The 115,343-nt window shown below is 45.8% G+C and carries 94 protein-coding genes, 1 tRNA gene and 2 pseudogenes (1 of these 97 running past the window's edge); 54 read left to right on the top strand and 43 right to left on the bottom strand.

Going from position 1 to position 115,343, the window contains the following annotated elements; all coding sequences use genetic code 11:
- Positions 1-1,691: the final stretch of a translocation/assembly module TamB domain-containing protein gene (locus tag T496_RS13480; protein WP_052342078.1), read on the top strand. 2,611 nt of this gene lie to the left of the window's left edge; only the last 1,691 of its 4,302 coding nucleotides appear in the window; its start codon lies beyond the left edge, outside the window; it ends in the stop codon at positions 1,689-1,691.
- Between the two features lie 558 nt (positions 1,692-2,249).
- Positions 2,250-2,852 carry a helix-turn-helix transcriptional regulator gene (locus T496_RS0104640; RefSeq protein WP_027449709.1) on the top strand — a complete coding sequence of 201 codons (603 nt, stop codon included), beginning with the start codon at positions 2,250-2,252 and terminating at the stop codon, positions 2,850-2,852.
- Here the strand turns inward: T496_RS0104640 and T496_RS13475 are convergent.
- A complete protein-coding gene (locus tag T496_RS13475) occupies positions 2,849-4,195 on the bottom strand; it encodes a right-handed parallel beta-helix repeat-containing protein (protein WP_052342077.1) in 1,347 nt (448 codons plus the stop codon). The two genes, T496_RS0104640 and T496_RS13475, sit on opposite strands and share 4 nt — an antisense overlap.
- A 37-nt stretch (positions 4,196-4,232) precedes the next feature.
- Positions 4,233-4,793: an NADH peroxidase gene (locus T496_RS0104630; RefSeq protein WP_027449708.1), complete on the bottom strand. Its 561-nt coding sequence runs from the start codon at positions 4,791-4,793 to the stop codon at positions 4,233-4,235.
- Between the two features lie 171 nt (positions 4,794-4,964).
- On the opposite strand from T496_RS0104630, the gene htpG reads away from it, so the two are divergent.
- The 5 genes from htpG (at position 4,965) to T496_RS0104605 (ending at position 14,547) form a co-directional block, all read left to right on the top strand.
- Positions 4,965-7,019, top strand: coding sequence for a molecular chaperone HtpG (htpG, locus tag T496_RS0104625; protein ID WP_027449707.1), 2,055 nt, complete (start codon positions 4,965-4,967; stop codon positions 7,017-7,019).
- 259 nt (positions 7,020-7,278) lie between these two features.
- Positions 7,279-9,150 (top strand): membrane protein insertase YidC, encoded by a 1,872-nt coding sequence (yidC, locus tag T496_RS0104620; protein ID WP_027449706.1) that lies wholly within the window; start codon positions 7,279-7,281, stop codon positions 9,148-9,150.
- Between the two features lie 23 nt (positions 9,151-9,173).
- On the top strand, positions 9,174-10,637 hold the full coding sequence (locus T496_RS0104615; protein WP_027449705.1) for a DUF1846 domain-containing protein: 1,464 nt from the start codon (positions 9,174-9,176) through the stop codon (positions 10,635-10,637).
- 38 nt (positions 10,638-10,675) lie between these two features.
- On the top strand, positions 10,676-12,913 hold the full coding sequence (locus T496_RS0104610) for a S9 family peptidase (RefSeq protein ID WP_027449704.1): 2,238 nt from the start codon (positions 10,676-10,678) through the stop codon (positions 12,911-12,913).
- 11 nt (positions 12,914-12,924) lie between these two features.
- Positions 12,925-14,547, top strand: coding sequence for an MFS transporter (locus T496_RS0104605; RefSeq protein ID WP_027449703.1), 1,623 nt, complete (start codon positions 12,925-12,927; stop codon positions 14,545-14,547).
- Between the two features lie 79 nt (positions 14,548-14,626).
- Here T496_RS0104605 and scpA read toward each other — a convergent pair whose 3' ends face one another.
- The 3 genes from scpA to T496_RS0104590 form a co-directional block, all read right to left on the bottom strand.
- A complete protein-coding gene (scpA, locus tag T496_RS0104600; protein ID WP_027449702.1) occupies positions 14,627-16,792 on the bottom strand; it encodes a methylmalonyl-CoA mutase in 2,166 nt (721 codons plus the stop codon).
- A gap of 132 nt (positions 16,793-16,924) precedes the next feature.
- Positions 16,925-18,790: a methylmalonyl-CoA mutase small subunit gene (gene mutA, locus T496_RS0104595; protein ID WP_027449701.1), complete on the bottom strand. Its 1,866-nt coding sequence runs from the start codon at positions 18,788-18,790 to the stop codon at positions 16,925-16,927.
- A gap of 92 nt (positions 18,791-18,882) precedes the next feature.
- A complete protein-coding gene (locus tag T496_RS0104590; protein ID WP_027449700.1) occupies positions 18,883-19,965 on the bottom strand; it encodes a hypothetical protein in 1,083 nt (360 codons plus the stop codon).
- Between the two features lie 122 nt (positions 19,966-20,087).
- Between T496_RS0104590 and T496_RS0104585 the strand changes: the two genes are divergently transcribed.
- The 4 genes from T496_RS0104585 to nifJ all read left to right on the top strand — a co-directional run bounded on the left by T496_RS0104585 (position 20,088) and on the right by nifJ (position 27,771).
- Positions 20,088-22,271, top strand: a complete 2,184-nt coding sequence (locus T496_RS0104585; protein WP_027449699.1) for a sodium-translocating pyrophosphatase — start codon at positions 20,088-20,090, stop codon at positions 22,269-22,271.
- Between the two features lie 34 nt (positions 22,272-22,305).
- The gene (locus tag T496_RS0104580) at positions 22,306-22,722 is read left to right on the top strand and encodes a hypothetical protein (RefSeq protein ID WP_027449698.1); all 417 of its coding nucleotides are present in this window, start codon (positions 22,306-22,308) and stop codon (positions 22,720-22,722) included.
- A 240-nt stretch (positions 22,723-22,962) separates the two neighbouring features.
- On the top strand, positions 22,963-24,150 hold the full coding sequence (locus T496_RS0104575) for an ATP-binding protein (RefSeq protein WP_027449697.1): 1,188 nt from the start codon (positions 22,963-22,965) through the stop codon (positions 24,148-24,150).
- Between the two features lie 42 nt (positions 24,151-24,192).
- Positions 24,193-27,771 carry a pyruvate:ferredoxin (flavodoxin) oxidoreductase gene (gene nifJ, locus T496_RS0104570; protein WP_027449696.1) on the top strand — a complete coding sequence of 1,193 codons (3,579 nt, stop codon included), beginning with the start codon at positions 24,193-24,195 and terminating at the stop codon, positions 27,769-27,771.
- A 105-nt stretch (positions 27,772-27,876) separates the two neighbouring features.
- Here the strand turns inward: nifJ and T496_RS0104565 are convergent, their stop codons facing one another.
- Genes T496_RS0104565 through T496_RS0104555 form a run of 3 tightly spaced genes read right to left on the bottom strand, consistent with a single transcriptional unit; the run spans position 27,877 to position 28,866 of the window.
- Entirely contained in the window at positions 27,877-28,113 is a 237-nt protein-coding gene (locus tag T496_RS0104565; protein WP_027449695.1) for a hypothetical protein, read from the bottom strand.
- Positions 28,114-28,142: 29 nt separating this feature from the next.
- Positions 28,143-28,556: a putative toxin-antitoxin system toxin component, PIN family gene (locus T496_RS0104560; protein ID WP_027449694.1), complete on the bottom strand. Its 414-nt coding sequence runs from the start codon at positions 28,554-28,556 to the stop codon at positions 28,143-28,145.
- On the bottom strand, positions 28,549-28,866 hold the full coding sequence (locus tag T496_RS0104555) for a type II toxin-antitoxin system RelB/DinJ family antitoxin (protein WP_027449693.1): 318 nt from the start codon (positions 28,864-28,866) through the stop codon (positions 28,549-28,551). Before T496_RS0104555 ends, T496_RS0104560 begins: the two co-directional genes overlap by 8 nt.
- A gap of 627 nt (positions 28,867-29,493) precedes the next feature.
- Between T496_RS0104555 and T496_RS0104550 the strand changes: the two genes are divergently transcribed.
- From T496_RS0104550 to T496_RS0104505, 11 genes are all read left to right on the top strand, one after another.
- On the top strand, positions 29,494-29,883 hold the full coding sequence (locus T496_RS0104550; RefSeq protein WP_155808657.1) for a hypothetical protein: 390 nt from the start codon (positions 29,494-29,496) through the stop codon (positions 29,881-29,883).
- The gene (locus tag T496_RS0104545; RefSeq protein ID WP_027449691.1) at positions 29,880-31,154 is read left to right on the top strand and encodes an agmatine deiminase family protein; all 1,275 of its coding nucleotides are present in this window, start codon (positions 29,880-29,882) and stop codon (positions 31,152-31,154) included. The genes T496_RS0104550 and T496_RS0104545 overlap by 4 nt, the downstream gene beginning before the upstream one ends.
- A 284-nt stretch (positions 31,155-31,438) precedes the next feature.
- Positions 31,439-32,464: a hypothetical protein gene (locus T496_RS0104540; RefSeq protein ID WP_155808654.1), complete on the top strand. Its 1,026-nt coding sequence runs from the start codon at positions 31,439-31,441 to the stop codon at positions 32,462-32,464.
- Entirely contained in the window at positions 32,461-33,120 is a 660-nt protein-coding gene (locus T496_RS0104535; protein WP_027449689.1) for a hypothetical protein, read from the top strand. Before T496_RS0104540 ends, T496_RS0104535 begins: the two co-directional genes overlap by 4 nt.
- Positions 33,121-33,369: 249 nt before the next feature.
- Positions 33,370-33,753, top strand: coding sequence for a hypothetical protein (locus T496_RS0104530; RefSeq protein WP_027449688.1), 384 nt, complete (start codon positions 33,370-33,372; stop codon positions 33,751-33,753).
- Between the two features lie 211 nt (positions 33,754-33,964).
- Entirely contained in the window at positions 33,965-35,287 is a 1,323-nt protein-coding gene (locus tag T496_RS0104525; RefSeq protein WP_231478003.1) for a hypothetical protein, read from the top strand.
- A gap of 15 nt (positions 35,288-35,302) precedes the next feature.
- Entirely contained in the window at positions 35,303-36,223 is a 921-nt protein-coding gene (locus tag T496_RS0104520; RefSeq protein ID WP_081783548.1) for a CHC2 zinc finger domain-containing protein, read from the top strand.
- A 201-nt stretch (positions 36,224-36,424) separates the two neighbouring features.
- Positions 36,425-36,523, top strand: a complete 99-nt coding sequence (locus tag T496_RS14860; RefSeq protein WP_155808313.1) for a smalltalk protein — start codon at positions 36,425-36,427, stop codon at positions 36,521-36,523.
- Positions 36,524-36,858: 335 nt separating this feature from the next.
- Entirely contained in the window at positions 36,859-37,470 is a 612-nt protein-coding gene (locus T496_RS13470) for a DUF4468 domain-containing protein (protein ID WP_052342076.1), read from the top strand.
- A gap of 38 nt (positions 37,471-37,508) precedes the next feature.
- Positions 37,509-37,733, top strand: a complete 225-nt coding sequence (locus T496_RS0104510) for a hypothetical protein (RefSeq protein ID WP_027449685.1) — start codon at positions 37,509-37,511, stop codon at positions 37,731-37,733.
- 61 nt (positions 37,734-37,794) lie between these two features.
- A complete protein-coding gene (locus T496_RS0104505) occupies positions 37,795-40,110 on the top strand; it encodes a putative porin (RefSeq protein WP_044110648.1) in 2,316 nt (771 codons plus the stop codon).
- Between the two features lie 34 nt (positions 40,111-40,144).
- Here T496_RS0104505 and T496_RS0104500 read toward each other — a convergent pair whose 3' ends face one another.
- On the bottom strand, positions 40,145-40,765 hold the full coding sequence (locus tag T496_RS0104500; RefSeq protein ID WP_027449683.1) for a TetR/AcrR family transcriptional regulator: 621 nt from the start codon (positions 40,763-40,765) through the stop codon (positions 40,145-40,147).
- Positions 40,766-40,900: 135 nt separating this feature from the next.
- Between T496_RS0104500 and T496_RS0104495 the strand changes: the two genes are divergently transcribed.
- Together T496_RS0104495 and T496_RS0104490 are read left to right on the top strand one after the other, a co-directional pair.
- Positions 40,901-43,213, top strand: coding sequence for an NADP-dependent malic enzyme (locus T496_RS0104495; protein ID WP_027449682.1), 2,313 nt, complete (start codon positions 40,901-40,903; stop codon positions 43,211-43,213).
- A gap of 9 nt (positions 43,214-43,222) precedes the next feature.
- Positions 43,223-43,591, top strand: coding sequence for a 2-amino-4-hydroxy-6-hydroxymethyldihydropteridine diphosphokinase (locus tag T496_RS0104490; protein WP_027449681.1), 369 nt, complete (start codon positions 43,223-43,225; stop codon positions 43,589-43,591).
- 85 nt (positions 43,592-43,676) lie between these two features.
- Here the strand turns inward: T496_RS0104490 and T496_RS0104485 are convergent, their stop codons facing one another.
- The gene (locus T496_RS0104485) at positions 43,677-44,594 is read right to left on the bottom strand and encodes a glucosaminidase domain-containing protein (protein WP_197018934.1); all 918 of its coding nucleotides are present in this window, start codon (positions 44,592-44,594) and stop codon (positions 43,677-43,679) included.
- 128 nt (positions 44,595-44,722) lie between these two features.
- Between T496_RS0104485 and T496_RS0104480 the strand changes: the two genes are divergently transcribed.
- Positions 44,723-45,979 carry a rhamnogalacturonan acetylesterase gene (locus T496_RS0104480; RefSeq protein WP_027449679.1) on the top strand — a complete coding sequence of 419 codons (1,257 nt, stop codon included), beginning with the start codon at positions 44,723-44,725 and terminating at the stop codon, positions 45,977-45,979.
- Complete coding sequence (locus T496_RS0104475; RefSeq protein WP_027449678.1) at positions 45,979-48,543, top strand: glycosyl hydrolase; 2,565 nt, start codon at positions 45,979-45,981, stop codon at positions 48,541-48,543. Before T496_RS0104480 ends, T496_RS0104475 begins: the two co-directional genes overlap by 1 nt.
- On the opposite strand, the gene T496_RS0104470 is transcribed toward T496_RS0104475, so the two are convergent.
- Both T496_RS0104470 and T496_RS0104465 read right to left on the bottom strand, forming a co-directional pair.
- Entirely contained in the window at positions 48,529-49,290 is a 762-nt protein-coding gene (locus T496_RS0104470) for a nitrilase-related carbon-nitrogen hydrolase (protein ID WP_027449677.1), read from the bottom strand. The genes T496_RS0104475 and T496_RS0104470 overlap by 15 nt on opposite strands.
- On the bottom strand, positions 49,287-49,985 hold the full coding sequence (locus tag T496_RS0104465) for a tRNA1(Val) (adenine(37)-N6)-methyltransferase (RefSeq protein ID WP_231478002.1): 699 nt from the start codon (positions 49,983-49,985) through the stop codon (positions 49,287-49,289). Before T496_RS0104465 ends, T496_RS0104470 begins: the two co-directional genes overlap by 4 nt.
- An 86-nt stretch (positions 49,986-50,071) precedes the next feature.
- Between T496_RS0104465 and lon the strand changes: the two genes are divergently transcribed.
- The 9 genes from lon (at position 50,072) to T496_RS13455 (ending at position 59,416) form a co-directional block, all read left to right on the top strand.
- On the top strand, positions 50,072-52,528 hold the full coding sequence (gene lon / locus T496_RS0104460; protein ID WP_027449675.1) for an endopeptidase La: 2,457 nt from the start codon (positions 50,072-50,074) through the stop codon (positions 52,526-52,528).
- Positions 52,525-53,652, top strand: a complete 1,128-nt coding sequence (gene tgt / locus T496_RS0104455) for a tRNA guanosine(34) transglycosylase Tgt (protein WP_027449674.1) — start codon at positions 52,525-52,527, stop codon at positions 53,650-53,652. Before lon ends, tgt begins: the two co-directional genes overlap by 4 nt.
- 2 nt (positions 53,653-53,654) lie before the next feature.
- Positions 53,655-54,779 carry an LptF/LptG family permease gene (locus tag T496_RS0104450; RefSeq protein ID WP_394331338.1) on the top strand — a complete coding sequence of 375 codons (1,125 nt, stop codon included), beginning with the start codon at positions 53,655-53,657 and terminating at the stop codon, positions 54,777-54,779.
- A 2-nt stretch (positions 54,780-54,781) separates the two neighbouring features.
- Positions 54,782-56,080 (top strand): DEAD/DEAH box helicase, encoded by a 1,299-nt coding sequence (locus T496_RS13465; RefSeq protein WP_044110647.1) that lies wholly within the window; start codon positions 54,782-54,784, stop codon positions 56,078-56,080.
- A 136-nt stretch (positions 56,081-56,216) separates the two neighbouring features.
- Positions 56,217-56,468, top strand: a complete 252-nt coding sequence (locus T496_RS0104440; RefSeq protein WP_162164199.1) for a T9SS type A sorting domain-containing protein — start codon at positions 56,217-56,219, stop codon at positions 56,466-56,468.
- Positions 56,417-57,985, top strand: coding sequence for a L,D-transpeptidase family protein (locus tag T496_RS0104435; protein ID WP_197018928.1), 1,569 nt, complete (start codon positions 56,417-56,419; stop codon positions 57,983-57,985). The genes T496_RS0104440 and T496_RS0104435 overlap by 52 nt, the downstream gene beginning before the upstream one ends.
- A 15-nt stretch (positions 57,986-58,000) precedes the next feature.
- A complete protein-coding gene (locus tag T496_RS0104430) occupies positions 58,001-58,552 on the top strand; it encodes an RNA polymerase sigma factor (protein WP_027449670.1) in 552 nt (183 codons plus the stop codon).
- A gap of 46 nt (positions 58,553-58,598) precedes the next feature.
- Positions 58,599-58,952, top strand: a complete 354-nt coding sequence (locus tag T496_RS14380; protein ID WP_052342073.1) for a hypothetical protein — start codon at positions 58,599-58,601, stop codon at positions 58,950-58,952.
- A gap of 20 nt (positions 58,953-58,972) precedes the next feature.
- Positions 58,973-59,416: a hypothetical protein gene (locus tag T496_RS13455; protein ID WP_044110645.1), complete on the top strand. Its 444-nt coding sequence runs from the start codon at positions 58,973-58,975 to the stop codon at positions 59,414-59,416.
- A 2-nt stretch (positions 59,417-59,418) separates the two neighbouring features.
- Here T496_RS13455 and T496_RS14375 read toward each other — a convergent pair whose 3' ends face one another.
- The 8 genes from T496_RS14375 to ileS form a co-directional block, all read right to left on the bottom strand.
- Entirely contained in the window at positions 59,419-59,856 is a 438-nt protein-coding gene (locus T496_RS14375) for a DUF3256 family protein (protein WP_081783547.1), read from the bottom strand.
- A gap of 3 nt (positions 59,857-59,859) precedes the next feature.
- The gene (locus tag T496_RS0104410; protein ID WP_027449669.1) at positions 59,860-60,579 is read right to left on the bottom strand and encodes a 16S rRNA (uracil(1498)-N(3))-methyltransferase; all 720 of its coding nucleotides are present in this window, start codon (positions 60,577-60,579) and stop codon (positions 59,860-59,862) included.
- Positions 60,579-61,109, bottom strand: a complete 531-nt coding sequence (locus T496_RS0104405; protein WP_027449668.1) for a UvrB/UvrC motif-containing protein — start codon at positions 61,107-61,109, stop codon at positions 60,579-60,581. The genes T496_RS0104410 and T496_RS0104405 overlap by 1 nt, the downstream gene beginning before the upstream one ends.
- A gap of 2 nt (positions 61,110-61,111) precedes the next feature.
- Positions 61,112-62,422, bottom strand: coding sequence for an MFS transporter (locus T496_RS0104400; protein WP_027449667.1), 1,311 nt, complete (start codon positions 62,420-62,422; stop codon positions 61,112-61,114).
- A gap of 197 nt (positions 62,423-62,619) precedes the next feature.
- Positions 62,620-63,444: a DUF4296 domain-containing protein gene (locus T496_RS0104390; RefSeq protein WP_027449665.1), complete on the bottom strand. Its 825-nt coding sequence runs from the start codon at positions 63,442-63,444 to the stop codon at positions 62,620-62,622.
- Positions 63,434-64,066, bottom strand: coding sequence for a lipoprotein signal peptidase (locus T496_RS0104385; RefSeq protein WP_027449664.1), 633 nt, complete (start codon positions 64,064-64,066; stop codon positions 63,434-63,436). The genes T496_RS0104390 and T496_RS0104385 overlap by 11 nt, the downstream gene beginning before the upstream one ends.
- A complete protein-coding gene (locus tag T496_RS0104380) occupies positions 64,063-64,449 on the bottom strand; it encodes a TraR/DksA family transcriptional regulator (protein ID WP_027449663.1) in 387 nt (128 codons plus the stop codon). Before T496_RS0104380 ends, T496_RS0104385 begins: the two co-directional genes overlap by 4 nt.
- A 6-nt stretch (positions 64,450-64,455) precedes the next feature.
- On the bottom strand, positions 64,456-67,881 hold the full coding sequence (gene ileS / locus T496_RS0104375) for an isoleucine--tRNA ligase (RefSeq protein WP_027449662.1): 3,426 nt from the start codon (positions 67,879-67,881) through the stop codon (positions 64,456-64,458).
- A 179-nt stretch (positions 67,882-68,060) separates the two neighbouring features.
- Between ileS and uxuA the strand changes: the two genes are divergently transcribed.
- From uxuA to T496_RS0104340, 6 genes are all read left to right on the top strand, one after another.
- The gene (uxuA, locus tag T496_RS0104365; RefSeq protein ID WP_027449661.1) at positions 68,061-69,314 is read left to right on the top strand and encodes a mannonate dehydratase; all 1,254 of its coding nucleotides are present in this window, start codon (positions 68,061-68,063) and stop codon (positions 69,312-69,314) included.
- A gap of 31 nt (positions 69,315-69,345) precedes the next feature.
- Entirely contained in the window at positions 69,346-70,158 is an 813-nt protein-coding gene (locus tag T496_RS0104360) for an SDR family oxidoreductase (RefSeq protein ID WP_027449660.1), read from the top strand.
- Positions 70,159-70,356: 198 nt separating this feature from the next.
- Positions 70,357-71,229, top strand: coding sequence for a sigma-70 family RNA polymerase sigma factor (locus tag T496_RS0104355; protein WP_027449659.1), 873 nt, complete (start codon positions 70,357-70,359; stop codon positions 71,227-71,229).
- A gap of 456 nt (positions 71,230-71,685) precedes the next feature.
- Positions 71,686-73,713, top strand: a complete 2,028-nt coding sequence (locus T496_RS0104350; RefSeq protein ID WP_027449658.1) for a DUF5686 family protein — start codon at positions 71,686-71,688, stop codon at positions 73,711-73,713.
- Positions 73,714-73,715: 2 nt separating this feature from the next.
- Positions 73,716-76,856: a UvrD-helicase domain-containing protein gene (locus T496_RS0104345; RefSeq protein ID WP_044110641.1), complete on the top strand. Its 3,141-nt coding sequence runs from the start codon at positions 73,716-73,718 to the stop codon at positions 76,854-76,856.
- Complete coding sequence (locus T496_RS0104340; RefSeq protein WP_027449656.1) at positions 76,853-79,597, top strand: PD-(D/E)XK nuclease family protein; 2,745 nt, start codon at positions 76,853-76,855, stop codon at positions 79,595-79,597. Before T496_RS0104345 ends, T496_RS0104340 begins: the two co-directional genes overlap by 4 nt.
- Here the strand turns inward: T496_RS0104340 and T496_RS0104335 are convergent.
- Both T496_RS0104335 and mtaB read right to left on the bottom strand, forming a co-directional pair.
- Positions 79,573-80,604, bottom strand: a complete 1,032-nt coding sequence (locus T496_RS0104335) for a glycosyltransferase family 2 protein (protein ID WP_027449655.1) — start codon at positions 80,602-80,604, stop codon at positions 79,573-79,575. The two genes, T496_RS0104340 and T496_RS0104335, sit on opposite strands and share 25 nt — an antisense overlap.
- A 7-nt stretch (positions 80,605-80,611) precedes the next feature.
- Positions 80,612-81,961: a tRNA (N(6)-L-threonylcarbamoyladenosine(37)-C(2))-methylthiotransferase MtaB gene (gene mtaB / locus T496_RS0104330; protein WP_027449654.1), complete on the bottom strand. Its 1,350-nt coding sequence runs from the start codon at positions 81,959-81,961 to the stop codon at positions 80,612-80,614.
- Between the two features lie 277 nt (positions 81,962-82,238).
- Between mtaB and T496_RS0104325 the strand changes: the two genes are divergently transcribed.
- On the top strand, positions 82,239-82,505 hold the full coding sequence (locus T496_RS0104325) for a hypothetical protein (RefSeq protein ID WP_027449653.1): 267 nt from the start codon (positions 82,239-82,241) through the stop codon (positions 82,503-82,505).
- Positions 82,506-82,640: 135 nt separating this feature from the next.
- On the opposite strand, the gene T496_RS0104320 is transcribed toward T496_RS0104325, so the two are convergent.
- The 9 genes and pseudogenes from T496_RS0104320 to T496_RS0104285 form a co-directional block, all read right to left on the bottom strand.
- Positions 82,641-84,035: an RICIN domain-containing protein gene (locus T496_RS0104320; protein ID WP_262499092.1), complete on the bottom strand. Its 1,395-nt coding sequence runs from the start codon at positions 84,033-84,035 to the stop codon at positions 82,641-82,643.
- A 99-nt stretch (positions 84,036-84,134) separates the two neighbouring features.
- Positions 84,135-84,257, bottom strand: a pseudogene (locus tag T496_RS15300) (C10 family peptidase); the annotation flags it as partial.
- A gap of 11 nt (positions 84,258-84,268) precedes the next feature.
- Positions 84,269-84,547, bottom strand: coding sequence for a C10 family peptidase (locus tag T496_RS0104315; RefSeq protein WP_262499091.1), 279 nt, complete (start codon positions 84,545-84,547; stop codon positions 84,269-84,271).
- A pseudogene (locus tag T496_RS15295) lies at positions 84,542-84,694 on the bottom strand (Spi family protease inhibitor); the annotation flags it as partial. The gene T496_RS0104315 and the pseudogene T496_RS15295, both read right to left, overlap by 6 nt.
- 310 nt (positions 84,695-85,004) lie before the next feature.
- The gene (gene rplI, locus T496_RS0104310; RefSeq protein WP_027449650.1) at positions 85,005-85,568 is read right to left on the bottom strand and encodes a 50S ribosomal protein L9; all 564 of its coding nucleotides are present in this window, start codon (positions 85,566-85,568) and stop codon (positions 85,005-85,007) included.
- An 18-nt stretch (positions 85,569-85,586) separates the two neighbouring features.
- The gene (gene rpsR, locus T496_RS0104305; RefSeq protein ID WP_013064765.1) at positions 85,587-85,853 is read right to left on the bottom strand and encodes a 30S ribosomal protein S18; all 267 of its coding nucleotides are present in this window, start codon (positions 85,851-85,853) and stop codon (positions 85,587-85,589) included.
- 3 nt (positions 85,854-85,856) lie between these two features.
- The gene (rpsF, locus tag T496_RS0104300; RefSeq protein ID WP_027449649.1) at positions 85,857-86,204 is read right to left on the bottom strand and encodes a 30S ribosomal protein S6; all 348 of its coding nucleotides are present in this window, start codon (positions 86,202-86,204) and stop codon (positions 85,857-85,859) included.
- Between the two features lie 358 nt (positions 86,205-86,562).
- On the bottom strand, positions 86,563-89,139 hold the full coding sequence (glgP, locus tag T496_RS0104290; RefSeq protein WP_027449648.1) for an alpha-glucan family phosphorylase: 2,577 nt from the start codon (positions 89,137-89,139) through the stop codon (positions 86,563-86,565).
- Positions 89,140-89,164: 25 nt separating this feature from the next.
- Positions 89,165-90,862 (bottom strand): glycosyltransferase, encoded by a 1,698-nt coding sequence (locus tag T496_RS0104285; protein ID WP_027449647.1) that lies wholly within the window; start codon positions 90,860-90,862, stop codon positions 89,165-89,167.
- A gap of 136 nt (positions 90,863-90,998) precedes the next feature.
- Here T496_RS0104285 and T496_RS0104280 point away from each other — a divergent pair, with 136 nt between their 5' ends.
- On the top strand, positions 90,999-91,427 hold the full coding sequence (locus T496_RS0104280; protein WP_027449646.1) for a hypothetical protein: 429 nt from the start codon (positions 90,999-91,001) through the stop codon (positions 91,425-91,427).
- 5 nt (positions 91,428-91,432) lie between these two features.
- Entirely contained in the window at positions 91,433-92,236 is an 804-nt protein-coding gene (locus T496_RS0104275; RefSeq protein WP_027449645.1) for an EFR1 family ferrodoxin, read from the top strand.
- Here the strand turns inward: T496_RS0104275 and T496_RS0104270 are convergent.
- Genes T496_RS0104270 through T496_RS0104260 form a run of 3 tightly spaced genes read right to left on the bottom strand, consistent with a single transcriptional unit; the run spans position 92,220 to position 95,209 of the window.
- On the bottom strand, positions 92,220-93,050 hold the full coding sequence (locus tag T496_RS0104270) for an N-acetylmuramoyl-L-alanine amidase-like domain-containing protein (RefSeq protein WP_052342071.1): 831 nt from the start codon (positions 93,048-93,050) through the stop codon (positions 92,220-92,222). The two genes, T496_RS0104275 and T496_RS0104270, sit on opposite strands and share 17 nt — an antisense overlap.
- Positions 93,050-94,219, bottom strand: a complete 1,170-nt coding sequence (locus tag T496_RS0104265) for a DUF4421 domain-containing protein (protein WP_081783544.1) — start codon at positions 94,217-94,219, stop codon at positions 93,050-93,052. The genes T496_RS0104270 and T496_RS0104265 overlap by 1 nt, the downstream gene beginning before the upstream one ends.
- 6 nt (positions 94,220-94,225) lie before the next feature.
- The gene (locus T496_RS0104260) at positions 94,226-95,209 is read right to left on the bottom strand and encodes a Gfo/Idh/MocA family protein (protein ID WP_027449642.1); all 984 of its coding nucleotides are present in this window, start codon (positions 95,207-95,209) and stop codon (positions 94,226-94,228) included.
- An 88-nt stretch (positions 95,210-95,297) separates the two neighbouring features.
- Here T496_RS0104260 and T496_RS0104255 point away from each other — a divergent pair, with 88 nt between their 5' ends.
- From T496_RS0104255 to T496_RS0104215, 9 genes are all read left to right on the top strand, one after another.
- Positions 95,298-96,140 (top strand): hypothetical protein, encoded by an 843-nt coding sequence (locus T496_RS0104255; protein WP_027449641.1) that lies wholly within the window; start codon positions 95,298-95,300, stop codon positions 96,138-96,140.
- 11 nt (positions 96,141-96,151) lie between these two features.
- Positions 96,152-97,219 (top strand): bifunctional histidinol-phosphatase/imidazoleglycerol-phosphate dehydratase HisB, encoded by a 1,068-nt coding sequence (hisB, locus tag T496_RS0104250; RefSeq protein WP_027449640.1) that lies wholly within the window; start codon positions 96,152-96,154, stop codon positions 97,217-97,219.
- Between the two features lie 86 nt (positions 97,220-97,305).
- Positions 97,306-97,575 carry a hypothetical protein gene (locus T496_RS0104245; protein WP_027449639.1) on the top strand — a complete coding sequence of 90 codons (270 nt, stop codon included), beginning with the start codon at positions 97,306-97,308 and terminating at the stop codon, positions 97,573-97,575.
- Positions 97,576-97,599: 24 nt separating this feature from the next.
- On the top strand, positions 97,600-98,154 hold the full coding sequence (locus T496_RS0104240; protein WP_027449638.1) for a 1-acyl-sn-glycerol-3-phosphate acyltransferase: 555 nt from the start codon (positions 97,600-97,602) through the stop codon (positions 98,152-98,154).
- The gene (locus tag T496_RS0104235; protein WP_027449637.1) at positions 98,147-100,723 is read left to right on the top strand and encodes a golvesin C-terminal-like domain-containing protein; all 2,577 of its coding nucleotides are present in this window, start codon (positions 98,147-98,149) and stop codon (positions 100,721-100,723) included. Before T496_RS0104240 ends, T496_RS0104235 begins: the two co-directional genes overlap by 8 nt.
- Positions 100,724-100,733: 10 nt before the next feature.
- Entirely contained in the window at positions 100,734-101,054 is a 321-nt protein-coding gene (locus tag T496_RS0104230; RefSeq protein WP_027449636.1) for a hypothetical protein, read from the top strand.
- On the top strand, positions 101,035-102,990 hold the full coding sequence (locus tag T496_RS13445; protein ID WP_044109781.1) for a YgiQ family radical SAM protein: 1,956 nt from the start codon (positions 101,035-101,037) through the stop codon (positions 102,988-102,990). Before T496_RS0104230 ends, T496_RS13445 begins: the two co-directional genes overlap by 20 nt.
- Positions 102,914-103,711, top strand: coding sequence for a hypothetical protein (locus T496_RS0104220; RefSeq protein WP_027449635.1), 798 nt, complete (start codon positions 102,914-102,916; stop codon positions 103,709-103,711). The genes T496_RS13445 and T496_RS0104220 overlap by 77 nt, the downstream gene beginning before the upstream one ends.
- A gap of 74 nt (positions 103,712-103,785) precedes the next feature.
- Positions 103,786-103,859: transfer RNA gene (locus T496_RS0104215), tRNA-Arg, on the top strand.
- Between the two features lie 115 nt (positions 103,860-103,974).
- Here T496_RS0104215 and T496_RS0104210 read toward each other — a convergent pair.
- From T496_RS0104210 to T496_RS0104175, 7 genes are all read right to left on the bottom strand, one after another.
- A complete protein-coding gene (locus T496_RS0104210) occupies positions 103,975-104,397 on the bottom strand; it encodes a hypothetical protein (protein ID WP_027449634.1) in 423 nt (140 codons plus the stop codon).
- An 806-nt stretch (positions 104,398-105,203) separates the two neighbouring features.
- The gene (locus T496_RS0104205; RefSeq protein WP_081783543.1) at positions 105,204-107,732 is read right to left on the bottom strand and encodes a BT4734/BF3469 family protein; all 2,529 of its coding nucleotides are present in this window, start codon (positions 107,730-107,732) and stop codon (positions 105,204-105,206) included.
- Between the two features lie 17 nt (positions 107,733-107,749).
- Positions 107,750-108,085, bottom strand: coding sequence for a hypothetical protein (locus tag T496_RS0104200; RefSeq protein ID WP_027449632.1), 336 nt, complete (start codon positions 108,083-108,085; stop codon positions 107,750-107,752).
- A gap of 588 nt (positions 108,086-108,673) precedes the next feature.
- Positions 108,674-108,961 carry a hypothetical protein gene (locus tag T496_RS0104190; protein WP_027449630.1) on the bottom strand — a complete coding sequence of 96 codons (288 nt, stop codon included), beginning with the start codon at positions 108,959-108,961 and terminating at the stop codon, positions 108,674-108,676.
- A gap of 12 nt (positions 108,962-108,973) precedes the next feature.
- Positions 108,974-109,348: a phage antirepressor KilAC domain-containing protein gene (locus tag T496_RS0104185; protein WP_027449629.1), complete on the bottom strand. Its 375-nt coding sequence runs from the start codon at positions 109,346-109,348 to the stop codon at positions 108,974-108,976.
- A 265-nt stretch (positions 109,349-109,613) separates the two neighbouring features.
- The gene (locus T496_RS0104180; RefSeq protein WP_155808651.1) at positions 109,614-110,099 is read right to left on the bottom strand and encodes a hypothetical protein; all 486 of its coding nucleotides are present in this window, start codon (positions 110,097-110,099) and stop codon (positions 109,614-109,616) included.
- 9 nt (positions 110,100-110,108) lie between these two features.
- A complete protein-coding gene (locus tag T496_RS0104175) occupies positions 110,109-111,119 on the bottom strand; it encodes a hypothetical protein (RefSeq protein WP_155808649.1) in 1,011 nt (336 codons plus the stop codon).
- Between the two features lie 315 nt (positions 111,120-111,434).
- Between T496_RS0104175 and T496_RS0104165 the strand changes: the two genes are divergently transcribed.
- A complete protein-coding gene (locus T496_RS0104165; RefSeq protein ID WP_155808647.1) occupies positions 111,435-113,591 on the top strand; it encodes a M13-type metalloendopeptidase in 2,157 nt (718 codons plus the stop codon).
- A 484-nt stretch (positions 113,592-114,075) separates the two neighbouring features.
- Here the strand turns inward: T496_RS0104165 and T496_RS0104155 are convergent, their stop codons facing one another.
- Together T496_RS0104155 and T496_RS0104150 are read right to left on the bottom strand one after the other, a co-directional pair.
- On the bottom strand, positions 114,076-114,387 hold the full coding sequence (locus tag T496_RS0104155) for a helix-turn-helix domain-containing protein (protein WP_027449625.1): 312 nt from the start codon (positions 114,385-114,387) through the stop codon (positions 114,076-114,078).
- Positions 114,374-114,745, bottom strand: a complete 372-nt coding sequence (locus T496_RS0104150) for a type II toxin-antitoxin system RelE/ParE family toxin (RefSeq protein ID WP_027449624.1) — start codon at positions 114,743-114,745, stop codon at positions 114,374-114,376. Before T496_RS0104150 ends, T496_RS0104155 begins: the two co-directional genes overlap by 14 nt.
- Between the last annotated feature and the right edge of the window lie 598 nt (positions 114,746-115,343).

Genomic DNA, 115,343 nt, shown 5'->3' with positions numbered 1-115,343 from the left:
AAATCAAAGGCTACGTATCACCTGTCCACAGCAATATCGACCTCAAGATAAACGCCGAAGGCACCAGTCTTGAATTCTGTAAGTCGTTCACCTCCAGTTTTCTGAAAGACATCTCTGGACGAGGTCATGGCTTTGTAGAAGTAGTGGGATCGTTTGGCGAAATGAACCTACTGGGTGATGTTGCCGTAGATGGTAAAGTCTCTGTAACAGCCTTAGGCACTACCTATACCATCGAGGGCGACACCGTTCATCTGGTAGAAAACGATATTCAGTTTAAGGACTTTAAAATCTTCGACACCAATCATCACGTAGGAAGACTGACTGGCGGTGTTCATCACGACCACATCTCAAACTTCACATTCGATTTTGACATTGAGGCAGACAACTTGCTGGCATACGATTTCCCGACTTATGAGGACGGAAGCACCATCTGCGGTACAGTTTATGCGAATGGAAAAGTTGACCTGCACGGACACAATGATGAAATCGTTATCAATTGCAACGTGACCCCCACTCGCGGTTCTACTTTCAGCTATAACGCTGCAAACCCCGATGCTATCAATCAGCAGAACTTCATCACTTGGTCTTCGAGAAACAAAGACCTGACAGACGACTTTGTAGAGATTCAACAGGGCTCGACAAACCAGAACAACCAATCGAACCTTTATATCAACTTTCTGATCAACGCCACACCTGATGCCACACTGAAGCTTCTAATGGACCAGAATACCGGTGACAACATCTCACTTAGGGGCAATGGCATACTGAGAGCACAGTTCTATAACAAAGGCGCATTCACCATGTTTGGAACCTATGGTGTTGAGGAAGGTACCTATGGTATAACCATACAAAACATCATCAAGAAAACATTCAACTTCCAGCCCAACGGAACTATTAGTTTCAGAGGAGATCCTTTCGAAGCCAACCTGAACCTCCAGGCACTATACACCGTGAATGGCGTTTCACTTTCCGATTTGAACATCGGTAACTCCTTCTCTAATACCGTAAGGGTCAACTGTCTGATGAACATCACCGGAACAGCCGGTTCTCCGCGCATTGACTTCGACTTAGACATACCTAATGTCAATAGCGAGGAAAAGCAGATGATTCGTTCGGTGATTACCAGCGAACAAGAAATGAATCAGCAAGTACTTTATCTATTAGGTATAGGCCGTTTCTATACGCAAGGAGCTAATAATGCAGAACAACAGCAGTATGGACAAACTCAGCTTGCGATGCAGAGTTTCTTGTCTGGTACGGTATCTACACAGATTAACCAACTCTTGTCTCAGGTTGTCAACTCCAACGACTGGAACTTTGGTGCTAACATCTCAACAGGCAACGAAGGTTGGAACAACGCCGAGTACGAAGGTCTGGTTAGCGGTAAGATGCTCAACAACCGCTTACTCGTGAATGGTCAGTTTGGCTACCGCGACAATGCCAAGCAAGCAACGCCCTCATTCATTGGCGACTTCAGCCTGCGCTACCTGCTGTACCCTAATGGTAACTTAGCTCTCAAGGTGTATAATCAAACAAACGATAGATATTTCACACGTTCTTCACTTAACACCCAGGGCATAGGTCTCATCATGAAAAAGGACTTTAATGGCATTCGCGATCTGTTCCGCATCAGTAAGCCCAGAAAACGAGACGAACAGAAAGCTAAAGAGACTAAAGAAACAAAAGAATAGTTTAGCCTTTGCTCCTATCCTATACTTTAGAACGCGTGATTCTAGACTCTAGAATAGCCAGTTCCAGACTTTAGAATAATCAGATCTAGACTCTAGAATCACGCGTTCTAGAGTCTAGATTCGACACAAAACTTATCGAATAACATCGCAATAGCGCCACTTTTACCTCATTAAACAATGAGTATTGAACATTGACCATGCCGCTTTTGTCATGCGAAACCAATGCTTCTGCCCCGATTTCAAAGTTGATAAAAAGAAATAAGAGGAAACCTTCACAGGTTTCCTCTTTTGTTACCTTTGCATTCAAAGAATCGATGCAAATGGTTTCGAAAGAAGATTGTCTGTCTCACGACTCACAATCTTCAAAATTAACCTTAATAATCTAATACCATGAAAAACACGGTGCAAATATATACATTTTTATTATAGCCTCCAACATTTTTGCACTCCACCAATATGATATTTAATATAATTTAATGATTAGGCTACTTTTTTATATTTTTTCAAAACAACATTCTTGGTACAAATTGAAAAAAGTAGTACCTTTGCAAACTGATTATGAATTCATACAAGGAACGTCCACATATTGCAATCGTTGATTCGAACACATTAGCTGTTTTAGGACTGAAACAGTTGCTGCAGAATGTATTGCCAATTTTAAAGATTGACACATACAATTCTTTGGCAGAACTGGCAGCCAATCACCACGAAAAATATGCGCACTTTTTTGTATCTATGAATTTAGTCCTTGAGCATATTGAATTTTTCCGAGAATACAGGAAAAAGACGATTGTTCTTACGATGTCACGAGAAGACAGCAGCCAGCTCAAGGAATTCCACTCGATGTGTATCAACGTGCCAGAACACGAATTGGTAAGATCTCTACTCATGCTCGAGCAGCATGGTCATAGTCACGGGAAAAATCTGCCAGAGATGCCTGAGGCACTTAGAAAGAACATCCTTTCCACCCGAGAAATCGAAGTTATTTCCTTGATTGTGCAAGGTTATATCAACAAGGAAATAGCAGAGAAGCTACACATTGGGTTAGCCACTGTTGTTACACACAGAAAAAACATCATGGACAAGCTAGGCTTTAAGAGTGTTTCGGCTCTTACGATCTATGCCGTGATGCATGGATATGTAGATATCAACAAGATTTAATAGCAGCCCATTCCTTTTGCCGTCGAGAGAGAATCAAGATGGAAATCGTACTTTAGATTATCTTCATCAATCAGCACAAAGTGTTGTTTTCCCTGAATAGAATCTTTAGGACTCTCCCATTTTACGTTGACAAAAGTCTGAAATACAGAGTCTTTGATCTCTGGCGTACGAAGAAGTGTATTCTCGAAGTAATAACTATATGCCACAGTAGTATCTTTCGACTCGCCCATCACCACATCCTCATCATAGCCCGTGACAATAGAATTTTTCATTTGCAGACCTACAAGCGGATAATTATAGTCTTTATAATAATTGGAGAAGCGAAGAGCGGCGCCTCTACCGCCAGCAAATGGATAGAATTGTCCAAAAGTACATGAGTTTATCAAAGCCAATCCACCATGAACAGAGAAGCAATCTCCCTGAGCATTGGTAAACTGACAATTCAAAAACTCTGCATAAGCATTAAAAAGCTCTACCCCATGTCCCTTGCTATTGTGCACGATGGTATGATCCATATACAACCGGCAGTCGCTCTCGGTATATTCAGCAGAGTCACACACCAGGCCATTGACGGCATTACGAATCTCGGAATTCAGAATCACATTTTCCGTTGATGAGCTATGTAAACGAATACCTTTCCACTGACCACTCACGCGATCATACGGCAGATAATCGAACATATGATCTTGTCTGTCGCCACGAAAGACCACGTTTTTGGCAAACATCGTACCATAGACTTCTACCCCAGCACCATCATGAAAGTATAGTGTGGTATTCCTGATATTCAATAAAGCGGCGCTATCTACTGTCAAACTGCCATAAATCACGATAGGACGAGCGCTTTCTATGACGGTATCTGATTTTATGACCCAATCTTTTTTTATATCAGCATCCCATGAAACGGCTCTAAGGTTCACCTTTTGCTGGATGCCACTTTCCAACTGAAACAGGATATCATCCTCTATCGTTTGCGGCATTGTGCTTTTGTTCTCTGGTGCTGTCAACTCTACGAACACACGAATACTGTCACCCTTACGAATTTCTAAATCAGATACCACGGAGCCTAAAGAATTGTCGAGGTAGCTACCATCTACATTTACACGAAAACCCGATTGGTTGCCATTTCGCAGTCGTACCGTTTTTAATCGAACACCTTCCTTATTGGAGTTATAGACCCAAAAGTCATACATCCGCGAACCGATAGACGTAAAGACGGTATCTACCTTAACGGTGTCTGTTGAGAAGTTCAACAAAGCCGACTGACTTGTGGTAAACAAGTCATCATCTGAGCAGGAGAATAGTGCTGACAGTATAATTGAGAATAAAAAAATCCGTTTCATCATATAGACAAAACGGATTATTCCTTATTTTATTATATAATTACTTACCAAAGTAGCGCTTTAGCAAACCAGAGAAGCCTGCTCCATGACGAGCCTCGTCTTTTGCCATCTCATGAACGGTGTCATGGATAGCATCGAAGCCCATTGCCTTGGCCTGCTTTGCCAGCTCAAACTTATCGGCACAAGCGCCTTCCTCTGCAGCGGCACGCTTCTCCAAATTAGTCTTGGTATCGAAGACCACTTCGCCCAGCAGTTCTGCAAAACGACTAGCATGATCAGCCTCCTCGAAAGCATAACGCTTGTAGGCTTCGGCAATTTCAGGATAACCTTCACGATCAGCCTGACGAGCCATGGCCAGATACATACCGACCTCGCTGCATTCTGCGTGATAGTTGTTGCGCAACTCATTAATCATTTCTTCGGGCACGCCCTCAATCTTACCATCACCCAGACGGTGAACAGTAGCATATGTCACTTCGCCGGCCTGCTCTTTTAACTCAGAGAACTTAGAAGCTGGTGCTTTACAAATAGGACACTTCTCGGGTGCTGACTCGCCTTCATAGATATATCCACAAACAGCGCATATAAATTTCTTCTTCATAAAATATAAATTTAGTTGGTTAGCATTTAAATCTATGTTGCAAAGATAAACATTATAATCAAAATCACAAAACAAAAAGCACTTTTTCTTTCTTTTTTTATTTCAACTTTCAACTCCTGTCTTTGGCACGGTATTTGCAAAGACTTGAGCAGACGTTAAATTAATTATATCATGCAAAAAGGTAACATCGGGGTTACGACAGAGAACATTTTCCCCGTCATCAAAAAGTTTCTCTATAGCGATCAGGAAATATTCCTTCGTGAGATGGTCAGCAATGCTGTTGACGCCACACAGAAGTTGAAGACACTTGCCGAAAAGGGTGAATACAAAGAAGAACTTGGCGACCTGACAGTTCGCGTGAACCTTGACACCGAGAAAGGTACTATTACCATTAGTGATCATGGTATCGGAATGACTGAGGAGGAGATCGACAAATATATCAACCAGATTGCTTTCTCGGGCGTCACCGAATTCCTGGAGAAGTATAAAGATAATGCCAACAACATCATCGGTCACTTCGGATTGGGTTTCTACTCTTCTTTCATGGTATCAAAGAAAGTAGAAATTATCACTAAGTCTTGGAAGGAAGGTTCAAAGGCCGTGAAATGGAGCTGCGATGGCAGTCCTGCCTACGAGATTGACGATGCCGAACGTGCAGATCATGGTTCAGACATTATCCTCTACATCGACGATGACAACAAGGACTTCCTGGAGAAGAACAAGCTGGAAGGTCTGTTGAATAAATACTGCAAGTTCCTGCCCGTACCCGTGGCCTTTGGCAAAAAGACCGAATGGAAAGACGGCAAACAGGTGGAAACAGCAGAGGACAACATCATCAATAATGTAGAGCCCCTGTGGACAAAGACTCCTTCTACGCTGAAAGACGAGGACTACAAGTCTTTCTATCGCACACTCTACCCCATGCAGGACGAGCCTCTGTTCTGGATTCACCTGAATGTGGACTACCCATTCAACCTGACGGGTATTCTTTACTTCCCCAAGATCAACAATAGCCTGGAGCTGCAGAAGAACAAGATTCAGCTTTACTGCAACCAAGTATTTGTAACAGATCAGGTTGAAGGCATTGTACCTGAGTTCCTCACCCTGCTTCATGGTGTTATCGACTCGCCAGATATTCCTCTGAACGTGAGCCGTTCATACCTGCAGAGCGACCGTGAGGTAAAGAAGATTTCAACCTATATCACCAAGAAGGTTTCTGATAGACTTAAGGCTATCTTCAACGAAGACCGCAAGGCCTTTGAGGAGAAATGGGACAACCTCAAGATCTTTATCAACTACGGCATCCTTACCGAGGAGAACTTCTATGATCGTGCCAAAGACTTCTCTCTGTTCAAGGACAGCGAAGGCAAGTACTTCACCTTTGATGAATACAAGACCCTGATTGAGACTACACAGAAAGATAAGGACGGCAACCTGATTTATCTCTACGCCACCAATCTCAACGAGCAGTATTCATACATCAAGGCCGCACAAGACAAGGGCTACTCAGTGCTCTTGTTTGACGGACAGCTCGACGTTCCCTGCATCCAGACCCTGGAACAGAAATTCGAGAAGAGCCGCTTCACTCGTGTGGACGCAGACACCGTGGATCACCTGATTCAGAAAGACGACGCGCCCAAGTGCACTCTGGCAGACAACGAGCGTGACAATTTGACAGCCGTATTCCAGTCACAGATGCCAAAACTGGAGAAAGCAGAGTTCCTCGTAGAGGTCAACAGCCTTGGCGAGGAGCAGCGCCCTGTTGTGATTACTCAAAACGAATGGATGCGACGCATGAAGGAAATGAGCCGCTATCAGAGCGGTATGAGCTTCTATGGGCAGATGCCAGACTCATTCAATCTGGTACTGAACAGCGATCATCGCCTTATCAAGGAGGTGCTCAACGAAGCACAATCTGCACTCTCCGCCGACCTCAATCCTATCGAGAGCGAGCTGAAAGGACAAGAAGCGCGTATGGCTGCACTCAATCAGAAAACTGAGAAGAAGAAGCCCGAAGAGATTACTCAGGAAGAAAAAGACGACAAGACCAAGACTCAGAGCACTATCGACGATCTGAAAAAGAAGAAAGAACAGCTTATCAGCGATTATGCCCAGAAGAACACCATCGTGCACCAGCTTATCGACCTGGCTTTGCTTCAGAATGGTATGCTGAAAGGCGAGTCGCTGGATAAGTTCCTGAAACGTAGCTTTGACTTGATAAAATAACAACTATCCCTATGTAAAAGCATAGCTTTTGCACCATAAAAGTGCCACTTTAGCATCGGAAAACAGTAACTTTTCCATGACTAAAGTGGCACTTTTCTGTAAGTCAGATATATGCAGAGATGTTTTACCCCATTAATAAGCATTGCATTTAATATGTTATAAACTCCAAAAAAGTAAATGATTAGACATTAGTTATCAAAAAAAAGTTGTAAATTTGCACCTTGTTTTATAAGAAGTAATCACATTATATCAAATAAAAATGAACAAAAACACTCTTACGGGATTTGCCCTTATTGCGGTTTTATTAGTTTTGTTTAACTGGTGGTCTCAACCCACTCAAGAAGAGATAGATGCCTATCAGAGACAGCAGGATAGCATTGCGCAAATACAGGCAAATGCAGAACAACAGAAAGAAGAAGCACTTAACGCTGCAAAAACAGAAGCCGTTGTCGATAGTGCTGCCCTGTTCTACAATGCCATGAATGGCAAGAACGAAGTTGTGACACTCAGCAACGACAAGGTGGTTCTGAGCTTCAACACCAAGGGAGGCTCGCTGGCAAGTGCCAAGATCTTGAACTTCGAAGATCGTGACAACAACGCCGACGTAACGCTCTTCACCAGCGAAGGACAGCAGATGAACTTTGTCATCGATGGTAAGGAAGACAATATCAACACACAAAACCTATACTTCACGGCTCATAAGGAAGGTGACCAGAAGCTGGTGATGACTGCAGAGACCAACGACGGTGGACAATTGCAAATCAACTACGAGTTGGGACCTAACTATATGCTCCACATGTCTGTACAGGCTCAGAACATGAGCAAGCACTTCAGTTCTACACTGAAGGATATGACCATCCAATGGCAGGACTCATGCCGCCAGCAAGAAGCAGGTTTCATGTTCGAGAATCGCTACTCTACCCTAACCTACAAAGAGACAGAGGGTGATACTGACTATCTGAGCGAGACTTCAGAAGATGAAGAAACAACAGAAAAAGCACTCGATTGGATTGCATTCAAGAACCAGTTCTTCTCTGCTGTTCTCATTGCGAAAGATGATTTCCAAAAAGGCGCTCATTTGGTAAGCACCCCACAGGAGAAAGGTACTGGTTTCCTGAAGCACTATCAGGCAGAACTGACAACAAAGTTCGATCCCACGGGTAAGGAAGCTTCTGAGTTTGAGATGTATATCGGTCCTAACGATTTCCGTCTGATTCAGAGCGTCGAGGAGCAGAGCACATTCGGCAAAGACCTTGACCTCGAACAGCTTGTATATCTGGGATGGCCCCTCTTCCGCATCATCAACCGTTGGTTTACACTTTACGTATTCGACTTCCTCACCCAGTTTGGATTCAACATGGGTATCGTACTCATTCTCATTACTCTCTTGCTGAAGGCCATCACCTTCCCCATGGTAAAAAAGAGCTATCTCTCTAGCGCAAAGATGCGCGTGCTGAAACCCAAACTCGACGAAGCTACAAAGCAATACAACAAGCCAGAAGACCAGATGCAAAAGCAACAGGCCATGATGCAGCTCTACGCACAGTATGGTGTTTCTCCTCTTGGAGGTTGCCTGCCCATGCTTATTCAGATGCCTATCTGGATTGCAATGTTCAACTTTGTGCCTAATGCCATCCAGCTGCGTCGCGAGTCTTTCTTGTGGATCAACGACCTGTCAACCTACGACCCCATCGTGGAATGGGGAACCCATATTTGGGGTATTGGCGATCATCTCTCACTGACGTGTATCCTTTTCTGCGTATCTAATATCCTTTATAGCTATATGACCATGCGTCAGCAGCGCGATCAGATGGTAGGTCAGCAGGCCGAGCAGATGAAGATGATGCAATGGATGATGTACCTCATGCCACTCATGTTCTTCTTCATGTTCAACGACTACTCTGCTGGTCTGAACTTCTACTACTTCATCTCTCTGTTCTTCTCTGCAGCCATCATGTGGACACTGCGCAAGACAACAGACGATGCCAAACTGCTGGCTATCCTTGAAGCACGCTATAAGGAGAACAAGAACAATCCCAAGAAGCAAAGCGGACTGGCTGCCCGCCTGGAGGCTATGCAGAAACAGGCCGAGGAATTGCAGCGTCAACGTCAGAACGGATATAAGAAATAAACCATAAACACATTCACAAACAAATGAAGATTGGATTTGACAATGAGAAGTATCTGAAGATACAATCAGAGCATATTCGTGAGCGAATAGCACAGTTTAACGGCAAACTATATCTGGAGTTAGGTGGCAAACTGTTTGACGACCACCACGCTTCTCGCGTATTGCCAGGATTCAAGCCCGATTCAAAACTGCGCATGTTTGCTCAACTGCGCGACCAACTGGAGATTGTTATTGTGGTCAGCGCAGAAGACATCGAGAAGAACAAGGTACGTGCCGACCTCGGCATCACCTACGATGAGGATGTGCTCCGTCTTCGCGAAGAGTTTATGAATCGCGACTTCATGGTAGGCTCTGTCGTCATTACACACTACAATGGTCAGAAGGCTGCCGACCAGTTCCGTCATCGACTGGAACGAATGGGCATCAAATCGTACGTTCACTATCTTATCGATGGCTATCCCCACAACGTGGAACTCATTGCCAGCGATGAAGGTTTCGGCAAGAACGATTATGTGGAGACCTCACGCGAACTGGTCATCGTCACAGCACCAGGACCTGGTTCTGGTAAAATGGCCGTTTGTCTCTCTCAGCTTTACAACGAGAACAAGCGTGGTGTACGTGCCGGTTATGCTAAGTTCGAGACATTCCCCGTGTGGAACCTGCCTTTGAAGCACCCCGTCAACATTGCCTATGAGGCTGCCACGGCCGACCTGAACGATGTTAACATGATCGACCCATTCCATCTGGATGCCTACGACAAGATTGCTATCAACTACAATCGCGACATCGAAATCTTCCCTGTGCTGAATGCATTGTTCGAAGGTATTTATGGTGAGAACCCCTATAAGTCGCCCACCGATATGGGTGTCAACATGGTTGGCTTCTGCATCAGCGACGATGAGGTTTGCTGTCAGGCCAGCCGCGACGAAATCATTCGCCGTTACTATGATGCCACCAATAAGATGGCCGATGGTATCGACAACGAACGCGAGGTCAACAAGATTCTCATGCTGTTCAACCAGGCGAAGATCACTACCGCCTATCGCCGCGTGACGGTTGCTGCCGCAGCCAAACAGGAGCTGACCGAGCAGACCGCCGCAGCTATGGAACTGGAAGATGGAACCATCATCACTTCTAAGTCGAGCCCTCTTCTGGGATGCAGCGCAGCATTGTTGCTGAATGCCATGAAGCATCTGGCTGGTATCGGCCACGAGGTAAAACTGATTCCTCAGAGTCTCATCGAGCCTGTGCAGAAGACCAAAATTGAATATCTGGGAGGCAAAAACCCACGTCTGCATACCGACGAGGTTCTCGTAGCACTCTCCGTATTGTCACCCGACGACGAGAACTGCCGCAAGGCACTTGAGCAATTGCCACAACTACGTGGTTGTCAAGTTCACAGCACCGTGATGCTCAGCGAGGTTGACCGCAAGATATTCAAGAAACTCGGCTGTGGACTCACCTGCGACCCTGTTAGAAAGAAATAAAAAAACAGTCAACACCATACGACCAAATCTGATAGAGTATGAAGCATATACTAACAACTGCCGCAGCAGTCATGATGCTGATAGCATGTGGCACACAGAAAGACAACGACCAAGTGAACATCCAAAAGCAGACAATCCAGTTGGAAAACGACCAAATGACCCCAGAAGCACTCTGGGCCATGAGTCGAATTGGTAGCTATCAGGCTTCGCCCGATGGTAAACATATCGTATTCCAGATGGGTTACTATAGTGTAGAAGAGAACAAGAGTCATCAAGTACTTTGGATGATGAATGCCGACGGCTCAGAACAAAAGCAGCTCACCGAAGATGCAGATAATGAGACTGACGCTCAGTGGCTCGACAATGAGACTATTGCCTTCCTGAAAGGTGGCGAAGTATGGAAAATGGACCTCAAAGGTTCTGGCCGCAAGCAACTCTCTAACACTGAAGGAAAGGCAGAGGGCTTCATGTTCTCGCCCGACCAGAAAAAGGTCATCGTGCTACAAAGCATTCCTTTCAACGAGATTATCAAAGAGAAGCCTGCCGACCTGCCCAAAACCACAGGTCGCGTGGTAACCGACCTGATGTATCGTCACTGGGATCACTATGTAGAAAGCATCCTGCATCCCTTTGTATTCAACGTGGATGACAACCTCACGATTACCAACGAAGGAAAGGACATCCTCGAAGGCGAACCCTACGAGTGTCCGATGGAGCCTTTCGGCGGTATGGAGCAGTTGGCATGGAGCCCCGATTCTAAGTTCATCGCTTTCACTTGTCGCACAAAGACAGGCATCAGCTATAGCATCTCTACGGATAGCGACATCTTCCTTTACGACGTGGAGAGTGCCGACTTAGACAAGACAATTAATCTGTGTAAAGGTAGTGAGTTTGGAGTAGTGTCAGATGGCGGATATATAGGTTCTCCTGACGGAATCTGCAATCCCACAAAATCACTGAAGAATCAGTATATCAACCAGCATGCTGACGTAAAAGACAGCAACGTGGGCTATGATATCAACCCCAAATTCTCGCCCGACGGACGCTATGTAGCTTGGCTTTCAATGAAGCGCGATGGCTATGAGAGCGATCGCAACCGCCTTTGCGTATGCGATCTCAGCATCGTTGCCAAAGACCGTCATGCCAACGCCAAGACCTTCGTCACAGAGTCGTTCGATTCTAGCGTTGACGATTTCTGTTGGGCTCCTGACTCACGTACATTATATTATATAGGTGTATGGCACGCCACCGAGAATCTCTATCGCACCAACGTTCAAGGTGAGGTTACTCAGCTGAGTAAAGACTGGGCCGACTTTGGTTCGCTGCAGATGCTGAACGACAAGCAGATTCTGGCCGAGCGTCACTCTTATCTGGAGCCTGCCGACCTCTATACAGTAACTCCTGGTGATAGTATCAGCGACACAAAGATTACTCAGATTACCGAGGTCAACAAGGAAATTCTTGACCAACTGGGCAAGCCATCTGTAGAACAGTATTGGGTGAAGACCACCGATGGCAAAGAGATGCTCACATGGGTTATCCTGCCTCCTCATTTCGATAAGAACAAGAAGTACCCCACCCTGCTCTTCTGCGAAGGCGGTCCTCAGAGTCCCGTTTCTCAGTTCTGGAGCTATCGTTGGAACTTCTTTATCATGGCCTCTCAGGGCTACGTAGTTGTTGCACCAAACCGTCGTGGTCTTCCCGGCTTCGGACAGGAATGGCTTGAGGAGATTAGTGGCGACTGGACTGGTCAGTGTATGAACGACTATCTGTCTGCTATCGACTTTGCCTGCGACAGTCTGTCGTATGTTGATCGCGACCGTCTTGGCGCTGTAGGTGCTTCGTTTGGTGGTTTCTCTGTTTACTACCTGGCTGGTCATCACGACAAGCGCTTCAAGTGTTTCATTGCCCACGATGGAGCTTTCAACCTCGAGGCTATGTACACCGAAACCGAGGAAAACTGGTTCTCTAACTGGGAGTATGACGATGCTTACTGGAACAAAGACCAGTCGCCTCGCGCTAAGAAAACCTACGAGAACTCTCCCCATCGTTTCGTAGATAAGTGGGATACACCTATTCTTGTCATCCATGGTGAGAAAGACTATCGCATCAATGCCACACAGGGTATGAGTGCCTTCAATGCAGCTCGCATGCGCGGTATCGAAGCCGAACTGCTCATCTTCCCTGACGAGAACCACTGGGTACTGAAACCTCAGAACGGCATTCTGTGGCAGCGCACCTACTTCGAGTGGCTGGATAAATGGTTGAAAAAATAAATTATAAACATATGACACAAACAATTCAAAAGACTCTACGCGACAGTGCTGCCATGCGCTGGACCGCTTTGCTTCTCTTGGCACTGGCTATGTTCTGTGCCTACATTTTCATGGATATCCTCTCTCCCATCAAGGACCTGATGCAAGAGACCCGTGGGTGGGACTCTACCGCCTTCGGTACGATGCAAGGCTCTGAGGTGTTCCTCAACGTGTTTGCCTTCTTCCTCATCTTTGCCGGTATCATTCTCGACAAGATGGGTGTTCGTTTCACCATGCTTCTCTCTACTGTTGTCATGCTCGTTGGTGCCATCGTCAAGTGGTACGCCGTAAGCGAAGCATTCGCTGGGAGTGCTTTGGAGACTTGGTTTAACAACAACCTGAACTACATTCCTCTCTTCGACGAACTGGGTGTCAGCCCCTTCTATGAAGGTATGCCCGCCTCGGCTAAGTTTGCCGCCTGCGGCTTCATGATTTTCGGTTGCGGTTGCGAGATGGCCGGCATCACTGTCAGTCGTGGTATCGTGAAGTGGTTTAAAGGCCGCGAGATGGCACTGGCTATGGGTTCAGAGATGGCTTTGGCTCGTCTGGGTGTAGCCACCTGTATGATCTTCTCGCCCTTCTTTGCCCGTTTGGGTGGCGAAGTGAGTGTCAGCCGTTCGGTAGCTTTCGGTGTTGTACTGATGTGTATTGCCGTCATCATGACGATTGTTTATTTCGTGATGGACCAGAAGCTCGATGCACAGACCGGTGAAGCTGAAGAAAAAGATGACCCCTTCAAGATCAGTGACCTGGGCAAGATTCTGACCGATAGCGGTTTCTGGATTGTAGCCCTGCTTTGCGTACTTTACTATTCAGCTATCTTCCCCTTCCAGAAATATGCCGTCAACATGTTGCAGTGCAACCTGACCCTCACTCAGCCAGAGGCCGGTTCTTTCTGGGCTAGTGAGTCAGTTACTATCTGGCAGTATGTCATCATGTTGGTGGTTGCAGCCGCTGGTTTTGCCAGCAACTTCCAGAAAGACAAGACCCGCCGCTACTGTCTGCTGTGTCTTTCTATCGTATCACTCGTCATTTACTGCTACATGGGCTTCATGCGCCAAACCGCAGAGAGCATCTTCGCTGTGTTCCCCCTGCTGGCCGTGCTCATCACGCCCATCCTGGGTAGCTATCTCGATCACAAAGGAAAAGCTGTCAGCATGCTCGTACTGGGCTCACTGCTGCTGATTGGTTGTCACCTCACCTTCGCCTTTGTTCTGCCTCTCTTCAAAGGCAGTGCCGTTGGTGGTGTGATTATCGCCTACGCCACCATTCTGGTGCTGGGTGCTTCTTTCTCACTGGTTCCCGCCTCACTGTGGCCCTCAGTGCCCAAGTTGGTTGATGCCAAGGTCATCGGTTCTGCCTATGCGCTGATTTTCTGGATTCAGAACATCGGTTTGTGGCTATTCCCCATGCTCATCGGTAAGGTACTCGACGCTACCAACCCCGAGGGAGTCAGTGCTACAGAGCTCGACTATACTGCTCCGCTCATCATGTTGGCTTCTTTAGGTGTTGCAGCCCTCTTGCTGGGTATTCTTCTGAAGGCTGTTGACAAGAAGAAGAATCTGGGTCTTGAGGAGCCAAACATCAAAGAGTAACTTCACTATCATACAATATAAAAGGAGGAGCCATCCAACACAGGATGACTCCTCCTTTTATAATGTTATAAAGTTACTTCTATTCTTTATCCAGCAAAATCTTCATCATCTCGACAGCGGCTTTAGCCACAGAAGTACCTGGACCGAAGATAGCTGCCACACCAGCCTTATAGAGGAAGTCGTAGTCCTGAGCGGGTATCACACCACCGGCAATCACCATGATGTCCTCACGACCCAGCTTCTTCAGTTCCTCTATGAGCTGAGGTATCAGCGTCTTATGGCCGGCAGCCAATGAAGAGGCGCCTACCACATGAACATCGTTCTCTACCGCCTCACGGGCAGCCTCAGCAGGTGTCTGGAACAATGGCCCCATATCCACATCGAAACCACAATCGGCATAACCTGTTGCCACTACCTTTGCACCACGGTCGTGACCATCCTGTCCCATCTTGGCAATGAAGATACGAGGACGGCGACCCTCCTTCTCTGCGAACTCATCTGTCAGCTTGCAAGCCAACTCGAAGTCGCTATCATTCTTTGATTCTGAACTATACACGCCTGAAATTGTTCTAATTATTGCTTTATAACGACCTACGATTTCCTCGCAGGCATCTGAAATCTCGCCCAATGTGCATCGCAACTGGGCAGCCTTGACAGCCAAGTCGAGCAAGTTATTCTCGCTTTTTCGTCCCTCATTAAAGTCGCGCACACACTCCGTGATAGCCTTGAGTGCAGCCTGACAAGCAGCCTCATCACGCTTACTGCGCACCTCTTTCAGGTTCTCCTCCTGCTGCTTGCGTACAGCGGTATTATCAACCTCGAGGATATCGATAGGATCTTCATGTTCCAAACGATACTTGTTGGTGCCAACGATGGTCTGCACACCACTATCGATACGAGCTTGAGTACGGGCTGCAGCCTCCTCGATACGCATCTTAGGAAGGCCCGTTTCAATGGCCTTTGCCATACCACCCAACTTCTCAATCTCCTGAATGTGCTCCCAAGCCTTGTGAACCAACTCATTGGTCAGCGTCTCCACATAGTAAGAACCAGCCCATGGGTCTATTTGCTTGCAGACCTTCGTCTCGTTCTGTATATAGATTTGCGTGTTACGAGCAATACGAGCAGAGAAATCTGTAGGCAGAGCGATAGCCTCGTCGAGAGCGTTGGTATGCAGAGACTGCGTATGACCCAGCACAGCAGCCATAGCCTCAATACAAGTACGACCTACGTTATTGAAGGGATCCTGCTCAGTAAGACTCCAACCAGAAGTTTGCGAGTGAGTTCGAAGTGCCAACGACTTGGGATTCTTGGCGCCAAAGCTCTTCACAATCTTAGCCCACAGCAGACGACCAGCACGCATCTTGGCAATCTCCATGAAGTGGTTCATACCGATAGCCCAGAAGAAGCTGAGTCGGGGGGCAAAAGCGTCCACGTCGATACCAGCATTCACGCCAGTGCGCAGGTAGTCCATACCGTCAGCCAAGGTGTAGGCCAACTCGATATCGGCAGTAGCGCCAGCCTCCTGCATGTGATAGCCTGAGATAGAGATACTATTGAATTTAGGCATCTTCTGCGAAGTATATTCGAAGATATCAGCAATAATCTTCATTGAGAATGCAGGTGGATAGATATAGGTGTTGCGCACCATGAACTCCTTCAAGATATCGTTCTGGATTGTTCCTGCCATCTCTTCGAGTTGAGCGCCTTGTTCCAATCCAGCTACAATGTAGAATGCCAGGATGGGCAGCACGGCGCCATTCATGGTCATCGACACCGACATCTTATTCAAAGGAATACCAGAGAACAGCACCTTCATATTCTCTTCGTTGCAGATACTTACACCAGCCTTACCCACATCGCCCACGACGCGAGCATTATCGGGATCGTAACCACGGTGTGTAGGCAGGTCGAAGGCTACAGAAAGACCCTTCTGACCAGAAGCCAGGTTACGACGATAGAAGGCATTCGACTCCTCAGCAGTTGAGAATCCGGCATACTGACGGATGGTCCAAGGTTTGAAGGGGTACATCATCGAATACGGGCCACGCAGATACGGTGGGATACCAGCTGTAAAGTCGAGGTGCTCCATACCCTCCAAGTCTTCCTTCGTATAAACCGGGCGCACCTCAATATGCTCAGGCGTCTTCCAGTTGGCCTCTATATGATTATCTTTAATCCACTTGGCACCATCTTGAGCCTTGATGCCTGCATAGATATCAATATTTCTAAAATCTTTTCTCATAATTTCTATGTGCCCCCTAAGTTAGGGGGATGGGGGTCTGAACGACCACCTTTTAATTGATTATTACTATTCTGAGATCAAGATTGGAAGTCTGTCCGTTTGTCAGACCCCCAACCCCCTAACTTAGGGGGCTCAGATACCTAACTTAGCATTATACTCCTTAAGTGTCTCGAGCACGTTACACTTCACATGAACGAAGTTTTCGATGCCAGCGGCCTTCAGGTCCTCCATGCAAGCAGGAGCACCAGCCACCACAAACATAGCACGACCATTCAGATACTTGAAGGCAGGAATAGCATACTCGGCATACTCATCGTCGCTCGAGCAGATAACCACGATGTCAGCCTTAGCCTTCAGCGCAGCATCAACACCCTCTTCTACCGTCTTGAAGCCCAGATTGTCAATTACCTTATAGCCAGCACATGCTAGGAAGTTGCAAGAGAACTGAGCACGTGCCTGACGCATAGCCAGATTACCGATAGTCAACATAAAGGCAGTTGGCACCTTGGTTTCCTCAGTATGGATACGCAGGTCCTCGAAGTCAGCAGCTAAACGAGTGGATTCTATCGTCTTGAAAGCAATAGTATCTTCACCATGATGGTGCACGCCACCACAACCGCAATGATGTTCGTAGGCCTTCTTACCCTCGCTCTTCTCGGTGAAGTTCGGGAACTGATTGGTACCCAGCAAGAACTCCTTGCGTTTAGCAGCATCGCCATGGCGCTTCACATTGGTAGCATTGATGTCATCCTGGATAGTTCCAGCCTTGATGGCAGCCAGGAAGCCGCCCTCCTCTTCCACCTTCAGGAATATTTTCCAAGCCTCCTGAGCCAATGCATCAGTGAGATGTTCTATATAATAAGATCCAGCTGATGGGTCAACGATACGATCGAAGTGGCTTTCCTCTTTGATGAGCAACTGCTGGTTGCGAGCAATACGCTCTGAGAAATCGGTAGCCTCCTCGTAAGGTGCGTCAAACGGTGTTACCACCATCGAATGCACACTACCCAGTGCAGCACTCATTGCCTCTGTCTGCGAACGCAACAGGTTCACATAACTATCAAACAAGGTCTGATTATATGTAGAAGTGGTAGCATTGATAATCATCTTGCAGGCGCAATCGCACTTTGGCTCATACTGCTTCACAATTTGAGCCCACAGCAGACGGGCGGCACGAAACTTGGCAATCTCCATGAAGTAGTTTTCGCTGACACCCATATTAAACTTGATGCTCTTGGCTGCCGTATCCACATCCACACCAGCATCGGTGAGCTGCTGCAGATACTCGTTACCCCAGGCCAGTGCATAGCCCAACTCCTGAACGATGTAAGCACCGGCATTGTTGAGCGTGTCGCTATGAACCACTACGCCTCGGAAATTCGGATATTCCTTGAGCGACTCGGCCAACTTGGGGCCAAAAGCCAATACAGGTGATACATCCTTGCCTTTAAGCAACATCTTCTTCATGGGGTCCCATTCTATAGAACCCACAATTTTATCCTTATCGTAGCCCTTCTTCTGCCAATAGGTTTTTAGGATCTCGGCCAACTCAAGGGAATGACGCTGACAAGTCGAGAAGTTCACCTCTATGACATCGCAATAGATACCATCGAGCAAAGTCTTGACGGTTTCCATCGACACAAGACGGCCAGGAATATGGAATCCCAACGAATCCACGCCTTTGTTCAACACATCGAGAGCTTTAGCATTTGCGGCCTTTGGGTCGCTAGCCTCGATGTTCTGACGTACATACCACTCGTTAGAGTCCTTCTTGTTTCCACGAACAAATGGGAATTCACCAGGTAGAGAGTCTACGGCCTTGAGGTCTTTCAGGTCCTCTCGACGATAGAACGGCTGAACGCTAAAGCCTTCATTCGTTCTCCATACGAGTCGCTTCTGGAAGTCGGCACCTTTCAGGTCCACTTCAATCTTATCCAACCACTCTTGTGTGGTTGGAGCCGTAAACTCGGTAAAGAGTTTTTCTTTGACGTTAGACATAGTTTTATTTTAATGTTTGTAGTATTATATAAGTTTCTAGGTGGCAAAGATAATTAAAATATTACATTCCGCAAAAAATAACGATAATTATTTCACAATAACCTCAACTTCAATCCTGTTCCCTGATTTCTCATCACGCGAACCCACTCATCATCGTGATTGGGGTTGCAGAACTCGCTGAGATAGAGAGCCACATGCCCCATGGTGCACCTAAGATTGACCTCTACACAAGGATGCAGTTTCAATCCCGCCTCACCATCATTGACAATCATCATGTCGATGCCCAATGGTCCTTCGTAGTCGGTTCCCAGCAGCTGCTCCAGGGCCATGATAGCCTTGTCTTTGACTTCGTGCAAGTGTTTTTCTGTCACATATCGACAGATCATCTGCTCTTTAGTCTTCTCAGTGGCCAGAATGTTGCCGGTATAGGCACCATTGGCAGTATCGAACAGCGAAAGACCACAGTAGGTCACCTTACCCGCGATGCATTCAAATTCCATGGCGAAATCCTTCACCTTATTATAATATGGTTCTGCCATCACGCTACCCTGGTTCTTCAGCACATTGTTCAACCACCCTTCTTGGTTGGCATTCCACGCTGCGTCCTTGAAGAACCTAACGCCTCGCCCGCTGCTGCTCCAAGGCGCCTTGATGACTATAGAGCCATGAGCCTGTTGCCAGCTACGCAGAGCATCGCTGTCGTGAAACTCGTGAGCCTCGCCCAGCGTACTGCCAGTTTGCATCAAAGGCAGCATCCTGGCTGTGAGTCGTCGATGCGACAATTGTCTCACCTTCTCTATATCATCCATAGAAGGAAGCACGGTCTCCGGGATTCCGTTTTTGGCCAGCATACTCCTGACAGTCAGATCCCATCCCCAGGGTTCTACCCTGCTCACATTTGTCAGCGAAGCCAACTCACGCTTCGTCACGAACTGAGGCTTTGACAGATGTTCGCATTGCATACCCATGCGTTTCACATAAGTATTAAACACCTGAAAATTCTTCTCAGCCTCTCGCACATCATCTACCAAGACGACGTCGTCTGCTTCGGCCCAGAGAGCAGGCAGATACCCCAACTCATAGCGCAGTTGTCTGCCTGCATGAGGCGAAGTAAAATTTTCAAGATTGGCGGCAAGGGCGATATCGTGTTCGGGATTAAATATATGTAGTGTCATATCCTGTTATTTTTTGCCGACAAAGATACTAAAAAAAACACGAACACTCTTGCTTTATTCAGAAATATTCTCTACTTTTGCAATACCTAAACATATTTATTACCTCTAAATTAATCTATGTTATGAACATTCCTTATGCTTTTTGGTTAGTGCCTGCTGCATCTGTCGCAGCGCTTGGTATGGCTTATTTCTTCTTCAGGTCGATGATGAAAGCCGACGAGGGTACAGCACGTATGAAAGAGATTGCCGCCTACGTACGCGACGGAGCTATGGCTTATCTGAAACAACAGTATAAAGTTGTTACAATTGTCTTCGTCATCCTGGCTCTCATCTTCTCAGTGATGGCCTATGGCTTTGGCGTGCAGAATCCATGGGTACCGTTTGCTTTCCTGACTGGTGGTTTCTTTAGTGGACTGGCAGGCTTCTTCGGTATGAAAACAGCGACCTATGCCTCGGCCCGCACAGCCAATGCCGCACGCAAGAGCCTGGACGGCGGCCTGAAGATTGCTTTCCGCTCTGGCGCCGTGATGGGTCTGACAGTAGTAGGACTGGGATTGCTCGACATTGCCATCTGGTTTCTCATATTGAATGCCTTCGACCCTGAAGGACTTATCTCTATCACCACCACCATGCTGACCTTCGGTATGGGTGCTTCTACGCAGGCGCTCTTTGCTCGTGTGGGTGGTGGTATCTATACAAAGGCTGCCGATGTGGGTGCCGACATTGTGGGAAAGGTGGAAGCCGACATCCCCGAGGACGACCCGCGCAATCCTGCCACCATTGCCGATAACGTAGGCGACAACGTAGGCGATGTGGCTGGCATGGGAGCCGACCTCTACGAGTCGTATTGTGGTTCTATCCTTTCTACTGCAGCTCTCGGTGCTGTGGCTTTTGCCGCTTCTGGCGATATGCAACTGAAAGCCGTCATTGCCCCCATGCTGATAGCCTCTGTTGGCGTGTTCCTCAGCATCCTGGGCATCTATCTGGTGCGCACTAAGGAAGGCGCCACCATGAAAAACCTGCTTCACTCCCTATCGCTTGGCACCAATGTTTCCGCCCTGCTCATTGCCATCGCTACCTTTGGTATTCTATACCTGCTGCAGATTGACAATTGGATCGGACTTTCATTCTCTGTCATCACCGGACTTTGTGCTGGCGTCATCATCGGACAAGCCACGGAATATTACACCTCCCACTCTTATAAACCTACACAGAAGATATCTGAGGCAGGTCTGACTGGCTCGGCCACCGTCATCATCAAGGGCATAGGCACAGGCATGATGTCCACCTGCATCCCAGTGGTCACCATCGGTGTTGCTATCATGCTGAGCTATCTTTGTGCCAATGGTTTCGTCATCGACATGAATGCCGCAGCCCTGTCTCAGGGACTCTACGGCATCGGCATCGCTGCAGTAGGCATGCTTTCCACGCTGGGTATCACGCTGGCCACAGATGCTTATGGTCCAATTGCCGACAATGCCGGTGGTAACGCCGAGATGAGTCAGTTGGGCGAAGACGTACGTCATCGTACGGATGCACTCGATGCGCTGGGCAACACCACAGCAGCCACAGGCAAGGGATTTGCCATTGGTTCGGCTGCGCTTACGGCGCTGGCACTCCTGGCGTCATATATAGAAGAGGTGAAGATTGCCATGCATCGCTCGGGAGACGTCATCGTGAATCTGGCTGGCGACGAGATTGACGCTATCAACGCCACCATCCCCGACTTCATGAACTTCTTCCAGGTGAACCTCATGAACCCGCGCGTACTCGTGGGAGCCTTCATCGGCGCTATGGCTGCCTTCCTGTTCTGCGGACTCACGATGGAGGCTGTGGGACGTGCTGCCCAGAAGATGGTGGAGGAAGTGCGTCGCCAGTTCCGCGAGATTAAGGGCATCCTGGAAGGTACAGGCACACCTGACTATGGCTCTTGCGTGGAGATTTCCACCCGTGCTGCTCAGCACGAGATGATCGTTCCTTCGCTCTTGGCCATCGCCATTCCTATCGTGGTAGGCATCGTGCTTGGCATCGCTGGTGTGATGGGCTTGCTCGTGGGCGGACTCTCCTGTGGCTTCACCCTCGCCATCTTCATGGCTAATGCGGGTGGTGCCTGGGACAATGCCAAGAAGATGGTGGAGGAAGGCAACTTCGGAGGAAAGGGTTCGTTTGCTCACAAGGCCACCATCGTAGGCGACACCGTTGGCGATCCGTTCAAAGACACCTCTGGTCCTTCGCTGAACATCCTCATCAAGCTTATGTCGATGGTCAGCATCGTAATGGCCGGACTTACAGTCGTATTCTCTTAACTTTTATTTATTCATAAAAACAACAAAACAAGTAATGAAAAAGATTTTAAGCATTTTCACGTTCCTGCTTTGTGCAGCAGTACCCACAACCACGTTCACAAGCTGTGACGAGGATGACATCAAGACCATCATCGACATCGTCGATAAGATTTTCTTCCAGAACTCCAACGAGCTGGCTGGTACAGCCTGGCAGTCGCCTGACAAGTCTTTCGCTCTGGTCTTCGAAGCTGATGGTTCTGGCGCACTCTACATTTACAGCACAGAAGAAACTACCGAGTTCACTTATGCTATCACAACAAGCGGAAACGCCAATGTGCTTACCCTGACCTATGGAGACAGCTCTCAGGAGCAATTCACCGTTAGCGGATACGAGGAAGGAAAATCACTTTCGCTCACCGATGCTAAAGGCAGCACCGTTACCTATTCTTATATAGACTTGAGCGAGAACTAAAATCTCGAAAAATGCTCCGCTTTGGCGGTGTCAAACCAGTACTTTGGCGGTACTAAACAGGTACTTTAGCGGTACCAAACAACAGGTTTCCCGTAACTATTCCTTAGGGGGGATAGCAGCGAGAGACCTGTTTTTTAACTGCAAAAATTGTTTAACGAGGTATTTTTTTGTAATCTCTGCTTTGCAAATTAAATAATTCTTTGTAACTTTGCCCGCGTTTTGAAACTATAACTGTTTGGAATGGAAGCTTTCTTTAGAACACATAAGTACTTGGTTGAGCATGTCAATGCCCCAGTTCGTCGTACGTTGATGGACGAGATTGACTGGAACGATCGCATGATTGGCATTAAGGGTACACGTGGTATTGGCAAAACTACATTCCTGCTCCAATATGCCAAGGAGCACTTTGATGTGCAAGACCGCCAATGTCTGTACATCAACATGAACAACTTCTACTTTCAAGGACGAGGCATTGCCGACTTTGCTGGCGACTTTTACTATCATGGTGGTCGTGTGCTGCTGATTGACCAGGTCTTCAAACAGGACAACTGGTCGCAGGAGCTGCGCAAGTGCTATGACCTGTATCCTGGTCTTAAGATTGTGTTCACGGGCAGTAGCGTGATGCGCCTGAAGGACGAGAATCCTGAACTGAACGGCATCGTGAAGTCATACAACCTGCGCGGTTTCTCGTTTCGCGAGTTCATCAATCTACTGACAGGCAATAATTTCCGTCCATATACGCTCGAAGAGATACTCAGCGACCACGAGCGTATCATCAAACAGATACTACCAAAAGTTTCACCCAACCGCTATTTCAACGACTATATCCACCACGGTTTCTATCCATTCTTCCAGGAACAGCGCAATTACTCTGAGAACCTGCTGAAGACCATGAACATGATGACCGAGGTAGATATTCTGCTCATCAAGCAGATAGAGCTGAAATACCTGACAAAGATTAAAAAACTGTTCTACCAGCTGGCCGAAGAAGGACCAAAGGCGCCCAATGTGTCGAAGCTGGCGCAAGACATAGAAACCAGCCGTGCCACCGTGATGAACTACATCAAGTATCTCACCGATGCACGTCTGCTCAACATGATTTACCCCATCGGAGAGGACTTCCCCAAAAAGCCCTCCAAGGTGATGCTTCACAATTCCAACTTGCTCTATGCCATCTACCCCATTCACGTAGAGAAACAAGATGCCATGGAGACCTTCTTTGTGAACTCGCTCTGGAAGGACCACAAGGTGAATCAAAGCACACGCGACAACTTCTATCTCATCGACGAGAAGCTGAAGTTTAAAGTCTGCAACGCCGAGACATCCAGCAAGATGAGGTACACCCCCGACACAATATACGCTAGATACAATACTGAAATAGGAAAGGATAATCAAATCCCGCTATGGTTGCTGGGATTCCTCTACTAGACAGCAAAAAAACATATCATTTTTATATTCTATTCTAAACAAATGGCTAAAGAAAAGAAGTTTATCACCTGTGATGGTAACGAGGCTGCAGCTCACGTGAGCTACATGTTCTCGGAGGTAGCTGCTATCTACCCCATCACCCCGTCTTCGCCTATGGCGGAGCATGTTGACGAGTGGGCTGCCCGTGGTCGTAAGAACCTGTGGGGCCAGAACGTCTCAGTTCAGGAAATGCAGTCAGAGGCTGGTGCTGCCGGTGCCGTTCACGGTTCGCTGCAGGCTGGTGCTCTCACCACTACATTCACCGCTTCTCAGGGCTTGCTCCTGATGATTCCTAACATGTATAAGATTGCCGGTGAGCTGATTCCTTGCGTATTCGACGTTTCTGCCCGTACGCTGGCTTCACACTCTCTGTGTATCTTTGGCGACCACCAGGACGTAATGGCTTGCCGTCAGACCGGTTTTGCTATGTTCTGCTCAGGTTCAGTTCAGGAGGTTATGGACCTTACCGCTGTTCCTCACCTGGCTACCCTCGAGACTATGGTTCCATTCGTAAACTTCTTCGATGGTTTCCGTACCTCTCACGAGTATCACAAGATTGAGATGATGGACATGGAGGATATCCGTCCTCTGGTTAAGGAAGAGTACATCAAGCGTTTCCGCGATCGTGCTATGAGTCCTGAGCGTCCTATCACTCGTGGTACTGCCGAGAACCCCGAGACCTTCTTCACACACCGTGAGGCTTGTAACCCATACTACGATTCAGTTCCCGAAGTAGTAGAGAAGTACCTGGGCGAGATCTCTAAGATCACCGGCCGTGAGTACCACCTGTTCTCATACTACGGAGCCGAGGATGCCGACCGCATGATCATCCTCATGGGTTCTGCTACCGATGCAGCTCGCGAGGCTATCGACTACCTGAACGCAAATGGTCAGAAGGTTGGTATGATCTCTGTTCACCTGTATCGTCCATTCTCAGTTAAGCACCTGCTGGCTGCTGTTCCTAAGACCGTCAAGAAGATTGCTGTTCTCGACCGTACCAAGGAGCCCGGTGCTAACGGCGAGCCTCTGTACCTCGACGTTAAGGATGCTTTCTACGATGTAGAGAACCGTCCTGTTATCGTTGGCGGTCGCTACGGTCTTGGTAGCCGCGACACCACACCTGCTCAGATCATCAGCGTGTTCAACAACCTCGCTATGCCCGAGCCAAAGAACCACTTCACCGTTGGTATCGTTGACGATGTTACCTTCACTTCTCTGCCCGAGGTTGAAGAGATTGCACTCGGTGGAAAGGGCATGTTCCAGGCTAAGTTCTACGGTCTGGGTGCCGATGGTACCGTAGGTGCTAACAAGAACTCAGTTAAGATTATTGGTGACAACACCGACAAGTACTGCCAGGCTTACTTCTCTTACGACTCTAAGAAGTCGGGAGGTTTCACCTGCTCTCACCTGCGTTTCGGTGATACACCTATCCGCTCTACCTATCTGGTAACTACACCTAACTTCGTGGCTTGCCACGTACAGGCTTACCTGCACATGTACGACGTTACACGTGGTTTGCAGAAGAACGGTCAGTTCCTGCTGAACACCATCTTCGACGCCGACGAGCTCGAGAAGTTCATGCCTAACAAGGTAAAGCGCTACTTCGCACAGAACAACATTACTGTATATACCATCAACGCTACTAAGATTGCACAGGAGATTGGTTTGGGCAACCGTACCAACACTATCCTGCAGAGTGCATTCTTCCGCATCACCGGCGTTATCCCCGTTGAGCTCGCTGTTGAGAAGATGAAGGCTGCTGCCTTGAAGTCTTACGGCGCTAAGGGTCAGGACGTTGTTGATAAGAACTATGCCGCTATCGATCGTGGTGGTGAGTATGTTCAGCTCACAGTTAAGCCTGAGTGGGCTAACCTGCCTGATGATGAGGTTAAGGCCGACGACGCTCCCGCATTCGTTAAGGAGCTGGTTCGTCCTATCAACGCTCAGGCTGGTGACCTGCTGAAGGTTTCTGACTTCGTTAAGCATGGCACCGTCGACGGTTCTTGGGAGGTTGGTACTGCCGCTTACGAGAAACGTGGTGTTGAGGCCTTCGTTCCTGTTTGGAACAAGGACAACTGTATCCAGTGTAACCAGTGTGCTTACATCTGTCCTCACGCTGCTATCCGTCCATTCGTTCTCGACGACGAGGAACTGAAGGGCTTCGCAGCTGCTGATGACACTATCGAGATGAAGGCACCTGCTGCCATGAAGGGCATGCACTTCCGCATCGAGACCTCTGTACTCGACTGTCTGGGTTGCGGTAACTGTGCTGATATCTGCCCAGGCAATCCTAAGACTGGTAAGGCTCTTACTATGGCTCCATTCAATCCCGATGCTGCCGATATGGTTCAGGAGGCTAAGAACTGGGAGTACCTGGTTAAGAACGTTAAGTCTAAGCAGAACCTCGTTGATATCAAGAGCAATGTTAAGAACTCACAGTTCGCTCAGCCTCTGTTCGAGTTCTCAGGCGCATGCTCTGGTTGCGGTGAGACTCCATACGTTAAGCTGATCTCTCAGCTGTTCGGTGATCGTCAGATGATTGCCAACGCTACTGGTTGTTCTTCTATCTACTCTGCTTCTATTCCTTCTACACCTTACACTAAGAACGAGAAGGGTCAGGGTCCTGTATTCAACAACTCTCTGTTCGAGGACTTCTGCGAGTTCGGTCTGGGTATGGCTCTTGGTAACAAGAAGATGAAGGAGCGCGTAGCTAAGCTGCTGGCTGAAGCTTGCGAGAAGTGCGACGTAACTCCTGAGTACAAGGCTCTGGCCGAGGAGTGGATTGCCAACAAGGATGATGCCGACAAGACCAAGGAGATTGCTCCAAAGTTGCGCGCAGAGATTGCTGCTTGCGCCGCTAAGGGTTGCGAGATTTGCAAGGAGCTCCAGACTCTGGATCACTACCTGGTTAAGCGCTCACAGTGGATCATCGGTGGTGACGGTGCTTCTTACGACATCGGTTACGGTGGTCTCGACCACGTGATTGCTTCTGGCGAGGATGTAAACATCCTGGTACTCGATACCGAGGTTTACTCTAACACCGGTGGTCAGGCTTCTAAGGCTACTCCTCTTGGTGCTATCGCTCAGTTCGCTGCTCAGGGTAAGCGCATCCGCAAGAAGGATCTGGGTATGATTGCCACAACCTACGGTTATGTATATGTAGCTCAGATTGCTATGGGCGCCGACCACGCACAGACCCTCAAGGCCATCCGCGAGGCTGAGGCATGGCACGGACCTTCTATCATCATCGCCTACGCTCCATGTATCAACCACGGTCTGAAGGCCAAGGGCGGTATGGGTAAGAGCCAGGCCGAGGAGAAGAAGGCTGTTGAGTGCGGTTACTGGCACCTGTGGCGTTTCAACCCAGCTCTGGCTGAGGAAGGCAAGAACCCATTCTCTCTCGACTCTAAGGAGCCCAACTGGGAGAACTTCCACGACTTCCTGCTTGGCGAGGTTCGCTACCTGTCAGTTAAGAAGGCTTATCCTAACGAGGCCGAAGAGCTCTTCGCCGAGGCTCAGAAGATGGCCCAGCTCCGCTACAAGACTTACATCCGCAAGTCTCAGGAAGATTGGACTGAGTAAGAGCAATGATAAGCTCGCTTAATCATTGCCGAGCGAAGATTCAATCTCGACGAAGTCAAAATTGGGAAGACTAAGAAAAAGTGTAGTCAGGAGTTCTGCTCCTGACTACCTTCCATACAAAGAGCGGCGCACCCACATCGGATGCGCCGCTCTTCTTTTATTTGTTTCATCACTTTTCAATGTGATTGTATTGTCGCCTAATTCGAATGTTCCAGTTTCACCAAAATCAGGAAAATCAGAAGAATATGTTTTATCACGATGTAAATCAATTATTTTATTCCACATAACATCCATTTCCATCACTTCCTGCTGTTTGTCATCGAAAAAAATATAGCTATCCATGCACCTCCACGTTCCAATAATCTGTTTAATTACAACACACCTTCTCGTTGCAGTATTTCCATCATCTCCGCAGGTGTAACAACAATGGGCATATTGGGGAAATGTTTGATATTGCCTGTTACAAGATAAGCGTCTGCCTTCGACAAGGCCACTTCGTAGAAAACCACATCCTTTGGGTCTGGAAAGAACTCTTCACTCAACACACGTTCACCACGTACCCCATTTGTGACGATTTTGTCTAATGCCCATTTAATCAAATGTTCAGGGATACCAAACTTCTTACGATGTAACACCTCAGAATACTCATCGAGAATCTCGTCATTATAAATAGGCGTTAGCTTACATTGCAGAACAGCTTCCCAAACCTTGGAAGTTGCCGCTTCCAGATTCTTTGTGATATATGCCGAAACAATCACATTTGTATCAATAACAGCTTTAATCATTGCGCCCTCTTTTGCGTGCAGCCATCTCTTTACGTGCCAAACGTATTTCCTCGTTGATTTCATCCAGCGTAAGCTCTGGTCTTTCGCTGGCAGCAACCATATTTCTGAATTCACGAAATTCTCTCAAAGCCTGATCTTCCTCTTCTAATGGATTAGCACTTATCTTGAAAGGAATGCTGCGCGTCCTAACAACAGCATTTGCAAAGATATTAATAGCAGCATTAACACTCATGCCCATGCGAGAGCAGAGTGCATCAAAATTTTGTTTCAATTGTGAGTCCATTCTCACCGTCATAGATACCTGTGCCATAATCTTTAATATTTTATCGCTGCAAATATAAGCATTTTATTTCATTCCGCAATCATTTTGACATAAATTTCAATCTATTCGCATCATTTTTTTTGGTTGATATTGCACACAAAAGGAACAATATAGCACAACGGCCTGCAGAGAAAAGTCAATCGTCCCTTTTATGTACTTCTCGCCAGAGCGATACGCCCTCGCCGTTTACAAAGAACTACTGTGGGCGTTGGAAAGCCTGCTAGAGAGAAGTAAAACTGCAAAAAGGGTCGGTTCTTGGCAAGCCAAGCGAGCAAGCTCGAGCGCCGTTGTGCACTCTAAATAGTTTTCCTATCGATTATCTAGTATCTCCTGCCCTGAGAAAACAACAACATAAAAATATTTTTGTCTATTCTCGACAATTATTTGAATATATTTTATATATTTGCACCTGCATTCCTCATAGAGTGCAAAAGACATATTGCTCAATAACCTCTCAATCGCCACACGAGAAGAAAGAGTAAACATACATTATTTGGGCTGCCCCTCTAAGGGCGCAGATTTCCCATATATGTATGTGACTTGTGGCGAGCCGAGAGGTGTGTGGCGAATGTCTGCGCCTCTTGTATTAATAACAGTTTAAACAATGGTAGGTTTATGAAGAAATCATTCTTATTATATTCATTGCTGCTCTTGTTCACTTGTGGTTGCTCGAACAATCCAAATAAGAATGAAGGGAAAAACGACGGCCTGATTGAAGAGGTGGAGGCCATTCTTGAAAAGAGTCCTAAGGACATTCAGCCCGAAGGAACTTTTGTCTTCCAAGGGAAAGGTCTTTACAAGTCGTTGACTTTTAAAGGAAAGAAAACTGTTGTCATTCGTGATGCGGTTTTTGGAATGGATTTCCCTTCTGAATACGTTAAGGATGAAGAGTTCCTGCGTGTAAAGACCGATAAATCAGACTTGCTGTTTGAGATAATCTCAGAAGACAGTATAAAGGGTGAGGGTTTTGCAGAAGGATTGTATATTAAAAAGGAAATGCAATGAGTACGGAATTTATCATCGGAACAATTATTGGATTGATTGGCATCATTCCTGTCATTATACAAATTTACAAATGGGTCAAGAAGCCCAAGCTTAGCGAGTTGATGAAAAAGCTGGTTGATAACAGCTTGTCGACAAAGACTCACAGGAAAGTCCTTAAGAGGATGAACCTGATTCTTCTGCGTTCTGGAAAGCGCATTTCTTCGGAATATATCAACAGTTTCGTATTGGAGAAAAGAGGCAAGGAGGCGGTCTTTACGGATTTGTGCCTGCAACATGACTGGGAACCAACCAAGGAACTATGTGAGATGTTTATGAATAGCGATTATCCGACTATCAGAAAGAAATATTGGGATATGAAAAAGGAGTATCAGAAGAAAGACGAAGCAGCTCCAAAGATTGCTAAGAAAGTTGAAGCCGTTCTGGCACAGCCAAAGGGCAAAGAAGTTGTTTATTTGTCGGAACTGCTTGAAGAGCGTTATCCAGAGTCCTTCAAACGGTTGACTTCTATTCTCAAAAAGCATCGTGTGGACTATCGTTTGCTGAAAGGCACGAAGGATATTTGGTGCAGGGACTACATGCCAATCCAAACTGAATCGGGCAAGCTCGTACAGTTCCGCTATGAACCATCTTATTTGAAAGGCAATAAGGAATGGGAAGAATCCCGCTCTGACGTTAGAGGGGTTTGTCGACTGAATGGATTTGAGCCTGTATTCTCGAATATAAACCTTGACGGAGGAAATGTTTTGCTATGCTCTGGTCGGGCAATCGTTTCAGACAGAATCTTTAAGGAGAATCCCGAATATACGGACAAAGAGAAACTGGTCACGGAATTATCTGAATTGCTTGAAGCCGAAGTAATCATCATTCCTGCCCAAAACGGTGACATGACGGGACACGCAGACGGTATGGTTCGCTTCGTAGACCATGACACACTATTGGGAAACAATCGCGCTGATGAATACAAATATTGGACGAATGGCATAGAAAAAGTCTTGAAGGATTATAACCTCAAATATATTGATGTGCCGTTCTTCTATAGTTATAAGGATTCGAAGCATCCATACCATGCTATCGGGGTTTACGTAAATTATCTTGAAGTAGGCAATCTGATTGTTCTTCCTGTCTTTGAGGTTGAGAGAAATAAGGATGAAGAGGCAATCGCAGCCTTTAAGAAGATATTCCCTGATAAGATAATAGAGACAATCAACTTTAACGATGTCGCACTTGAAGGTGGAGTGCTGAATTGTACGACATGGGTTTATAGAATTTAAACCACAAATACTAATAGGTTTGTTATAAATCCTGTTATCACGGACAAAAAAAATAAAGTACCGAGATTCCATCAACGATGTGGAGTCTCGGTTTCTTTTTGTTATCATTTTCAAGGAATTTGATAACAAAATCAAGCTTCTACACCCGACGGATGAGGAGGCGCTTCATATTTATGCAAAGATAAGTAAAAAAATGGAATCTGATTCCTTTATGAGGGAAAAAATTCGTAATTTTGCGCTTCCTTTGCTGAAAGGCAACATTTGTTACATAAATTAAACTTGACATGAAGCAGACTTTTACGGCCAGGGAAATGCTGGCACAGATAGAGGTGGATTTCTTTAACGGAGTAGACCTCGCCAAAGCAAGCTTGTTGAAGGGTGACAAGCGCAGGACTTTCGTGCTCTCGCAGGTGGAACGTCTATTGACGGAGAAGCATGGAATATCGTCGTTGGCCGTGTGGCTTTCAGACCTGTTTTGGACTGCTGACGAGGGAAGAGTGCCAATAAATAAAGATAATCCGCTGTTGTCGCTGAAGGAGCCACAGACGCTGACCAACGAGGAAAAGCGAAGGATAATACTGATACTGGAAATGGCTGGTTTGTGCCATGATTTGGGCCTACACTACATATTTGATGTTGCAGAGGCTTTTGGCGTGGAAGATAATTTCTGGGTGTCGAATGAGGAGTTGATAGAATGGCTCACTACGGCGAAATATGAGCGGATAGCAATGCACACAGCTTACACCATGAAGAGACATGCTACCAGCGTATATGAATTAGACCATTATCAACCAGCTCAGGATGAGTTGGCTGAGCTTTTCTCGTCAGAGTACAAAGAACTTGTACGCGCCCCAGATAGAACAGCTATTCCCCCGCGCGGCTATGTGAAGGCCATCATCGACGTACTGCTGCGCATAGAGCGACATTGGCAACGCGGACGCCGTCTGAAACTGCGCCCCGACTTGGTGAAGTTGCACGACGAGATCTATGGCGTGGTGCCACGCCAGTTTGACAAGGGGGTGTTGCAGGCTGCTCAGGCACTCTACGATTACATGGACAAGGAACTACGGGGCCGTCTGGTACTGAAGGAATATAATAATAATGCTTCATCATGGAACGAGCAACCTGAATCTGTAAGGCGCACCACAACTGAGGTGCTGAACCGATTTGCAGAAAAGGTGCGCGAGGTACGAGCAGCTTATCTAGTCGAAGGTTGGGTGGCTGACGACTCGCTGGCGTTCAGCTATCTGATGGCACATGCCCAGCGATGTGGACAAGGTTGGTGGCGCGAGGAGGACAATGCCCTATGATAAGTTATAATCGCAATGATTACAAATCGGCATCGGAATGGTTGGCGTCGCTCAGACAGGATGATGCGTGGTTGAGTCAGCTACAGCAACTTCAGACCTCTTCGTCTGACAAATGCAAGGAGCACCATAAAATGGCCGTCAAGAGAATAGAGGAAGGCTCGGCTTGTGATTTTTGGTACTTCTACAACCATCATGTAGAGAAGGTGATAGAGGAACTATGGGAGTCTGGCGAGACAACGTTGCCGAAACTGAAGATACTGGCTATCTGGATGCTAACGCTGGAGTGGCTGGAGCAGCGTACGGAAGCAAGCGGGCAAGACCGTATTATGCTGCCCAAGGAGCTTGACAAGCCTCATGCAAGGGAGGCCTTTGCAAAGGCTATGGAGCGAAAATACATGGAGGCTACAGACGATGGTAAATACCGATGGATAGGCACGGGAAAGAAAGCCAATACTTCGGAACTGGCCTACTTTCTAGGAAGGGTTTACAACTATAAGCACACCACTTATGGTAATGCGGGCGAAAGTTTTCCTGAAGAGAGTCTCAATGAGTTATTTGGCGTCGCGCGCCTGTACTCTTCTTTAACGCAGGTGTATAACGCTAAGAGAAAGCAAAGCTGGCGTTCACTTATTGATGATATTTTCGATGAAGGATGACGCCTTTAGAGCGATGGTTTTGAAATAATCTTTTTTATAGTACATTTATGTACATTTTTGCACTATAGTTTAGTTGGGAAATAGTGCGTACTTTTGCAGCAGAAATTTCTAGTCGGAGTTTCTGCTGCATTCTTTTTCAGATGTCAGTTAGCAGAAAAAAACTGAGCACGGCTCCGAGCGCGAGATGAAGAACGCCTTTCTATGTCGACGCGTAAGTGCAAGAGGGCATTTTTTATACCATCAAAAAAAATGTTATTTAACGAAAAAACCAACTGGAAAGGTTGGAAGAAGAATATTGAACTGTGCGTGGACGTGAAGACATATTTGAAGAACGACCTGCGCATGAAGGCAGAGAAGGGCTATCAGGGCGTGCTGACGCGCCACGTAGTGTGCGAGGATTTCAAATACAACGAGTACATGACGTTCGTGGAGACCGCTAATCAAAAGCGAGTGAAACGCAACCCGAAGTTGTTCAACGGGAGGTATATCTCCCTCACCATGAGCGACAATGGCAGTCCGCGCCTGAACTTCAAGAAACTGAGGATGGGACCTCGCTTCTCGCCAGAGCGATATGCGCTCGCCGTTTACAATGAACTACTGTGGGCGTTGGAATGCCTGGTAGAGAGAAGGTAATTTAAGAGCACTTCTGTTCCAGTTCCAGTTGTTCCAATTAAAATTTGAGAGACAAATTCCCTTATTATATATTCATAACTAATTAATATATAGATAGTTATATATAGAAATAGGGATAATGGAACTGCCAAAAATAAAACTGGAACAACTGGAACTGGAACACGAGGTCATATTAACAACCATTTATTTTCATCTAAAAAGCAGATTATCAATGAGATACAAAATTAGTAAAGCGACTGCGCCCGCTATGCCTAACCTCGGCAAAGGCACAGAATGTATTAAAATCCTGCTCTCGCAGACTTCAAAAGATATGCACGAACCCCTTGTTCCGATGCTTTTCCCTGTACTTGGCGCACATATTAGCGGTTCGGAATTTCAGTACCCAGACCTCAGTTGGAAGGAGCCAACGGGCATGATGGCCCAGTTGGTGGGCGATTCGGGCTGTAACAAGGGTCAATTCTCTAACCTCGTGGAGGCTATTTGTCGCGACTTCCGTCAGCACGACGATGCTGAGCTGAAGAAAATTGTGGAATGGTCGAAGATGGTAAAGACGAAGGCTGGTAACAAGGAGAAGCCTGCACGTCCGGAGGTGGGTATATGGTTTCCGCCATCAGACACCACACGTCCCGCTTTCCTTCAGAACGCTATGGCGCTGGAGGCGCAAGGTGGTCGCACTCAATACTTGAACATGCCCGAGGTGGAGATGGCCGACGGCATGTGTGGCGGGCATCGCCAGGTATCGCAGATGCTGCGCAACATCTACGACCGTCAGCGTGCGGGAGCCCTGCGTGCCACGGCCGATGGTGTGACGGGTAACCCCATCCTCAGAGCCAATCTGACGCTCTCGGCAACGCCTTTTGCTGCACGCAAGTACTATAAGAACGACCTCTTCAACGGCACCTTCGGACGCATGGTATTCTCCTATAAGGCGCGCACCAGTCGCGATGGGCGCATACCTCGTCAGGGTAAGTACAACGACGAGTTCTATCAGAAGTTGGACGACTACCTGATGCGACTCAACCTCTGCAAGGGGCGTTTTATCATCCGTCCGCTGAACAAGTTGATTGATAAGCTGGCGCAAGATATGGCTTCGCTGGCCGACCTGGTGGACGACGATGTGCTATGGGACTGCTCTAAGCGTGCGCTCGTATCAGCATGGAAAGCGGGCTGCATCCTTTGGGTGCTTAACAACCAGACGTGGACGAAGGCGATGGGTGACGTGGTGGAATGGCTAGTATATCACGACCTATGGAGCAAGATGCAGCTCTTTGCCGACCTGTTGGACAAGGATGCCGACACGCTGAGCGAAGCAGGACGTCGCGGTCCGAAGAATATGTTGGACGATCTGCCCGACACGTTCAACGAGGCGCAACTGGAGGCGCTTCGCATGCAGTTCGGCAAGAGCAAGGAGGGCACCAACGGACAGTTGCGTAAGTGGTTGTTCCGCAAGTTCATCACCTACTCTGCCCAGACGGGACTGTACACTAAGACGGAAGAATACTTGGGGATGTCTGATGTAAGAGGTAAGATGTAAGAGGTAAGATGTAAGATGGAAAAATACGAACTTCAAAAGCTCCGCGACCTGCCTATTGAGGGGGTCGCAGAGCGACTCGGACTGAGGGTAGCGAGGCACAAGTGCCTCTGCCCCTTTCACGACGACAGCCACCCTAGCCTCTCGTTCAAGGTGAGCAAGAACACGTACCGTTGCTTCGTGTGCGGGGCCTCGGGTGGCACCATCGACCTGGTGATGCGCCACTTGCACATGGACTTCAAAGCCGCCTGCCATTGGCTGGCCAACGAACATAACATCATCCTCGATGAATGGAAGCAGCAAGAGGTAACCACTCCCCTCCCTCACAGGGAGGGGTTGGGGGTGAGTCTGCATCGTTACGAACGCTTCTTTGAGCATCCCTTTCTGAACGACGAGGCACGCAGGTTCCTCTTTGAGGAGCGTCGTTTGGATGAGCGTGTGGTGCGTTGGTGCCGCCTCACGTCGTGGCGCGACAAGCAAGGTGTGCCCTGGCTGCAGATACCTTATTATAATCGCGAAGGCAAACTGGTGGGCGTGCAGAACCGCAACCTGGTGCGTGGCGCCCTGCCTCGCTTCCGCTTCCCTCGGGGCTCTGAGTGTGGCATCTACAACCTGCCTGTGTTGAACATGCTGCGACCGGGCGAACAGCTCTTCATCACGGAGGGCTGCTCTGACTGCTGGGCCATGCTCTCGGCGGGTCACAAGGCCATCGCCATTCCCTCTGCCACCCTGCTCACGCAAAAGGACAAGGAACTGCTTCGTAGTCTTAGCTCCTCCCTCTTGGGGAGGACGGGAGGGGGTTTCCACATGTTTCCCGATCGTGATGCGCCTGGCGAGCGTCTGTTCCTACAGTTGAAGGAGGTGTTGCCCAATCTGCAGCACCACCAGCTTCCCCCTGGCTACAAGGACTTCGGGGAGTATTATAGGAGCCTCCACTAGCCCCTCCTGCAGAGAGTTTTAGCCTGCTTCGCAGGGAAATTTTTCAAAATTGAAAACAAAATTTTTCATTTTTATTTTCTTTCTCGCCTGACACAAGCCGAAGGGATATAAATCTCTGTTTAATTTTGAATCAAATTTTGAAGAATTTCCCGCCGACAGGCGGCCCCAAATCGTAATTAACCAAATTAACCGAATAATACTATGAAGAAACTAGAAACTTGGAAGTTTGTATTGCAAACTGTTATCGCCATACTTACGGCGATCGCTACTAGCCTCGGCGTGGCAAGTTGTATGAATTGACCCCTCCCTTCAAGGGGAGGGGCAGGGGTGGGGTCTGTATCTCCATTGGCAGTTAGAACAACACTGACCCCACCCCCGACCCCTCCCCTACATGGGAGGGGAGAAAACAACACAACCCAACAACCCCTCCCCATCCCTCCCGAGGGAGGGGGTTAAGTCATCCCCTTGGAGTGCAAGTAGTTTAACAGGAATACCTCAATCTTTTATAAAGCGGCCCCGTAAAAGGGTCGCTTTTTTCATGTTAACAAAGGAAACACGCAGAATAGATTTGGTTATATGGGAAATTAATTGTAATTTTGTCGCCGTAAACAAACAAAAACAAGATTAACGCAGAGATGAAACAAATTATCACAGCAATAACACTGGCGCTGACAATGACAGCCAACGTGCAGGCTCAAGACAACACATGGGAACAGACGACGCCCAGCGAAAAGGCCGCCATCGATGCAAAATACTTGGTGGGCGCAGTGCCCGAAAAGGATGGACGCGTGGTGTTTGAAACCACGATCAAGGTGCCTGGCAAGAGTCGCGCCCAGCTGTTTGACGAGATGCAGAAGCTGATGACGGCAATGACCAAGGCTCCCGAACAACTGGAAAATAGCAATATCTCGACCACTGAACCCGAGAATGGATTGGTGGTGGGCGCCTACCAGGAGTGGCTGGTGTTCAAAAACAAGCCCCTGATTCTGGATCGCACCCGCCTGTACTACAACCTGGTGGCAGAATGCAACGACGGCGAAGTTCATCTGTCGATGAATCGCATCTTCTATATTTATGATGAAGAGCGCACACCGCTCACCTACAAGGCTGAGGAATGGATCACCGATCGCTACGGGCTGAACAAAAAGCAGAACAAGTTGGCACGCGTCAGCGGCAAATTCCGCAAGAAGACCATCGACCGCAAGGACTACCTGTTTAGCACCATCGAGAAGCAGCTGAAGAAATAATTATAATTAGGACGCAACAGACCATACAATTGTACATCATGGAAGAACAGGTAAAACACCCTCGACGCCACAATCTGGAACCTTTTCGCGACACAGGCAAGATGCGACGCTTGCGCATGTGGCTGAACATTGCCTTCATGCTGATAGCAACGGCAGGTATGGCTCTCTATTTCGTGATAGACCACGAGGTGGCCTTCTGGATTCTTATCGTGGCAACGGTGTTTAAGTTCGTGGAACTGACACTGAGATTGTTGAAACTTTAACCCGCCACACACCCTTTTACGAAGAACAAAACACACTCACATCCCCCTCTCCTACACACCAATGAGCATTAGGCAGCTATCCATCATAACACTCCTTGCAACGGCATCACTGAATACTTGGGCGCAAGACTACAACGAGATTGACGAATACGGAAACGTGACGCCACGCAACGAACAGAACCGCAACTTCAACCCTCACAACAACGACACTACGAAGAAATCGAAGGTAGTGCCAAAGGGCATCTATGTGTGGACTTTGGATCGCCGCTTTGGCGACATCCACAAGGCTGAGGTGGACACCCTGCCCTATCTGTTTCCGCAAAGCACGCTGGGAATGGGCAAGACAGGGCAGTACAACACGCTGGGCAACAACTACACGGCTCGGCTGTCGCGTATCGTGATGGATCGCAAACTGGGCACTCAGGCACTGTTTACTGATGCCTACGATCAGGTGCTAAGGTCGCCCGACGAGTGGCACTTCACCAACACGTTGTCGCCTATCACTAATCTGACCTATGACAACTGTGGCGACAAGCTGAATGGTGAGGATCATCTGGGCGCTCGCTTTGCCGTGAATGCTGGTAAACGCACTGGATTGGGCTTCGATATTGACTATGCCTACGCTCGCGGCTACTTCCAAAATCAGAGCACGTCGCATCTGGGTGCTACATTCTCGCTCTCGCATCTGGCCGACCAGTATCAGCTGCACTTGCTCGTCAGCACAAACCATCAGAAGGCAAGCGAAAACGGTGGCATCACCAACGACGACTACGTGACGCACCCTGAGCTCTTCACCGAGACATTTGCATCCAACGAGATACCTACCATCCTGGAACGCAACTGGAACCGTAATCATCATCACCACCTCTTTCTGACGCATCGCTACAGCTTGGGCTTCTACCGCAAGGTGAAGATGACCGACGAGGAGATCAAGGCACAGCAGTTTGCGGCTAAGTCAAAGCAGCAGCGCAAACAACGCGAAGACAGCCGACAGTTTATGCCGCAACAACCTACAGGGCGCCCCGACGATGCTAAGATTGCTGGCAACGAACCCGTAATGCCCAAGCAAGAGGCACTGACTGCTGACACAACCCGCATCCGTGTGGACTCGAAACAAATGGCCGACAGCCTCTTGGCACTGCAGGCACAGCAGGACTCGCTGGACGCGCTGATGAAACGCGAGTTCGTACCTGTGACCAGCGTGATACACACGGCCGAGGTGAATGCTCACGAACGCGTCTATATGGCTAAAGCAACGCCAGCGGGCTATTATGCTAATACCTATTATAATACGTACGACGGTGGTACGCCTGGCGATTCTATCTACGACAAGACGAAGTATCTGGACGTGAAGAACACGGTGGCTCTGGCTTTGATGGAGGGATTCAATAAGTATGCACCGGCTGGTATCAAGGCCTTTGCCTCGCATCAGGTGCGACGCTACGATATGCCTTACGTGGCTGCAGCCAGCGATGCGCTGTTGCAGCGCTTCACTGAGCACAATGTGTCGGTGGGCGGACAACTGCAGAAATTGCAGGGCCACACGCTGCACTACGACCTGGTGGCAGAGACTTGGGTGGCCGGCGAGGATGCCGGACAACTGAAGTTCGACGCACAGGCCGATGTGAACTTCCCTCTGTTTGGCGACACGGTGCGACTGAAGGCAAAGGGCTATTTCTATCGCCTGGCGCCCACGTTCTATCAGCGCAACTACCACTCAAAGCACTTGTGGTGGGACAACACGCTGGATAAAGAAACTCGCACACGTATCGAGGGTGCCTTCACCTACGACAAGACGCGCACCACGCTGCGCGTTGCTGTAGAAGAGATACAGAACTATACTTATCTGGGCATGAACTACACCCGCGAAAATGGCGCGGTGAAAGGACTCGACGCCAATTTCCGTCAGCACTCGGGCAATGTTCACTTGATGATGGCTCAACTGGATCAGAAGTTGAACGTGGGACCACTGCACTGGGACAATGTGGTGACCTATCAGAGCACCAGCAACAAGCAGGTACTGCCTCTACCCACACTGAACATCTTTTCAAATCTATACTTGAAATTCATGGTGGCACGTGTGCTACGCGTAGAATTAGGCGGATCTGCCACATGGTTTACAAAATACGAAGCACCCGACTTCTTGCCACAGCTGAACAGCTTTGCCATTCAGGAGAATGCTGCCAGCAGAGTGCAGTTGGGCGAGTTCCCCTTTGTGGATGTCTATGCCAACATGCACCTGAAGCATGCCCGCTTCTTTGTGATGATGCAGAATGTGGCAGGCAATGCACTTTCAAAGAAAGCCTTCTTGGTCCCCCACTACCCACTGAACACCCAAGTCATCCATTTCGGTATCTCGTGGAATTTCTTCAATTAAAAATAGCTGCTATAGAAACTTTAATCTGCCGCGATCAAATATCCGTTTTGTCAAAGAGGTCCAGACCTTTGCGGGTGCATATGCCACGGATAGAGACAAAGGCAATATTGCGAAACACATCTTCGATGGGATACTGGCGATAAAGCTCGCCATTCATCATCGTCGATGTCACCGCATCCAGCAAACGGGCAATCAAATCCAGGTTTAAATCCTCGCGGAAGAGGCCCTCGTCAATACCACGACGAAGAAAGTCGTGGTAGTTGTTGTGCGCCTGCTCTCTGTCCTGGTTCAACAACTCAATCACTAATGGATACTTTGCCAGGTCAGTATAAAATTTCGGATTTGTCTTCTTGAAAGTTTTTATCTTCTGGAAATATGCATAGAACAATAGTTCGATGACATTCTGGCAGTTGGCTGCTTTCTCATTCAGCTCTTTCTCTTTCGCTGCTTTATACGTCTTGAGTACCTCGATGAGCAACTGTTCCTTGTTGCCAAACATCTCGTAGATAGTGCGCTTCGAGATTGATAAACTCTGAGCCACATCATCCATCTTCACCGCACGAACACCATGAAGAGCAAAAGCCTTCATCGAAGCTTCAATAACAATGTCGCGTAGTGACTTTCTGTATTCCGAAATACCCTTTATTCTTTGCATATTTATGTAATTTGAGTGCAAAGATATAAAAAAAAGATAAAATAAAACGTTTTTCCGTGATATTTTAGTAATTTTGCGCCTTGAAAGATTTTGTTTGTATTCAATTCCAACATAAAATATTAAAGTATTAGTTCTATGGTAAAAATTACTAAAGAGGCTGCACTCGAATATCACGAGACAGGCAGACCTGGTAAGATTGAAGTAAAGCCCACCAAAGCTTATCGCACCCAGACCGATCTGTCGCTGGCATATTCGCCAGGCGTAGCCTTCCCTTGTTTAGAGATTCAGGAAGATCCCAATGCAGCCTATCGCTACACTGATAAAGGCAATTTGGTAGCAGTTATCTCAAATGGTACCGCTGTACTTGGACTTGGTGATATAGGTGCGCTGAGCGGAAAACCCGTGATGGAAGGTAAAGGATTGCTGTTTAAAATCTATGGCGGCATTGATGTGTTCGACATCGAAGTGGCCGAGAAAGATCCTGAGAAATTCTGCGAAGCCGTAGAACGCATTGCCCCCACCTTCGGCGGTATCAACCTAGAGGATATCAAGGCGCCTGAATGTTTCTACATCGAAGACCGTCTGAAGAAGACGCTGAACATCCCTGTGATGCACGACGACCAGCACGGCACAGCCATTATCTCGGCTGCTGGACTTAAGAATGCACTGGAGGTGAACGGAAAAGACATCAAGAAGGTGCGCATCGTAGTGAACGGTGCTGGCGCTGCTGCTATTTCATGCACCAAGTTATATATGGCACTGGGTGCTCAGAAGGAGAACATCGTGATGCTCGACTCTAAGGGTGTCATCTCTACTGAGCGTACCGACCTGAACGAGCAGAAGAAGTTCTTCGCCACCACTCGCACAGATATTCATACACTGGCCGAAGCAGTAAATGGTGCCGACGTCTTTGTAGGTCTGTCTAAGGGCAACGTACTCTCACAGGATATGGTTCGCTCAATGGCTAAGGATCCCGTGATTTTCGCTTTGGCTAACCCCACACCCGAGATCACCTACGAAGAGGCAATGGAGGCACGCAAGGATGTGCTGATGGCTACCGGACGTACCGACTACCCCAACCAGATCAACAATGTGATAGGCTTCCCCTACATCTTCCGCGGTGCACTCGACGTTCACGCTACGGCTATTAACGAGGAGATGAAAATGGCTGCCGTTCATGCTATCGCCGACTTGGCCAAGCAGCCTGTTCCCGATGTTGTGAACGATGTTTATAAGGTGAACAACCTGAAGTTTGGACGCAACTACTTCATCCCCAAACCCGTTGACCCACGACTCATTTCTGAGGTCAGCGCTGCCGTAGCTAAAGCTGCCATCGAGAGTGGCGTGGCTCGCAAGACCATCGAGAACTGGGATGAGTACAAGAACTCGCTGTCTGTAATGCTGGGACAGGAAACAAAGCTCACACAGAAACTCTATGCCACAGCTGCTTCACACCCACAGCGCGTCGTATTTGCCGAGGCTATCCACCCCACCATGCTGAAGGCTGCTGTACAGGCCAATAACGAAGGCATTTGTCAGCCCATTCTGCTCGGTAATGAGGAGATTATCGAAAAGATGGCTAAGGAGATGGACTTGAACTTGGAGGGCATCGAGATTGTCAATCTTCGTCATCCCCGCGAGCAAGAGCGTCGCGAGCGCTATGCTAAGATTCTGACCAGCAAGTTGCAGCGCAATGGATACACCTTCCAGGAGGCCAACGATAAGATGTTCGAACGCAACTACTTCGGTATGATGATGGTTGAGACGGGCGAGGCTGATGCCTTTATCACAGGTCTCTATACCAAATACTCGAACACAATCAAGGTGGCTAAGGAAATCATTGGTATCCGTCCGGAGTACAACCACTTCGGCACTATGCATATCATCAACTCGCCTCGCGGCACACTCTATATTGGCGATACGCTGGTGAACGAGAATCCTGATACAGAGGCTCTGACAGACATAGCCAACCTGATGTCTACTGCCGTACGCTTCTTCAACGAGAAGCCTGTCATCTCAATGGTGTCACACTCTAACTTTGGTTCTTCTCAAAGCGAGGGTCCTCAGAAGGTTCGTCTGGCCACTGAGAAGATGCAGCAGATGTATCCTGACTTGGCTATCGATGGCGAGATGCAGATTGGCTTCGCACTCGACAAGGAGTTGCGCGACGAGCAGTATCCGTTCACTCGCCTGAAGGGATTGGATGTCAACACACTGGTGTTCCCCAACCTGACCTCTGCGCGCTCTTCTTACAAGATGCTGCAGAAGCTCGATCCCGATGTGGAGATCATCGGCCCTATCCAGATGGGTCTGAACAAACCAATCCACTTTATCGACTTTGGTGCTTCGGTTCGCGACGTTGTGAACATCGTGTCTATCGCCGTTATCGATGCTTATGTGGATAAGTTGAAGAACAATGTCACAAAGAAAATAAACCGAAAGAAATAAACTCCCTTTATGATGCATTCGGTCATCATCTCACTGGCATCTAATCATGATGCTAAACAAAATCTGAACGAGGCGCGACGATGCCTCGCTCAGATTTTTTCTAATATCAAATATTCTGATGAACTCCTTACAGACCCTATCAATGCGAAACGTAAGGATAAGTATTTGAACCAGTTGGCGCAGTTTGAATCCGCATTTGATGCAGAGCAAATAAATAGTAGGCTGAAAGCCGTCGAGCAGCAAATAGGTCGCACTGACGAAGACCGACAGCAGGGCATCGTGAGGATAGATCTGGACTTGCTGCAGCACGACGAGCAGCGCTACCACCTAAAAGACTGGGAACGTCCGTATGTGCAAAAGTTGCTGCCGGAACTCTGATGTTTATTTGAAACAACAACGAAAAAAGGGAGATACTTTCTCCCTTTTTCTGATTTAGTCTTATTTGGTCTAATCTTATCGAGTCTTATCTCAATCTTAAGTTATCGCCTACACGAATACTGTATTCGGGGGACAAACCATTCATCTGATAGAGATATTTCACGCGAATGCCATAGGCTTGAGCAATAGAATACATTGATTCACCGGGCTTCACCTGATGATAGCGATGCTTGAATTCCTTCGGGGCGCGGCGTTGCTTCTTCTTCAACCAGATAATTTCACCCTCTCGCAGACGGTCGTTCTTGTCGCGTTCATTATAGCGGGCAATCTTCTTGTAGGAAATACCAATTTCCTCGCCAATAGAACGGAAGGTGTCTCCCCGACGAGCTATCACGTAATAGTTCTTGTTGAAAATGGTGATGAGATGCAAAGGCTGCCCACCAACAGGTTTATCTTTCACTCGCTCGGTCATAAACTTATCATAGTGGCGGGCGGTATCATACTGATAGAGCTTGTAGAGCTGAATTATCTCTATTAACTTATCAGCATAGACGGGATTAGTGGCATAGCCTGCAGCTTTCAATCCACGAGCCCAACCCTGATAATCGGTGGGTTTCAAACTGAATAAGCTGCGATAGCGCTGGCCTGTGACCAAAAACACGGAGTGATCTTCGTACGACTCAAAAGCATTCTTATAAACACGGAAACACTCTCCTCGGGCATCATCATCTTTATAAATGGTAGGCCCTGTCCAATGGTGGCATTTAATACCAAAGTGATTGTTGGCTTTAACTGCCAATGTACTATTGCCTGCACCCGATTCCAACAGGCCTTGAGCCAACGTGATAGAAGCAGGAATCTTGTATTTCTGCATCTGCTCAATAGCCACATCCTTATATTGATTGATATATTGCTGGTATCGGGCGTTCCATTTGGCTTGTGCCCAAAGGCCTATAGGCAAACAAAACAATCCGATAACAACAAATGCTCTCAAATACTTCATAATGCTCATTTTTTCTTACTATCTGCAAAGATACACAAAAAGAAAGAATATTTCCATATATCCATTTGAATTTTTAAATAATACGAAAAAAATTAGTTCCATTAATGAATAATATGTATCTTTGCAATATGAAACAGATCTACTTAAACACTTTAACAATCATTGCAGCATTTATTTCTGCAACAGGAGCTTCTAAAGCTCAATCATTTGATTTCGACATGTCCAAACCACAACCTGTTTATTGCAATGAAACTGGTTCTGGCTATGACATTCTGCCTGCACCTGACAAGAAGCATGCGGCAGATCCGTACTACTTTAGTGTGAAGGTGCCTGACGGCAACTACCTGGTAAGGGTGACGCTGGGCGGAAAGAAAAACAGTAACACTACCCTGAGAGCTGAGGGAAGACGACTCATGATGGACAACATCACCACTAGTAAATCGAAAGAAACGCGTGTCGTCTCGTTTGTTGTTAACAAACGCTCACCTCTGATTGACGAGAAACGACGCGTGAAAATCAAAGAACGTGAGAAAGACTATCTCGCTTGGGATGACAAACTGACACTTGAGGTCAATGGTTCTAACCCCGCAGTGAAGAGCATCCACATTGAGCGCACAGATGTGCCAACCGTCTATCTCTGTGGCAATTCAACGGTAGTGGATCAAAACTTCGAACCATGGGCTTCGTGGGGACAGATGATTACACGCTGGTTTGATGATGGCGTGGCTGTGTCGAACCATGCTGAGAGTGGTCTTACGGCTCGTACCTTCATCGACTCTTTCCGATTGGAGAAGATTCTCTCTACTTTGAAGGCTGGCGACTATGTCTTCGTGGAGTTCGGTCATAACGACGAGAAGGAGAAACGGGCTGGTGACGGGGCTTGGTATCACTACCAGTATCAACTGAAAATTTTCGTAGATAAGGTTCGAGAGAAAGGTGCAGAGATTGTTTTCTGCACTCCGACACAGCGCCGTTTCTTTGAGAAAGACAATAAGACAATCCGCAATACGCATGGTGACTTTCCTGCTGCGATGAAGATGGTGGCTGAATTAGAAAAGGTGCCTGTGATTGATCTCAACGGTATGACAAAGACGCTCTTCGAGACAATGGGGTTTGAAGATTCTAAGCGTCTGTTGGTACACTACCCTGCTAATACTTTCCCTAATCAACCGAATGCATTGGCAGACAATACTCACTTCAACACTTTCGGAGCTTACGAGGTGGCAAAATGTGTTGTGATGGGCATTAAAACGCTCAACTTGCCATTGGTGCAGCATCTTCGCAGTGATTGGAAAGACTTTACTCCTGAACACCCTGACGACTGGAAGGTGTTTAAGTGGGCTCCAGCAAAGATCTCAGAACTAACCAAACCTGACGGAAACTAATGAAGAAATCATCATTCATCATATTGTCCACACTCTTTTCGGCTTCAGTCATGGCCCAGTCATGGCCCACTCAAACTGCAGAGTCAAAAGCAGGCACACGTTGGTGGTGGCTTGGCTCTGCGGTAGATAAAGAGAACCTGAAGTGGAATCTTCATGAATATGCAAAGCATGGCATCGGAGCTGTAGAGATAACGCCGCTTTATGGTGTGCAAGGTAATGAGAAGAACAATATTCCGTATCTCTCTGACAAATGGATGGAGATGCTGAGATACACAGAAGAACAGGCCGAACGTAACGGCATCGAACTGGACATGTCAACAGGCACTGGTTGGCCTTTCGGCGGACCTTGGGTATCACTAAAAGAAAGCGCTTGTCGAGCTGTGTTTGTTGAGAAAGCTATAAGTGGCAATACGCTGATAGATATCACTCCAGCAGAGAAAGATGCTAAGAATGCTTTTCTTCATAAAGTGATGCTCTATGCTGCAGATGGAACCGCCACAGACGTTACACAACAGGCGAAGAGCAACCAGTTGGTGCTGCAAGAAGCACAGCGTGGCGCATATAAAGTCATCGCTATATTCATAAAATATGGTGTTATGAAAGTAAAGCGTGCAGCTCCTGGCGGAGAAGGGCTGGTGATTGACCACTTCGATCGTAGAGCTGTAGCTAACTACTTGAAGCATATTGAGCAAGCTTTTGAACGAACAAAGACCCCCTACCCTCATACATTCTTCAACGACAGTTATGAAGTAGCAGATGCCACATGGACACCTTCGTTACTCGAAGAATTTGAAAAACGTAGAGGATATAAACTGGAAGAACATTTGCCAGAACTGATAGCCTATGAGCCCAAGGTGCTTTCTGACTATCGTGAAACGTTAGGCGACTTACTGCTGGAGAACTTCACCAATCAATGGACAGCATGGGCACATTCTCATGGAGCCATCACCCGCAATCAGGCTCACGGTTCGCCTGCCAACCTGATAGATTGTTATGCAGCAGTGGATATTCCCGAAATTGAGGGTTTCGGTCTTTCAAACTTTGGAATCAAAGGACTTAGAGAAGACCCAGGCAAGACACGAAAGAACGACTCAGACTTCTCGATGTTGAAATATGCGCCCTCTGCGGCTCACATTTGCGGAAAAAAGTTTACTTCAAGTGAAACGTTTACTTGGTTGACAGAACATTTCCGCACATCATTATCGCAGTTGAAACCCGACATCGACCTGATGTTTTGCGCCGGTGTGAACCACATGTTCTTTCACGGTACCTGCTATTCGCCTAAGGAAGATGAATGGCCAGGATGGAAGTTCTATGCCTCTATCGATATGTCACCCACTAACACAATCTGGCGAGATGCTCCGTTCTTTATGGATTATGTAACCAGATGTCAGAGCTTTCTGCAGTGGGGCGAGCCAGACAATGACTTCCTTGTCTATCTTCCTGTCAGAGATATGTGGAAGAAGAACATCAATAAGCTATTGATGCAATTCTCTATTCATGCTATGGGACAACTGGCTCCTGAGTTTATTCAAAGCATCCTCGCGATAGAAAAAGCTGGATATGACTGCGACTATATCAGCGATAAGTTGCTGGCGAAGGTGTCTGTCAAAGGTCAGCAACTAATCACTGAAGCTGGTACGCACTACAAAGCCATAATCATTCCTTCCGGCACGACTATCACGCCTGAATTAAAACGGGTGTTGGAGCGCTTGTCCCCATATGTCATCTATGGTGAAGATACTCAGAAGATGGCTCACTTTGCGCAACCCGAGGAAATGAAGACATCATGCGGTTTGAAACTCATCAGGCGCAGAAATGCCAATGGTTATCATTATTTCATAGCCAATCTGACTGCCAATGATGTTGAAGAAGATGTGAAACTGGCCGTACCCTTCAAAGATGCGAAATGGTTTAATCCGCTGAATGGCGAGATAACAGATGCCGACATAGACGATGATGGCATAGAGGTTAATTTGCGTAGTGGTGAGTCTATGATACTTCAAGTGTTCAATACGCCCCTTAAAGAGAGTGAAAATGCTTGCTGCTCTAACGAGGACAAACAAGACGAAATTGAGATTGATAACAGCTGGACTCTTTCTTTTATAGAAGAGACACCTCATATTGATAAGACCTATCAATTAGATAAGCTGCAAACTTGGGAGAGTCTCGACGAAAAGACTCGCACCGTGATGGGAACAGGCGTTTATACCACGAGTTTTGAACTGAAAAAGAAGCAGTTAGATGCTAATTGGTATATAGATCTTGGAGACGTACGAGAATCAGCTCGTGTATATATCAATGGACAGTTTATTGGATGTGCATGGGCCGTTCCTTTTATCCTCGATACTAAAGGAACGCTAAAAGCTGGTCGCAACGAACTGCGTGTGGAAGTCACTAACCTGCCCGCCAACCGCATTAGCGAACTGGATAGACAGGGCGTAAAATGGCGCAAAATGGAGGAAATTAACGTGGTTGATATCAACTACCAAAAGACGCTCTATGATCAATGGAAGCCCGTGAAGAGCGGTCTTGCCAGCAAGGTAAGACTAATATATAAATAAGTCGCGGTCTTCCAGAACCCTGAATCGACTACGTATCTTCTGTAGGTTTTCCATCGAAAGCTCTGCGGAAGATACATTTTCTTTATCCCCATTGGCAGCCAATATAACACCTAATGGGTCAACCACAACACTTCCTCCGGCATAAACGGATGTTTCATCGCTTCCCACACGATTCACGCCTATCACATAACATTGATTCTCTATAGCACGAGCTTTCAGAAGAATATCCCACGCCTGCTGCCTGGAAGAAGGCCAATTGGCTACGTAAATGATAGCATCGTATTCGCCAGCACGCCCATATCGCGAGAAACATGGGAATCTCAGGTCATAGCACGTCTGCAACAAGAAGCGAAAACCTTGATATTCCACGATAACAGGAGTACCGCCTGCGTGATAGAAAAGTTGCTCTTTTCCATGAGAAAACAAGTGCTTTTTGTCGTAAAAAGCATAACTATTACTTGATAAAAAGTACTGTCTATTTCTGTAGGTTCCATCTTCTAACGATACGGCCAAACTACCACATATTGCACAATTCTTTTCTGATGCTATCTGACGCATCCATTTTAATGAAGTAGAAGTTGATTCAGATTCTGCAACGCCCTGTGGTTTAACAACAAATCCAGTTGACCACATTTCAGGAAGAACATATAGGTCAGCATCTTCCTCACGTATCAGTTGTGTGGCACGAGTAATATTCTCGTCAATCTTACACCACTGAGAATCAAATTGTAGTAGTGCTACTTTCATAAGTAAAATTCATTTACCAATTCATTATATGATTCAGAACCTATTACAATCTCTTCACGCTGAAGTCCTAGAGCAACTTTACTAAACTCCAATAGATAACGTTTCACTGGCTTACGGATCGATGTTTTGACAGCACAAACTCTTGACGTAAAGAATCCAGCAAGGTAAGCCTCTGCTTCGAGTTTCGACTTGCATTCAGAAGGTATAACTACAGAGAAATGTCCCTCTGCTGACAACAAGCTGAAGGCTCCCGTCATCAGTTCGCGATAAGATAAAGACGAAGTGTGTCTTGCGGCAGTACGTTGGGCATCTGGAGATTCTAATGAGATGTCGAAAAATGGCGGATTAGAAACTATTGCATCAAACTCGCCATCGATACCCTGACGGAAATCTCGGCAAGTAATAGCGATTCTATTGGAAAACGGCGATGCCACTATATTTTCTTGTGCTTGACTGGCAGCTTGCGCATCAATCTCGACGCCTAAAACTTGCGCATCAGGAAAACGTTGAGCCATCATCAATGCCAGCAATCCCGTACCAGCGCCAATGTCAAGGATGTGTTTTCCACCCCTTGACCAAGCTCCAAGCAATGTGCCATCGGTACCCACCTTCATGGCACATTGATCTTGAAAGACCGTGAACTGTTTGAACCTAAAGAAGTTGTTAGCCATAATAAACGCCGCAAAGATATACATTTTTTGTTAATTATCAATGAAGGTTTCGAAAATATCAATTAAATTTAGTACCTTTGCATTTCAAAATGATACAGATAAAAATAAAAATGAGCGATAATCAGAATAACAAGCCCTTTTCAATGATTGCAGATATTGAAGGGGACTTTATGGATTTAACGAATATTGAGACCCCCAGCGAGGTTCCCATACTTGCCGTTAGAAACATGGTCTTGTTTCCTGGCGTTGTTTCTCCGATTTTGATTGGTAGAGAAGCTAGCTTAAAACTAGTCAAAAAAGCTGAAAAAACAAACGGTATCATCGGTGTTGTCAGCCAGCGTGATCCCGAGGTGGAAGAACCAACAATAGGTGATCTGTACGAATATGGCGTATATGCTCGCGTGGTGAAGCAACTGACGCTGCCAAACGGTTCTGTGACTGTTATTATGCAGGGATTGGGACGTATGAGACTGTATGACATCATCAAAGAAACCCCCTATCTAGTTGGCTTCACAAAACAAGCACCCGAGATTCAGCCAGACAAACGCGACCGTGAGTGGAAGACCGCCATGGATGATCTGCGAAAGATGACTGGCGAATATATCTCTGTGACTGAAGAAATTCCTGATGATTTTTCATTTGCTATTCAGAACATCCGCAACGATGTGATGGCTTTGAACTTCGTTTGCTCTAACATGCCTTTCGGTACCAAGGAGAAGATGGCTCTTTTGGAAGCTGAATCCATGAAAGAGCGCCTGTTTGGCACAATGAAGGCGATGAATAGAGAAATCAATCTGCAGAATCTGAAGGCCGATATTAGAAACAAGACACGCGAAGATCTGGATGAGCAGCAGAAAAACTATTTTTTGCAACAGCAAATCAAGAATCTGCAGGCCGAGATGGGCAATGAGCAGTCTCCAGAGAAAAGCGAGTTGATCAAGAAAGCTAAGAAAAAGAAATGGTCGGAAGAAACACAGAAGATCTTTAACAAGGAACTTAGTAAGTTGGATACGCTCTCCACACAAAGTCCTGATTACAATGTACAGCTGAATTATCTTCAGACGTTCGTTTCGCTTCCCTGGGGAGAATATACCGAAGACGATCTGAACCTTCAGCGTGCACACAAGATTCTGGATCACGACCATTACGGGATGGAAAAGGTGAAAGAGCGTATTTTGGAATATATGGCAGTGTTATCGCTTCGTGGTGATTTGAAGTCGCCAATCCTGTGCTTATATGGCCCTCCAGGTGTGGGTAAAACTTCACTCGGAAAATCTATTGCCGAAGCAATGAAACGCAAATATGTACGTGTGTCACTAGGTGGTCTTCACGATGAAGCAGAGATTCGAGGTCATCGCCGCACGTATGTTGGAGCAATGCCCGGACGTATTATCAAAAGCATACAAAAAGCAGGTAGCTCTAACCCTGTGTTTATACTCGACGAGATTGACAAAGTAACTCAAAACACCATCAATGGTGATCCTGCTTCGGCACTTCTCGAGGTGCTCGACCCAGAACAGAACACTGCCTTCCACGACAATTTCCTGGATGTGGACTATGACCTCTCGAAGGTTTTATTCATTGCAACAGCAAACAACCTGAGCACCATTCCTCGTCCCTTGCTGGATCGAATGGAAATTATTGAAGTAAGTGGTTATATCACAGAGGAAAAAATTGAGATTGCCAAGCGTCACTTAATCCCTCGTGAACTGGACAATACTGGATTGCAGACATTGCCGGAAAAGCCAAAATTCAATAAGGCTGCAATTGAAAAAATCATTGAGCAGTATACCCGAGAAAGTGGTGTAAGACAGCTAGAAAAGCAAATCAATAAGGCTATGCGTAAGTTGGCTTTCAAGCGTCAGATGGAGAACGTGGAGCAAAACTGGAAAATTACGCCAGATTCGCTTGAAGATCTGCTGGGCAAGCCACCCTTCTATCGTGACATCTATCAGGGCAACAACTATGCTGGTGTTGTTACTGGATTGGCATGGACAAGTGTAGGTGGCGAGATTCTCTTCATCGAGACATCACTTAGCAAAGGCAAAGGCTCAAAGCTGACTCTTACGGGTAACTTAGGAGATGTTATGAAGGAATCGGCAGTGTTGGCATTGGAATATGTCAAGGCGCATGCTGATACGCTTAATATTGATTACCGCATCTTCGATAATTGGAATATCCACATCCATGTGCCTGAAGGCGCTACACCTAAAGATGGCCCATCTGCTGGTATAACCATTGCAACTTCTATTGCTTCGGCTCTTACACAGCGAAAAGTTCGCAAGAATACAGCAATGACCGGTGAGATAACTCTTCGTGGAAAAGTATTGCCCGTAGGCGGTATCAAAGAAAAAATACTTGCTGCCAAACGTGCAGGTATCACTGACATTGTGATGTGTAAAGAGAACGAGAAGGACATCTTGGAAATTCCCGACATATACTTGAAGGGCGTTAGCTTCCACTATGTCGAGAATGTACAGGACGTATGGAATTTCGCTCTGACTGACGAGATTGTGGAGCATCCACTGACATTCACTATTGAAGAAGAAAAGGAAAGCAAAAAATGACATTCGAACTGCAACATACCGATCCCTACAGCGATGCTCGTGCTGGCGTTATTACAACCGATCACGGACAAATAAAGACACCAATCTTTATGCCGGTTGGCACGTGTGGTAGTGTGAAAGGTGTTCACTTCTCAGAACTACGTGAACAAGTGAAGGCTCAAATCATTTTGGGCAACACCTATCATTTGTATCTTCGTCCAGGCTTAGACACACTGAGAAAAGCTGGAGGCTTGCATAAATTCAACACATGGGATCGTCCGATACTAACTGATTCGGGGGGATTTCAGGTTTTTTCTCTGACAGGCATTCGCAAACTTCGAGAGGAAGGCTGTGAGTTTCGTTCACATATTGACGGATCAAAACATTTCTTTACTCCAGAGAATGTGATGGATACAGAGCGCATCATTGGTGCTGATATCATGATGGCCTTTGACGAATGTCCTCCAGGACAGAGTGACTATCAGTATGCAAAGAAAAGTCTTGGTCTAACACAGCGTTGGTTAGATCGTTGCATCAAGCGCTTCAACGAAACAGAACCTATCTATGGTCATAAGCAGAGTCTATTCCCTATAGTACAGGGTTGTACGTTTAAGGAGCTAAGACAAGAAGCCGCAAAACACGTAGCCGACAAAGGTGCTGACGGAAATGCTATCGGGGGTTTGGCTGTAGGTGAACCCACTGAGGTGATGTACGATATGATTGAGGTGGTGAATGCTATTCTTCCTAAGGACAAGCCTCGCTATTTGATGGGTGTAGGTACACCTCAAAACATTCTGGAAGGCATCGAACGTGGTGTTGATATGTTCGACTGTGTAATGCCTACTCGCAATGGTCGCAACGCAATGCTCTTCACCTATGAAGGAACCATCAACATTCGCAACAAAAAATGGGAACAGGATTTTTCTCCTATTGATCCTGAAGGATGCGACATAGACCGTCTTCATAGTAAAGCCTATCTGCACCATCTTTTTAAGGCACAAGAGTTGTTAGCTATGCAAATTGCTTCAATTCACAATCTTGCCTTCTACCTACGCTTGGTATCAGATGCAAGAAAGCACATAGAACAAGGAGACTTCAGTATGTGGAAACGTTCGGTAATTGACAATTTAGGACGTAGAGTATGAAGATGCATAAGTTGAAGATTCAGAATCCTGTCAAGCTCTTCTTAACGCGCATAGACAGGTATATTATCTCGAAGTTCATCGGAACCTATATTTATTCTATCTTCTTGATAATCTCTATTTCCATCGTGTTTGATTTCAACGAGAACCTGGCAAAGTTCTCGAACAATCATGCGCCTTGGAAGGCCATTATCTTCGACTACTACGCCAACTTTATCCCATACTATGCAAGCCTTTTCTCACCGTTGTTTGTATTTATTGCCGTCATCTTTTTTACATCAAAATTGGCAGGCAACTCTGAGATTATAGCCATGTTGGCTTCTGGCACAAGTTTCAAAAGACTCTTAAGGCCTTATCTTATCTCGGCAGCAATCATCGCAGGACTGAATTTCTATTTGTCAGCTTTTCTCATTCCAAAAGGAAATGTTATTAGACAAAACTTTGAGACTCAGTACAAAAACAAGCGCAAGAATACTTCTGCGACAAATGTGCAACTTCAAGTCGGTCCCGGAGTCATCGCATTCATGCAGTCGTATGATAATCTCACCAAACGAGGTTATGGATTTACTTTAGATAAATTTGAAGATAAAAAACTGGTGAGCCACATGACGGCTAATGTGATTCAGTATGACACTATCAGCGATTCTCGTTATCAATGGAGGGCAATCAACTATAAGATTAGAACACTGAAAGGATTGCGCGAACACATCACCACTGGAACCGAAATGGATACCACCATCATCATGGAACCTATGGACTTGGTATATTCTAAAGGTCAACAGGAAACTTTCACGTCACCTGAACTCAAGCGTTACATCAACAAGCAACAAGAACGCGGCTCGGTTAATGTGGTTCAGTATGAAGTAGAATATCACAAGCGCATAGCTACATCGTTCGCATCTTTCATTTTGACCATTATCGGAGCATCACTTTCATCCAGAAAACGAAAAGGTGGTATGGGACTTTATCTTGGCATAGGATTAGGTTTATCTTTCTCTTATATCCTGCTGCAGACAGTGAGCTCTACATTTGCTATCAACGCCAGTGCGCCACCGTTTTTAGCCGTGTGGATCCCCAATATTTTATATGCATTAATCGCCTATTATTGCTATAGGCAAGCACCAAATTGATTATGACATTTGAAGAAACATATTTAAACGACAACATTCTAGATGCACTCTATGATATGCACTTTGACGAGATGACTCCTATACAGGAGAAGTGCATACCAGAAATACTTGACGGACACGATGTATTAGGCGTGGCACAAACGGGTACTGGTAAAACAGCGGCCTACCTACTGCCTATTCTAAGCATGCTCGACGACGGAGGATTCCCCGACGATGCCATCAACTGTATCATCATGTCGCCAACTCGAGAATTGGCCCAACAGATAGATCAGGCTATGGAGGGCTTCAGCTATTATCTTGATAATGTATCATCGATAGCTGTTTATGGAGGTAACGACGGATCACGCTTCGACCAAGAGATAAAAAGTCTTCGTGGAGGCGCACCGGTAGTTATTGCAACACCAGGAAGACTTCTCAGTCACTTGAAGGTTGGAAACCTCGATTTGTCTAAAACATCATTCTTTGTACTGGACGAAGCAGACAGAATGTTAGATATGGGTTTTTCTGAAGACATCCTTCAAATCAATAAGCTACTTCCCGATACTTGCCAGAAAGTCATGTTCTCTGCCACTATGCCGAGCAAGATTCGTGAGTTAGCCGTTTCCCTGCTGAAAGACCCCGTAGAGGTCAAATTAAAGGTGAGCAAGCCAGCGGAAAAGATACAACAATCTGCTTATGTTTGCTATGATCCGCAAAAGGTAAAGATCATTGAACATCTTTTCAAACAGGGAGAATTCAAGCGCGTCATTATATTCTGTGGAAAGAAAGACAGAGTGAAAGAAATTAATAGGACACTACAGAAAATGAAAATCAACTGTGCTCCGATGCATTCTGATTTGACCCAAGCAGAAAGAGACGAGGTAATGTATCAATTTAAAGCTGGACAAATTGATGTTTTGGTAGCTACAGATATTGTAAGTCGCGGCATCGATATTGACGATATTCAAACGGTCATCAACTTTGATGTACCAAATGATGCCGAAGATTACGTTCACCGTATAGGAAGAACTGCTCGTGCTGATCGTGATGGTGTAGCCATAACATTTGTCAATGAGAAAGACATGAAGCAATTCCAGCAGATTGAGAAATTCCTGGAGAAAGTTGTTGATAAAAACACATTACCAGAAGGACTTGGTGAAGGACCCGAATACAAGATAATAGAGAAGAAGAAACATTCGGGAAGAAACGGAAAACCCCACAAGAGAAACACCAAGGGAGCAGGCAAAGGAACGCACAAAGGCGCTTCTAAGGGACAAAACAAAGGTCAACATAAGCAAAAGGGAAAAAGCGAAGAAAAGTAATTTTTTTCGCTTTTTCTTGGAAGTTTCAGATTTTATTCCTACATTTGCAATAAATTAAATAATTGTGTATATGCGGAAACAATTACTCATACTCTTTTGTGCTACATTGCTTGGTGCTGCCACGCCCGTTAAAGCTATGAATATGGTATTGGAGATGGGTGTAGCTGAGCAGATTGACGACAATGTACCCACCATCGTCGTAGAAGGGAAAACCGTTACCATACTTGGAGCAAATGGTATGACAATGGAAATTGTCTCTTTGACAGGACGTCCTGTAACAAAACTCAAAATTGAGAATTCTTCACAACGTATTCAACTTAACAATTTACAAAAAGGGTGCTACATTATAAAAGTTGGAAAAGTAGTGCGCAAAGTGACCGTACAATAATATTCCTCCGTATTATTTTTTTCGCGCTTGCAACTAGTTTTGTTAGTTGCAAGGGTATATTGACGAGTAGTAATGAAGATTTAATCGCACAAACGCTTGCTGAAAACATTGATTCAGCTAAAGTATCGTTAAATCAACTTCTTCTTAATAATAACGATTCTTTCTTATCCTCCTCTGAGCTAAAAGATTATTATCAAGATAATGGAGATTTTATATGGGTCAATTCTCCAGAATCACTTGAAAAGAGTGACACTCTAATTAAGTATATAGGAAAGTCATCAGAGGAAATCGGCTTCAATAAAAAAGTATTTTTAGTAGATAGCATTCTGTCTGATATATCAAGATTAAACCAACAAATAACTGATTCTTCATCAGTAGTTTACGAGACAATGGCTCGAATTGAGTTAAATCTTTCAAGAGCTTATCTCAAATTCATATCAGGTCAGTACTATGGCTTTCTTAATCCTTTAAGACTATTCAACAAATTAGATAAAGACAACAATGGTGCATATCGTCCCTTGTTTGATATATCTATTCAACTACCAGAAAAAGAGTTTGCAACAAATGCTCTTTCCAAGGCGAATAGCGATGATGTTCTTGAATACATCATGAGTTTAGAACCACAGGACACGATATATCTTGCTCTAAAAAAAGAACTGCAAAAAGACAGTATAAAAGAACATCGGCAAAAGCTTATTCTCAACATGGAAAGATGCCGATGGAAGATAAAAGACTATCCTCTCAATGAGAAGAAATATGTTTTTGTGAATATTCCTTCACAGAACCTGTGGGCTATACAACCTGATAGTGTACTATCTATGAAGATTTGTTGTGGTGCATTCCATACCAAAACCCCCTTGTTAATCAGCAAGATCAACTTAGTCCAGTTTAATCCTGAATGGGGTATCCCAATGAGTATCATCAAAAAAGAAGTTAGTGAACATGCGGGCGACTCTGCCTATTTTGCACGTCATCGCTACTCTATTATCCAGAATGATGGAGATACCATCAATCCGGCAGAAATTACCAGTGCTGAACTGCGTAGTGGCAACTATCGCATTAGTCAGAAAAGTGGTCCTGGCAATTCTCTAGGCAGAATTATTTTTAGATTTCCGAATAAGTTTGATGTCTATCTGCACGACACGAATAATCCTGGTGCGTTCCAGAATGAGCGTAGAACAATTTCGCATGGATGCGTTCGTGTACAGAAGCCATTCCAGCTCACAATGTTTGTATTGCCAGATTTAGATGAATGGACAATCGACAAGATACGTCTTTCTGTTGATATCAAACCGGAAACTGATAAAGGAAAGAATTATCTTCAAAACTTCAGACACAAAAATGGTGCAAAACCTTTAAGATTGATAAATTCATTAAGAACCAATCCAGAGACACCGGTATATATTGCTTACTACACAGCATTTCCCAATCCATCAACTCACGATATTGAATTCTGGCCAGATCGTTACGAATACGACAAGCAAATGTGGCAGGCCCTTAAACCATTTCTTCCATAAGTCATAATTCTATTGATGAAACAATACGGCGATGAAGCGTTAATCAATCTCATCAAAGAATCAAAAACCAGAAGGAACGGATTCGAATTGGTGGTAAGACAATATAGTGAAAAACTATATTGGCAGATAAGACGTATAGTATTGATTCATGAAGATGCAGATGATGTATTGCAAAACACATTTATCAAGGCATGGAATTCTCTAGATACTTTTCATGGCGACTCTAAGCTATATACTTGGCTATCGAGAATCGCTATTAACGAGGCTTTAGACTTCATGAGGAAGAAGAAAGTTAGAGCATCATTAAGTACTGATGACGTCGAATCTGGAATTGTTCAACAATTACTAGCCGACACTTATTTCAATGGAGATGAAACCGAAGCGCAACTACAAGAAGCTATCGCTCAATTGCCAGAAGTTCAGAAAACCGTGTTCATGCTTAGATATTACGAAGAGATGAAATACAGTGAAATCAGCAAGATTACAGGAACCACTGAGGGCGGACTAAAAGCTTCGTATCATATTGCGGTAAAAAAAATAGAGGATTTTTTTAAGCAACACGATTAAACTATTTGCATTTTTAAACATCTATATATATAAATGGTAGCATGATATGCAAAAAGAAAGAGACGACATAGAATTTAAGATGGGAAATAATAATCCATTTTCCACACCTGAGGGCTATTTTGAGCACCTCACAGATAGAGTGATGTCTAAGCTTCCTGATACAAAACCAGAAGAGAAGCCAGCCATCATTCGTTATCTACGTCCCCTACTCTATGCTGCCGTGTTCACAGGTGTGATTGTTCTAAGTGCTACATTCTTAATGAAAGATGATCAAGAACAGGAAACACAACAAATGGCATCTGCGCCCATCAATTCTGGTGACGCATACTTTGATGATGCTGCAGACTATGCAATGGTCGATAACCAAGATATCTACGCTTATCTATTAGCAGATTTATAAATTGAAAGGAAGGTAAAACTATGAAGAAGTTATTTGCATTTATCCTCTGCTCAATGTTCTTATTGAACATACAAGCACAACAACAGAAATTCTCGCCTGAAAAATTTGAATCAGACTTGGTGTCGTATATCACAAAAGAAGCTAATCTTTCACAGCAGGAGGCCTCTCAATTCTTTCCTATTTATAAGGAAATGAGAGAAAAACAACGTTCATTATTCAGTCAACAGAGAAATTTAGCAAAGAATAAGCCTCAAGACGAAAAAGGATGTCTGAAATCCATTAAAGAGAGAGATCAGATAGATATCGATCTAAAGATGCTTCAAAAAACATATCACGAGAAGTTTTTAAAAACACTTCCAGCATCGAAAGTTTATGATATACTAAAAGCTGAAGATCGCTTTCATAGAAGAATGATGAGCAACTGGGAGAACAAAAGACATGTCAGCAGAAAAGCCAGACATTAATTCTATTTAAACAATTCTTCATCACGCTTCAACAAAAAAGACGACTTTGTTAAAGTATCTACTAATTGCCAGTCAGGGGTATATAAAGAAACAATTTCCTCTGTCTGGCATTTGTTATAAATATAAGTCTTTTGAACTCGAACAAGCAAATTATCTCCCTTCACAATAAGCTTCATGTCTATACGAAGAGCGTCGCTCATCTTAACACACAGCGAATCGTCACTCAGATAAGTCATCGTGCTTATTCCTTCTAACAGGTTGTTTACCTCAGCTTTCATTCCCGCTTCTCTAAAGTCAATCATATCCAGACGATTATTTTTTGTAAGATATGGCATTAGAGAGTCAGGCATCAGTTTGAACAACTCTCCTATCTTGGGAGTATCTGCGAAAACAGAAACCATGGTAAATAAAAACATGCAAAGATTTAAAATTCTTTTCATAATCTACTGTTTAGACAATTGTATCATCATGATAGCTGCTAATCCCGCAGTTTCAGTTCTTAATCTACTATCTCCTAGGTTAACAGAAATAAAACCAGCTTCAACCGCTTTCCGAACTTCATCTATAGAGAAATCACCTTCAGGTCCAATCATCACCAAGGCATCATCTTGATTGTTTCCATTTCGAAGTTCATCAAACAAATTGGTACGTGGCACTTCTTCATAACAATGCGCAATATATCGTCTTCCGGTTTGATGCGATTTAATGAAATTATCAAAAGAAAGCATTACATTAACTATCGGAGTCCATGCTTTTCTACTTTGCTTTACTGCGGAAATTACGATTTTCTCTAATCTTGGTGTCTTAACCACCCTACGTTCTGAAAACTTACAGTCTAACAAGGACAACTCATCAAAACCAATCTCAGTCGCCTTCTCTGTCATCCATTCGATGCGTTCCATCATCTTAGTAGGCGCAATCGCTAAATGAATATGCCCGTTCCAGGTACGTTGCTGGGGCATTGTTTCTTGGATAGAATAAAGACACCGTTTAGATGATGCCAATGTTACTATAGCTTTATAGAATGTACCCTTTCCATCCATCAACATCAATTCATCGCCTTCTTTAAGACGAAGCACACGCAATGCATGAACTGCCTCTTCTTCAGGCAATTCTCCTACGCTGGCGGCCTGGGGAACATAGAAATAACGTACTTCTTTCATTACTTTTCGCTTCTTCTATTAATTTCATCGCGTAGCTGAGAGGCCAGCTCATAGTTTTCATCATCCACTGCACGCTGTAAAGCCTGTTTCAATCTTGGAACATCCATCGTATTAATAGGAATAGCTATTCCTTTTGCATCAGCGTTATATGGAACACTTTGGCGTTCCAACAGAGTACCCTCAATATACAGAGGCGTATCTGAAATCATTGTTAGCAGAATGGCATCACTTATTCGCATGCGTTTGGAATTACCAAATTCATCCATCAGCACTACTTGATACTGACCATCATACAAGCCATATATCATCAACTCGAACTTATCTTTTAATAAGCCTACCAGCGTTTCTGGTAACATATTATCGCATTCTTTTATATTATTGACACGCATCAGCAACTGATGAGACATATGTCCATCACATACGACAGACAAAGCATTTTTGCGCTCCATATCTGTCAATACGATCACAGAAATACCTTCACCACCAACAATCTGCTGAATACTATCAAATCTTAGCTGAATGCGCTTCATCGCTATTTCTTATCAGGATTAAATACCAGGGCAAAACAAATTCCGACTACCATCGCAAAGGCAGCAAAGATAAACCAACAAGACTGCCAATCTCCCAGCAAGTATTTTCCATGCCAAGAACAGTAACTATTCACTATCTCACCAGCAGCCAAGGTTCCTACGGTTGCTCCTATTCCATTGGTCATCATCATAAACAGACCCTGTGCAGATGCCTTGATTGATGGTGCGCACTCCTGATCTACAAAAATGCCACCTGATACATTAAAGAAATCGAATGCAACACCATATACAATGCACGACAAAATAAATAGTATTACACCTGGCATTGCCGGATTACCAATTCCGAAGAAACCAAAACGGAAAACCCATGCAAACATGGACATCAGCATAACAATCTTAATACCAAATCTTCTCAAAAAGAATGGAATCATCAGTATGCATAAAGCCTCGCTGATCTGAGAGATTGATGAAAGCAATGTTGCATTGTTGGCTGCAAACGAATTTGCTATGACTTCATCTGTACTACCTTTGAAACTTGTAATAAAAGGACCTGCGAATCCATTTGTCACCTGCAGACACATACCAAGCATGGCAGAAAAGATGAAAAACAGCGCCATCTTCTTTTTCTTAAACAGTTTAAAGGCACTCAGTCCCATTACATCTGCTAAAGAAGAACCTGCCTTCTTCTCTAATTTGCACTGAGGCAAGGAGAAGCTATAAGCAAATAAAACAAGACTCAGAAATCCTGATACAAAGAACTGCATGTAGGTATACTGAAACTTGTAATCATTTTCAACCAGACTAAAGAAGAATGCTCCATCTTCCCACACCGCACAGTTGACAAACCACATCGTTGCAATAAAGCCAACTGTACCAAGAACACGAATCGGAGGGAAATCCTTTACGGTATCCATTCCGTTATCTTTCAATATTGTAAAAGCAGTTGTGTTAGTCAATGCTATAGTGGGCATAAAGAAAGCAACACTCAACGAATACATAGCAATGAAAGCCGACTTATTGGAAATCTCATGGCCAAAGCCAGCATTAACACCCATCCACCAGCAACCTAACATGGCAACACCAGCCATAAGATGGCATAAACCAAGCAATCGCTGAGGTTGGATATATTTATCTGCGACAATACCCATCAAAGTTGGCATGAATATAGAAACAATTCCCTGTATAGCATAAAACCAGGCAATCTGATTACCCAAACCTGCTGTTCCTAGATAATTACCCATACAGGTGAGATATGCTCCCCAAACAGCGAACTCCAGAAAGTTCATGACTGCTAAACGTACTTTCATATTCATAAACTATAAGGTTTTTAGTTTGTTATTTCAATTCTTTTCCATTATAGAAAGCCTTCATTAACCCTTGATTATCTCGTTGGAGCTTAATCGTGCCACTCAACCATTCCGTCTGAGGCTGTTCTCCTTCCAACGGATAGCAGCGAGTAACAATACCATCTTCAAGTTCCACCACAGCCATAGACTGTATGGAATGATCCTCAAAGACTATCTGATGACAGGCTATCTTTTTCAATTTCATCATTTATCTCTAGGCGTTCTTTATGAAAACGCACCAACTGAATATTATCTATAAACAAAAGGCGCGTTGTCGTTGACCGATCTTTATCTCCTTTTAAATAGAAGAAGCCTCGTATCTGTTTCACGTTAGCTTTTTCATATTCAGGAATATGCAGTTGAGTAAGACCAGAACTAGAGAAATGTATATTTCGTGTTATCGTTGTGTCATTATCGTAGGTAACAGCAACATAGAGAACCGTATTCTTTGATCCATCCTGGAAGACATAATCGCTCATAAAACGCATTAAGAAGCGATCACCATTCCGATAGGTTGTGTCACCATTAATGGTAAAAGACCATTTATCATAGGGTGCAACGGGCATCAACGAGAGTGTTCTACGTTCAGTCCAGACATTGGCTGTATCACCATTGTTATCCAGCGAAGCATATTGCCCCATCTCACCTTCAGTGGCACCGAGTACCAGAGCCTGATTCTCCAGTCTTTCTGCAACACGCTCATAGATATCCTCGAATCGTTCGGCATTGGTATAGTAATAAACCATTGACGAATCAAAGTCGGCCTGAGTATAACCATACTTCTGCAACACAGCCTTCATATATAAAAGCTGCAATACATCAGCACTCTCATTTGCGTCGTCATCATGAGCTGCTAATGATTTTGCCAAATGATATTCCACTAAGATATCCTCCAGCTCGTCCGGTTGGATATAACGCTTTGGCACTTTTGGCGTACATGAAACCAAAAAGAGGAAAGCGACCAATATCAAGGCCCAGTTACGCTTCACGTTTGATAGAAATTTGGCTAATCTCCTTTCGATAAAACAATAATAATGCTACAACCCCCACAGAGATAGAGGCATCGGCAAAGTTAAATACAGGACTGAAGAAAATAAACTCATCTCCACCAACAATTGGAAACCAGTCGGGATAACTGGTCACGATAAGTGGAAAATAGAACATATCAACCACACGTCCCATCAAGAAAGACTCATAACCATTGCCTAAGCCTACAAACTGGCTGATCTCATAAGGAGTTGACGCATCAAAGCAAAGCCCATAAAACATGCAGTCGATAAGATTGCCTGCAGCGCCCGCTAAAACCATCGACAAACAAATCAGATAGCCCCAGCGAACGTTTGTTTTGCTTTGGAGCCAGATATAGTATGACAAAAGAGAGATGGCAACTATGCGGAAGATTGACAAAAGCAATTTTGAACCTATCTGCATGCCATAAGCCATACCATTGTTTTCTATGAATGTAATATAAAACCAATCGGTCACATGAATACTTTCATGAAGACACATATTAGTCTTAACCCAGACTTTTATAAGCTGGTCAATAATCAGAATGGCCATAATGAGGATTATGGCCATTCTGCCCTTAGTCAAATATCTACTTACGTTCACTTTCTTTTCTTTTCCAACTCTTTTGACTCAACGCTCAGTGTTGCATGAGGAACAGCTCTTAGACGCTCTTTGGGAATCAGTTTACCGGTGATCCTATCCACGCCGTAAGTCTTGTTCTCAATTCTTACAAGTGCAGCCTTCAAGCCCTGAATGAACTTTTGCTGACGAGCGGCAAACTGAATAAGATCTTCCTTTGACTGCGTTGCACTACCCTCCTCTAATGCTTTGTATGTTGGTGACGTATCATCAACATCATTAGAGTCCTGATTAGTCAATACACGCATCATTTGGTCATAATCACGTTTGGCCAAAGCCAGCTTCTCATTGATAATCTCGCGGAACTCTTCAAGTTCCTCATCTGTGTAACGTGTTTTCTCTGCCATAAATCATTAGGATTTAGTTATTTTTATATTTAGTTTAAATTCATCGAATTCAACTTCCTGTCCATCATTAGCCTCGAGCTTGATGCTGTCAGCCAATACCTGGCGTGCGATATAGTCGCCGAAGGTTTCAATAGCTTTTGTGGCAGTCTCGTTTGGCTCAATGCAAACACAAATACGGTCGGTAATCTCCAGTCCACTCTTCTTACGAATGTTCTGAATACGGTTCACCAATTCACGAGCCATACCCTCGTTCTTCAGTTCGTCGGTAAGTGTAATATCAAGAGCAACAGTCAGGTTACCCTCATTGCCAACCAGCCAACCAGGAATATCCTCGCTGATAATATCAACATCAGCCACCTCTACGGTAAGGTCTTGACCTTCAACATTGATACCAATGGTGCCATTCTTCTCCAACTGAGCAATCTGGTCCTGAGAAAGTGCATCCATCTGAGCAGCAACACCCTTCATCAACTTGCCGAACTTCTTACCCATGGTACGGAAGTTGCATTTCACCTTCTTAACCAGAATGCCTGCACCTTCCACAAATTTCACGTCTTTTACGTTTACCTCCTGCAAGAAAATCTGCTTCACGCTCTCAATAGCATTACGCTGAGCATCATCAACAGGTGGAATCATCAAGGTCTGCAGAGGCTGCTTCACCTTAATACTCTCTTTACGACGCAGAGCAAGAACAATCGTTGTGATGCGCTGAGCAATCTCCATACGCTGCTCCAGATCGGCATTAACCAAATCCATATTAGCTACGGGGAATTTCTCCAGATGAACAGAATCAAGTTCTCCTCCCAAATCGCAGTAGATGCGATCTGCAAAGAATGGCGCAAACGGAGCCAGCAACTTAGAAACAGTCATCAAGCACTCATAGAGCGTCTGATAGGCAGCCAACTTATCGTTGTCCATCTCCTTACCCCAGAAACGCTTCTTGTTAAGACGAACATACCAGTTAGACAGATCCTCATCCACAAACTTATCAATTAGACGACCTGCACGTGTAGGATCAAATCCGTTCATCTCTTCTTGAACGCCCTTAACCAGAGAGTTCAGACAAGACAAAATCCAACGGTCGAATTCAGGACGCTCGTTTACAGGAATCTGTGCAGCCTTAGGATCAAACTCATCCACATTAGCATACATAGCAAAGAGTGAATAAGTATTATACAAGGTACCAAAGAACTTGCGGCTGATTTCTGCCACACCCTCTGGGTCGAACTTCAGGTTGTCCCATGGTTCAGAGTTTGTCATCATGTAGAATCTAACCGCATCCGAACCATATTTGTCAATCATCTCAAATGGATTAATCACATTACCCACATGCTTCGACATCTTATTGCCTTTTGCATCCAGCACAAGACCTGTTGAGATGACATTCTTGAAGGCTACTGAATCGAAGATCATAGTAGCAATAGCATGCAATGTGAAGAACCAACCACGTGTCTGGTCAACGCCCTCGTTGATAAAATCTGCGGGGAATGCTTTATTGTTATCAATCAGTTCACGGTTCTCGAAAGGATAGTGAACCTGTGCATAAGGCATAGAACCCGAATCAAACCACACATCAACCAAGTCGCTTTCACGTTTCATTGGCTTGCCGCTTTCGCTTACCAATATAATATAGTCCACATATGGACGGTGCATGTCGATCTTGTCGTAGTTTTCCTTTGACATATCACCAGGCACAAACCCCTTGTCTTTCAGCGGATTTGAAGTCATTACACCTGCAACAACAGCTTTTTCAATCTCAGCATAAAGTTCTTCCAAGCTACCGATACACTTTTCTTCGCCGTCTTCGCTTCGCCAAATAGGAAGTGGTGTACCCCAGAAGCGAGAACGAGACAGGTTCCAGTCATTCAGATTCTCTAGCCAGTTACCAAAACGTCCTGTACCTGTTGACTCCGGATGCCATCCGATAGTCTTGTTCAGTTCACTCATGCGAACCTTTTTATCGGTACTCTTAATAAACCAAGAGTCCAAGGGATAGTAAAGTACAGGTTTGTCTGTACGCCAGCAATGAGGATAGTTGTGAACGTGCTTCTCGATCTTGAACACCTTACCGTCGGCTTTCAAGTCCATACAGATAGAAATGTCAAGTGTCTCATCCTTATCTGTAAGTGTTTCATCGTAGGCATTCTTTACATAGCGTCCAGCATAGCGTCCCCACTTCTCTGTATCTACGTAATTCTTAACGAAATCTGCATCCAGATCCTCAATCAAGAAGTACTTACCTTGCAGGTCAACAACTGGACGCTCGTTGCCTTTCTTGTCTATAAGCACAATAGCAGGTACACCAGCCTTCTTCGCTACGAAAGCATCGTCGGCACCAAAGTTTGGAGCAATGTGTACGATACCTGCACCATCCTCTGTTGTTACATAGTCACCAGGAATCACGCGGAAAGCGCCTTCACCTACAGGTGTAATCATTGGCAGGAGCTGTTCATACTCCATTCCCACGAGGTCGGTACCCTTGTAGCGAGCTACCACGCGATAAGGCAAGAACTTCTCACCCTTATTATATTCAGGCATTTCACCACCATCGGAAATCTCGGCAGCAGTATCAAAGTAAGCCGCAACGCGTGCGTCTGCCATCACGATTGTGATTTTCTCTGCCGTATAAGGATTGTAAGTCTCAATAGCTACATAGTCAATTTTGGGACCTACACACAATGCTGAATTCGCAGCCAGTGTCCAGGGGGTTGTAGTCCATGCCATGAAATATGGCGTGCCCCAACCAGTCATCTCTGGCTTCGGATTCTTCATTTTGAAGAGAGCCGTACAAGTAGTATCCTTCACGTCACGATAGCAACCTGGCTGGTTCAGCTCGTGACTTGACAATCCGGTTCCGGCTGCAGGTGAATAAGGCTGAATTGTATAGCCTTTATAAAGCAATCCTTTATCATAGAACTGCTTCAACAGCCACCACAGTGACTCAATATATTTATTATCGTAGGTGATATAGGGATTATCAAGATCTACAAAGTATCCCATGCGCTCAGTCAGTTCACGCCACTCAGCCGTAAACTTCATCACATTTTCACGACACTTCTTATTGTAATCCTCTGTTGAAATGTACTTCTCTGAATCTTTGTTATCGATATCAGCCTTGGTGATACCCAATTCTTTTTCCACACCGAGTTCCACAGGCAGTCCATGAGTATCCCATCCAGCCTTACGCTTTACCTGGAAACCCTGCATGGTCTTATAACGATTGAACGTATCCTTCAGCGAACGACCCAAGACGTGGTGAATACCTGGGTGACCATTTGCTGAGGGAGGACCCTCAAAGAAAACAAACTGAGGACATCCCTCACGCTCGTCAATTGAACGATGGAAAATATCCTCTTTCTTCCATTTATCTAAAATCTCATTGTTAACCTGAGTCAGGTTCAAACCATTATGTTCAGCGAATCTCTTTGCCATATCGTTTATAGTACTATAATTTTTTGATGTGCAAAGGTACAAAAAAAAGTGAGATACCGCAAAATATCTATGATAAAATTAGAAAAAAGCGCCAAATTATACTTTTTTGATTCTTTTTTCGATGTACAATGTCAATTATTCACTACCTTTGCAATCCGGAACACAATAAAAATCTGACAATGGAAAGAACATGGAGATGGTTTGGCAAGAAAGATAGAATCACACTTGCCATGCTCAAGCAAATTGGCGTTGAAGGCATCGTAACAGCGCTTCACGACGTGCCCTTAGGTGAAGTTTGGACACAAGAAAAGATACACGATCTACGTGAATACATCGAAAGCTACGGCATGCGTTGGTCGGTAGTGGAGAGCCTACCCGTAGTCGAGTCAATCAAATACGGAGGACCTGATCGTGACCAACAGATAGAGGTCTACATAGAGTCACTAAAGAACCTGGCCGCTGAAGGCATACACACGGTTTGTTACAATTTCATGCCAGTACTTGACTGGGCCCGCACAGACTTGCTTCACAACAATCCAAACGGAGCAACAAACCTATATTTCAACTATGCCGAATTCGCCTATTTCGACATTTATCTTTTAAAGCGAGAAGGAGCCCGGGAAGAATGGAAAAAATTTCAATTTCCAGACAATGTCGGCGCTGGGAGAGACGTCCTTGCCGAGGCAGATGAATTAGCAAAAAGCATGACTCCAGAAAAAGACCACAAACTTATTGAGAATATTGTGATTAAGACTCAAGGGTTTGTGAGCGGAAACTTCTCTGAAGGTGACAAAAAACCCATTGCAAAGTTTCAATCATTCCTTGAACTTTATCATGACATTGACAAACAGCAGTTACGCGAGAATTTGAAATACTTCCTAGAGGCTATTATGCCTACTTGTGAAGCTTATGACATGAATATGTGTGTGCATCCAGACGACCCCCCTATCGAGATTTTAGGTCTTCCACGTATTGTACGCACAGCAGACGACATCCGCTGGTTCCTTAACGCTGTACCAAATAAGCATAATGGACTTACATTCTGTGCCGGTTCACTTAGTGCAGGAGCCTATAACGACGTGGTGGCAATGGCCCGTGAATTTGCCCCCCGCACCCATTTCGTACACCTACGTTCTTGTCATATTTTCCCGAATGGCGACTTTACAGAAGCCTCGCATCTGGGTGGTCGAGCTAACATCGTAGAACTGGCAAGAATCTTTGAGAAAGAGAATCCGGCGCTCCCAATGCGCGTTGATCATGGTATGACATTCACCGATCAACCTGGTGGCATCATGGACGAATCAAGTCACGGACACAATGCAGGCTATACACTGTTAGGACGCATGTTTGCATTGGGCCAGGTACAGGGCATCCTTGCTACTGTCGACGATGAATTGGGCATCAAATACACGCAGCCAGGATTCTTTGACTAACAACAACAATGACATATAATCAAAACCGACAATGAAGAACCTATTCGACATCAAAGACAACGTAACCGTCATCACCGGTGGAACCGGCGTTTTAGGACGTACTATAGCAAAATATCTGGCTCTTAATGGTGCCAAAGTTATCATCTTAGGTAGAAAAGAAGATGTTGGTCAGGCCATCGTTGATGATATCAAGAACGATGGTGGACAATGCGAGTTTATGAAAACCGACGTGATGGACGAAGCATGCGTACAGAAGAATTGCGACGATATCATCGCTAAATATGGACGTATCGACACACTGCTTAATGCCGCTGGCGGCAACATGCCTGGCGCTACAATCGGACCGGACAAGACATTTTTCGACCTCGACGCCAGTCAGTTCTCTAAAGTTCTCGAACTTAACCTCACCGGCACGGTTATTCCTACACAGATATTTCTGAAACCCATGGTTAAACAGGGCAAAGGATCTATCATCAACTTCTCGAGCATGGCAGCATTCCGCCCCATGACAAGAGTGTGTGGCTATGCGGCTGCAAAAGCAGGCATTTCCAACTTTACACAGTATATGGCCGCAGAATGCGCCAAGAAATTTGGCGAAGGCATCCGTGTCAATGCAATAGCACCAGGTTTCTTCATCACCGAACAGAACCGTTCGCTGTTGACCAATCCTGATGGAACCTACACACAGCGCGGACAAGATGTGATCCGCCAAACACCATTTGGACGTATGGGAGAACCCGAAGAACTCTGCGGCACCATCCATTATCTCATGTCTGATGCTTCAAAGTTTGTCACAGGAACCGTGGCCGTTGTTGATGGCGGCTTCAATGTATTCGCTATGTAGGGTTTAAAACACTCCACAAACTAAAGATATAATGGCCCTTCTCAAGAGGGCCATTTTTCTTTTTTAACACAAAAAATTCCACAACTGGAGAACAACGTAACGATATTTTTTGTACCTTTGCACCGCAAATTTGCAAAAATAGGTATACTCACTTCATTATTAAGAAGTTAGGAAATATTTAAGGAAAATCATTTTAGGATGAGACAACTCAAAATTCAGAAAAGCATCACAAACCGTTCGAGTGAAGCATTGGATAAGTATCTAGTAGAGATTGGCCGTGCTCCACTTATTAGTATTGACGAAGAAATTGAACTGGCTCAGAAAATTAAGAAGGGCGGTCCTGAGGGCGAACGCGCAAAAGACAAACTGGTGACAGCCAATCTGCGCTTTGTTGTCAGTGTTGCTAAACAATATCAGCATCAGGGTTTAACATTAACAGACCTTATCGACGAAGGCAACATCGGTCTTATCAAGGCCGCACAGAAATTCGATGAGACACGCGGCTTCAAATTCATTTCTTATGCCGTATGGTGGATTCGCCAGTCTATCCTTCAGGCCATTGCCGAGCAGAGCCGTATCGTACGTCTTCCTCTGAACCAGGTTGGCTCACTGAATAAGATTAATCACGAAATCAACAAGTTTGAGCAGGAGAATCAGCGCCACCCATCTGTGAGCGAACTGGCTGAAATGACTGACATTGACGAAGAGAAAATTGGTCAGTCAATGATGGCAGATGGTCACCATGTGTCTATTGATGCACCTTTCCAGGATGGCGAAGACAACTGTATGCTCGATGTGATGGCCTCTGGTGACGATAGCCGCACCGACCGCCACGTGGATCACGAGTCAATGGCACAGGAGTTGAACGCCGTACTCAACAAAGTACTGAAGGAGCGCGAGATTACTATTATCCGCGAATGCTTCGGTATTGGTTGCCACGAGAAGGGTCTTGAGGAAATTGGCGATCAGCTGGGACTTACCCGTGAGCGTGTGCGCCAGATTCGTGAGAAGAGCATTGCTAAACTCCGTGATTCTGGTAACGCTCGTATTTTGATGAAATATCTGGGATAAGAGATCTTCTCTTTTTACAGTAAAAATACAATGCTTCATTTCCGATTATGGAATGAAGCATTTTTTATGATCTTCCAAAAGCAACGCTTTCAGCCTCCAAAAGCATAACGTTTCTTATGCTATAGTTAAGATGCTGATAGCCAATATGAAAGCTATTACAATTCATCTAGACACTAGAAAACACATTTTTAGAGTCTAGAATTCGCCGATCTAAAGTCTAGATTCAGGCATTCTAGAGTCTAGATGCGACACAAAACAGTAAGAATAACAGGGCAAAAGTGGCACTTTTGGCTTGTAAAAGCAGTAGTATTGCACAACAAAAGGAGTACTATTGCTCGGTAATAGCGGCACTTATTCATAGAAAAGCGACACTCCCGCTTCTATAATTAAAAAGGAATATCCTTTTTATGGCAAAATATTTTTGTGGTTATTTTTTTATTTGCTATCTTTGCGGCAATGAAACGAATATTGCTGCTACTTTATATAATATCAACCGTCCTTACGGCCAATGGTCACGAGTATTCTGACTCCGTGCTGTTGGAGCGCATATTCAGTTTTCAGCGCAACTACGCTCACGATGTGAACGGCTTTTCCACAAATGTTTACCTAAAACACCTCTATAACACAAAACGGCGCAATGCCACACTATGGCTGATACCTTCCATGTATCCACTGGCTAAGGGACAACGAAAGTTTCTGAGCGAACAGTATAATCACTTCACCTTCAATGACGTTGACAACTATGATAATCTGAATCAGGTATTCTATACCACCATCCCCAGAAACAAACATACGATGTCAACGCTATTTTGCTATCTGACACCTGACCTTTATAACGAGACAATCTACGATGACCACGTGCTTTCACCGTTTAATCGCTACAATCGGTTGTTCTACAAATACACAACAACAGATCTAGGTAACGGTAAGATACGCCTAGACTTCCGTCCTAAACGGGTGATGAACACGCAGCTAGTGAAAGGTCAAGCTATCGTCAACTATGCGACGGGGCGCATCGAACAGATTGAGCTGAATGGCGAGTTCGACATGATTAGTTTTCACACCATCAGTACGCAGGGCGATCATGGCGCACGGGCACTGATGCCTCAGTTATGTATCACTGATGTTACGTTTAAGTTTGCTGGCAACAACATAACTTCTCATTTTGAGGTGGCATACGACTGTCCTACTACACTACCGGACACCATGAGTCTCAAAATAAATCGCCAACTCATGGATTCTATTCGTCCGTTCAGTTTAAGCGAAGAAGAGGAGTTGGTGTATCAGCACTTTGACTCGCTGAGGCATGCAAAGAAACATAATGATAGTATCAAAGCTGTCATGCCCATAATGCTGGATAAACACAGCAATGCAAGCGACCGCACTTGGGATATGTTGGGAGAAAACCTATTCAGCAAGACGAAAAGCAGTACTGAGAATGGATATGTATGGCTGTCGCCCCTACTCGACCCGCAATACATCAGCTACAGCAAGTCAAAGGGATTGTCATACAAGATGCGTTTGGGTGCTCACTATGAATTCAGCAAGAAGACCTGCATTGACTTTAACCCCAAAGCCGGTTACAACTTCAAATTGAAGCAATTCTTCTTTACAGCCCCCATCCGACTTGAATATAATCACAAACGCAGAGGTTATCTGGATCTCATTGTGGGTAACGGCAACCGTCTGAGCAATCAATATACACTCAACGAAATAGCGGCTATTGATGGTGAAAACTCTAAATGGCTGAATGAAGACCTGCACATATTCAGAGATTTATATGCCCAGCTGAAGAACTACTACATGATTACGCCTTGGTTGGGAATTGAAGGTGGTGTGACATTCCACCATCGTCGATCACAGCATGCTGCAAAACTAGGTTCGTTTGGTATAGAAAACGACTACAAGAGTTTAGCCCCATCTGTGTCTGTTAAGTTGCGTCCATGGCGAGCAGCCCCTGTCGTTTCTATCGACTATGAACGAGGTTTGAAGTTCGACAAGTTTAATCTGCCCTACGAACGATGGGAAGTTGATGCCTCTTGGAAAAGGCGCATGCACCGCCTGCAGGTGTTCAACGCACGTATCGGCGGTGGACTTTACACACTGAAAAAAGTCAACTCGTTTATGGACTTTACTAACTTCCGCGACAACAATCTGCCAGAAGGTTGGGATGATGATTGGTCGGGCAATTTTCAGTTGTTGTCATCAAGTGTTTACAACGAGTCAAAATATTATATTCGAGGTAATATATCGTACGAGAGTCCGCTGATGGGCTTGTCGTTCATTCCCTTACTTGGTCATTACATAGAACGCGAACGCATTTATCTTAGTTCATTGCTCATAAACCAAAGCCGACTTTACTCCGAGCTGGGCTACGGATTCAGCAGCCGCTACATCTCAATGGGCATCTTTGCAGGATTCCGAAACATTGAGTATCAGGAGATTGGCTGCAAGTTTACAATAGAATTATTTAGAAGATGGTAATAATGACAAAACCACTGACTATATACAAAGCAAGCGCCGGTAGTGGCAAGACATTTACGCTGGCCACAGAATATATCAAGCTATTAGTACGCGATCCTCAGGCTTACAGAAAGACGTTGGCTGTGACATTTACGAACAAAGCCACCGAGGAAATGAAGATGCGTATCCTTAGTCAGCTATATGGCATCTGGCGAGGACTTCCAGAATCGAAGCCCTATCTCGACAACGTCTGCGAGAAGTTGGATGCAAGCCCCGAATTCGTTGCTACTCAGGCAGGTAAAGCACTCAAGAACCTGCTGCACAACTACAGTTATTTCCGCGTAGAGACCATCGACTCTTTCTTTCAGAGTGTCCTTCGAAATCTGGCACGCGAACTGGATCTTACAGCCAACTTGCGCATCGAACTCAACGACTACCAGGTAGAGGAAATGGCTGTGGATCAGCTGATTGAGAATTTGACAGCTACCGACATGATGCTGCAATGGCTCTTGAAGTATATCATGGACAGCATCGAGGATAACCATTCCTGGAACGTGATTTCTCAGATTAAAAATTTCGGAAAGACCATCTTCAAAGACTTCTATAAGAAGAACAGCCAGAGTCTGAATGCCATAATCAGCGAGAAGGACTTCTATGAGAATTATACGTCTATCTTGAGAAACAAACGCAAAGAGGTGGTGGAACATATGCAGAACATAGCAGAGTCGTTCTTCGACACGATTGAGGCCGAAGGCGTTCAGCCAGAGGACTTTGCATACGCCAACCAAGGCGGTCTCCCTTCCTTCTTCAAAAAGTTAAGGGAAGGTGACCTTGACGGTGTGACCATCGGTACACGCATTATTGACGCCATAGGAAACCCAGAGAAATGGTGTAAGAAGACGAGCCCTAAGAAAGAGCTGATTTATCAGTCGGCCATTAGTGAACTGGGACAGATTGTCCGTTATGCCTACGACACCTTCCCCAAACAATACTGCATCTATAAATCGGCAGGACTGACACTGAGACACCTTAGCCAGCTGAGACTGCTGGACAGCATCGAAAAGAAAGTTCGCGAACTGAACACAGAAAGCAACCGATTCCTGCTGAGTGACACGCAGAAGATGCTGAACGACCTCATTGAGGGCAGCGACTCGCCTTTTATCTTCGAGAAGATTGGCTCACAGCTGGAGCATATCATGATAGACGAGTTTCAGGACACCTCTACCGTTCAGTGGCAGAATTTCAAGGTACTGCTGGAAGAGGCTATGAGTCATGCCGACTCCGAGAACTTGATTGTGGGCGACGTAAAACAGAGCATCTACCGCTGGCGCAGCGGTGACTGGCGCCTGCTGGCTGGCATCAAAAACGAGTTTACCAATGCCGACCAGCGCCTGCAGATAGAAACACTCAGCACCAACTATCGCTCGTCGGCCAACGTTATCAGTTTCAACAATGCTTTCTTTGCAGAGGCAGCAAAAACTGAGGAAGTGGAAGCCTACGACGACATCCATCAGGATGCGCGCAAAGGTCAACAGCCGAATGGATTGGTATCTATCAATCTGCTGCCTCAGAAAGACTATCAGCGGTGTGTGCTCGAAGCCTTGACCCAGCAAGTAGAAGACCTGTTTCAGCAAGGAGCCAAAGCTACTGACATCGCGATATTGGTGCGCACCAACTCGCTGATCCCGCTAATTGCCAACTATTTCATGGACAATATGCCCAGCACGAAGATTGTCAGCGACGAGGCGTTCCGACTCGAGGCTTCGCCTGCCGTAAGAGCTATTATTGAAGCGCTACGCGTGCTGAATCATCCTGAAGACGACATTGCTCGGGCTTATCTGCTGAAGGTATGCTACCCCGACGACGCCATCCACACCAGCCTACGCGACAAAGCACTCCCCGCAGCTTTTACCGATCACATGGACACCCTGAAGCGCATGCCGCTCTACGAACTCACAGAACAGCTGTATGCCATCTTCCAGTTGGAAAACATGAACGGACAGAGTGCTTATCTTTGCGCCTTCTTCGACCAGGTGGCCAACTTCGTAGGCGACAACACGTCGGACATCAACTCTTTCCTGAAAGAATGGGACGACAGCATCTGCGGCAAAACCATTCAAAGCCCTGAGATTGATGGCATCAGATTAATATCTATTCACAAGTCAAAAGGATTGGAATTTGCGCATGTACTCATTCCCTTCTGCGACTGGCGACTGGAACAGAAAGACGTGCTATGGTGCCACCCCGAAGAGGAACCCTTCAATATGCTGCCGATTGTGCCCATTGATTTCAGCAAGAGCGGTATGGAGAACACCATATACTACAAAGACTACGAAGAAGAACACGGCCAGAACGTTGTGGACAACCTCAACTTGCTATATGTAGCTTTCACGCGTGCGGCCCATAATCTCTTCGTATGGGGAAAACGGAAAAGTTCCGCCTCGCGTTCGGCACTGATAGAATCGGTGCTGCCCGAGATTGCCCCTCAGCTTGATGGCGCTACCATCGATGGCGAGCAGGATGCTGAAGCACCACTCACCCTCACCTATGGACATATCAGCATGCCTGGCGAAGAGAAAAAGAAAACTGGCGCCAATCCCTTCCTGGCCCCTGCGGAGCCGGTTGATGTGAGTATTCATATATATGAAAAGAAGGTCAACTTCCGTCAAAGTAACAACAGTAAGATGTTTGTTACCGCTACCGATGAGGAGACACAGCAGCAAAACAACTATATACAGCTGGGTAATGTACTCCACAATGTGTTCTCGACAATCAAGACCACCGAGGATGTTGATGCGGCATTAAAACAGATGGAACTGGACGGTATTATTTACGACAAGCAACTCACCAAGGAGCACGTGGAAGACATGATTCGAAAGCGATTGACGGATCCCCGCGTTATGACGTGGTTCGACCCGAAGGCCCGATGGACGCTCTATAATGAATGCACCATCCTGTTGCCCAACGGACAGGAGAAACGTCCCGATCGAGTCATGACCAACGGTAATGAGACCATCGTTGTTGACTTTAAGTTCGGACACGAACGCGATGAATACTTCGACCAGGTTCGAGAGTACATGCACTTACTACAACAGATGAACATGCCGGGTGTGAAAGGCTATCTGTGGTTTGTATATTCAAATAAAATCATTGAAGTGAAATGAAAACATTCCTAGAATACGTAGCAGAGGATATCCTCAAGAAATATGGTAACGACTTGTCGCGCATCGCAGTGGTGTTCCCCAACAAGCGTGCCTCTCTTTTCCTTAACGCCCACTTGGCTCGCCTATCCGAAAAGCCTATATGGAGCCCAGCATACGTCACCATCAGTGATCTGTTTCGCCAGTATAGTGACAAGAAGGTGGCTGACCCCATCAAACTGATATGCGATTTGCACCGGTCGTTCATCGAGCAAACAGGTTTCGACGAGACTTTGGACCACTTTTACAGTTGGGGACAGTTGCTTCTGGCCGATTTCGACGATATCGACAAGAATATGGCGGATGCCAATAAGGTATTTTCCAACCTGCGTGACCTTCATGAACTGGACGACGAGAGTTATCTTTCCGACGAACAAAAGGAAATCATACGCAAGTTCTTCAGCAACTTCTCTGACGATCACAACTCGCAGCTGAAAGAACGCTTTCTGAAACTCTGGTCACACATCAGCGATATCTATCATGCTTTTAATGATCGACTGACCTCGCAACAGTTGGCCTACGAGGGAGCGCTCTATCGCGAAGTGGCTGTCAAAGAGAACATCAATCTTGAGTACGACCAGTATCTGTTTGTGGGATTTAATCTGCTTCAACAGGTAGAACAAAAGCTGTTTACCACCATTTCCAAGCAGGGGAAGGCTAAATTCTACTGGGACTTTGATGCCTATTACATCAAAGACCACGAAGCCGGCCACTATATCAACCAATATCTGAAGATTTTTCCTAACGAGTTAGAGAACAACAGCGACATCATTCAGCAGTTTAAGCAGCATAAAGATATCACTTTTATATCTGCTCCCACCGAGAATATTCAGACGCGCTACGCCAGCAGTTGGCTCAACCAGGCACGTATTGCCGATGGCAGGAAGACTGCCATTGTACTTTGCGACGAAAAGCTGCTGCAAAGCCTGTTGCATTGTTTGCCCGACGAGGTTGACAAGGTCAACATCACAACAGGTTTCCCACTATCTCAATCGCCCGTATCGTCACTCTGCGCCCTGCTTTTCGATTTGCAGACGGTGGGTTACAATCATAAAACACTCAAGTTTCGTCCGCGCTACCTCACCCTCTTCAAGAACCATCCTTACGCAGACTTCATTCCAGAGGAGAAGATGAAGCGCATTGATGGCGAGCAGTTCAACCACGAACTGTTAGAATGGATGATTGACATTCTGCGTGACCTTGCACCACATGCCGGCGAAGACGAGATGATGCAGGAAGCAATTTTCCGCATGTACACACTTCTGAATCGACTTTTAGCACTCGTGGATAGTGGTGACCTGGTGGTAGATCATTCCACCTTGCGGCGCCTGCTGACCCAACTGATACAATCCACGTCGATACCTTTCCATGGTGAACCAGCCGAAGGTATTCAGCTAATGGGTGTGCTTGAAACGCGTAACCTCGACTTCAGCCACATCCTGCTGCTGTCGTGCAATGAGGGCAATATGCCGAAGGGCGTCGGAGACACGTCGTTCATTCCTTATAGTTTAAGAAAAGCCTATGGACTGACCACCATCGACCATAAGGTAGCCATCTTCTCTTACTATTTCCACCGCTTGTTGCAGCGGGCAGACGATATCACTATCTGCTACAACAATGCTACTACCGATGGGCATACCGGCGAGATGTCGCGTTTCATGTTGCAACTAATGGCAGAATGTCCGCATCCTATTCGTTTCCAGACGTTGCAGGCAGGACAGTCCTTTACACCTTTTGCGCCTCAAGCAATCAGCAAGACACCACAGGTGATGGAAAAACTAAACGAGCTATTCTCCATCGAGAAACACCCTGGGACACAAAAGCCACTGCTGACACCTACTGCCATCAATCGCTATCTGCGCTGCCAACTGCAGTTCTACTACAATTACATCTGTCAGTTGTGCGAACTCGACGAACTCGATGATGAGGAAAACATTGACAACCGCCTCTTTGGCGACATCTTCCACGAGGCAGCACAAATCATCTACGAGCGGATAACAGGGAAAAAGAATAATCAGGTCATCACAGCAGATGTGCTCAGTCAGATCTTGAAATCAAAAATAGGTATCGAAACTGCCGTTGACGAAGCCTTCAACAAGGTGCTTCAACTAAGCAAGGGCTATGAGCTCAACGGACTTCAACTCATTAACCGTGAGGTTATAATACACTATCTACGAACACTACTAGAGATTGATCGTGGAAAAAAGGAGTTTACGATTCTAGGTCTAGAAACCGATGTATGGACGCCACTTACAACACCACACATCTCAACCATCATTGGTGGTAGAATAGACCGTCTTGACATGATTGATGGTCAGATACGTGTTGTTGACTACAAAACAGGTAGTCATAACTTGAATCAACTCCCCGATGTTGACGCCATATTTTCTGATGCTAACATTGCCAAGCATAGCGACTACTACCTGCAGACTTTTCTGTATGCTAGCATCGTCAGTCAAAGTAATCCCACGCATCAAGTAGCACCGGCATTGCTGTTTATTCAGCGTACAGGCGAAAAGGATTACAATCCTATTCTGAAATTTGGAAAGGAACCTATCAATGACTTGGCACCTTACAAGGCCGACTTCGATAAGCGATTAAGCGAAACGGTGGACGAGATCTTCAACCCAGACATCAGTTTCAATCCCACCACCGAACAAGAACGCTGTGCCTATTGCCCTTACAAGAAGCTGTGTAGCGTATGAGGCAAGTCACTAAACACCTTCTTGCCTCGCACATAATACTCCATTAATAGCGAGAACCGACTCAGTTCGGCTGCCGACTGACGCGATTGTTGAATACGTCTTCTGTCATCATCAAACTGATTGCGCCAGGCTTTAAAGTCTTTGCGTGCACGGCAAACGGCATCGAAGTCCTCTTTGTTGCGGTCTATCAACAGCATCTTCAGTGCTGCCACATAATCCAAAACGCAGCGAATTAGCATCACACGCTTCAAGCGGTTTTCAGGCAGACACTTATAGAGCATCGTCAGGTTATTGCGGAAGTTAAGGTATGTCTTCATAGGGTTGGCCTTTGGCAGAGTGCCACCACCTACGTGAAAGACCCAACTTTCGGGGACACAACAGATTTTGCGGCCCATAATGCGAAGTCGCCAGCAAAGGTCTATCTCCTCGCTATGCGCAAAGAAACGGCCATCCAGTCCTCCTACCTTATTATAATCACACGCGCGTATGAGAAGAGCTGCACCTGTGGCCCAGTGTATCTCAACAGTACTGTCATATTGACCGCAATCGGTCTCAACCGCATCAAACACACGGCCACGGCAATAGGGGTAGCCATAAGCATCGATAAATCCACCGCATGCGCCAGCATACTCGAAACTGTCGCGTGCATGGACCGACAATAGCTTGGGCTGACATGCTGCTACATCCTCATGTCTGTCCATGAAGGTCACCATGGGTTCCAGCCAATTTGGCGTCACCTCTATATCACTGTTCAACAACAGATAATATTCGGCATCAATCTGAGCCAGGGCCTTGTTGTAACCATCTGCAAATCCCCAGTTTTTGTCCAACTGTATGAGGCGGCACTCAGCAAACTGATTCTTGAGTAATGCCACACTATCATCACTAGAGTGATTATCGGCCACATAGACTGTAGCTCCTGCAGAATATTCCAGCACACGGGGCAAATACGTCTTCAGCATCTTTGCCCCGTTCCAGTTCAAAATAACAATGGCAACCTTATCCATAGTATTATTATGCATTGACCAGTCGGCACTTCAAGGCAGACTTATCGTGATTAAAACCTTCCAATACAACCTGCATCAGCTGGTTGTCGTATTCAGAACGTGATTCGTTCGCAGCCAATTCCACACGCACATAGTTGCGCGTAAAACCATGCATTACACGACCTCTTGTCGCTTTTTCAAAAAGCACTTCGGCCTGCAGACCAATATGAGCAGCATAAAAAGCCTCGGTCTTGCGATCAGATAATTCCAACAGTCGCTTGCTACGCAACTTCTTATCTTTGTCATTCACCTTGTAAGGTATGCTTAAGGCTGAAGTGCCAGGACGTTCAGAGTAAGGGAATACATGCAACTGCGTCACTGGCAGCTGCTCCAAGAAGGTGTAAGTCTCTTCAAAACATTCGGGCGTTTCGCCTCTGCAGCCCACCATTACATCTACACCGATGAAAGCATCAGGCATCACTTCTTTAATGCGATGTATTTTGTCCGCAAACAACTGTCGGTCGTAGTGACGGTGCATCAACTTCAGCACCGTATCGCTTCCGCTCTGCAATGGTATATGGAAGTGCGGCATAAAAGCGCGGCTCTCTCCACAATAGCTGATCAGTTCGTCAGAAAGCAGATCTGGCTCTAAGCTGCTGATGCGATAGCGGCTAATCTCCTCTACTTGGTCCAGAGCACTTACCAAATCAATAAAATGCTCACCTGTGGTCTTTCCAAAATCACCAATATTCACGCCTGTCAAAACAATCTCCTTGCCGCCTTCGGCAGCAGCTTGACGTACCTGTTCCACCAATGAGGCTATCGATGGATTGCGACTGAACCCGCGTGCATAAGGTATGGTACAATAGGTACAGAAATAGTCGCACCCATCTTGCACCTTCAGGAAATAGCGCGTACGATTACCACGAGAGCAACTTGGCGCAAATGTCTTGATGTCTTTTGTCTTTTCTATATAATAAGGTGCACCCTTTGTCGTGTTTCCCAGCTGTCCGGTCCAGGCATCAGAAAGGAACTGCACCAGCTGTGATTTCTCGTTCGAACCCAATACCAGATCAACACCCTCAATACGACTCACCTCCTCTGCTTCCAACTGAGCATAACAACCAGTCACCACCACAAAGGCATTAGGATGCTTACGCACTAATCTATGGATGGCTTGCCGACATTTTCTGTCGGCAACCTCCGTGACAGAGCAAGTATTAATCAAACATATATCAGCTGTTTCTTCTTTTCCCACTGGCGTCACACCTAAATCCTGAAGCATTTTTCCAAAAGTGGAAGTCTCTGAGAAATTCAATTTGCATCCCAGTGTATAATAGGCTGCTGTCTTACCTTGAAAAGCAGAAGTATCAATCATACGAAAAAATATATTCTATCTCATTTTTTTTATTTAAATGCAAAGGTACTAAAAATTATCGAAAATGCGATGTTTTTCAGTGTTATTAGTATTAAGTGTCAAAATATACGTTTTTTAACATTTCGTAATTAATTGTTTTTCAGCGCTTTGCAAAAAAGTTACAGAAACACCCTAAAAAAAATCAAAAAAAAAGCAACGTCGTATTGAAAAAATGTATACCTTTGCATCGTTTTAATAAACAAATGATTGTTTTACAGATTTAAAAAGCAAAAAAGAAATGAAAAAGATCGCATTTATGTTCGTTGCTGCTGCTCTCGTTGCAGCTTGTGGTGAGACCAAGAAGCCCGCTGAGGAAGTAGAGGCTGTAGTTGAGGAAGTTGTTGCTACTGCTGAGGATTCAGCTGCTGCTGAGGCTCTCGTTGCTGACGCTGACTCACTGGTTAAGGACTCTCTGTTCCAGGTTGCTCTTGACTCTATCGTTGCTGCTAAGGCTGCTCCCGTTGAGGAGGCTGCTGAGGCTCCCGCTGAAGAGGTTGCTGAGTAATTCAACGAACCTAAAGAGTAGAAAAACAGGTCATTGGAATTTTCCAGTGACCTGTTATTATTTTATAGTTATAGAAACAATTGAATACAACGAAATAAAAGTAGAGAAGAACACAAGGTTCTCCTCTACTTTTATTTATTTTCCAATTATCACCTTTTTTCGATTGACCACGTACACACCCTTACGCAATCCTTCCAGATTTTTAGCAGAGTGCTTCACGAGCTTACCATCCACAGTGAAGATGTCGAAAGATTTCTCAGCCGTACTTACTTCAGGGGTGAGATTAGCTATACTAAAAACCGGAGCATTGGCAACTGTAAGCTGTCCTTGAGCAACCAATCCGTAATACTCAAGTTCTGCAATCTGAAAAACCGTGGATTGCGAATCTCGGCGTGCAGTGACCACCAAACGATAGTGGGCATATTCACGCGAGGGATTGATACCATAGCTTTTTTTCTGGAAACGCGCCGTGAACATTTCATTACTCCGTTCATCGATGGTTTCCCAAGTAATGCCATCCACAGAACCCTCAAGTCGCCAAGACTTTGGGTCACGACTTTCAAAGTCGTTGGCCGATGTAATTGTGTAGCTGGTCAGTCGCGCACTACGTGTGGCGTGGAATATTATCGACACCTCATCTGCAGAACCGATAAAGGCACAATACTTTGTATTCGAATTGTTATCAAACAACTTTGTGGCCGATTCGTTTGCATTTACAGCCGTGTGCGACACTTCGCACGAACCGCCGAGGTCAGTCAGATCTGCCGTAGTGTAAGCAACAGCCAACTGCCACCATGAGCAGACTTGGTTGTGGTTGTCCCAAATCTGCACATGCGCACCCGATGTAATGCTGGCATTTGGCATCTCAATCACTCGTCCGCAATTACGTGCCACCAGTTGATACCAACCATTGCCCTTGTCCACGACGATGAACTGCTGATGTGCCCCATTCAAGTAGTCGTAGAGAATAACCTGAGTACCGTTAGACGTTCCGCGGTTGATGATGTCCAATCCACGGTTTGCAGTAGCTGCGCTTTGAATAGTGTAAACGCCCGCTTCTACCTCATTGAAACGCCACTGCTGGTAGAGTTCAGAACCTTCGTCATCCCATTGTACAATAGCTATTCCGTTGTTGGTGCTATTGCCGTCCAGATCCATAAACTTACCACTATGGTAGTTTTTTAGTTTGTGAATGCCGCCAAGACCGCTCACACCATTAGGCTCAATCCTAATCGAGCTGGCACGGTCATTCCAATCACTGCCAATCCAATTACAATCAGCAGTTATCGTCTTACTATCACCGGTGAAAGATGAGCCATCGGACACGGTAACCTTAAATCCGTCTGTAACCTTCAGCGATGTGATATCGTTATTTCTGATACCACGGGCTTCCAATTGCGACTGTGTATATGTACCCTCGTTTAGCTGAACTGCATAACCACCATAGTTGATGTCCTGATAAAAGGTTGCTACAGGTTCGCTGCCAGAGTTGGTGCCACCACCAATACCGTCTGGTCGTCGCACATTCATCACGGCACCTTCGTGCCAGTAGTAGCCATTGCCACCAGGCGCTGCACCCATGCCACTATGATCGTCGGGGTTCAGTACGTCGAGACTAAAGTAGCCGTCGCACCATCCACCCCAACCCCAGTTGATGTGGAAACAACCATCATCACGATAGCCATCGCAGACAAATGCATGTCCACCGCCCCAGTTTACATCTGAATAGCCCTCTATCAACACAGGGCGTCCATAGTAGAGTTCTAATCAGAATAGCCTGGCACCGATGTCGTAGCTCCCTCTGGCCAACGATAGTAATACATTACCTGGGCAAAGGCGGTTGCAGTACACCCAGTGTAGCAACGCTGCCCGTCACGAAAAGGACAGTTGTCCCAATACGGTGTACCCTGATTCCAAGTGCTCGACAACAGAGGCGGGATAACCACTGTAGCCGCTGCAGCTCGTGCAGTTTTAGATTTTTGATAACTGTGCGTTGTGGTGACATCTTTTTCTCCAAGCGATGTGATGCGATCGGCAACCATTTGTAACCACGACTTCATGTTTTCAGGCAATAAGCCTTCGTCATAGTAGCCCTCCTCTGTGTATCCGATAATACTACATGTGCGGTCATCGCCTGAAACAATCACGAAGCCGGCATCTCCGTCCATGTTGAACACATAGTAAGGTGAAGAGTCCTGTTCCCTAGCTCATGGAGCTCTGTGAACAGCATTTTTAGTGAAACTAAGCGTACGTCCTTTTCCGACAGCAAAGACTTCCGCTTTCTTACGCGCTGCGTCCTTAGTGATAGACGCGGCATTAACACTTTCTGATGCAAGCAGCAATGCTAGCACTAGGTAAAGATGTTTAAACATAAATCACAGTAATACTGCATCATGAATACGAAGTAGTTATTCAAATTGTGTATAAAAATAAATCCCGACCATCAAATGATGATCGGGATTCCCGTTATAATATCAATGATATTGCTTTACAGCGGATTTACTCAGCAGCGGGTTCCTCTACCTCTTCGGCAGCAGGAGCCTCTTCTGTAGCAACCTCCTCAGCTACAGCTGGCTTGGTAGCAGCCTTCATGGCCTCTTTCTCTGCCTTCAACTCCTCAGCATTCTCAGCTACCACAATAACAGGTACCTCAACGATAACCTCCTTGTGGAAGTGTACAAGAGCAACGTACTCACCAACCTTCTTGATATCACGCATGGTGATAATCTTGCGGTCGATGTCGTGACCCAACTTCTGCAGCTCGTCGGCTACCATGTTGGCAGTCACTGAACCATAGAGCTGACCGGTAGCACTTACCTTAGCAGCAATAGTCAGTGTAACATCCTTAATGGCATTGCCACGCTCCTCGGCAGCAGCCTTCTGGGCAGCAATTTTGTGAGCCTGCTGCTTCAGGTTCTCTGCCAAAATCTTCTTAGCAGAAGGAGAAGCAATAACACCCTTTCCCTGGGGGATGAGGTAGTTACGGCCATAGCCAGACTTTACATTTACAATATCGTTCTTAAATCCCAGACCGATAATATCTTCTTTCAGTATAATTTCCATTCTTGCGTCCTCCTTTGTTTATTTCATCAAATCGGTTACGTAAGGCAGCAGTGCAATCTGACGTGCACGCTTAACGGCCTGAGCCACACGACGCTGATACTTCAGTGAAGTACCGGTGATGCGACGGGGCAGAATCTTACCCTGCTCGTTCAAGAACTTCTTCAGGAACTCGGGATCTTTGTAGTCGATATACTTGATACCGCTCTTCTTGAAACGGCAATACTTCTTCTTCTTGGTGTCAATAGAAGGAGCAGTCAAATAACGAATTTCACTCTGTTCTGCCATAGTTTAAGCCTCCTCTGATTTAGTTGCATACTTCTTACGACGCTTCTCTGCATACTCAACAGCATACTTCTCAAGCTTCACTGTTTGGAAACGGATTACCTTCTCGTCACGACGATAGGCAGTCTCAAGCGTCTTAATAACTGCTGGTTCAGCCTTGAACTCGATGAGGAAATAGAATCCTGAGTTCTTCTTCTCAATCTGATAAGCCAGCTTCTTCAAACCCCAAGCCTCTTCGCTCACAATCTCTGCACCATTATCTGCGAGGATCTTCTTGAACTTAGCGACCGTTTCCTTTGTCTGATCGTCAGACAAAACGGGAGTTAAAATGAAAACGGTTTCGTACTGATTCATAATACGTTTTTAATTGTTTATAAATGTTATTTTTGCAAATTGCGGTGCAAAGGTACACTTTTTTTTCTAATTACATGTCTTTAATAGTAATTATTTTGTAATTTTGCACTGATTTTTAACGATTTATAATGAATAAGCTTAGAAAAAACGCCGGAATAGCGCTGATTTTTATAGGAATAGTACTGATGGTGGTACTTCAAATAACACGCCTAACTTTCCTCAATTGGCTGCTATTAATCCCCCTTGTAATGATTGTAAGTGGTGTCGTCTGGCATGTTTGGCAAGAGAAAAAGGCCTTCCAATAGTTTCCTTGGAAGGCCTTTTTTATGTTTTAATATTATATCCTCAAGAATCTAATTTATCTCACATTCTGAGGCAATTCGAGCCACTTCACATAGCAGAAGTCCTGACGGTGAGGCAAATTGTTATTCTTAGGGTACATACGCACAGCACTCTTGTATTCACCAGCCTGCTGGGGGGCCAGCGTAGCTTCGAAAATAAAGTTATTGCCCTCACGGCGCACCATCTTCATTGGTTCGATAGAATAGACATGCTCTTCGCCATCCTTGTCAGTATAGACGTTGACCTTCTCTAGAGCCACAGCATCATCGAGTCCCTGTTCGTCGATGACATAACGGAGGGTGTACTTCTGTCCAGTTTCCAAACCGGTTGAAGGTATATCCCACTCCACGGATACGGCATTGATGCTGTCCCAACGCTCAGCTACTGTTTCCTTCCAGAGCGCGATTTCCTTGGCCAATTGGTTATTATTCTTAGAAATCTGCTTGAAGCGCAGTGCCTCTTTCACGTAGAACTTGTCATAGTAGTCGTCGAGCTGACGCTTCATGGTGTAGTGAGGCGCGATCTGTGCGATAGAGTTCTTAACAACCTTGATCCAGCCCTTAGAGATACCTTTCTTGTCCTTAGCGTAGTAGAGAGGTATAATCTCATTCTCGAGCAGCGAATAGATGGTTGCTGCATCGAGCTGATCCTGATAGCCCTGATTCTGATAGGTACGTTTCTCTGTGAGAGCCCATCCTGCACCTTCGCGATAACCTTCAAGCCACCAGCCGTCTTTGACACTGAGGTTAACTACACCGTTCATTTCAGCTTTCTCGCCCGATGTACCACTGGCTTCGAGTGGACGTGTTGGTGTGTTCATCCAGATATCTACGCCAGAAACGAGGCGGCGTGCCAACAAGAAGTCGTAGTCCTCAAGGAATATAATCTTACCTAAGAACTCGGGGCGCTGTGAAATCTCATAGATTCGCTTGATAAGTCCCTGACCGGCACCATCAGCGGGGTGTGCCTTACCTGCAAAGAGGAACTGCACGGGGTGCTCAGGATCGTTGACAATCTTTGACAGGCGATCCAGATCGGTAAAGAGCAAGTGAGCACGCTTGTAGGTGGCGAAGCGACGGCAGAAACCGATAATCAGTGCATTTGGATTGATACGATCCAAAAGGCTCAGTACGCGCGAAGGATCGCCCTGATTACGCAACCAGGTGTCGCTGAACTGTTCTTTGATATAATCTACCAGCTTGTTCTTCAGCGCCATACGTGTAGCCCAGATTTCTTCGTCGGGCACATTGTAGATAGCCTCCCAAATACTCTGGTTTGACTGATCGCTCATGAAGTTAGCATCGAAATACTTCGCATAAAGCTTGCGCCACTCTGTTGCCGCCCATGTTGGGAAATGCACACCGTTAGTCACGTAGCCCACGTGATTCTCTTCGGGATAATAACCCTTCCAAATGTCGGCAAACATCTGCTGCGATACCCATCCGTGCAACTTTGATACACCGTTGACCTCCTGACATGTGTTGCAAGCGAAGGTTGACATACAGAACTTCTCGTTGTGGTCGTCGGGGTTGGTGCGACCCATACCGATGAACTCATCCCAAGAGATGCCCAACTTCTGGGGGTAGCCACCCATATACTTGCCAAAAAGACCCTCATCGAAATAGTCGTGACCAGCAGGTACAGGTGTATGAACAGTATAAAGACCACTGGCACGAACTAACTCCAGTGCCTGGTTGAAGGTCAGTCCACTCTCGATATAGTCGCACAGACGCTGCAAGTTACAGAGTGCAGCGTGGCCTTCGTTACAATGGTAGATATCCTTAGTGATGCCCAGTTTCTTCAGCGTCAACACGCCACCAATACCTAGCAGAATCTCTTGCTTAAGACGGTTCTCCCAATCGCCACCATACAGAGAGTGAGTGATAGGACGATCGAACTCAGAGTTCAGTTCATTATCGGTGTCCAGCAGATAAAGCTTGATGCGTCCCACATTGACACGCCAGATGTAAGCATGAACAGTATAGTTCATATATGGCACATCGACAATCATTGGATTACCATTCTCGTCAAGTTGGCGTACGATGGGCAGCGAAGAGAAGTTCTGTGCCTCATAGTTAGCAATCTGCTGTCCATCCATAGAGAGCGACTGCGTAAAGTAGCCAAAACGGTACAGGAAACCGATGGCACACATATCCACATTCGAGTCAGAAGCCTCTTTCAGATAGTCGCCTGCCAGCATTCCAAGACCACCAGAATAAATTTTGAGTGCAGAGTGCATTCCATACTCCATCGAGAAATATGCAACAGAAGGACGATTTTTATCAGGCTCTACGTCAACATAAGCGCGATAGAGTTTGTAAACGTCCTTGATGCGCTTCATCAGCGCCTTGTCTTTCACAATTTCCTCCTTACGGGCAAAAGAAAGACGCTCAAGCAACATAACGGGATTGTGCTTCACATCGTGGTAGAGCGCAGGATCGAGGTCGCGAAACAGGTCGCGTGCTTCAAAATTCCAAACCCACCACAAGTTATGAGCAATCTCGTCGAGGCATTTCAATTCCTCAGGAAGACGTGATTTTACGGTAAGTTCTTTCCATTGAGGAACATTTGTGTAGTCTGCTTTAATTTTCATTGTCTTGAAATTTTATGTTTGACAATTATTGATTATTATTCTTATTTTTCGAGATACGTGCTTCTGCCTTTCTCAGGGCAATGTCGTAGGCCACATTATAGTATTTGATAAAGTTGCTCCATAAGGCCTTCTTTGACAGTTTCACTGCATTACTACGACAGGCATCAATCTCAGCTTGCGACATATTAGAGAAATCGGCCACAGTGTCTTTGATAATGTCGGCTACTTCCGAATAGTTATAATCCGTGCGATGTATCACCTTCACGCCGTCTTTCAACTCGCCATCATGACCAAAGGTTTTGTTGGCCCAAAGACCAAACCCAGCCAGATCAGTGGTGATACAGGGTACCTTGAAGGCGATGGCTTCGAGGGGTGTATAGCCCCAAGGCTCATAGTACGAGGGATAGATGCAGAGGTCATTTCCCAACATCACATCATAGTATGTAAGATTCATCACACCGTCGTGCCCATCCAAATAGCACGGCAGAAAGACAACCTTCACACTGTCTTCGCGACGATTATGCATATCGTAGTACTTCATCATGCTCAGCACATTGTCGTGGCCCATGTTGTGAAGCCAATGGGTAACTTGAGGCACCTCGAGGGCACTATCGTACTGCGCTTGTGGGTCAGCCAATCTTTCCTGCAAATCTTTGCGAGGCTCACCTACCCAACCGGGTACTTCGATAAAAGCCAGCACTTTCTTCTTCAAATCGCGGTCGCGCAACAGGCGGTTCATGGCTTCTACAAACACATCGATACCCTTGTTGCGAAACTCATAGCGACCACTCGTAGAAACAATGATGGTGTCGTCTGTCAATTGTTCGCCAAGCAGTGCATTGGCCACCTGCAACATGCGCTTGCGGGCTTCCTTGCGTTTCTTGTCGAAAACCGTGGAACGAGGCACAAAGCGATTGTCAAAACCATTAGGTAATACCACGTCAACAGGCTTATCAAGCAATTCCAGACATTCGTTGGCGGTAATATCACTCACGGTAGTAAAGCAGTCAACATGGTGTGCAGTCTGCTTTTCTATCGAATGTTTGCTCTGCATATTCAGCTCATAGGCCATCTGGTCGCCGTTATAGGCAAACAAATAGTCATACAAGGGCTTTTGGTTACCTGCAATTGAGCGTCCGATACTTGTGGCGTGAGTTGTAAAGATGGTGCCTATCTCTGGTACCTTATTATTAATATATAGAGCGCCAAGTCCGCACATCCATTCATTAGCATGATAGACTACATGACTCGTTGGGAACTGATCGCAGTGGTTTTGAAGATAATGATACATGCTCTCTACAACCAAAGCAGCTGCATAAGAGAACATAGAAGCTTCGTCATAGTCACCGTAAGCATGAAGAGAGTCTACTTGATAGTGTTCCCATAGCCAACCGTAGATTTCGTTTTTCTTTTCAAAATAAGGCGCAAAGTCTACCAATATTGCAATTGGCTCTCCGGGCACTATCCATCGGCCCACTCTAACAGAAAGTCCCTGATCCTTAGCCAGCCATTGCCATTCAGCAAAAAGCTTCCTATCCTCAAGGAAATAAGGACTTTCCTTCTCTTTCCATACATCAGGACCTATAAAAATAATTCTATCCTGAATAGTCTTCTGCAAAGTATTTGCTCGTGTAGAAAGCACGGTATAAATACCGCCTACTTTATTACAAACTTCCCAGCTTGACTCGAAGATAAAATCTGGAGTTAACTGTTTCTTTGTCATCTTAAAAATTTATATACGTGGGCAAAGATATTAATTATTTTTAAATAAAACAATTATTTCCAAAAAAAAATTCAATAATTATTTAATTTATTGATTTAATTAAGTACTTTTGTCGTTGATTGAATACACAAGAAAAATGGCAAAAAAAACAATAATTAGCTTTGTACTACTGCTTTTGACAGGGTCTTTTGCATGGGCTAATGAGCCTCAAAAGCCTTTTAAAGGCTATCTATATAATAGTGAGTATGATGTCTATATCCGCATGAACCTCTACGATCAAGACATCATTATCCCCGGACAGGAGCTTTTCGGGCAGCTGCCTGGTTATCTCTCCAAGAATGGCACAAGCTACTGCTGGCTATTTGTGACAGCAGACGTATCTAATCCCAAGAGCGCACAATTGCAAGTGAGCAACGACTATGGCAGCGAGGACTTTACCGCCAAGTTGACTCAAGAAGACGACAGCACCTACGTGTTGCAGCATTTGGGCGGCAGTGTCCTGAAAGTGCCTAAAAATGGGAAATGGCAGAAACTACCTAATACACTGAAATTTAAAAAGAAATAAAGAAAATGATATTTTACTTCTCTGGTACAGGAAACACACGATGGGCAGCACAAAAATTGGCAGAGGCTACCGGTGAACAGCTTCTGTTTGTGCCCGACGAGCTAAAAGGTTCATGCAACTATCACCTTGACGACTCCGAACGTATCGGTTTCTGCTTTCCCGTTCACGGGTGGCAGCCTCCACATATCATCAAGCAGTTCCTTCAGAAACTCACATTTAACACCCCGTCAAATAATATGAGCAAACATTATTGCTACGTGGTGGTAACCTGTGGAGACAGCGCTGGAGAAGCTATCAAGATGTTTAGCAACGAACTTATGGCAAAAGGCTTAAACATCAATTTTGCCATTTCACTAATTATGCCAGAGTCATATGTTTGCCTGCCATTCATGTACACCGACACGCCACAGCGGGAAGCTGAAAAGATTGCACAAGCTACTAAAGACCTCGATGCAGCTCTTGATATCATTCTCAATAAACAGAGTCATTTGTTCCTCATCAAGAAGGGGCCCATTCCTTGGTTCTTTAGTCATGTGGTCGGTGCCTATTTTAATAAAAAAATGATTAGTGACAAGAAATTCTCTGTTGACGAGGATTTATGCATTCATTGTGGCAAATGCAGTAAGGTCTGTCCAACAGGTGACATCGTGATAACAAATGGGCTTCCTGAATGGAAACACGACAACAGTTGTACTAATTGTCTGAATTGCTATCATCATTGTCCAAAGCACGCCATCAACTATGGTCGGATTACTAAAAAACGCGGGCAATACTACTTTGGGCACAGGACTGCTACTTCAGGCGAATAAGTCGGAAGCCGCAGACCTGTTTTCTCTTGGTCAAATATTGACGAAGACTAGTAGGCTCAACAACCACCTTCTTATGGATAGACGATGCATCGAGGAAACAGAGCACTCCATTCTTCCATATAGCAAACCCTAGGTGGGCAATGTCCAACCCATTTTTGGTACTAACAGTAGCAATCACGTCGCCATCGTGCACGATTTCACGCATCAGTTTATTATTGACCACGTTGCGCGTAGGAATAAAACGACACTGTTTACCCGTTAGTTTTTGTTCTTGTTGCTTGATGACGTCGCTGAAGTCTGGATTCTCTCGCAGCGCACGATAAGAGCCAGGATGGGTTGACATCCAATGAACGCTCACCGTTTGTAGTCCAGAAAACAAGCTAGTCGGCTTCTGAATCTCAGTCACGTATCCCATAGACTCATTGTCAATAATCCAATCTGAGAAATAGTGCAAACGACTTGGATATGCATTAATCACACCTTTTCGATAGCGAAGTTGCATTAGCTGGTGTTTAAAATCAGAAAAGCATCTCTCCCCTCTTCTGCTACACATCGTCAGTGCCAGCACATTCTCGACAAAGGTCGTACAATCAACCTCTCGGGTGTTGACAACAAGTGTTTCCTCACGATTGATTTCCAATGTATGAGCCACATATGGACGTCCGATAAATTGCTTAGCAAACCACAAAACATCAGTATGTCCGCTAGCTAGCAAACGCTCTACAAAAATGCTATCCACTTCCTTATCGTTTGCCGCATTTATGCAGATAGGCATCAATGATAATACAATAAAAACCAAAAGTTTATTCATCATTACTTCTTGTATTTCTTCTTTAATCCAAAATTATAGCCAACATACAAATTCATCGAACCAAATATGTTGTTTGTTGCGAAACGAGGCTTACGATAGTTGTAAGAATTCAGAATAATATTCATTCCTGCAAACCAACGCATATTATTATAAACCAAACCAAAACGCCCCACGCCATCGACATTTACGTTCTTGAAGTCAAAACCATTATCACGACCTTCTTTGTTGTCTGCCACAGAATATTTGTAGGCAAGAGCAGCCTGTAGACTAGCTGCCAAGAGCCAGGATTTTGCAAATACCCAGTTGTAGGCGTAACCACCAGACACTTTCATATCGTGATATCTCACATCATCAATCATCAGTCCTTCGTCGAGTTTAAACGCAGAAGAACTCAATTTGTCATTGACAAGATTCTGCAAACTTTTATAATTAAGAGAGAGAGAATTCTGCGTATATCCTATGCCAGCCATCCATGAGCCACAACTTATCTTTTGAATGGTACTCTGGCTAAACGCGGCCGGATAAGAGAAATGTCCATGATTGAATATATAATAGATATTAAATCCCGTAATGCCGGCTTTAACACCAGAAAAGGGCACATTTTCCAACGGTTTAGTGTCTAAACCACTTCCCAGCGACACATTGCGCAACTTATAGTTGTTTCCCGTACGTCGATAAAACAAGTCGATTCCAATCTGAGAACTATATATGCTGAGAGTAAACTCGTCTTTCAAGTTCTTTGCATTCACATCTTTCAGTTCAAACGTGTATCCCGCAAAAAACCACTTCCAGCCGAAATAAGGACCTAACTTCATATTCATGTCGGGAGCAAACGTAAACTCCTGTAGGTTCTGTCCACGACTGCGAAGCATATACAGATCGTAGGTATGCGTGGCCTGCAGCATAGCGGTGAATACATAATGCTGCGGTTCAATATAGGCCGTATCTAATCGGTCAAAACCACGAATGATGCGTCGCAAGAGACTCATCTTACGAGGACGATTCTCTAGATCAGCAGAAGCATCAGAATCTATCGATACCGTAGAATTTAAATCAGATATTGAATTTAAATAGGATATAGTGGAATCGGCACGAACATCACAATCCTGCCCCAGCGCAGCTGTGGAGAAACAGGAAATGAGCCCTAATGCCAAATATCTACAGAAATCCATCCCAACTTATATCTTACCTAATATACGATCCATTGCCCAATTGGTAGGTGTGGCCGACACACTGGTACACTGACAAACAGAAAGACCTTGAAGATGCTCTATCACGTTTTTAATGAGTGGATATTGCACATAGGGAGGATTCTCGACAGCAATCTGCTGGCGTCCCTCGCTAGTATGAAGTGTGATGGGTTCATAGCTAAATACAGAGAAACTGAGCGACCCTTGTTCGCCGATAACCAAGATGCGATCTTCTTTAGCTGATTCGTGTCCCACAAAACACCATGACCCGCTGCCGGGCAATCCGTTCTCAAACTTAAAAACAGCACTTACAGAGTCTTCTGCCGAATAAAGATTTCCTCTATTTGCACAAATGCCACGAGCCTCAAGAATGACGCCAAACATGTGTTGCAGTAAGTCGAGCTGATGTGGTGCCAAATCATAAAAATAGCCACCACCTGCAATATCTGGCTGAAGTCGCCATGGCAGGTTTTCCGGATGAGCGTAATCCAAATCGCGTGGAGGCACAGCAAAGCGTACCTGCACATTGATAATTTTTCCGATAATACCCTGATCGATAATATCTTTCACACGCTGAAAATATGGAAGATAACGTCTATAGAAAGCCACAAAACACGGAACGCCAGTTTGCTCGCTAATGCGATTAATACGAGCACAATCATCATAACTGGCTGCCAGTGGCTTTTCGATATAAACGGGCTTACCGGCTTTCATCGACATGATGGCAAAGGTTGCATGACTGGAAGGAGGTGTTGCCACATAGACGGCATTCACCTCGGGATCGTCAATCAGCTCTTGTGCATCGTCATACCATTTCTTGATGCCGTGTCGCTGTGCATAGGATTTTGCTTTATCAAGGCTGCGACTCATCACCGCCTCCACCTGTGAACCGGCAACCTCGCTAAATGCAGGACCGCTTTTTTTCTCGGTCACTTCACCACACCCAATAAATCCCCACTTTAATATCTTCATAAATTGTATTAATTTTCAAATTAAATCATGCAAAGTTACAAAAAAAGTCTGTACCTTTGCAATAAATAATGAAATAATTACAGATTTTATGATTGAAAATACTTCAACAGTAGTAAAATCACGCGGTCCTATAAAAGCGCTTAGGGACGGCAACAAACTTTATATGGACAATTTCACAAGACTGTTGAAAAGGTCTTGGACGACAACACTTATTTACGCAATCGTTGCAGGAATCTATACAACTGTATTGGCCAACAACACAGGATTCTTCGCACAATGTATCTTATCGCTGTTGCTTTTCATTATGATAACGGCTATGCTTTCGCAGGGGTTTGCCACCTTAAAAGAACATCAGGAAAATGGAGCCATATTGCCAGCTAAGCATTGGTATGGTACATTTCATTTAAAACTGTTTGTCAGAATCCTCAAATTCAACCTCAGCATGTTGTTGCCCTTTGTGGTTATCATCGCGCTTGCGGTCTGTATGTTTTACCTATCCACACCTATGGGGTTGATACCTGCTGTGATCATCGCCAGCATCACCGCATTCATTCTTTCGCTATTCACCTTGCCATTAATCTATGGTGAGTATCAATACGTACTTAACAAGCAAACAAAACTATCAACAGCATATGGAAAGTCTTACACCAAGGGGCTTCACCATCTGCCCAGCATTTTAGGCACCTTCTTACTGTGTGTCATCTGCATCTTCATCATCACCCAGTTCTTGCAGTTGCCAAGAACAATTCTCATCGTTGCCAATATAATAGCGCGTAGAGATTTGGCGATGGGCGACGCTGTTGTCTTGCCCGACTATATGATATGGCTCGAACCTATTTTATTCTCAATTTCGGGATTCATACAGGGCTATCTGTTTCTATTTATGGTATATCCATTTTATTATTTATATATCAGCATTAATAACAAATAATAGACTTAACGATGAAAAAAATATTATTTATTGATCGTGACGGAACACTTGTAGAAGAACCATTCGACGAACAGGTTGACGCACTAGATAAAATCACATTCAAACCAGGCGTTTTCAGATGGTTAGGTTTTTTGAAAGAGAGGACTGACTTTCTCTTTGTAATGGTCAGCAATCAGGATGGTCTCGGCACCAAATCCTTTCCCGAAGACACCTTCTGGCCTGCGCATAACTTCATACTCAACACGCTGAAAGGCGAAGGCATTGAGTTCGATGACATTCTGATTGACTCCCACTTCCCCGAGGACAATGCTCCCACAAGAAAGCCCGAGATTGGACTCGTAAAAAAATATATAGAATCAGGTGAATATGACATAGCCAATAGCTATGTGATTGGCGATAGAGAGACCGATGCGCAGTTTGCACGCAACATTGGTTGCAAGTCACTTATTCTAACTGATCATATGACTTGGAAACAAATAGCAGAAAACATATTTGACGGAGAGCGCATTGCCAGTGTCAAGAGAGTCACCAAAGAGACCGATATAGACGTCAGTGTGGCGCTCGACGGAACAGGAAAATGCGACATCAATACAGGTCTTGGCTTCTTTGACCACATGCTGGAACAGATCGGCAAACACGGAATGATTGACCTGAAAATACGTTGTAATGGTGACCTGAACGTTGACGAACATCACACCATCGAAGACACCGCTCTGGCTCTGGGACAATGCATCCACAACGCCCTAGGCACAAAAAGAGGAATTGAGCGCTATGGCTTTGCCCTGCCTATGGACGACTGCAATGCCCATGTGTGTCTCGACTTTGGAGGTCGTCCCTGGCTGGTTTGGGAAGCAGAGTTCAAACGCGAGAAGATCGGAGACATGCCTACCGAGATGTTCTTCCATTTCTTCAAGAGCCTCTCGGATGCCGCTCATATGAATCTGTATATTCATGCAGAGGGCACCAATGAGCATCACAAGATTGAAGGCATCTTCAAAGCATTGGCCAGAGCGCTACGACAGGCCGTAAGGAGAGATATCTACAATTATCAGCTTCCATCAACGAAGGGCATGTTGTAGTCGGCCAATTGTTAATTTTACAATAAAAGCTTGGAGGTTTCAAATATAATTCGTATCTTTGGCGTGAAAATCAATAAATCACGACTATGGCAAACAAAAGAACTTTAAAACGCGCAATCAACATGATCTGCGAAGAAATCTTTGCAGAGGCTATTGCTGCTTCACTTTACGGAAATCAAGTAAACGACGATAATGCTGAGGGGCTGCTATATGCCATCATCAAGATGCAAAGCGACTTTGTAAGTCGTATTTCTCACCCCGAGCCAGGATTAACGCCCAAGGCCTATTACAAAAAACTTAGAGAGGATTTTACATCGCAAGCAAGCGAGATTATTGATCAAATTAATAATCTCTAAAGAAACAGAACACAGAATATTTCAATGTTAAAACGATTTTGTAATTGGTTACTTTGCCAAAAGCTAGGATGGACCATCGAAGTAACCGAGGAACACCCCAAGAAGTTTATCATTTGCTTGGCACCTCACACTAGCAACTGGGACTTCTTCTACGGACAGCTATATAATAAAGCGATAGGTTTGAATAGCAATTTCATGATGAAGAAAGAATGGTTCTTTTGGCCATTAGGATCGCTATTCAAGAAGATGGGAGGCATCCCTGTTTACAGACAAAAGCACACCAGTATGACTGACTCTATTGCCGAGTCAGCTAAAGCTGCTGACTCTTTCCGACTTTGCATCACGCCCGAGGGTACTCGCTCTCGTGTGGAAGAATGGAAGAAAGGATTCTATTTCATCGCTCTAAAGGCAGGCATCCCCATTCTTCTTTATGGATTAGACTATGAGAAGAAGGTCATCAGATGCACTAAGACCATCATCCCTTCAGGAGACCTAGAGAAGGACATGCGGGAAATCAAACTATACTTCAAGGATTTCAAAGGAAAGAATCCGGAAAACTTTACTATCGGCAATGTATAAACGAGTTCTTATAGCACTCTGCACCATCATATCATTACCCATAGCTGCGCAGACATCATGGAAAAAGATCCATCATGAAGGCGAGCCATGGGTAAAAAACATTTCAAGGCCACATATTGCCGAAAAAGGATTAGAAGGCCATCATCTTTCAGTATGGGCTAGCCACGGACGATACTTCGACAGCAATGAAGGCAAATGGAGATGGCAGCGCCCTTCGTTGTTTTGCACCAACGAGGACCTTTTCACACAAACCATTGTAGTACCCTACCTCATCCCAATGCTTGAGAATGCCGGTGCTGTGGTGTTTACACCACGCGAACGCGACTGGCAGAAGAATGAGGTAATTGTGGACAACGACGACCATACATCTATGGTGGCCTATCGCGAGAAGAATCTCAAAGAAAGTTGGACTGAGGCTCCCGAGCGTGGTTTTGCACAACATGCTGGTGCCTACAGAGACAACGAGAATCCTTTCGTTGCAGGTACTGCGCGAATGGCTAAGACGACGCACAACAGGAATAATCAAAGTGTAGTATATTACACGCCTCAGATTCCTGAAGATGGACAATATGCCGTTTACATCAGCTATCAGACAGTACCAGAGAGTGTTGACGATGCCTGCTATCTTGTTTGTCACAAAGGCCAAACCACTGAGTTCAGGGTGAATCAACAGATGGGTGGAAGCACGTGGGTTTATCTGGGTACCTTCGAATTTGAAAAAGGTAATAGCGAACGCAATCATATTGCTGTAACCAACTTAAGCCGCCACAAAGGTGTGGTTACTACAGATGCCGTCAGATTTGGTGGCGGCATGGGCAATATTCAGCGCGGCAATCAGGTCAGTGGTCTTCCCAGGTGTTTAGAAGGTGCACGTTACTATGCTCAGTGGGCTGGTATGCCCTATCGGGTGTATAGCACACGACAAGGCAGCAACGACTATGCTGACGACATTAATACACGCTCGCTGACCACCAACCTGCTGGCCGGTGGATCATGCTACGCCCCCGACTCTGCAGGCAGAAAAGTACCTATTGAATTGTCTTTGGCCGTCCATAGTGATGCCGGCCACACATCCAATGGATTAGGAATATATGGTACACTCAGCATCTGTACCACGCATCACGGTGACAGTCTTTTGGCAACAGGTATGAGTAGAACAGCTTCCTACGAGTTGGCGTCAGCCTTGCTCAACAACACCACAGAAGATCTGCAATACCGCTACGGCCAGTGGTCTAAGCGCAAACTCTATGACAGGAACTACTCAGAGACACGTTTACCGATTGTCCCAAGTTCCATTATTGAGACTCTATCGCATCAGAATTTTGGCGATATGAGATATGGGCATGATCCTGATTTCAAGTTTGCGCTTGCTCGTTCTATCTATAAAACCATCCTTAAGTACGTCACTTCGCATCATGCAAGCGACTATATCGTGGAGCCTCTTGCTCCCGACAATTTCCATATTGAATTTACCAACAAAGCGGGCGAAGTACGAATTAGCTGGCAAGGCATCATCGACGGACAAGAACCAAGTTCAAAACCTACTGGCTATATCCTTTACATAGCACAAGAGAACAACGGTTTTGACAATGGAACACCACTAAAAGGTACATCATGCACGGTGCGATTGACGCCAGGCATCTTGTATCATTTTAAAGTTGTAGCGACAAACGAGGGTGGATGTAGTTTCCCCACTGAGACACTTTCTGCCATATATCAAAAAGATGCCACCTACAAGGCACTTATAGTCAATGGCTTTCATCGTCTGTCCTCACCAGCCATCAGTAGCACGGGTCTGGGTTTTGATATGGAGTTAGACCCTGGCATCACTTATGGGAAAACGGCCGGATGGTTGGGACGTCAGAGAGTGTTCGATCCTGACAAGATTGGTATTGAAGACTCTACAGGACTCGGTTTCAGCGGTGAAGAACTGGCCGGACAGATTATTGCAGGAAACGATTTCAACTACGTCTGCACTCATGCTGAGGCACTGAGACATGACGGTAGATTCAATATTGTCAGTTGCTCATCACAAGCCGTAGAAAACGGTAGCGTGAAGCTGGATCAATATCAGGTTGTGGACCTGGTGCTTGGACTTGAGAAGGACGATGGACACAGTCTGGTATATTACAAGACACTGCGTCCAACGATGCAGTCTGCTCTGAGAAAGTACACCTATCACGGCGGAAACCTCTTGGTAAGTGGTGCTTTCGTGGGTAGTGACCAAGCCACAGACGATGAGAAGTTGCTACTTTCACAACTGCTGAAATGCGAGGCTTCTGGGGTCAAAACATCTTCGGCTGCAGTGCGTGGTTTAGGACTTCATTTCGATTTCTATAAGTCTCTCAACGAACTTCACTATGCAGCTCCGCATACTGATGTGCTACAGCCCACTTCTTCCATGTCTTTTCCCGCTATGGTTTACGAGCACGATGAGTCGAGCGCTGCCGTGGCCTATAATGGTCCCGACTACCACGCATTCACCATGGGATTCCCCTTTGAGTGCATCACAGATCCATTGGTTCGTGCAAGAATAATGAAAGGAATTATGTCTTTTCTCATCAAATAAATCTATGATTATGAACAAAATACAAGCTAACGCTTCTGGTACAAGAAGTATTGAGGTGACCGAACAGCATTTGGCCACAATAGAACAGTATCAATTATTGCGTGACCTCATTGATTCTAATGGTTACGTTGATGAACAGGTCCTGGACAAGTTGCGACTCAACATTCGTTCACTCCTCGAATCAAGTGCCGGTGAAGATAGCAAAGCGCTACTCGACTTATGCCTGGATGTGATTTATCATCCCAACATGAAAGCCATAGGATTGCAGAATCTGCTCAACCTATATATAGATTGGAAAAAGAAACAAGTGAATGAGCCTACAGCTGACTGATTTTCTGCCTACTACCAAAAAAGAACTGGAGCTAAGAGGATGGGATGAAGTGGACGTCATCTTGTTCTCTGGTGATGCTTATGTAGATCACCCTTCGTTCGGAGCTGCTGTGATTGGGCGTACACTCGAAGCTGCTGGTTATAAAGTTGCCATTGTGCCACAACCCGACTGGCATGGTGATTATCGCGACTTCAAGAAACTGGGACGCCCTCGCTTATTCTTTGGTATATCGCCTGGTTGCATGGACTCTATGGTCAACAAATATACCGCAGCCAGACGACTCAGATCTGAAGATGCCTACTCGCCTGACGGACGTCACGACATGCGTCCAGAGTATCCAACTATCGTCTATTCAAAGATCCTGAAGGAGATCTATCCAGACGTTCCCGTGGTTCTTGGTGGCATCGAAGCCTCGCTTCGTCGTCTCACCCACTACGACTACTGGCAGGATTCGCTACGCAAGTGCATTCTGTGCGACTCTGGTGGTGACATTATTATATATGGTATGGGTGAGAAGCCCATCGTTGAACTAGCACAACGATTAGAACAGGGACAAAGCATTCAGGACATCAAAGACATACCTCAGACCGTATATCTAACAGATAAGCAGCATATAGAAGGAGGTGTACAGGACTCGGACATCATACTGAACTCGCACGAGGAATGTTTGAGAAACAAACGTGCCGAAGCAGAAAACTACAAGCACATCGAAGAGCAGTCAAACATGATGCATGCTCAACGTCTGATTCAGCAGGTGGGCAACAAATACGTTGTGGTTAATCCGCCCTATCCGCCCATGACCACGGGCGAGATAGATGCGTCTTTCGACCTTCCTTACACGCGTCAGCCCCATCCTAAGTACAAAGGAAAGCGTATTCCAGCCTTCGAGATGATTAAGTTCAGCGTCAACATTCATCGTGGATGTTTCGGTGGCTGCGCCTTCTGCACCATATCGGCTCATCAAGGAAAGTTTATAGCCTGCCGTTCAAAAGAGAGCATTCTGAAAGAAGTGAAACAGGTTTGTCAACAACCCGACTTCAAAGGCTATCTCAGCGATTTAGGTGGCCCCTCGGCCAATATGTACGGAATGCATGGACGAAACATCAAGGCTTGTGAGAAATGCAAGCGTCCCAGCTGCATTCATCCGCAGATATGCCCCAACCTGGACACCAATCATTCAAAACTGATTGACATATACAAGTCTGTAGATGCCCTGCCTGGAATCAAGAAAAGCTTCATAGGCAGTGGCGTTCGCTACGACTTGCTGCTGCACAGAAGTAAGGATGAAGAAGCCAACCGATCAACTCAGGAGTACACACGTGAATTGATTTGCAATCATGTGAGCGGACGTCTGAAAGTGGCTCCAGAACACACCAGCGACCGGGTGCTCTATCTCATGCGCAAACCATCATTCCGCCAGTTTGAAGACTTTAAGCGCATCTTCGACAGGATCAATAAAGAAGGCAACCTCCGCCAGCAGATCATCCCTTATTTCATTAGTTCTCATCCTGGTTGTCACGAGGAAGACATGGCTGAACTTGCTGTTCTCACCAAGAAACTTGATTTTCAGTTGGAACAAGTGCAAGACTTTACCCCTACGCCCATGACCATAGCCACAGAGACTTGGTACACGGGATACGATCCATACACGTTGGAACCTGTATTCTCGGCAAAGACACCTAAGGAGAAAATGGCACAACGTCAATACTTCTTTTGGTACAAGCCTGAGGAGCGTAGAGGCATTGAGCAAAGTCTGAGACGAATAGGTCGCACAGACCTCATTGCCAAGTTGTTCCCCAACACTGGAGGTTACAAGCCGGCAACCTATCATGACTTCAACAGAACCACATCAACTTATCATGACAATAACAGAACAGGCCATCGTAGCGAAAAACCCAAAGAAGAAAAGCGAGGACGGCATCGTCGTAACAGATGATTTTGTAGCCGTTATCGATGGCTCTACCTCGAAGACCACACGACGCTATAGTCTTTTCAACTCCAACGGACGCTATGCCATGAAGCTGATTGCCAGCTATATTGGCAAGATGAAGAAAGACTGTAGCTGTCATGAGTTTTGTCTGGGCGTGTCACATTTTCTGTTCAAGCACTACAAGAAATCTGAGGTGGACCGTCTCATAGAGCATCCAGAAGAAAGACTGACGGCAAGCGTCATCATTTACAGTCGGCTTCGACGTGAAATATGGATGGTGGGCGACTGCCAGTGTCTGGTAAACGGCACGTTCTACGACAATCCCAAGCCATACGAGCAAGAACTTGCCGAGCAGAGAGCACAAATCATCAAGACGAGCGAAAAGTCCCATGCCGACTTCCTTCGCGAAGATACGGCAAGACAACAAATCATCCCACACATGCTCCAGACGATGAAGAATCAGAACATCACCTATGCTGTGGTCGATGGTTTCCGCATTCCCGAAGACAAAGTCAGAATCATCACTCTCGACTTTACCCCATGGGAGATTGTGCTGGCCTCGGATGGCTATCCGTTTCTCTGCCCCACCCTGGAAGAATCAGAAGCCAAGCTGGCAAAACAGAAAGAAACAGACCCGCTAAACATTGGTGAATTCAAGGCCACAAAAGCATTCATGGAGGGCAACAACTCCTTTGACGATCGCTCATACATCAGATTTAGTGTGTAAAATTTGGCTGTTTCATAAAATATTGTTACCTTTGCACCCGCAAAATCTGGTAGTATGCCATTGATTGCAATGATGGTTCCGTAGCTCAGCTGGATAGAGCAACAGCCTTCTAAGCTGTGGGTCTTGGGTTCGAGTCCCAACGGAATCACGAAAAAGAGAGACATTTATTGTCTCTCTTTTTCGTTTAATCTGTTTTCTTATTTCTGGCACACACGAGCATTGTCTGTAACCTCACCACCTCCGAAATGCATAAACTGGCTGGGTCACTTCATCCTCATCTCCCACCCTCGCAACACGGCGAAGGTGTCTAGTGTGGCGTCAGCCCCATTCTCCTGCATCGCCATCGCGAGACCTAAAGCTATCCATCGCCCAGGTTTGTCGCTGGGAATGCCCAGCGGCTCGTTGGCGTCGATGCCCGTCAGTCGGCTCACGTTGGCGATATACGCCTCCGTATTGTTCTCGCCTGGCGGTGCCCACCGCCTGATAATGTTTCGGATGGTAAACAACCGATATGTGTGGTAGTACGTGCGTGTGAGCAGCACGAAGGCTGCGCGCCAGCCATACGCCATTGTTTCAAACTGACAGAACGCAGTGTCTGTCTGCTGGGCTCTCAAGCCCTGCCACTTGTCCTTAGAACGACGAATGTTCAAAGGGTTATTATTTCTGATTCCTCTTGGTAAACTCATTTTGTTTAATGTTTATTGGTTATTGTCCTCCTACCGAATGAAGCCTGCTTCGCAGGGAAGGTATAGCTCGACGGCCGATAGGGAAAGTCAAATTTTTCAACCTGTGCGGTTGTTTTCTTAGCTTGAACCTTGCGCAGCCACTCCCCTCCCATGTAGGGGAGGGGTTGGGGGTGGGGTCAGTGTTGTTCTAACTGCCAATGGAGATACAGACCCCACCCCTGCCCCTCCCCTTCTTGCGTCCCTTCGGTAGCAAGCGAGCAGAGCTCGAGCGGAAGGGAGGGGAGCTTGTGAGCTTAGCCTGCTTCGATAGTGCGGAAGGTTAGCCTACTTCGCAGGGAAGGTATAGCTCGACGGCCGACAGCTTTTTAGCCTGCTTCGCAGGGAAATTTTTCAAAATTAAAAACAAAATTATTCATTTTTATTTCTTCCTCGCAAGTAGAAAAAAAATAATCCTGTTTAATTTTGAATCAAATTTTATATAATTTCCCGCCGTAGGCGGCTCAAAGAAGGGGGTTCTTTTCTTCTTGCTGGGCTCTCAAGCCCTGCCACTTATCCTTAGAACGACGGATGTTCAAAGGATTATTATTTCTGATTCCTCTTGGTAACATATTCTTCAATTTTTCCGCTCGGCTTCGCCGCTTGGCTCTGCCAAGAATTCTTCAATTTTTCAATCTTTCCGCTTGGCTCTGCCAAGAATTCTTCAATTTTTCAATTTTTCAATTTTTCCGCTCGGCTTCGCCGCTTGGCTCTGCCAAGAATTTTTCAATTCTTCAATTTTTCAATTCTTCAATTCTTCAATTCTTCACCTAACTCATGATTTCCTTGACGACCTTCTTGTATTTACCCTGCTTCACGCGCTCCACAAAGCCATGCTTGAGCCAACGCTGACATTGCTGATTGGCAGCATTACTCTCTACATCAAGTATCGTCATCACATCCTTGCTGGTGAACGTCTCCGGCAAATCCCTGTAGGCATCGGCATTCTTCGTATTCCTGCGTCGTGGCACAAACTCGCGGGCAGCGTTGTCCCATGAGTCCTGCAGCATCTGTCCGAAGAAATGGTCCTGGAAATATATCACGGCATCATAGATGAGCGTGGAGAACCTCAGGTCGTCGTCGCTGATGTCTAGCTGTCCCGTCTTCTTATACTGCTCATACTGTCTAGCAATGATGCGGGGCACGGTGAGCCAGGTGGCATAGAACACGGCACGTTTTCTCAGGTAGTCCAGCACGTGGTCATCGGCAGCCTCTGCCTCCTGTGCCGATAGCTCGCAGAGCTCATACACATGGTCGGTGAGTCGTTCCAGAGGCAGTTCGCCATGTAGCTGTTCGAAGCGGAAGCCCCATTGCTTCAGCGCCTCGTTAGCCTGCCAGTCCACCATCTTTTTCTTCACCATCTGATAGCGCGCCACCTCCATTTGGAAGATTGCCACACGCGAGCAAAGACCATCGTTGATGTTACGCATGGTAAACTTCTTGTAGAGCGATATCTGGGTGCCCGTGGTGACGCTGTTCCAATACACAGGCAGGATGTCGTTGATCGAGTCGCCATTGGCATAGTCCACACCACTAAGCTCGTTGTGGAAGGCCTTCAGCTCCAGGTCGTGCTTGCCTATCCATGCCCCTCCGCTCTGTGCCGAGATGGAAGAGTCGAGCTCTGAGTCAAACATATAAAGATGCATGGGCAGCACCTCGCCATCCACCACCTCCTTGGCCCTCTTCAGGCGTCGGAAGAAGATGTTGTTAGAAGTCTTCGTGGGCAGGTAGCGAATCATGCCCTCGGGCTCCACCAGTGCGTCCTGTTTCTGCGCCTTCGAGCTGGTACCACGCTTCTTCTGTTCCTGCTTGTAGCGCGTCTCCTGCGCACGCACCTCCTCGTCCTGCGCCCTCATGGCACACATAATCTGGTCGTCCAGGTCCTTGGCAAAGCTCTTTCCGCTGGCAGGGTCACCAATAATCAATACCTGCGGATTCATTCTCTGCCGCGCCCCGTTGAAGTGCTTATACCAGCAGCGCGTCATCAGCGTACAGTACATGGCACCCGAGGCCATCACCGCCCCCAGCCAGTTGTGTCTGCTCACTCCCTTACAGGCTTCCGCATAAGGGGTGCAAAGGAGAGGTTCCAGCCTCGCAGCGAACTGTTCGTAAGGCACTTCAACTGCTCCCACAGGCTTTGCAGCTGCATCGGGCTTGCCTGCATGAATACCCACACTCTCAAGCACCCCTTGCATCCTCTTGGGGATGTCCTTGTATAGCTTTCGCTCACAAGCCGTATGAGCAATGTCGGTGACTTCCTTGTCGCCTCGTTCGCGGATGACGTCCTGCACAAATCCACACAGTCTAAGCACCCTGTCGACCATTTCAGGCTGGTTGTCGCAGATATACCTAAGGTCGAGAGCCAGCTGCAACATTGTTCGGTGGCGATCTCCCGAGGCAGGGGCTCCACCTTGCGCGGCCTGCCACGCTTCACAGATTTCTTTGTATTCAACGCCATGATAGAGGTCTCCTCCTTCCGACTGAAGGCGGTTGTCTGATTCTTTTCGTGTTTCATCTTCTTTAGTTTTCTCTTTTATTTCTTCGAAACTGTGTGTTTTCTTTGTAGGCTCTGTATGACCACTACGATAAGCCTCGCTAAAGGTTTTGTCAAACGCCTCATTATAATAGTTCAGGAGTTCCTGCTCATCAAGAAAATACACATCCTCTCGCATGGGCGCATAAGAGATTCTCGATGCATCTATGCAACTGGCATCAGCCTTCACGCCCAGCGCCTGTGCCAGCTCTATCTGGTTGTCGGCAATGTTGCCTACCTCCACCCTAGCCTTACACACCAGTCTGAGTCCCTTTCCCGACGAGGTCTTATGTGCCATCACCACATCCCACGGGAAGCCTTCCACCTGTGTACGTTCAAAGATCTCATGCGGGTTGTCCACATGGTCCACGTCAAACATAAACAGTCCGCTCAGGTGAATGCCAGCCAGCACCCTGCGCTTCATCTTGCGCGAGGGGTCTTTCTTCAGCGGGGTCTCGTCAAAGTCGCGAGCCCCGAATATCAGGGGTGGCAAGCTCTCCTTCAGTGCCGTGGCCCATCGTGCCAGCTTCTCCTCTCCAGTCAGCGCCAAGAAAGCCTCTCCCGTTTTCTTCTTCCCAGCCTCTTTCAGGCAGAACTTCTGAAAGTCCGAGTCCTTTGCCCATTGCTCGATGGCTCCTGGCTGTCTGACGCTGCGTATCGTCCTTATCTTCCACCTCACCCTTGGCGAGTCTAGCACCTCGTTGAGCTTTTCCAAAGTGCCTGGCACCGCTGGGGAAACATATTGATTATCTTGTATGCAAAACATAATTATTCTTTTCTACATTAACAAAATTCGATGATTTCCCTATCTATCAGCACATCCTTTGCCTGCTGGTTTCCTCTATCCATCTGTGCCATGATGCGTGGCGAACCCAGTCGCTTCTGGAACGCCTCGCGCCGTATGATGAGCGTCTTCGTCTCCTTCAGCCATCCGTTCTCCAGCTCCGCAATGGTCTTGTAGCTCGGCACATAGCCCGTTGTTCTCGACTTCCTTGCGTAGGCGGTGAAAGCCTTTTCGCCAGTCTTTTCGTCAAAGTGCAGCGAACCCTGCACATACTCGCCCTTCTTCATGCGGGCAATAACACTATCGTTCAGTTTGATTTTAATGATAACTTCCATTTTTTTTTGAGTTGATTTTAAGCGAGAAGAAGTTTCGGATTCCTTGGCCATTTACTCGAGAATATCCTCCTCACTTCAACTCAAAGGTTTGTTGTTTTAAAAGCCTGCTTCGCAGGGAAGCTATAGCTCGACGGCCGACAGGGGAAGTCAAATTTTTCAACCTGTGCGGTTGTTTCCTTAGCTTGAACCTTGCGCAGCCCCTCCCCTCCCATGTAGGGGAGGGGTCGGGGGTGGGGTCAGTATTGTTCTAACTGCCAATGGAGTTACAGACCCCACCCCTGCCCCTCCCCTTGAAGGGAGGGGAGCTTATGAGCTTAGCCTGCTTCGCAGGGAAATTTTTCAAAATTCGATTCAAAATTAAACATGATTATATATCCCTTCGGCTTGTGTCAGACAAGAAAAAAATAAAAATGAAAAATTTTGTTTTCAATTTTATATAATTTCCCGCCGTAGGCGGCCCCAATCGCGGAAGTTTTAGCCTGCTTCGCAGGGAAATTATTCAAAATTCAATTCAGAATTAAAACAAGATATTTAACTTTCCCTGTCGGCCGTCGAGCTATACCTTCCCGCCGTAGGCGGATCGATAATCTAAAGTGCTTGCAGGTCAGTGATATAAAACATGTTTTCGTGGCGCTCCTGGTTCTCACCCCATGTGCGATGCTTCCAATACCCCTTCACCACGTAAGGCTGATTCTGAAAATACTCCGTGTCACGGTTCTTCGATGCCAGGTCGCCCGTCATCTCCCCGTAGAAAGTGTCACCACCATGTTTCATCACCACACCACGACTACGATAATACTCCGGCGTGCCGTCCTGTCGTGTGTACTGGCGCTCAGCGTATGCGCCCACCGCTTGAATCAATACAAGTTTTTCCATTTTTGTTGTTTTTTAGTTGTTGAACTTCTTGGCATTTCTGCCTTTTCCTATGATTAAAATTCTGATGTACTCCTGCCCCTTCTCAGTCCAGACAGGGAAGCGTGTCTCAACGAGGTTGCCCCGCTTGTTGTACCGGAAGTGACTCCGAGTCTTAGCATATCCAAGCCCCGCATAACGTTTGCCGAGCTTCAGTTCGTAAGTTGTTCGCTCACGAAAGAGGAACCCCACGTCTATCAGATAGTGGTGTAGATCCAGGGCAGAGATCCCCATCTCCCTAGCCAAGTCACTAGAGAGCATACAGTTCTCAGTGCCCGCATTGCGTTTCTGTTGCAGCTCGCGTATATATTCCTGCGCCTGCTGCATCATCATCTTTTCTTCCTGTGTCATTTTTCCTTTATATTTTTATTAGAATGTACGTGTGTGTAGGTGTGCGTATGTACCTGCGTGTATGTAAATAAATCAAAGAGCACCGTCAAGTCCCGTTTCCGTTCGTTGACGATGCAAAGATAGGCACAAAAAAGGGGCTGAAAAAAGATATGGATTAGAAGTCCAAAGGGTGGAAACCTTTAGAAACTCATTGAAACTTTTAGAAACTAAAACCAGAAACTTTCGGCCTTAGAAAGCTTAGAAAAAGGCATAAAAAAAGGAGAATCTAAAAGACTCTCCTGTTCCAGTTCTGTCTGGATTTATCGTATAACCCTTCATCATAGAGTATAGCCCAGAGTTCCCCCTTTCTACTATACCCGTAATCAGAAATCCGTTTGTCCTGCACCCAGCGGTTCACAAGGTCGGTGATATCGTTAGCAGGCATACCGTTTATCTCCTTAAGGAATTGTCTCACGTTCTCCTCGTTATTATAGAAAATGGGGCTCAGTTTTTCCTCCACGCTCATGCCAGACTCAATATATTCCCCATGGTCAGTAAGCAGCAGCTGTTCCTCTTGCCCTCTCTCATTATATCTATCCTCTTGCCCTTTTTCTCCTGCCCCTTGCTCCTTCTTACTAGGATAGGCATACTCGCGATATATGGCCTCTTCGCCTTCCAGCCGTATATCCCTGTCATCACTGGGCATAGTGTTAGCCCCTCTATGCTCTTCATATCGGGCAAATCTACCCGTCATCGTTATCTTTCGTCCCATCGTCCTTTGTTATTGATGATTCTCTATATACGAGGCATTCTGTCCCGTCATAATCACATTCACGTGCTGCCTGTCGGCCTCCTCCCTTTCCTTGGCCTGTTTCGTCAGATCTATGGCCTTTTTCATTTCCACGAAGGCAATGCCCGAGACGAAGCACCACAACACCTCACGAGGAATATGCTTATAAAAAAGTTTCGACACGAAATGCTGTCGGTCGCGCAGCCATTCGTAATACATGCAGTCAGGAAACAGTTTTAGTTCCTCCTCCACCTTTTCCGCATCATACTGGTGCTGGTGTACCATCAGACTCTTTCGCATCTCTTCTGAGGCAATGACCCTTGTCCAGAAGTCCAGCACACAACCGCCCGACGTCTCTCGTCCCGCGCGTCCGCTCATCATATTCAGCTCATCGGCCAGTGTCTGAAGCGCCTGTATTTTCGTGTCGCGTAGGCGTGTCAACAGACTGCGTCTATAGTCGTTAGTCTCGCTGGAGATGTCGTAAATGGACTCATGCGTAAAGCGCTCCAGAAGCAATATGAAGTTATGCAAATCGTCCTTACTCCAGTCGTGCTGCTCATAAAGGCGGTCGTCTATCTCGTCCATCATGTAATCCAGCGCATCCAGTTCCTCAGGGAAGTCGAGCATCGGTCCGCTGTACGTCCATTCCGTGAAAGGCTTCTGCGGATATAACTCTACGGCTGGGGTATAGTCATCAGGAACCATGCACTCAAAGATGGCACAAGGATGTTCTATGCTGGAAGACACGATTGTTCCTCGAAGCGACTTACGCCCTGTAGCCTGCAAAGCACCCCATGCCGCCGACAGTTCTGCAGAAGACACGAAGCCCACATGCCTGCCCTCCCAGTCGTAGGCACGAATGGCATGTACATCCACCTCGTTATTCCTCTGTGGTCTCAGCGTCATGCCATGCCCAGGAGCGTCAGAGAGAAACTCGCTGACGTGCCCCTCAATATTCTTTCGGTAAGGGAATCCTACAATGTGAAGTTTTAGGGATTGCATCAATTATTTTCGCTATTCTGAATCTCAGTCAATATCTATAGTTTCGTTTTTTTTGGCCTGCAAAATTACAAAAAAATCCATACTTCTCCAAGCCTTTTTCCATAAGACTTTGCAGTCCCTTTTAAGTTTTCACGTTTGATGCCAATTCCACTGTCTCTATCACTTGGTATAGTTTCACCTATCATTGAACGGATCAAGTGCCTGTACCGATGATTCTAAAAAATATTCCGCCAAAAGCGCTGATTTTCTCAGATTTTTGTTGTATCTTTGCCATTGATGATTTTTGCTTGTGCTTGATTTGCAGCACTAAGGTAAGTGAAAAATCTGACATGGCAAAATCCTGAGCAATATTTTGTTACCCAGGAACTTATAAAGAAAGTTAAACTAAAATGCTGCGTAATTAAGGTTCGTAACAATATGAAAAGAATTATGAAATGGGTGCTCGCCGCCACCCTCATCAGCGGCGCAAGTGTATTCACATCGTGTGTTGACGATTCAACAGACAACCCGGTAGTGCCAGACCACTTCATCAATGAGGCATTGATGGACAAGACCGTCAAGCCCGGCGACGACTTCTACATGTATGCCCTGGGCACCTGGTTCAATTCACATAAAGAGGGCGACCTGGGTTACATGGAGTCTTACGGTGCAATAAACTCCAATGAGGTTGAAAAGGGCCTGTTTGCCTCCGACAACCCCCTGGCCCGGCACCTCGTGCGGAATATTGAGGCTCCTGCGCCATCATTCAATGAAGACGTGAAGGCCGTACTCGACTATCTGGACATCCAGAAGCCGACGGGAATCGGCATGCTGCTGACCGAAATCGGCAAACTGCAGGACAAGGGGCTGAATCCGATATTCTCGAAAAAAGTGGATCTACATATGCAATCCCACTCCTGCCAGGAAATAGTGAGCAGAGGCTTCCAGACACAATTGGTAGAATATTTTCTGGAAAGTAAAAAGATAGACGTGCTGAAATCATCGTACATCAAGTACATACTGACGACCATCGACAACGTGGCAGATCCGGAGCGCACGAAGGCGGCAGGCTATGAGGCGGAACTCGAGGAGCGCGTCAGCGCGATTCTCGCCGAGGAGCAATTGATTTATGCGACAGCCCATGATGGCGGCGATACCTCCGACTCAGACCGTCAGGGCTTGTGGAACGTGCGCGACATACCTGAATACACCGAGGCCAGAAGCTTCGCGCGGAGTCGTGCCACACGTGCCGGGGGCGGCGTCGAAGACGAAGTCACCCGGGAGACGCTGGAGGAAGCATTCCATCCGATGGCTGGTGCAATCTTCGACGAATCCCCCGCCTTCAAGAAATATGTGGAACAGAAAGGCGGCATCACGACCGTGCTGAAGACGATGGACAACTGCTACGACTACCTGAGATACTATGCCGTCATGAGCGTATTCGGCTACATAAAGGCTAATTATGCCGGTAAAAGCGAAGAAGCCGTCAAGAGTAATATCGTAGCGGAATTGAAAAAGACAAGCCTCTTCCTGATGAACAAGTTGAATGCGGACGTACTACGGAAGATGGGGCAAGCCGGGGCAGACCGCTGCCTGACGATGCTGGAGAAAATGCGCACCGTGTTCCGACAGCGCCTCGAAACGCTCGATTGGCTGAGCGACGCCACGCGCCAGGAGGCACTGAAGAAACTGGAGGCCATGCAGTTCTTTGTCGGCATGCCCGACAACCTTAGCGAAGGCGAGTTCACCCTCGACGAGGGGAACACGCTGGTCGAGGACGCCCTGTCCATCATGGCGCAGAATGAAGCCATCAGGCATAACATGTGCGGAAAAGTTGAGCAGCATGTCCGCGCCATCATCGACTATGAAACCGATTATAGCGAACTGAACGCCCGTTATGCTACCGATATGAACTGTCTGATCATCTTGCCGCAATTCATCAGTGAAGGCTTGTTCCCTGCCGATGATGAATACACCCAGTACGTTGCCGCTACAGTCTTCGCCCACGAGATGACCCACGGCTTCGATGCCAATGGGGCAAAGTATGACGAACGGGGATACCTGAGAGACTGGTGGAAGGACGAAGACAAGGCGAAGTTCGAGGCCAAGCAGCAGGAGATGATTGCGCTCTACAACCGTATGGAGGCCTACCCCGGACAGCCGGCCGACGGCGAAAAGACGCTGACGGAGAACATGGCCGACTACGGCGGCATGACGCTGGCCTACTCACTCTTCAAGCAGAAGAAAATAGATGAGGGGCTTCAGGGGGCTGCCCTCGACTATGCCTGCCAGGAGTTCTTCCTGCACTATGCAAAACTGTGGCTGGATTATCCCACCCTTGACCAAAAGAAGTCGTTGTACCTTGACGTCCATTCAATCCCCCAAAACCGCGTCAATGTCATCGTGACACTCTTCGACGACTGGTACAGACTCTTCAACGTGACTGACGGGAAACTCTATCTCGCACCAGAGAAGCGCGTGCAGATCTGGTGATATATATTTCATAACAGAGGGACGGTTCTTTTGTTATCGTGCTGTGATAACGAAAGAACCGTCCCCCATGTATGTTCCGAAGTCCTAAGTGTGAGTCTATCACAGAGGACAGAATATAGTCGAATTTGTCCAAAACGAAAAATATTCCGCCAAAAGCGGTGATTTTCTCAGATTTTATTTGTTCTTTTGCCATGTCATTGATGATTTTGCTTGTCTTGATTTGCAGCACTAAGGTAAGTGAAAAATCTGACATGGCAAAATCCTGAGCCGCTCGGCTTTGCCGCTTCGCGCGTCGAAGAACTTTTTGTTACCCAAGATCTTAAAAAGGAAGTTAAACTAAAGTGCTTCGGAATTTAGGAAGACAAAGAATAATTAGGAAAACTGTCACGATTCTTATTTCTTACTTTGTCTCAGATCAATGGGCACATCTTCAAAATCATTCCACAATCTTTCCAATTCCTCAAATGACATTGTTTTTCCATATTTAGCCAACGACCAATGAGAATCTCAGTCCTAATGCATTCGCAATAAGCATGAATGTAGAAAGTTGCATATCAGTCTGTCCTTGTTCAAGCGAAGATATATACTCGCGTTTCTTGCCAATACGTTCACCCAACTGCTGCTGAGTCAGTTTCTGGCGCTTACGTTCGTCGCGCAGCAACTCGGCATAGTACCAAGCCTTGGCCTTTGCCTCAAATTCCTCACGACTGGGAGTACCTTTCTCACCATATGTCTCTGCCAAATGCTGTGAACCGGTTTTCAAACCAGCCAGTTTCTTTTCGTCAAGCTTTATCATCTTCTTGTCCCCCTTGGATATATTTGTTCAAAATCTGACGGGCGGTTTCTATCTCACCCTTATATTGCTTAGTGTCCTTTTTCAAGAATGAATTCAAGAAAAGTACCCTTTTGCTCTCCATGAACGAAACGGAATCAACAGCAAATACTATCGTACGGTGCTCGTTGGTACCTACAGATATTCGTGCCTCATAGAACTCCGTCCCTTCGAGATTCTTCACGAATTTCTTATTGACCACATATTGGGTCTTTATGATCGTCTCCACATAGTCGTGCTTCGCTTTTGTCTTAGCATCAAGCTTTGCATAGTATTCATCGTACTCTGCAGAATGGAAAGTCTCTCTAACATCTTCGTTCATACTGCAAAAGTAATATATTTATTCCGTTTATCAAAATATTTTGGAAGAAAAATGTTCATTTTGTCTAATTTTACTATTCTTGCCACATCACGATCTTCATTCTCAGGTTTCTTCACTATTTCTTTTTCTCTTCAGGAGTTACTTGAGGCATCAAAAAAACAAATAATTACTTACGAAGTATGCCAGGGGGAACAATCCCCAAGCATATCAGCCTGAGCGTTATATATAAGATATTGCGTCTTCATGCTTGGTCTTTAGTTTAATTGATGCAAAGATAGGCATAAAAACCTACACCACCAAATTTTGCTTTGATTAATTCAGGTATGAGCGTATAGTTTCGTACTTTCGTATTCGTACTTTTGTACGATAAGCAATATTTTTACTTTCACCTACAGGAGGCAAAGATGGTAGATATTATTTTATAAATTTATATATTATATATAATATTATAATATTATATATAATATATAAATTATAGACACAATTTGAAAACATCTTAAAATACGAAAGTACGAAGTACGAAAGTACATTTCCCCCTCCCCTCCTGCTTCTTAATCTGCTTTTTCTATACAGAATACCCGAAATATATTTTTCTGTA

The sequence above is a fragment of the Xylanibacter brevis P6B11 genome, from assembly GCF_000621825.1.
Lineage (GTDB): Bacteria > Bacteroidota > Bacteroidia > Bacteroidales > Bacteroidaceae > Prevotella > Prevotella brevis.
The sequence above is the reverse complement of the archived record's forward strand: the minus strand, read 5'-3'. Positions and strand labels throughout refer to the sequence as shown.

What these genes read in the sequence shown, in the direction of transcription:
- T496_RS0104640 (WP_027449709.1), top strand. Translation starts at nt 2,250, where the DNA reads ATGAATTCATACAAGGAACGTCCACATATTGCAATCGTTGATTCGAAC.
- T496_RS13475 (WP_052342077.1), bottom strand. Translation starts at nt 4,195, where the DNA reads ATGATGAAACGGATTTTTTTATTCTCAATTATACTGTCAGCACTATTC.
- T496_RS0104630 (WP_027449708.1), bottom strand. Translation starts at nt 4,793, where the DNA reads ATGAAGAAGAAATTTATATGCGCTGTTTGTGGATATATCTATGAAGGC.
- htpG (WP_027449707.1), top strand. Translation starts at nt 4,965, where the DNA reads ATGCAAAAAGGTAACATCGGGGTTACGACAGAGAACATTTTCCCCGTC.
- yidC (WP_027449706.1), top strand. Translation starts at nt 7,279, where the DNA reads ATGAACAAAAACACTCTTACGGGATTTGCCCTTATTGCGGTTTTATTA.
- T496_RS0104615 (WP_027449705.1), top strand. Translation starts at nt 9,174, where the DNA reads ATGAAGATTGGATTTGACAATGAGAAGTATCTGAAGATACAATCAGAG.
- T496_RS0104610 (WP_027449704.1), top strand. Translation starts at nt 10,676, where the DNA reads ATGAAGCATATACTAACAACTGCCGCAGCAGTCATGATGCTGATAGCA.
- T496_RS0104605 (WP_027449703.1), top strand. Translation starts at nt 12,925, where the DNA reads ATGACACAAACAATTCAAAAGACTCTACGCGACAGTGCTGCCATGCGC.
- scpA (WP_027449702.1), bottom strand. Translation starts at nt 16,792, where the DNA reads ATGAGAAAAGATTTTAGAAATATTGATATCTATGCAGGCATCAAGGCT.
- mutA (WP_027449701.1), bottom strand. Translation starts at nt 18,790, where the DNA reads ATGTCTAACGTCAAAGAAAAACTCTTTACCGAGTTTACGGCTCCAACC.
- T496_RS0104590 (WP_027449700.1), bottom strand. Translation starts at nt 19,965, where the DNA reads ATGACACTACATATATTTAATCCCGAACACGATATCGCCCTTGCCGCC.
- T496_RS0104585 (WP_027449699.1), top strand. Translation starts at nt 20,088, where the DNA reads ATGAACATTCCTTATGCTTTTTGGTTAGTGCCTGCTGCATCTGTCGCA.
- T496_RS0104580 (WP_027449698.1), top strand. Translation starts at nt 22,306, where the DNA reads ATGAAAAAGATTTTAAGCATTTTCACGTTCCTGCTTTGTGCAGCAGTA.
- T496_RS0104575 (WP_027449697.1), top strand. Translation starts at nt 22,963, where the DNA reads ATGGAAGCTTTCTTTAGAACACATAAGTACTTGGTTGAGCATGTCAAT.
- nifJ (WP_027449696.1), top strand. Translation starts at nt 24,193, where the DNA reads ATGGCTAAAGAAAAGAAGTTTATCACCTGTGATGGTAACGAGGCTGCA.
- T496_RS0104565 (WP_027449695.1), bottom strand. Translation starts at nt 28,113, where the DNA reads ATGGATAGCTATATTTTTTTCGATGACAAACAGCAGGAAGTGATGGAA.
- T496_RS0104560 (WP_027449694.1), bottom strand. Translation starts at nt 28,556, where the DNA reads ATGATTAAAGCTGTTATTGATACAAATGTGATTGTTTCGGCATATATC.
- T496_RS0104555 (WP_027449693.1), bottom strand. Translation starts at nt 28,866, where the DNA reads ATGGCACAGGTATCTATGACGGTGAGAATGGACTCACAATTGAAACAA.
- T496_RS0104550 (WP_155808657.1), top strand. Translation starts at nt 29,494, where the DNA reads ATGAAGAAATCATTCTTATTATATTCATTGCTGCTCTTGTTCACTTGT.
- T496_RS0104545 (WP_027449691.1), top strand. Translation starts at nt 29,880, where the DNA reads ATGAGTACGGAATTTATCATCGGAACAATTATTGGATTGATTGGCATC.
- T496_RS0104540 (WP_155808654.1), top strand. Translation starts at nt 31,439, where the DNA reads ATGAAGCAGACTTTTACGGCCAGGGAAATGCTGGCACAGATAGAGGTG.
- T496_RS0104535 (WP_027449689.1), top strand. Translation starts at nt 32,461, where the DNA reads ATGATAAGTTATAATCGCAATGATTACAAATCGGCATCGGAATGGTTG.
- T496_RS0104530 (WP_027449688.1), top strand. Translation starts at nt 33,370, where the DNA reads ATGTTATTTAACGAAAAAACCAACTGGAAAGGTTGGAAGAAGAATATT.
- T496_RS0104525 (WP_231478003.1), top strand. Translation starts at nt 33,965, where the DNA reads ATGAGATACAAAATTAGTAAAGCGACTGCGCCCGCTATGCCTAACCTC.
- T496_RS0104520 (WP_081783548.1), top strand. Translation starts at nt 35,303, where the DNA reads ATGGAAAAATACGAACTTCAAAAGCTCCGCGACCTGCCTATTGAGGGG.
- T496_RS14860 (WP_155808313.1), top strand. Translation starts at nt 36,425, where the DNA reads ATGAAGAAACTAGAAACTTGGAAGTTTGTATTGCAAACTGTTATCGCC.
- T496_RS13470 (WP_052342076.1), top strand. Translation starts at nt 36,859, where the DNA reads ATGAAACAAATTATCACAGCAATAACACTGGCGCTGACAATGACAGCC.
- T496_RS0104510 (WP_027449685.1), top strand. Translation starts at nt 37,509, where the DNA reads ATGGAAGAACAGGTAAAACACCCTCGACGCCACAATCTGGAACCTTTT.
- T496_RS0104505 (WP_044110648.1), top strand. Translation starts at nt 37,795, where the DNA reads ATGAGCATTAGGCAGCTATCCATCATAACACTCCTTGCAACGGCATCA.
- T496_RS0104500 (WP_027449683.1), bottom strand. Translation starts at nt 40,765, where the DNA reads ATGCAAAGAATAAAGGGTATTTCGGAATACAGAAAGTCACTACGCGAC.
- T496_RS0104495 (WP_027449682.1), top strand. Translation starts at nt 40,901, where the DNA reads ATGGTAAAAATTACTAAAGAGGCTGCACTCGAATATCACGAGACAGGC.
- T496_RS0104490 (WP_027449681.1), top strand. Translation starts at nt 43,223, where the DNA reads ATGATGCATTCGGTCATCATCTCACTGGCATCTAATCATGATGCTAAA.
- T496_RS0104485 (WP_197018934.1), bottom strand. Translation starts at nt 44,594, where the DNA reads ATGAAGTATTTGAGAGCATTTGTTGTTATCGGATTGTTTTGTTTGCCT.
- T496_RS0104480 (WP_027449679.1), top strand. Translation starts at nt 44,723, where the DNA reads ATGAAACAGATCTACTTAAACACTTTAACAATCATTGCAGCATTTATT.
- T496_RS0104475 (WP_027449678.1), top strand. Translation starts at nt 45,979, where the DNA reads ATGAAGAAATCATCATTCATCATATTGTCCACACTCTTTTCGGCTTCA.
- T496_RS0104470 (WP_027449677.1), bottom strand. Translation starts at nt 49,290, where the DNA reads ATGAAAGTAGCACTACTACAATTTGATTCTCAGTGGTGTAAGATTGAC.
- T496_RS0104465 (WP_231478002.1), bottom strand. Translation starts at nt 49,985, where the DNA reads ATGTATATCTTTGCGGCGTTTATTATGGCTAACAACTTCTTTAGGTTC.
- lon (WP_027449675.1), top strand. Translation starts at nt 50,072, where the DNA reads ATGAGCGATAATCAGAATAACAAGCCCTTTTCAATGATTGCAGATATT.
- tgt (WP_027449674.1), top strand. Translation starts at nt 52,525, where the DNA reads ATGACATTCGAACTGCAACATACCGATCCCTACAGCGATGCTCGTGCT.
- T496_RS0104450 (WP_394331338.1), top strand. Translation starts at nt 53,655, where the DNA reads ATGCATAAGTTGAAGATTCAGAATCCTGTCAAGCTCTTCTTAACGCGC.
- T496_RS13465 (WP_044110647.1), top strand. Translation starts at nt 54,782, where the DNA reads ATGACATTTGAAGAAACATATTTAAACGACAACATTCTAGATGCACTC.
- T496_RS0104440 (WP_162164199.1), top strand. Translation starts at nt 56,217, where the DNA reads ATGAATATGGTATTGGAGATGGGTGTAGCTGAGCAGATTGACGACAAT.
- T496_RS0104430 (WP_027449670.1), top strand. Translation starts at nt 58,001, where the DNA reads ATGAAACAATACGGCGATGAAGCGTTAATCAATCTCATCAAAGAATCA.
- T496_RS14380 (WP_052342073.1), top strand. Translation starts at nt 58,599, where the DNA reads ATGCAAAAAGAAAGAGACGACATAGAATTTAAGATGGGAAATAATAAT.
- T496_RS13455 (WP_044110645.1), top strand. Translation starts at nt 58,973, where the DNA reads ATGAAGAAGTTATTTGCATTTATCCTCTGCTCAATGTTCTTATTGAAC.
- T496_RS14375 (WP_081783547.1), bottom strand. Translation starts at nt 59,856, where the DNA reads ATGAAAAGAATTTTAAATCTTTGCATGTTTTTATTTACCATGGTTTCT.
- T496_RS0104410 (WP_027449669.1), bottom strand. Translation starts at nt 60,579, where the DNA reads ATGAAAGAAGTACGTTATTTCTATGTTCCCCAGGCCGCCAGCGTAGGA.
- T496_RS0104405 (WP_027449668.1), bottom strand. Translation starts at nt 61,109, where the DNA reads ATGAAGCGCATTCAGCTAAGATTTGATAGTATTCAGCAGATTGTTGGT.
- T496_RS0104400 (WP_027449667.1), bottom strand. Translation starts at nt 62,422, where the DNA reads ATGAATATGAAAGTACGTTTAGCAGTCATGAACTTTCTGGAGTTCGCT.
- T496_RS0104380 (WP_027449663.1), bottom strand. Translation starts at nt 64,449, where the DNA reads ATGGCAGAGAAAACACGTTACACAGATGAGGAACTTGAAGAGTTCCGC.
- ileS (WP_027449662.1), bottom strand. Translation starts at nt 67,881, where the DNA reads ATGGCAAAGAGATTCGCTGAACATAATGGTTTGAACCTGACTCAGGTT.
- uxuA (WP_027449661.1), top strand. Translation starts at nt 68,061, where the DNA reads ATGGAAAGAACATGGAGATGGTTTGGCAAGAAAGATAGAATCACACTT.
- T496_RS0104360 (WP_027449660.1), top strand. Translation starts at nt 69,346, where the DNA reads ATGAAGAACCTATTCGACATCAAAGACAACGTAACCGTCATCACCGGT.
- T496_RS0104355 (WP_027449659.1), top strand. Translation starts at nt 70,357, where the DNA reads ATGAGACAACTCAAAATTCAGAAAAGCATCACAAACCGTTCGAGTGAA.
- T496_RS0104350 (WP_027449658.1), top strand. Translation starts at nt 71,686, where the DNA reads ATGAAACGAATATTGCTGCTACTTTATATAATATCAACCGTCCTTACG.
- T496_RS0104345 (WP_044110641.1), top strand. Translation starts at nt 73,716, where the DNA reads ATGACAAAACCACTGACTATATACAAAGCAAGCGCCGGTAGTGGCAAG.
- T496_RS0104340 (WP_027449656.1), top strand. Translation starts at nt 76,853, where the DNA reads ATGAAAACATTCCTAGAATACGTAGCAGAGGATATCCTCAAGAAATAT.
- T496_RS0104335 (WP_027449655.1), bottom strand. Translation starts at nt 80,604, where the DNA reads ATGGATAAGGTTGCCATTGTTATTTTGAACTGGAACGGGGCAAAGATG.
- mtaB (WP_027449654.1), bottom strand. Translation starts at nt 81,961, where the DNA reads ATGATTGATACTTCTGCTTTTCAAGGTAAGACAGCAGCCTATTATACA.
- T496_RS0104325 (WP_027449653.1), top strand. Translation starts at nt 82,239, where the DNA reads ATGAAAAAGATCGCATTTATGTTCGTTGCTGCTGCTCTCGTTGCAGCT.
- T496_RS0104320 (WP_262499092.1), bottom strand. Translation starts at nt 84,035, where the DNA reads ATGAATGTGCGACGACCAGACGGTATTGGTGGTGGCACCAACTCTGGC.
- T496_RS0104315 (WP_262499091.1), bottom strand. Translation starts at nt 84,547, where the DNA reads ATGGTTGCCGATCGCATCACATCGCTTGGAGAAAAAGATGTCACCACA.
- rplI (WP_027449650.1), bottom strand. Translation starts at nt 85,568, where the DNA reads ATGGAAATTATACTGAAAGAAGATATTATCGGTCTGGGATTTAAGAAC.
- rpsR (WP_013064765.1), bottom strand. Translation starts at nt 85,853, where the DNA reads ATGGCAGAACAGAGTGAAATTCGTTATTTGACTGCTCCTTCTATTGAC.
- rpsF (WP_027449649.1), bottom strand. Translation starts at nt 86,204, where the DNA reads ATGAATCAGTACGAAACCGTTTTCATTTTAACTCCCGTTTTGTCTGAC.
- glgP (WP_027449648.1), bottom strand. Translation starts at nt 89,139, where the DNA reads ATGAAAATTAAAGCAGACTACACAAATGTTCCTCAATGGAAAGAACTT.
- T496_RS0104285 (WP_027449647.1), bottom strand. Translation starts at nt 90,862, where the DNA reads ATGACAAAGAAACAGTTAACTCCAGATTTTATCTTCGAGTCAAGCTGG.
- T496_RS0104280 (WP_027449646.1), top strand. Translation starts at nt 90,999, where the DNA reads ATGGCAAAAAAAACAATAATTAGCTTTGTACTACTGCTTTTGACAGGG.
- T496_RS0104275 (WP_027449645.1), top strand. Translation starts at nt 91,433, where the DNA reads ATGATATTTTACTTCTCTGGTACAGGAAACACACGATGGGCAGCACAA.
- T496_RS0104270 (WP_052342071.1), bottom strand. Translation starts at nt 93,050, where the DNA reads ATGATGAATAAACTTTTGGTTTTTATTGTATTATCATTGATGCCTATC.
- T496_RS0104265 (WP_081783544.1), bottom strand. Translation starts at nt 94,219, where the DNA reads ATGGATTTCTGTAGATATTTGGCATTAGGGCTCATTTCCTGTTTCTCC.
- T496_RS0104260 (WP_027449642.1), bottom strand. Translation starts at nt 95,209, where the DNA reads ATGAAGATATTAAAGTGGGGATTTATTGGGTGTGGTGAAGTGACCGAG.
- T496_RS0104255 (WP_027449641.1), top strand. Translation starts at nt 95,298, where the DNA reads ATGATTGAAAATACTTCAACAGTAGTAAAATCACGCGGTCCTATAAAA.
- hisB (WP_027449640.1), top strand. Translation starts at nt 96,152, where the DNA reads ATGAAAAAAATATTATTTATTGATCGTGACGGAACACTTGTAGAAGAA.
- T496_RS0104245 (WP_027449639.1), top strand. Translation starts at nt 97,306, where the DNA reads ATGGCAAACAAAAGAACTTTAAAACGCGCAATCAACATGATCTGCGAA.
- T496_RS0104240 (WP_027449638.1), top strand. Translation starts at nt 97,600, where the DNA reads ATGTTAAAACGATTTTGTAATTGGTTACTTTGCCAAAAGCTAGGATGG.
- T496_RS0104235 (WP_027449637.1), top strand. Translation starts at nt 98,147, where the DNA reads ATGTATAAACGAGTTCTTATAGCACTCTGCACCATCATATCATTACCC.
- T496_RS0104230 (WP_027449636.1), top strand. Translation starts at nt 100,734, where the DNA reads ATGAACAAAATACAAGCTAACGCTTCTGGTACAAGAAGTATTGAGGTG.
- T496_RS13445 (WP_044109781.1), top strand. Translation starts at nt 101,035, where the DNA reads ATGAGCCTACAGCTGACTGATTTTCTGCCTACTACCAAAAAAGAACTG.
- T496_RS0104220 (WP_027449635.1), top strand. Translation starts at nt 102,914, where the DNA reads ATGACAATAACAGAACAGGCCATCGTAGCGAAAAACCCAAAGAAGAAA.
- T496_RS0104210 (WP_027449634.1), bottom strand. Translation starts at nt 104,397, where the DNA reads ATGAGTTTACCAAGAGGAATCAGAAATAATAACCCTTTGAACATTCGT.
- T496_RS0104205 (WP_081783543.1), bottom strand. Translation starts at nt 107,732, where the DNA reads ATGTTTTGCATACAAGATAATCAATATGTTTCCCCAGCGGTGCCAGGC.
- T496_RS0104200 (WP_027449632.1), bottom strand. Translation starts at nt 108,085, where the DNA reads ATGGAAGTTATCATTAAAATCAAACTGAACGATAGTGTTATTGCCCGC.
- T496_RS0104190 (WP_027449630.1), bottom strand. Translation starts at nt 108,961, where the DNA reads ATGGAAAAACTTGTATTGATTCAAGCGGTGGGCGCATACGCTGAGCGC.
- T496_RS0104185 (WP_027449629.1), bottom strand. Translation starts at nt 109,348, where the DNA reads ATGACACAGGAAGAAAAGATGATGATGCAGCAGGCGCAGGAATATATA.
- T496_RS0104180 (WP_155808651.1), bottom strand. Translation starts at nt 110,099, where the DNA reads ATGGGACGAAAGATAACGATGACGGGTAGATTTGCCCGATATGAAGAG.
- T496_RS0104175 (WP_155808649.1), bottom strand. Translation starts at nt 111,119, where the DNA reads ATGCAATCCCTAAAACTTCACATTGTAGGATTCCCTTACCGAAAGAAT.
- T496_RS0104155 (WP_027449625.1), bottom strand. Translation starts at nt 114,387, where the DNA reads ATGATAAAGCTTGACGAAAAGAAACTGGCTGGTTTGAAAACCGGTTCA.
- T496_RS0104150 (WP_027449624.1), bottom strand. Translation starts at nt 114,745, where the DNA reads ATGAACGAAGATGTTAGAGAGACTTTCCATTCTGCAGAGTACGATGAA.